The sequence below is a fragment of the Sphingomonas parva (ex Maeng et al. 2020) genome (assembly GCF_004564275.1).
Lineage (GTDB): Bacteria > Pseudomonadota > Alphaproteobacteria > Sphingomonadales > Sphingomonadaceae > Allosphingosinicella > Allosphingosinicella parva.
In genome coordinates, this window is sequence record NZ_SPDV01000013.1 from 1 (window position 1) to 102,299 (window position 102,299).

Genomic DNA, 102,299 nt, shown 5'->3' on the forward strand with positions numbered 1-102,299 from the left:
ACCAACTGGAATTCCGGCGCGCAGGCGATCAAGGGCTATTCCGCCGACGAGATCGTCGGCCAGCATTTCTCCCGCTTCTACACCGAGGAGGATCGCGCCCGCGGCGAGCCTGCCCGCGCGCTCGCCACCGCGCTCAACGAGGGCAAGTACGAGAGGGAAGCCTGGCGGCTTCGCAAGGACGGCACGCGCTTCTTCGCCAACGTGCTGATCGATCCGATCTACGACGACGCCGGGCGGCATATCGGCTTCGCCAAGATCACCCGCGACGTGACCGAGCGCCGCCGCGCGCAGCAGGAGATCGAGGACACCCGCGCCGCCCTCGTCCAGTCGCAGAAGCTGCAGGCGCTCGGCGAGCTGACCGGCGGCATCGCGCACGATTTCAACAATCTGATGACGGTGATCCGCGGCTCGGCCGATCTGCTCCGCCGGCCGGACCTCAGCGACGAGAAGAGGCTGCGCTATCTCGAGGCGATCGCCGAAACCGCCGACCGCGCCGCGACGCTGACCAGCCACCTTCTCGCCTTCGGCCGCCGCCAGGCGCTGAAGCCGGAGGTGCTCGATCTCAACGTCCGGCTCGATGCATTGGGCGACGTGCTGTCGCGGACGCTCGGCGGCGGCATCCAGGTCCGGCTCGATCTCGCGCCCTCGCTCTGGCCGGTCGAGGCGGACAGCGCCCAGCTCGAGACCGCTCTGCTCAACGCCGCCTTCAACGCGCGCGACGCCATGCCCGAGGGCGGCACGATCACCCTCTCCACCACCAATCGCAGCGATGCCGACGGGGATTGGGTGGCGATCACCATCGCCGACACCGGCACGGGGATGGCGCCGGACGTCCTCGCAAGGGTCTTCGAGCCGTTCTTCACCACCAAGCCGGTCGGCAAGGGCACCGGCCTCGGCCTCAGCCAGATCCACGGCTTTGCGGCGCAGTCCGGCGGGCGGACCGACATCGCCTCCGTCCCCGGCGAGGGCACCTCGATCACCCTGCTGCTGCCGCGCTCGGGCAAGACGGCCGCGCCGGCGAAGGCCGAGGCGAGCGAGCCGGGGCTCGACCGCTCGCTCGCCATCCTGCTCGTCGAGGACAATGATCATGTCCGCGAGTTCGCCATCACCCTACTCGAGGAGCTCGGCCACCGGGTCGTCGCCGCGGACAATGGCGACGCGGCGCTCGCCCTGCTCGGCAGGAACGAGGTCGATCTTCTGTTCAGCGACGTGGTGATGCCCGGGATGAGCGGCCTCGAGCTCGCCGCCGCGGCGCGGGCGCAGCAGCCGGGCCTGCCGGTGCTCCTCGCCAGCGGCTATAGCGACGAGATCGTCGCCGGCGCCGGGGCCGATTTCGTGTTCGTCAACAAGCCGTACAATTCGCAGCAGCTGGGCAGCGCGCTGCACGAGGCGCTGGAGCGCGCGCCCCTCCCCGTCTAGGCCGCGGCCCGGGTCACTCGGCGGCGACGGCGACCGGCGCGGCGCGTCCGGTGAGCTTGCGCAGCAGGCGCGGGATCGGTCCGTGGCGCGCCATCCACTCGGCATAGTCGCGATAGGCGGGATCGGCGAGCAGATGCCGCTCCTCGGTGCGGGCGCGCCAATAATAGACGCCGCTGACCATGGCGAGCAGAGCCGTATTGCGGATGCAGTCGGTGAGGCTCCCCGTCGTCGCGAAGAACGGCAGGGTCGCCAGCCACCAGAACAGGTTCTTCGAGAGGTAGGCCGGGTGCTTGGTCAGCGCATAGGGCCCGTGGGTCAGGATGCCGCGATGGGTGAGGTTGGAGAAGCGGATGCCGAACGCCACCGTCGCCCAGGCGTAGATCGCAGCCAGGCCGACGAGCAGCATCGCCCAGATCGTGATCAGCATCGGATGACCGTCGAGCCAATGGATCCAGCCGTTCTCGCCCATCGTCCCGGGATGATAGTTGAGCGGGCGCCCCTCCCCCATCATGATGAACGGCGGATAGCAGATCAGCGCCGCGGCCCAGCCGGCGGCGAACGGATTGGCCGATCGGATGTGCGAATCGAGCGGCTTCAGCGTCAGCATGTAGCCGACGGTCGCGAACACCGTGTCGATGGTGAACATCAGGCTGACCATCCAGGTCGTCAGGCTGAAGATCGTCGCGCCGATCTCCTCGGCCGACGGAGTCACCGTGTTGAACCAGTTCCCCGGCACGATCGCCAGCATGAAGGCGAGGAAGAAGCCCTTCACCGCCCAGCTGCGGAAATGCTCGTACAGCATCTCGCGGTCGACCAGGCCCGACCGGCCGATCAGCAGCTGGCCGAAATGCCAGGCGCCGTCGCGCGGCTCGACCAGCCGCCGGTCCAGCCACAGCACGTAAGGCACCGAGACGATCAGCAGCGGCGCGGCGGCCAGGCCGAACAATTTCATCGAGAAGAGGTAGGGATCCTCCCAATACCAGCGCCCGAGGCAGTAGAGGAAGCCGATCGCCGCCCACGTCGCCCACAGGCCGGTGATCTTGGCGAGACTGACGTCGAGCGTCTCCCGCAGCGGCCGCGGCGGCGCGTCCCAGTCGATCCCGGTCGAGGCGCGGCGGTGGACCCGATCGACCAGCAAGGACCACAGCACCATCGGACCGGCGCAGGCGACCATCGCGCACAGCGACGCGTTTGGGCCGGAGAATTCATAGGCGCGGGCGATCACCAGCCAGGCGAACAGTCCGACCAGGCCGGCGACGCCGACCATCGCGCTCACCGCCGAGGCGGGGCGCGGTTCATGCCGCGGCGCGGGCGATGCTTCTGACTCCATGGCCCGCCGGACTAGGCCAAAAACGTAAGCAAGCCGTGAATGGGCTCCGCCCCGCAGGGCCGTTGCGGCGGCATCCGTGGAAAACCAGCGGCTATGTGTAACAAGTCTTAAACCAAATGGCCCATAGTCGGTCTGTTGGACGGGGTGGTCACCGGAGAGCTTGCGCGATGGAAGAGAGGGGTTCGGCGCTGTCGCGGGAAGAGCATGAGGAGACCATTTTCTCGTTCAGCTCGGATACGCCCGAGCCGCACGAGCGGCGGCGCGCCAAGCGGCACATCACGATCCTGCGCGTCGGCAGCCTGATCGGCGGCCGGGGCCGCGAGCTCTGCCTGATCCGCAACATCTCGGGCGGCGGCCTGATGGCGCATGTCTATTCCCGTCATGCCGTCGGCGACCGGGTGGCGATCGAGCTGAAGGGCAACCAGCCGATCCACGGCTTCGTCAAATGGGCCGAGGCCTCGAACATCGGCATCCAGTTCGACGAGCCGGTCGACGTCGCGGAGATGCTTTCCAGCCAGGCCCTGCTCGACAACGGCTGGACGCCGCGCATGCCGCGGGTCGAGGTCGATCGGCTCGCCACCGTGCGCTGCGGCGCCCGCCTCTACGGCGTCAACACCCGCGACATCTCGCAGGGCGGCGTCAAGGTGGAGACCGACGAGCCGCTCCTCACCGGATCGCAGGTGATGCTCACCCTCGACGGCTTCCGGCCTCTACCCGGCGTCGTGCGCTGGTGCAGCGACGGCCTCGCCGGCATTGCCTTCCACCAGACCATCCCGTTCGGCGAATTGATGGCCTGGCTGATGCCCGACAAGGGCTGACCGCCGAACGGCCGGGAGTTGCCCTCCGCGGTGGCGCGGCTAAGGTCGCGCGCATGATCGACTTCCATCCTCCTTTCGCCGCACGAGCTGTGCTTTGACCTTGCTCGCCGCCCTGCTGCTCGCCTCCTCCGCAGCCCCGCTCGCGCCGCCTCCGGGCGATACCCTGGTCTGGTCCGACGAGTTCGAGGGCCGCGGCCTGCCGGACGCGGCAAAGTGGCGCTACGACACCCAGTTCAACAAGCGCGGCTGGCACAATGAGGAGCGGCAATATTATGCCGCCGGCCGCCGCAAGAATGCGCGCCTAAAGGGCGGTCGGCTGATCATCGAGGCGCGGCACGAGCCAAAGGCGGCGGCGCGGCTGCCGGACTGGGGCGGCCAGCCCTACACCTCGGCGCGTCTGGTCACCCGCGGCACCGCCAGCTGGACCTACGGCTTCTTCGAGATCCGCGCCAAGCTCCCCTGCGCCCGCGGCACCTGGCCGGCGATCTGGATGCTGGCCGATCGCAGCCCCGCCCGCTGGCCCGGCGACGGCGAGATCGACATCATGGAGCATGTCGGCCACGATCCGAACGTCGTCCACCAGAGCGTCCACACCGAGGCCTTCAACCACGTGAAGGGCACCCACAAGACCGCCACCCGGCGGGTGGAGGAGGCCTGCGGCGCCTTCCACACCTACCAACTCGACTGGCGGGCCGACCGGATCCGGATGGGGATCGATGGCGAGCCCGTCTTCACCTTCGACAGGACCGGCGGCGGACGGGCCGAATGGCCGTTCGACGGGCCGCAATATCTGATCCTCAACATCGCCGTCGGCGGCACCTGGGGCGGCGCCCAGGGCGTCGACGACGCCGCCCTGCCCCAGCGCATGGAGGTCGATTACGTGCGGGTGTGGCAGCCGGCGCAGGACAAGGCGGCCACGCCGCAGGCCGCGGCCGGCGCCGCGCGCCCGTGAGGCACCGCCGGCCGACGGCGCCGCGCAATCGACGCGTTGACAGGCGCACGCGCGTCCGCCATTGAGCCGCTCGCTTCGAGCGCGCCTGGACAGGTGGCCGAGTGGTTAAAGGCAGCAGACTGTAAATCTGCCGGGGTTGCCCCTACGCTGGTTCGAATCCAGCCCTGTCCACCACGCGCCTCGAAGCACGCCCTGGGCGGGTGTAGCTCAATGGTAGAGCAGAAGCCTTCCAAGCTTACGACGAGGGTTCGATTCCCTTCACCCGCTCCAACAAAACCCTGCCGGGGGCAGGGTTTAGTTGGAGCGCACGAGCGCGCAGCGCGAGGGGCGACCTCCCCTGCCGGGGGCAGGGTTTAGTTGGAGCGCACGCGTGCGGAGCACGCGGGGGCGACCTCCCATGCCGGGGGCATGGTTTTGTTGGAGCGCACGAGCGCGAAGCGCGCGGGGCGAAGCGCATGAGCGCCGAGCGCGAGCCGCGACCGCACACAGCCGGCCGCGCTGATCCACGAAGCCCCCGCTCCCACCGATTGATCCTTCCGCGCCCGCTCGCGTTCCCGGATCGATGCCTGCGTCCCCGAGCCCCGCCGCCCCGCCTTCCGCCTTCGCGCCGCTCCGCCATCCGGTGTTCCGATCGGTGTGGCTGGCGAGCATGGCCTCCAATTTCGGCGGGCTGATCCAGTCGGTCGGCGCCTCCTGGATGATGGCGGCGATCTCCCCCTCGGCGGAGCTGGTGGCGCTGGTCCAGGCCTCGGTGACGCTGCCGATCATGCTGCTGGCCCTGGTCGCGGGCGCGCTCGCCGACACATTCGACCGGCGCCACCTGATGCTCGCCGCCCAGAGCTTCATGCTGCTCGTCTCGGCGCTGCTCGCCGCCTGCGCCTGGCTCGAACTGATCTCGCCCTGGCTGCTGCTCCTCTTCACCTTCCTGATCGGCTGCGGCACGGCGTTCAACGGTCCGGCGTGGCAGGCGTCGGTGGGCGACATGGTGCCGCGCTCCGACCTCTCGGCCGCGGTGGCACTGAACAGCATGGGCTTCAACATCGCGCGCAGCGTCGGCCCGGCGATCGGCGGCGCGATCGTCGCCGCGGCCGGCGCCGCGGCCGCCTTCGCCCTGAACGCGGTCAGCTACGTCGGCCTGCTCTTCGTGCTGCTGCGCTGGCGCCCGCAACGGCCGCCGCGAAGCCTGCCGCGCGAGACGCTCGGAACCGCCATCGCCGCCGGCGTCCGCTATGTCACCCTCTCGCCCGCCATCGCGGTCGTCCTGGTGCGCAGCGCCCTCTTCGGCGTGGCGGCGAGCGCCGTTCCGGCCCTGATGCCGCTGATCGCGCGCGACGTCGTCTCCGGAGGCCCGCTGACCTACGGCCTGCTGCTCGGCGCGTTCGGAGCCGGCGCCGTGGCCGGGGCGCTGGCCGGGGCGCGGCTGCGCGCAACCGGATCGCCCGAACGCCTCGTCCGCCTCGCCTGCCTGGCCTTCGCGCTGGCCGCCGGGATCGCCGGGCTGAGCCCGTTCCTCCCCCTCACCATGGCCGCGCTGGTGCTGGCCGGCGCGGCCTGGGTGACGGCGCTCTCCACCTTCAACGTCACCGTCCAGCTCCACTCGCCGCGCTGGGTCGTGGCGCGGACCCTGTCGATCTACCAGATGTGCGCATTCGGCGGCATGGCGGCCGGCAGCTGGCTGTGGGGCCGGATGGCCGAGGGATCGGGCATCGGCACGGCCCTGCTCGCCGCCGGCGCGCTCCAGCTCGTCTGCGCCCTGGCCGGGCTCAAGCTCCCCCTGCCCGCCAGCCGCGACCTCGATCTCGATCCGCTGCGCGAATGGCAGGCCCCCGCCACCGACGTCCGCATCGAGCCGCGCAGCGGGCCGGTGGTCGTCACCATCGAATATCGCATCCGCCAGCGCGACGTCCGCCGCTTCCTCGCCGCCATGGCCGAGCGGCGCCGGGTCCGCCGGCGCGACGGCGCGCTGCACTGGACCCTGCTGCGCGATCTCTCCGACCGCAGCGTCTGGATCGAGCGTTATCACACGCCGACCTGGCTCGATTACATCCGCCACAACAATCGCATCACCCGGGCCGACGCCGCGGTCAGCGAGACGCTGCGCGCGCTCCATTGCGGGGACGCCCCGCCCAAGGTGCGGCGGATGGTCGAGCGTCAGATCGGGCGGCCGGCGAGCGCACGGATGCCGAGCCCCGAGGAAATCGCCGAGCCGCTCACCGATCCCAGCCGGAGCGCCTAGACCGCGCCCGCGGCGACTAGCGGGAGCGGTGCAGCCGACGTTCCTTGAGGCCGTGCCAGAACATGCGCGCGAGCTGGACGAAGATGACGACGGATATGAAAACGATCGCCATCGATTCTCCGTTGGACCCGTCCTCTGCCTCGTGCGCGGCTGCCGACAGGCCGATGAACGGCATGAACAGCAGGGCCAGTAGGGTGACGAATAGATCGACTCCGCTCTTCATCGCGGTCTCCTCACCTGGCTCGACTGTCCTCTGAAACGCGTCCGATAGCAATGGGTGCCGTGTCCGATCGGGGCGCCGAGGCCCTTGCCAGCGCCGTTCGCGGCCGCCATGGGACCGCCATGCGCCGCAAAGCCCGCCAGCAGACCAAGCCCGAAAACCGTCCTCGCTTCTGGGGCCGCCATGCGGTCTCGGCCGCGCTGGAGAACCCCGATCGCCGGGTGGTGCGGATCTGGGCGACGCGCGAGGCCGCGGCCGAATTCGACATCGACAGCGGCATTCCGGTCACCTTCGCGGACGCCGCCGATCTCGGCCGGCTCGTCGCCCGTGACGCCCCTCACCAGGGAATCGTCGCCGAAGTGGAGCGGCTCGACGACATCCTGCTCGCCGACCTGCTCGACCAGGCCGAGGACCGGCGGCCGCTGCTGGTGCTCGATCAGGTCACCGATCCGCACAATGTCGGCGCGATCCTGCGCAGCGCCGCCGCCTTCGACGCGCTGGGGCTGGTCACGCAGGATCGCCATGCCCCGCCCGAATCCGGTGCGCTCGCCAAGGCGGCGAGCGGCGCGCTCGAGACCGTGCCCTGGGTGCGGGTCGTGAACCTCGCCCGCGCCCTCGACGAGATGGCCGAGGCGGGCTTCTGGCGGATCGGGCTCACCGGGGAGGCGGACACCACCCTCCAGGAGGCGCTGGGGCCCGCCCGTGTCGCCCTCGTCCTCGGCGCGGAAGGCGAAGGCATGCGCCAGAATACCGAGCAGCATTGCGATTCCCTCGCCAAGCTGCCGATCAGCGACCGCATCGAGAGCCTCAACGTCTCGAACGCCGCCGCCATCGCGCTCTACGCCGCCCGCACCGCCTGACCCGGACCGTTGCGCGCGGCACCGCCCGCAGGCATAGTCTGCGGGCGCCGTGGGGGCGCGGGGGGAAGATCATGAAGCTCGTCCGGATCGCGGCCGCGGCCGCCGTCGCCTTGCTCGCCTGGGGCTGCCTGCTCACGCCCGGCCGCTTCGACGCCGCGCTGTCCGTCCGACGCGACGGCAGCTTCACCTACCGGTACACCGGAGAATTGGTGTTCGTCTCGCCCGGCTCCGCCGCGGCGGGCATCGCCAGCGAGGACGAGCCGTTCAAACCCGAGGATCAGGTCTGCTACGAGAATGAGGACGATGTCCTCGGAGACACGCACGACTGCACGCCTGCCGAGATCGAGCAGAAGCGAAAGGAATATGAGGAAGGCCGCGCCGACCGGCTCGCCGAGAAGAAGAAGCAGGCCGAGATGACCAAGGCGATGCTCGGGGGCATCGATCCTTCCGATCCCAAGACGATGGAGGAGTTCGCCCGGAGACTGCAGGGCCATGCCGGATGGAAACGCGTGCAGCACAAGGCGAACGGCGTGTTCGACGTCGACTACGAGCTCAGCGGGCGCCTGGACCATGATTTCGTCTTCCCGGTCTTTCCCGAGATCGACATGATCATCCCGTTCGTGAAGGTCGTACGCCTCAGCGGCAATCGCATCCGGGTCCTCGCGCCGGCTTTCGTCCAGCCGAAGGAAGGCGGCTGGCAGGGCATGGGCTCGGCGATGCAGGGTGCGGTCGGCGCGCAGGCCAAGGGCGCCGCGGAGAGCTGGATGAAGAAGCCGGAAGGGACCTTCACCCTCACCACCGACGCCGAGATCCTGACCAACAACACGCGCGAAGGCCCGGCGCGGGCCGCCGCGGGCCGCAGCCTCACTTGGACGGTCGGGCCGCTCGACGCGAGCAAGCCGGAGGCGCTGCTCCAGCTCTGAGCGAGAGCGTCAGTCCTCCTGGGCGATGGTGACGCGCAGCCCGTCGAGCGCGTCGCCGAACTCGATCTGGCAGGACAGGCGGCTGGCGCCGTTGCGATGGCTCGAGCTGTCGAGCAGATCGTCCTCGTCGCCGGTCATCGCCGGCAGCCGATCGAGCCAGGCCTGGTCGACATGGACGTGGCAGGTCGCGCAGCTGCAGCAGCCGCCGCACAAAGCGAGCAGCTCGTCGAAGCCGGCGTCGCGGATATTCTCCATCACGCTCCAGCCCTTCTTGCCCTCGATGGTCTTCTCGGTGCCGTCGCGGCCGACGATGGTGAGCTCAGCCATGTCTTTTATGCTGCCCTTGCTTCACAAAACGGGAGGTTCCGGGGTCGGGCCTATGCTAGCCGGCCGCGGGATTGGCAAGGGACGGAGCATGCAATGGGGATTTCCGCCGAGACGCTGAAGACATCGCTCGACGCGCTGGCGGCGCGCGAGCCGCGGATCGCCGCCGCCCTGGCGCGCGTCGGCTATCCCGAACCGCGGATCAGCGAGCCCGGCTATCAGACCCTGCTGCGCGCGATCGTCGGCCAGCAGGTGTCGATCAAGGCGGCGGCGTCGATGTGGGCGAAGCTGACCGCGATCGTCGGCGATCCGCCCGCGCCGGAGCAGCTGCTCGCCGCCAGCGACGAGGCGTTGCGCGCCGCCGGCCTGTCCCGCCAAAAGGCCTCCTACGCCCGCAGCCTCGCCGAGGAGGTCGTCTCCGGCCGGCTCGATTTCGCGAACCTTCCCGAAGACGACGAGGAGGCGATCGCCGAGCTGGTGCGGGTGAAGGGCATCGGCCGCTGGACCGCCGAAGTCTATCTGCTGTTCGCCGAAGGGCGGACCGACATCTGGCCGGCGGGCGACCTGGCGGTGCAGATCGAAGCCGGCGCGATCATAGGCTTGGAAGGCAAGCCGACCGAGAAGGCGCTGCGCGCTCTGGCCGAAGCCTGGCGTCCGCATCGCGGCGCGTTCGCGATCTTCACCTGGCATCACCGACGCCACGCGCTGCAGTCCCGCAACGCCAGCGAAGCGCCGGTCTGACGCGCCTCAGCCGCCCGCGCAGCGGCATCGACGGGCAATGGAAGCGGCGGCCACGGAACCCCCGGCCCTGCTCGGGGCTTCAGCACGGGCCCATCGAAAGAAGATCATGTCCAGTCACGTCATCGCCGTAGACATCGTCGCGATCCTGTTCGCACTCGTCGGCTACCACATGGCCTTCCGCCAGCGCCTCGTCCGACGCCTGATCGGCGGCGCGGCGCGCCCCCAGCCGGGGCGCGACGAGGGAGAGGATCCGGTCCATTATGCGCTGCTGATCTTCGGGATGATGATCCTCGCGTTCGGAATCATCCTGTTCGGCTTCACCACTTTCTATGCGGTTCTGACCGAGTGACTCGCCCTGGGACGGCGCGCGCCGGCGCTTCAGCGCTGATCCGCAAGGAGATTCCCTGCCGCGGCGACGGCAGCGCATTAACGATCCGTCTACCATCCCGCACGGCCTGGCGCCGCTCGGCGGGAAAGCCCGCCGTTTCGCCGCCGTATTCACCTGCCGTACAGCGGCCGGGCGCTGCTCATGGTCGCGCCGGCACGGGGCCGGGGGAAAGAGCAAGGGGCAGCGTGATGACGATGTACGTCTATGGCACCGATGGTGAACCGCGAGGATTTGTGTTCGAGACCACGATCTACGGCATCGACGGAGCGCCGCTCGGCCGCATCGTCGGCTCGCGCGTGCACCGCTTCGACGGGGCCTACGCCGGCGAGTGGTTCCACCAGATGGTCGTCGAGCGCCCGACCGGACGGCCGCGCTTCGTGCCTCCGGTCGTTCCCCCTGCCCCGCGGCCGCCGGCGCCGTCGAGCTACCGACGCCGCAGCGTCGCCGAATATGGCGCCTATGCCGACGCTTTCGATCAGCTGACGGCGAGCCCCGCGCGGGTCGCCGAGGCGGCCGAGTAAAGGAAGAGCATGATCCTAGTCGTCGACGACGATCACCAGGTCCGCGCCACGATCGGTCGTGCGCTGACCGAGCTCGGCTACCGCGTGCGGGAGGCCGGGAGCGGCCCCGATGCGCTTGCCGTCATCGCCGAGGAGCGGCCGCAGCTGGTCATCCTCGATTATCTGATGCCCGGCATGGACGGGGCCGAGGTCGCGCGGGAGATCGCCGATCTCGATCCCGACCTGCCGGTCGTCTTCTCGACCGGCCACGGCGCGCTCCGCGCGCTGCGCGACGCGGCCGGAGAGGGCGCTTCCGTGCTGCAGAAGCCGTTCACGCTGGCCGAGCTCGACGCGCTGCTCGCCCGGATGCTCGGTGCGACGAGACGGCTCCCGACCGGCGTCTGAGCCTTCGCCGGACGCGCGCAGCCTCTCAACGCTTCGGTAACCCCGGCGGCGTAACCTCCTCGCATGGTACGCGACCGGGGGAGGCGGAGGCGGCTCAGGCCGGCTCCGCCTTCTTTCTTCCCAAACCGCTGAGCTTCCCGGACAATCTTTCGTCGTCAACGGGTCGCTAACCACGTTCCTCAGCACCTTCTTAACCGCTTGAGGGCAGGAATGGCGGTGCCGCTTCGGCGGCCCCTCGTGTCGCGTATCGAGGGGGACCGGCGCTCCGCGAGGGGCGCCGGTCCACGCCGTTCCGGCAGGTCTGGAGCGGACGGCGCTCCGGCGCCGCGCTGCGGCCGGCACGCCGCTGCTCCTAACCGAAATTTAGGGTTCGGGCCGCTAGAGCAGGCGGCGCGACGGCGGAGGACCTACCTTGTTCATCAACGCAGAGTTGTCACAGATTCCGATCGGCGACGGCCGCAAGGCCGAGCGGCGGATCGTCAACCTGGCAGCGGCTCTCCGCGAGGAAGGCGCCAGGAGGTCTCCGATCGTGGTTCTCGACATCTCGGCCGGCGGCTTCAAGGCCGAAGTCCCCGACGAAATCCACGAGGGCTCGGAAGTGTGGCTGAAGCTGCCCGGCTTCGAGGCCAAGCGCAGCCGGGTGATCTGGAAGCGCGAGAAGGAAGCCGGCTGCGAGTTCGAGAGCCCGATGCACGAGCGCGATCTGGAGCTGCTCGTCGCGCCCAAGCCGCGCAAGATCGTGAAGGGCGTCTTCCGCCGCGCCTGAGCCGGCAGCCCTTCCTCAGACTCCGCCGGCGTAGCGGGCGATCTCCTCGAGCGGAATGCGATCGACCGGCACGCCCTTGTCGTCGTCGATTTGGACCCACTGATTGCTCCACCCGCAGCCCATCGCGCTCTCCGCGCGGATGAGGTCCCGCGCATTGCGCACGGCCTGGTACCAGGCCGCTTCCTGATCGGGCAGGACCAGGCCCGTCTCATCGGGAACGCGAACGCCCTGGTTTTCGAAATGGAAGAAGAAGCGGGGCATGCGCGGTCAACGCCCGAGTTTCGCGCCGGTGCCAAGGAAAGATGGTTAACCGGCTGCGAACCCAAGGTTTTTTGCTCAGCCGCGAGCCGGCAAGAAAAATGCCCCGCCGAGCGAGCTCGGCGGGGCATCGACATTGGCAGCCGCGACGGACCTCAACGGGCGTCGACGAGCACGATCTCGGTGTCTTCGATCGCGCGCAGGGCGATCTTCTCCTCGCCCGTGATCGCGACTCCGTCGCGCGCCTCGGCGCGGACGCCGTTGACCTCCAGCGCGCCGTTCACCGGCACGAGATAGACGTGCCGGGCGGGATCGAGGGCGAGCTCGGCCGTCTCGCCCGCCTTCAGGGTGGCGCCCATCACCCGCGCCGCCGCGTTGATGCGAAGCGAGTCGCCGTCGCCGTCGAACCCGCTGGCGAGGGTGACGAAGGTTCCCGCCCGGTCCGCCTTGGGGAACTGCCTGGCACCCCAGCTCGGCTGCGCACCGCGCTGATCCGTCTGCACCCAGATCTGGAACAGGGTCGTGGTCTCGTTCTCCAGATTGTACTCGGCATGGCGCACGCCGGTGCCGGCGCTCATCACCTGGACGTCGCCGGCCTCGGTGCGCCCCTGGTTGCCCATCGAATCCTGGTGGGTGATCGCGCCCTGCCGGACATAGGTGATGATCTCCATGTCGTTGTGCGGATGGGGCGGGAAGCCGGACTGGGCGGCGATCTCGTCGTCGTTCCAGACCCGGATCGCGCCCCACCCCATCCGGGCCGGATCGTAATAATTGGCGAACGAGAAATGATGCCGCGCATTGAGCCAGCCGTGATCGGCATGGCCGAGGCTGCGGAAGGAGCGGATGTCGATCATCGTCTATCCTTTCGATGCTTCCGCGGGCGCGCCGCCGGCGGAAACCTTGTCGTCAGAGTGTCGTCTCGCGGTGCCGCGCTCAAGCGGCCAGTGCGAGGCTGCGCAGCTGCTCGCTCGCCTCGGCCAAAGCGGCCTCGGCAACTTCCGGCCCGAAAGCGAGCTTCTCGGCCCGGACGAAGGTCACGTCGGTGATGCCCATGAAGCCGAGCAGGTTCCTGAGATGCGGCTCCTGGCTGTCCATGTACGCCGCCGGTCCCTCGCTGTAGAGGCCGGCGCGGCTTTCGACCACGATCGCCTTCCTCCCCGCGAGCAGCCCCTCGGGCCCGGCCTCGGTGTAGCGGAAGGTGACGCGGGCGCGCAGCACATGGTCGAACCAGGCCTTGAGCGTCGACGGGATGCCGAAATTGTACATCGGCGCACCGATGACGATCAGGTCCGCCTGCCGCAGCTCGTCCACCAGAGCATCGGACAGGGCGAGCGCGGCGCGGGCAGCGTCGGTCTCGGGCTCCGCCCCGCGGATCGCGCCGACCGTTTCGGCGGTGAGGTGGGGGATCGGATCAGTGCCGATATCGCGGCGAACGATCTGCGCATCCGGCTCCCGCGCGAGCAGGCCGTCGACCAGCTCGGCGGTCAGCCTGCGCGAGACGGACGCATCGCCGGTGGCGGCGCTGTCCAGAACGAGAACCTTGGTCATGAAAACCTCCTGTTGTCTTGTCCAGGACGATCTAGGAGCCTATCGGCGTTGCCGGTAGCCGCGCGCGGCGCATCATGGTGTTGCACGATATGGAACGCTCATCGGTCGATCTGCTCGACGTCCTCGCCTTCGTCCGGGTCGTCGAGACGGGCGCCTTTTCCCGCGCCGCGGAGCGAATGGGCATGTCGAAGTCCATCGTCAGCCGCAGGGTGGCGCGGCTCGAGGAGCAGCTCGCCGCCCGTCTGCTCACCCGCAGCGCCGCCGGCGCCCAGCCGACCGACGCCGGCCAGGCCTATTTCGAGCGCGCCTCGAACGTGCTCGCAGAGCTGGAGGCGGCGCAGGAAGTGGTCGCCGAATCGGTGACCCAGGTCGCGGGGCCGATCCGGCTCTCCGCCCCCCTCTCGTTCGGGGTCTCCCATCTCGCCCCCGCCCTTGCCGACTTCGCCGCCGACAATCCGCGGGTCGAGCTCGACATCTCGTTCGACGATCGCAACGTCGATCTGATCGCCGGCGGCTTCGATCTCGCGGTTCGGATCGGGCAGCTGCAGGATTCGGCGCTGATCGCCCGCAAGATCGCGCCGGTGCGGCGCATCCTGGTCGCGAGCGCGTCCTACCTGGACCGCAAGGGCCGGCCATCAACGCCCCGCGAGCTCGCCGACCACGACATCCTGATCTACGGCAACGAGCAGTGGCGCTTTCGCGTCGGCGATCGCTGGGAGACGATCCGCCTGCAGCCGCGGATGCGCGCGGACAACGGAGATATGCTGCGCGCCGCCGCCGAGGCAGGGCTGGGCCTTTGCCTGCTGCCGACCTTTATCGCATCGCCGGGCCTGAACGGCGGAAAGCTCGAGCCGGTGCTGCTCGATTACGGGCTTCCGGAAAGCGGGCTCCATGCGCTGATGCCGCCGGGCCGCGCGACGACCGCGCGGGTACGGGCGCTGGTCGAGTTTCTTGCCGTCCGGTTCGGGCCCCAGCCGAACTGGGACCCGTGCTGGGAGAAAGAGAACGGAGGGAAAGGCGCCGATGACCCGCGGGCGTAGAGCGACTGGACGACGCCGCGCCAGGCGCTAGAGAGCGGAAAACAGACAAAAGGCTGAACATCATGGCAGACACGCCCCCCGACCGGCTCTCGCTCAACCCGAAGAGCCCGCACTTCAACGCCGAATTGCTGCGCCGTGGCGTCGGCATCCGTTTCAAGGGCAAGGAGCGCACCGACGTCGAGGAATACAGCATCTCCGAGGGCTGGATTCGCGTCGCCGCGGGCCGCAGCCTCGACCGTTTCGGCCAGCCGGTCACGATCAAGCTGAAGGGCGAGGTCGAGCCTTATTTCGCCGACGCGCAGGCGCCTGAAGGCGGCGAGCAGCCCGAGTCCGAGTGAGGGCGTGCGCAGCCGGCCGTGACGCGGCGGCTGCGCCCCCACCCCAGGCGTCGAGATCAGCGCGTGCCCGCCGGCGGCATCTCCGGCTCGATATGGACCGCAACGTCGCATTCGCGCTCGATCCATTTACCGGCTCCGCGCCGCGCGAGACATTCCTCGATCGACCAGTCGCTGCTGAACCGGGCGAGCGCCCACTCGCCGTCATCGCTGATCTTCAATGTCTCCACCGGCCTGGCGACAGTCCCGCAGGTCGCGGCCGAGTCGGCCAGGAAGGCCGATCCCGGTTGAAGCGTGCGCCACCGGCTGCTGTCATCGGCGATCCGCCGATCGGCCGCGGAGAGCCGCCGCGATCTCTGCCCCTCTGGTGCAAAACTCGGACCCGCCTTCACCCAGCTGGACGGCGAAGCCATCGAACACGCGAGCGCCGTGTCGTCAGGGGATCTCTCCCCGCACGACGCGGCGAGGACCAGGGCCGCCCCGGCTGCGAGCCGCCGGGGCCGGCGACGGCTCAGATCAGCCCCGCCAGCGGGCTCGACGGATCGGCGTAGCGGCGCTTGCCCATCCGGCCCGCGCGGTATGCCAGGCGGCCGGATTCGACCGCGAGCCGCATCGCCGTCGCCATCATCACCGGATCCTTGGCCTCGGCGATCGCCGTGTTCATCAGCACGCCGTCGCAGCCGAGCTCCATCGCCACCGCCGCGTCCGAGGCGGTGCCGACGCCGGCATCGACCAGCACCGGCACCCTGGCGTTCTCGATCATGATGCGGATCATCACCTCGTTCTGAAGGCCGAGGCCGGAGCCGATCGGCGCGCCGAGCGGCATGATCGCCACCGCGCCGGCATCCTCGAGCCGCTTCGCGGCGATCGGGTCGTCGGCGCAATAGACCATCGGCTGGAAGCCTTCCTTCGCCAGGATCTCGGTCGCGCGCAGCGTCTCGATCATGTCGGGGTAGAGCGTCTTCGCCTCCCCCAGCACCTCGAGCTTGACCAGCGTCCAGCCGCCGGCCTCGCGCGCCAGCCGCAAGGTGCGGATCGCCTCGTCCGCGGTGAAGCAGCCGGCGGTGTTGGGAAGATAGACGATCTGCCGGGGATCGATGAAATCGGTCAGCATCGGCTGCTTGGGGTCGGCGATGTTCACCCGCCGCACCGCAACGGTCACGATCTCGGCCCCCGAGGCCGCCACGGCCGCCGCATTCTGCTCGAAGCTCTTGTACTTGCCCGTGCCGACGATCAGCCGGGAGCGAAACGTCCGCCCGGCCACCGTCCAGCTGTCTTCACCGATCGAGGTAATCGCGTTCACGTCTGGATCCTGTTCTCTGCTCGCTTCTCTCGTCGCGGCGATGCCGCTCAGCCGCCGCCGACGAAGGTGACGATCTCGTAATCGTCGCCATCCTCGATCCGGACCTCCGCCAGGGTCGAGCGCGGCACGATCTCGAGATTGCGCTCGACCGCGACACGGGTCGGCTCGAGACCGAGCTCGAGCGCGAGCTCGGCGACGGTGAGGCCCTCGCGAACCCGCCGATGCTCGCCATTGACCGTGATCGAGAGAGTGCCGTCGTAAACCATCGCCCGCCTTTGCGCTTGCCGTCCGTCCGCCATATAGGGTTTCCGCATGGCGACGCTACCGACGATCTATGTCCTGAATGGGCCGAACCTCAATCTGCTCGGCACCCGCGAGCCGGAAATCTACGGCTCGGACACGCTCGACGACATCGCCGGTTCGCTCGAGGATCGCGCCCGCGATCTCGGCGTCCGCGTCGACGTCCGCCAATCCAATCACGAAGGGCATCTCGTCGACTGGCTGCACGAGGCGCAGGCGGAGGGCGCCAGGGCGGTGATCCTCAACGCGGGGGCGTTCACCCACACCTCCGTGGCCGTGCACGACGCAATCAAGGCGATCACGACTCCGGTGATCGAGGTGCATCTGTCCAACCCGCATGCGCGCGAGAGCTTCCGCCACCGGAGCTTCGTCGCCAAGGCCGCCCGGGGAACCATCGCCGGCTTCGGCGCGCTGAGCTACGAGCTTGCTCTGGACGCGGCGGCTCGTCTCTGACAAGGCGCGCGCAAATGCCCGCTGGGCAGGAAATCAGGGGAAAGAGGGCCCAATGACCGACGAGAACGGCTCCCGCGGGAGCATGCGCGTTGACGCCGATCTGGTGCGTCTGCTCGCCGAGCTTCTGAACAAGAACGACCTTACCGAGATCGAGGTCGAGGACGACGAGCGCCGGATCGTCGTCAAGCGCCAGATCACCGCGGCGCCGGCGGCGATGACCTTCGCCGCGCCTGCCGCCGCCGCGCCGGCTCCGGCAGCGCCTGCCGCCGCCGCGCCCGCGGCCGCCGACGTTTCGCCGGCCGCCCATCCGGGCGCCGTCAAATCGCCGATGGTGGGCACCGTCTATCTCGCGGGCCAGCCCGGCGCGGCGCCGTTCGCGGCCGTCGGCCAGACGGTCAAGGAAGGCGACACCCTGGTGATCGTCGAGGCGATGAAGGTGATGAACCCGATCACCGCGCCGCGCGCCGGCAAGGTCGTCCAGGTGCTCGTGCAGGACGCGCAGCCGGTCGAATACGACCAGCCGCTCGTCATCATCGAGTGAATCGATGAAGATCGAGAAGGTCCTGATCGCCAATCGCGGCGAGATCGCGCTCCGCATCCATCGCGCCTGCCATGAGATGGGCATCAAGACGGTCGCGGTCCATTCCACCGCCGACGCCGACGCGATGCACGTCCGTCTGGCCGACGAGGCGATCTGCATCGGCCCGCCGGCGGCGACCGATTCCTACCTCAACATCCCGAACATCATCTCGGCGGCCGAGCTCAGCCACGCCGACGCGATCCATCCCGGCTACGGCTTCCTCTCCGAGAACGCGCGTTTCGCCGAGATCGTCGAGAGCCACGGCATCATCTGGATCGGCCCGAAGCCCGAGCATATCCGCGTGATGGGCGACAAGATCGAGGCGAAGCGCACGGCCGCCAAGCTCGGCCTGCCGCTCGTCCCCGGTTCCGACGGCCCGATCGAGTCGATCGAGGAGGCGCACCGCATCGCCGCGAAGATCGGCTACCCGGTGATCGTCAAGGCTGCGTCGGGCGGCGGCGGACGGGGCATGAAGGTCGTCCAGGCCGAGGAGCAGCTCGAGGCGCTGATCGTCCAGGCCGGCTCCGAAGCCAAGGCGGCGTTCGGCGACGCCACGGTCTATATCGAGAAGTATCTCGGCGATCCGCGGCACATCGAGTTCCAGGTGTTCGGCGACGGGCGCGGCAATGCCGTCCACCTCGGCGAGCGCGACTGCTCGCTGCAGCGACGTCACCAGAAGGTGCTGGAGGAAGCCCCCTCCCCCGTCATCAGCCAGCAGCAGCGCGAGCATATGGGCGGCATCGTCGCCCGCGCCATGGCCGAGATGGGGTATCGCGGCGCCGGCACGATCGAGTTCCTCTACGAGAACGGCGAATTCTACTTCATCGAGATGAACACGCGCCTGCAGGTCGAGCACCCGGTGACCGAGATGATCACCGGAGTCGACCTGGTGCGCGAGCAGATCCGCATCGCCGCCGGTGAGGACCTGTCCTGCACGCAGGAGCAGCTGACCTTCCGCGGCCATGCCATCGAGTGCCGGATCAACGCCGAGGATCCGCGCACCTTCGCGCCCTCGCCGGGCACGGTGAAGGCCTATGTCGCGCCGGGCGGCATGCACGTGCGGGTCGATAGCGGCCTCTACGGCGGCTATCGGGTGCCGCCTTATTACGACAGCATGATCGCCAAGCTGATCGTCTACGGCTCGACCCGCGAGCGCTGCATCATGCGGCTCAGACGCGCGCTGGAGGAATATGTGATCGAGGGCATGAAGACCACGATCCCGCTCCACCAGAATCTGGTCCGCGACCCGGAATTCCTCGACGGCGCCTATACGATCAAGTGGCTGGAGGAATGGCTGGCCCGCGAGGAGACGCAGGCCTGAGCGGCCGCGTCGGCTGACGCGGGCCGCGAAACCGGGTAAGCTCGGGCGCATCCAGGAGGATGCGCCCATGGAGCCGAAGTTCACCGTTTTCGCCCACGTCGGCCGCCCGCCGGCGACGGTCTATGAGGCGATCGCCGATCCGGCCCAGCTCTCCCGCTACTTCACCACGGGCGGCGCTGAAGGCCGGCTGGAGCCCGGCGCGACGGTGACCTGGGACTTTCACGATTTTCCGGGTGCCTTTCCGGTCGAGGTCGTCGAAGCGGACGGAGCAGGGCGGATCGTGCTGCGCTGGGACGCCAACGACGAAGGTGCCGGCGAGGACGGGTACCGGACGACGGTGACGTTCGAGCTTGCGGCGGTCGACGACGGCGCCCGCACCAAGGTCTCGGTGACCGAGGAAGGCTGGCGCCATACCGGGACGGGGCTGCAGGCGTCCTACGGCAATTGCATGGGCTGGTCGCAGATGCTCTGCGCGCTGAAGGCGTGGCTGGAGCACGGCATCAACCTGCGCGACGGCATGTACCGCTGAGCCCCCTGCCCCCTACGAAGCGATCCAGCCGCCGCCCATCGCCTGGTAGAGGGCGACCAGCGCATTGAGCTGGTCGGCTTCGGTCTGAACCAGGCTGAGCTCGACGGTGAGCAGGGCGCGCTGGGCGTCGAGCTGCTCCAGATAGGAGCTGTAGCCGGCCTGATAGCGATTGGTGGCGTGGCGCAACGCGTCGGCGACGGCCCGGCGCTGTGCTTCGAGCCGCGCCCGTTGCTCCGCGAGGCGCTGCACCGCGGCGAGATTGTCCTCCACTTCCCGGAAGGCGACGAGCGCGGTGCGTCGGTAGGCGAAGGCCGCCTGATCGCGCCGCGCAGCGGCGGTATCGACCTGCGCCTGGATGCGGCCGCCGTTGAAGATCGGCGCGAGGATGCTGCCGCCCAGCGACCAGATGGCGATCGGATCACCGAGCGCGGTGGAGAGAACGGCGCCCGCCGACGAGGTGAGGCGAATCTGGGGCAGGAACTGCGCCCGCGCGGCGGCGAGCGTCGAGTCCGAAGCCGCGAGCGTGAACTCCGCCTGGGCGATGTCCGGCCGGCGGCGAAGCAGATCGGACGGGAGGCCGGCAGGGATCGGCGGCTGGCGGAGCTGGGCCAGCGCCACGCCCCGTTCGATCGCGCGCGGCGGATCGCCGACCAACTGGCTGAGCGCATTCTCCTGGCGGGCGATGCCGAGCTCGACCTGCGGAACGATCTGCGCGGTCGCTTCATATTCGGCCTCCGCCTGGCGGAGCTCGAGCTGCGACGTATAGCCGACCTCCGCGCGATTGCGGGCGATCCGCAGCGCCTCGGAACGGGAGGCGAGCGTGGCGCGCACGATCGCCAGCCGGGCGTCCAGCGCTCGGAGCGTGATGTAGCCGCTGGCGGTCGCCGCCGCGACCGAGAGCGTCGCCGTCTCGCTTCCCGCCTGCGCCGCGGCGGTGCCGGCCCTCGCGGCTTCCACCTGCCGGTCGATCCGGCCGAACAGATCGAGCTCGTAGGACGCCTGGAACAGCGGTTGCGCCGACAGGCTCTCGCTCGGCTGGCCGAGCGGGCCGACGCTCCGGCCGTACGATACGCCGCCGCCGAGATCGAGGCTGGGGCTGAGCTGCGAGCGGGCCAGGCGCTCCTGCGCGCGCGCCTCGCGGACCCGGGCCGCTGCGATCCCGATGTCGGGATTGTGGACGATCGCCCGCTCCACGAGGGCGGCGAGGACCGGATCCCCGAAACGCTCCCACCATCGCCGCTCGATCGGCGCGGTCGGGCCGAGGCGCGTCCGCCATCCTCCGGGCACCTGGACGGCGGCTTCGGCGGGAACCGGGGCCGGCGTCCGTCCGGCGCAGGAAGCGAGCAGCAGCAGCAGCCCCGCGGCGGCGGGGCGCCTCATCGCCGGACTCCCGCGCCCGCCTGCGTTCCCGGACGGGGCGGCGGGGGCGGCAGCTCGCCGGTATCGATGCGCGCCTCGACCGACATCCCGGGGCGGAGCCGCTCGGCGAGCCGCTGACCCGGATCGATTGCGATCCGCACGGCAATGCGCTGCGCGACCTTGACGAAGTTGCCGCTGGCGTTGTCCGGGCGGATCACCGAGAATTCGCTGCCCGCGGCCGGCGCGAGCTGCTGCACCCGCCCGGTGAGCTCCTCGCCGCCGAGCGCATCGACGCGCACCACCGCGCGCTGGCCGGGGACGATCTTCGCCGTCTGCGCTTCCTTGAAGTTCGCCACCACCCAGACGTTGCTCGGCACCAGGAAAAGCAGCTGGGTTCCCGCCGTGACATATTGGCCGAGGCGGACGCCGATCTCGCTGACCTGCCCGGCCTGCGGCGCCCGGATGATCGTGTTGGCAAGATCGATCTCGGCGAGCCGCAGCGCCGCGCGGGCGTTCTCCACCGCGGCCTCGAGTCCGCCACGGCCGACCTCCACGGTTCGTACCTGCTCCCCGGCGATCGCGCGCTGTGCCTGCGCCTGCCTGACCCCTGCCTCGGCCTGACGGAGGGCGGCGAGCGTCTGGTCCCGCTCGCGCAACGAGACGGAACCCTCCGAGACCAGTTCGGCGACCCTGCGCATGTCGGCGCGGGCGCGCTGCAGCTGCGCCTGGGCGTTTGCGACGGCCGCGTCCTGCGCCGCCACCGACGCCTGGCTCGACCGCGCGCTCTGCTGCGAATTGTTGAGGTTCGCAACCTGCGCGGCGACGTTCGCCTGCGCCTGCTGGACGCGCTGGCGGTAGATGCGGTCGTCGATCCGGGCGAGCGGCTGACCGGCCTCGACCCTCTGGAAGTCCTGGACCAGTACCTCGACAACGTAGCCATTCACCTGCGGCGCGATGACGGTAGTCTGTCCGCGGACATAGGCGTTGTCGGTGGTCTGCACCGTCGCCGTGAACGGGCCGACGCCCCAGGCGTAGAGCGCGAGCAGCACCCCGGCGACCAGCACGCCGATGAACACCAGGGTCATGGCCAGCCCGCTGCGCGGCGGCGCCCAGCCCCGCGCCCGCGCCTGCGGCTCGGCGGCGCTCTCGATCGGATCCTCCAGCCGCTCCGGGGGTGCAGCCGCGGGCTCGGGAATTTCGCGCTCGGGCGGCCTTTCGGCGCCGGAGGAGGTCATTTGCGTATCGGTCATTGTCTGCTTGCCAACATCTTCTGAAGCGCTGCGAGCTCGGCGCCGAGCGGATTGACGCCGCGAAGCTTGAACACCAGCCAACGGCCGCCCAGCCACAAGAACGTCAGGCCGGCGAGCATGGCGATCAGCAGGAACACGTCGTTGAAGGCGAGGATGTTCGCCTCGCGCGTGACCTGCTGCGCGAGCAGGTTCGCGCCCTGCGCCTGGCGGAGCGAGGGATCGCCGATCACCCGTCCATAGGCGCCGCCGAGCTGCTGCAGGCGCGCGGCCACCTGGGGATCGGTCATCACGATCGACTGCACCAGCTCGTGGCTGTGATACTTCTCCCGGACGATCTGGAAGGTGCCGAGGAGCGCGGTGCCGCCGAGGCCGCCCACCGTCTGGGCGAGCGAGAAGACCGCCGAGTAGCTCACCATGTGGCTCGGCCCGCGGGCCAGCGCGCGCAGCACTCCGCCCATCATCGTGGGCCCGAGGAAGAAGATCGCGGCGAAGGCGATCATCGCCTGAGTGACGTAGAGATTGGCCGGACGGGTGAGGTTGCTGGCGTCGGCGTCCAGCCAGGCCGCGAGACCGATCAGCGCCACCGAGATGACGATCTGGCGCAGCAGATCCTGGGGGTTGAGCGTCGCGACGCCAAGCACCAGCCCGGTGATGGTAGCGACCGTCACCACGCCGAAGAACCCGACGAGCTGGTCCGGGCCCATGCCCACGGCCGTGAGGAGGCCGATCGAGCCGTAATTCTGCTCGCCGAGCAGGACTCGCATCGAGGCTGCGATCGCGGCGAAGCGAAGCACGTCGCGGCTCGCGATCCAGCGGGTGTTGAGCATCGGATTCGCCCGATTGTGCTCGATCAGCATCGCCGTTCCGATCAACGCGATCGCGCCCGCCGTCGCGTAGCCGAGCCAGGGCGTCGACCACCAGACGATCCGGCCCTGCACCAGCACGGCGACCAGCAGCATCACGCCCGGAGCGAACAGGAGGAAGGTGAGCGCGTCGAGCTTCTCGAAAACCGGGGTGCGCTCGCTGGGCGGCAGGCGAAGCAAGGCAACACAGCCGAGGCAGACGAGGCTGAGCCCGAACTCGAAAAGATAGAGGTTCCAGATCTCGCCGCTCGCCAGCAGGATCGGGGAGATGACGCGGGAGAGCGGCAGCGCCACCTGGGTAAGGCCGATGCCGATGATCATCCCGGCCATCCGCGCCTTCGCCGGCATCGCCTGCATGATGTAGAAGAAACCGAGCGGCATGAAGCCGCTGGCGAGAATGCCGCTCGCCGCGCGCCCGACGAGCTCCATCTCGTAGCTCTGGATGAACAGCTGGACGAAGTTCATCGTCACGAAGCCGATCAGGAAGATCCGGGTGATCCGCTGCAGCCCGAACTGCTGGCGAAACTTGATCAGCACGAAGCTCGTGCAGACGTTGGTCATCGAATAGACGCCGGTCAGCCAGCCGGCCTCGACGGGGGTCAGCCCCAGCGACCCCTGGATCTGCGGCAGGTTGGCGATCAGCAGACCGTTGGCGAAACCGCTGGTGAGCGCGATGAGCGCACCGATGACCGCATAGCCGATCCGCCGCGCCCCGGGATGCTCGGGGGTCGCTGGAGAGCCTGGCATGAACGGCCGCTCGTGCGGCTTGAACTGATAATCTTGTGCCTGGGCAGGCAATGAAGGATTCCCGCTAGCGGCGCGAAGAGCGCCTCAAGCCAAATGCGGCGCGCACCGCTAGGTTGCAGCCGCGGAAAAACTTCTTCTCCGAAAACTGATGCAGATCAGAAGTCAGCGCCAGCGCACGCTGCCGTCGCCCAGGGTCTCGCGAAGCCAGAAGGGCGCGCGGTCGCGCAGCGCGTCGATCAGATAGCCGCAGGCCTCGAACGCGACGCCGGTCTCCGCAGCCGCGGCCGCGGCGAAGGCGATACGCTCTCCCGGCAGGAGCGGACCGTGACGGTGGATGAGGATGATACCGGCGAGGCCGAAACGCGCCTCGGCCTCCGCGCCGATGGCGGCGAGCACGTTCCTGGCGAGCGCCGGATAATGGTCGACGTGGATCTCGGTGACCTCGTCGCTCGCGACGGCGGCAACGGTGACGCTCGCGACCGAGCCGGCGACCAGTTGCTCCAGCCGGCCGATCTGGTGCCCCGGATCGAAGTCCGTGGCCTGGATACGGATGTCGATCACAGCGCCCCCGGCGGCGGGAACAAGGCGACCTCCCGGGCACCGAAGATGCTGCCCTCGTGCCCGGTCGGCTGCCCTTCCACCGCGGCGTGGATGCGCGACGGCTCGGCCAGAGCGTCGCGATAGGCGCCGTCGCGGCCGGCGAGCCAGCCGAGGAGATCGCCGACCGTGACCACGTGACTCGGCGGATCGACGCGCTCGGCGTCGCGGCCGAGCCGGTCGCGCAGCGCCCCGAAATAAAGAAGGTCGAGCGGCATGCCGGGCCTCAGTCCATGTGCTTCAGGCCGGTGCGCAGATAGTCCCAGCCGGTGACCAGGGTCAGCGCCGCGGCAGCCCAGAGGAAGAGGAGGCCGGTCTGATGGACGAACGGCCATTGCGGCACCGCGCCGGCGAGGATCAGCGCCCCCAGCGCGACGAGCTGGAACGTCGTCTTCCATTTGGCGAGCTGGCTCACCGGGACCGACACCTGCAGTCCTGCCAGAAACTCGCGCAGCCCCGAGACAATGATCTCGCGCAGCAGGATGACGAGCGCCGGGATGATGTGGAATCCGTGGATCACCGGCTCGCCGCTCGAGGCGCGGGACGAGACCAGCATGACGATCACCGCGGCGACCATGATCTTGTCGGCGATCGGATCAAGAAAGACGCCGAGCCGCGAGACGGTGCCCTGGGCGCGGGCCAGATAGCCGTCGAAATAATCGGTGATGCCGACGATGCAGTAGAGCACGAAGGTGATCGCATAGTCCCACCAGCTCGGCTTCCACAGCAGGAAAACGAGCAGCGGGACGGCCAGAATCCGCGACAGCGTGAGGATGTTCGGCAAGGTCAGCATCGGCTCTGGCTTCGCCATTAGAGGCTGATCGCCCGGGGTGGAAGCGCTTTGCATGTCCGCCGTGCGACGGCCCTGCCCCGCCGGCACGCCGATCGCCGTTTGACCGGGCCGCAATAGCGGCTATGACCGCGGCGCAATGTCCGCACTCTTCTCCGGCCGGCGCCGTCGCCCTTACCCGAAGCGATAGAGCTGCAGTGCAAGCATCCCTGAACCTGCTCGGCAGACGCCGTTTCCTGCCGCTGTTCGTCACCCAGTTCTTGGGGGCGTTCAACGACAATCTCTACAAATCGGCCATGGTGATCCTGGCGACGTTCGCCGTCTACAGCGACCCGACCAAGGAGGCGACGTTCAACGCGATCGCCGGAGGCCTGTTCATCCTGCCCTTCTTCCTGTTCTCGGCCCTGGCGGGCCAGTTGGCGGATTCGATGGACAAGGCGCGGATCGTGCGGATCGTGAAGACGGCGGAGATCGCCATCATGGTCGCCGGCGCCGCCGGGCTGATCCTGCACAACATCCCCCTTCTGCTGCTCGCCCTCTTCGCGATGGGGGTCCATTCGAGCTTCTTCGGGCCGATCAAATACGCGATCCTTCCCCAGCATCTCGAGCGGGAGGAGGTGCTCGGCGGCACCGGCCTGGTCGAGGCCGGCACCTATGGCGCCATCCTCCTCGGGACGATCGCCGGCGGCCTGCTCGGCCGCGATTATGCCTGGATCGCCGCGATCGGCGTGCTGATCGTCGCCCTGCTCGGCTGGGTGAGCGGGCGGCAGGTGCCCCCCGCCCCGCCCGAGGCCGACGCGCCGCCGCTGCGCATGGACTGGCACATCGTCCGGGCCTCGATCCGGCTGGTCAACGCGACCATGCACATCCCGCGCCTGTTCCTGGCGATCGCCTCGATCAGCTTCTTCTGGATGATGGGCGCGATTCTCGCCGCGCAATTCCCGCCGCTGGTGAAGAACGTCCTCCACGCCAACGAGCAGGTCGCCACCCTCTTCCTCGCCATCTTCTCGGTCGGTGTCGGCGTCGGCTCGGTGCTGATCAACCGGCTGCTCAAGGGTCGCGTCCTCGCCGTCTATTCGCCCGCTGCGGCGATCGCGATGGGCCTGTTCATCGTCCACCTCTACTGGAACGTCATTCACTGGCCGCCGGTGGGCGACGAGCTGATGGACCTGCGCACCTTCGCGATGATCCCGCAGGCCGAATGGGTGATGTTCGATCTGTTCGGCGTGGCCGTGTCGGGCGGCATGTTCGTCGTGCCGCTTTACGCCTTCCTCACCACCACCGTGCCGAAATCCGAGACCGCCCGCACCGTGGCGGCGAACAACATCGTCAACTCGGGCGCGATGGTGCTCGCCGCGATCCTGCTCACCGGCCTGGTGCTGAGCGGCGTCTCGGTCGCCGAGACCCTGTTGATGGTGGCGGTGGCCAGCACCGGCGCCGCCTGGCTCGCCTGGCGCCTGCACAAGGCTTGCGACTGACGCCGACGTGTCGCCGCGCCCTGGCCTTGGGTCGCGTGCTCAGCCGAGGAAGGTCGTGAAGAAGACGACGCCGCCCAGCCAGGTGTGGACGAAGAAGCGCACGCTCTCCGACCATTCCGCCGCCTGCTCGATCGCTCCGCCGGCCAGAGCAGCGCGCAGCGGGTGGGAGCGGGCGGAGGCACGGACGAGGAAGGGCAGCACGGGTCTCATGGAACCCGCTTAACGCTTTCTTCACCATTTCGGCACCGGCCCGGCCGGCGAAAAATTGCGCTGTTTCGGAGTGGGACAGGCGGAGCAATCGTGCGCGACATGCGGGCGGTTCCTCGCGCCCTTGCCTGCCGGCGCGGTCCGCCTAAACTCGCAAAGCTGGGAGGCCCGCGTGCAGGCATCGGGGACGGTAGAGCAGGCGATGGTTCATGCGCGCCGCCTGCTGCGCGAGGATCCCCGCCTCGCCGCCCTCCAGGCCCGCGAGATCGTTCGCGCCGCGCCTGCCGACGCGGAGGCATGGCGGCTGCTCGGCCGCGCGCTTCGCGCCGCCGGCGAGCAGCAAGATGCGGAGGCGGCGGAGCTCGAGGCGATCGCAGTCTCGGTCCACGACCCGCGCCTGTTCGAAGCGGCCTCGGCCCTGCTCGACGGTCGGCTCGCCGTCGCCGAGCGCCTGCTGCGCCCGCACCTGAAGGAGAAGCCGACCGACGTGGCGGCGATCCGGATGATGGCGGAGCTCGCCGCCCGGCTCGGCCGCCTCGGCGACGCCGAGGCTTTGCTGCGCCGCGCGCTCGAGCTGGCTCCCGCCTTCGCGCCGGCGCGGTCCAATCTCGCGACCGTGCTCTACCGCCAGAATCGTCCCGCCGAGGCGGTCGAGATGCTCGACCTGCTGCTCGGCGCCGACCCCGCCAACCCCGCCCATCAGAACCTGAAGGCGGCCGCCCTCGGCCGGATCGGCAGCTACGAGGAAGCGCTCGGCATCTACGAGCAGGTGCTGGCCGGCCATCCGGCGCAGCCGAAGGTGTGGATGAGCTACGGCCACGTCCTCAAGACCGTGGGCCGGCGCGACGACAGCATCGCCGCCTATCGGCGGGCGCTGTCGATCGCGCCGACCCTGGGCGAGGTCTGGTGGAGCCTCGCCAATCTGAAGACCGTCCGCCTCGGCGAGGAGGATGTCGCCGCGATGGAGGCTGCGCTGGAAGCAGACGATCTCGACGAGGAGGATCGCTTCCACCTCGATTTCGCGCTGGGCAAGGCGCTCGAGGATCTCGGCCGCGATGCTTCCGCTTTCGCGCATTATGCCGAGGGCAACCGGCTGCGGCGCGCGCGGATCGAATACGATCCGGATGAGGTCAGCGGGCATGTGGACCGCTGCGAAGCCTTGTTCACCGCCGATTTCCTGGAGGCGCGTGGCGCGGAGGGCTGCCCTGCCCCCGATCCGATCTTCGTGCTCGGCATGCCGCGGGCCGGATCGACGCTGATCGAGCAGATCCTGGCCAGCCATTCCGAGGTCGAGGGCACGATGGAGCTGCCCGACCTGCCGGCGCTGGCGAAGCGCCTCGGCGGCACGCGGCAGAGACCGGAACGGGGCGGATATCCGGACTGCCTCGCCCGGCTTTCTGCCGAGGAGTTGCGGGGGCTCGGCGAGGAATATCTCGCGCGGACGCGGGTGCAGCGGAAGACGGACCGTCCGTTCTTCATCGACAAGATGCCGAACAATTGGGCGCATGTCGGCCTGATTCGCCTGATCCTGCCGAATGCGCGGATCATCGACGCGCGGCGCCATCCGCTCGCCTGCTGCTTCTCGAACTTCAAGCAGCATTTCGCCCGCGGCCAGGGCTTCGCCTACGATCAGCGGGAGCTCGGCCGCTACTATCGCGACTATGTCCGACTGCTGGCGCATTTCGATGCGGTGATGCCCGGGCATGTCCATCGGGTGCTCCATGAACGGCTGATCGACGATCCCGAGGCCGAGATCCGCCGCCTGCTCGCGTTCCTGGACCTCCCGTTCGACGGGCGGTGCCTGCGCTTTCACGAGACCGAGCGTGCCGTCCGCACGGCGTCGTCAGAGCAGGTCCGCCGGCCGATCAATCGCGAGGGCGTCGATCAATGGCGCCGCTTCGAGCCGGTCCTCGAACCACTCAAGGAAGCGCTGGGACCGGTTCTCGCCGCCTGGCCCGCTGTGCCCGGCGAGTGGCAAATGAAGCACAATCAGCCGCGAAGATCGTTTCGTCCATAAAATCAATTTGACGCTTCCCCGGCGGAGGAACAGTCTCTTCCCTGCGCAGTCCGCGCGAGGAGACGTCATGCTCTCGTTCGTCCCGCACCCGCGTCGCGCCGGCCTTGGTCTCGCCGGCCTGTTCCTCACCACGATGCTGGCGTCCGGCGGCAGGGCCGTCGCCCAGACCGGAACGCCACAGGACCCTGGTGCCACGGGCCAGGCCAGCGGTGCCGGGGATCGGGCGGACAGCAGCGCCGGGCAGGAGGATTATGGCGACATCATCGTCACCGCACAGAAGCGGGAGGAGAACCTCCAGGACGTGCCGATCGCCATCACCGCGATCGGGACCGAGCGGCTCGAAGAGCTGCAGGTCGACGACTTCGAGGATTACACCCGCTTCGTCCCCAGCATCTCGATTCAGACGTCGGGGCCCGGCTTCTCGAACGTCTACTTCCGCGGCGTCGCCTCCGGCGAGAACGCCAACCATTCCGCCTCGCTGCCCAGCGTCGGCACCTATCTCGACGAGCAGCCGATCACGACGATCACCGGCGCGCTGGACATCCACGTCTACGACATCGCCCGGGTCGAAGCGCTCGCCGGGCCGCAGGGAACGCTCTACGGCGCGTCGAGCCAGGCGGGCACCGTGCGCATCATCACCAACAAGCCCGACACCAGCGGCTTCTATGGCGAGGCCGATGTCGAGCTGAACAGCGTCGCCCATGGCGACATCGGCTATACCGGCGAAGCCTTCCTCAACATGCCGTTGTCGAGCAACATCGCCGCCCGCGTCGTCGGCTGGTACCGCAGGGACGCCGGCTATATCGACAATATCCCCGGCAGCCTCACCTTCGCCAGCTCCGGCATCACGTTCGACAATGCGGGCCTGGTCGAGGAAGATTATAACGACGTCGACACTTATGGCGCCCGCGCCGCGCTGAAGATCGACCTCGACGACGAATGGACGATCCTGCCCCAGGTCATGGGCCAGAAGCAGGTCGCGCACGGCTCGTTCGCGCAGGAAGCCGGCCTCGGCGAGCTCCAGACGATGCAGTTCAATCCCGAGCGCTCGAACGACCGCTGGATCCAGGCCGCACTTACCGTCGAAGGCAAGATCGGCAGCTTCGACATGACCTATGCCGGCTCGTATCTGAAGCGGCGAGTCGATTCCGAGACCGATTATGTCGACTATGCTTATTTCTACGACGCGCTGGCCGGCTACGGCAGCTACTTCTACGACAATGACGGCAATCTGGTGAACCCGAACCAGTACATCCAGGCGATCGACCGCTACACCAAGCAAAGCCACGAGCTCCGGTTCGCGTCGGACGGCGACAAGCCGGTGCGCTTCATCGGCGGCCTCTTCTACCAGCGCCAGCGCCACAACATCGAACAGAACTACATCATCGACGACATCGCCGACTCGCTCACCGTTCCCGGTACCGAGAGCAACATCTGGCTCACCAAGCAGATTCGGGTCGATCGCGACTATGCGGTGTTCGGCGAGCTCACTGCCGACATGACGAAGAAGCTGAGCGTTACTCTGGGCAGCCGGATCTACCGCTACAAGAACTCGCTCGTCGGCTTCTTCGGCTTCAGCTCCGGCTACAGCAGCCGCACCGGCGTCGCCGCCTGCTTCGCGCCGGCCGAAGTCGCGGGATCACCGTGCACCAATCTCGACAAGACGACGTCGGACACCGACTTCATCCACCGGCTGAACGCGACCTACAAGATCAGCCCGGATGCCCTGGTCTATGCGACCGTCTCGCGAGGCTTCCGGCCCGGCGGCATCAACCGCCGCACGGGGCCCGGCTTCGGCCCCTATCAGGCCGACTTCATCGACAATTACGAGCTCGGCTTCAAGACGAGCTGGCTGAGGAACCGAATGAGGTTCAACGCCGCAATCTACCAGCTCGACTGGACCGACATCCAATTGTCCTTCCTCGGGGAGAACGGCCTCACCGTCATTCGCAATGCCGGCAACGCGCGGATCCGCGGCGGCGAGTTCGACTTCTACTTCCGCCCGGTCAGCGGCCTCACCTTCAGCGCCGGCGCCGCTTACAACGACGCCAAGAGCACCAGCGATTTCTGTCTGTTCGCCAACAGCCAGGAGGATTGCTCGATCCCCGGCCCCGCCGGCGAGGCGAACGAGGTGCTCGCCCCGGCCGGGACGCGGCTGCCGATCACCTCGAAGTTCAAGGCCAACGCCCTCGCCCGCTACGAATTCCCGATCGGCACGTTCGATGGCCATTTCCAGGCGGCGCTCGTCCACGAAGGCCGCCGTACCTCCGATCTCCGCCTCGTCGAACGCGCGATCACCGGCGCCATGCCCTCCTACACCACGCTCGACCTCAGCACCGGGGTGAAGAGCGAGCGCTGGTCGTTCGAACTGTTCGCCAAGAACCTGTTCGACTCCCGCGGCATCACCAACAAGAGCATTCAGTGCGTTGAGGTGATCTGCGGCGATCCGGACGGAGTTACGGCGGTCGGCGGCAAGATCTACAGCTTCGTCATCCAGCCGCGCACGATCGGCGCACGCTTCGGAGTGAAATTCTAGGCCAGAGAGGCCCGATACGAAAAAGGCCGGACTGGCGATCCGCCGTCCGGCCCTTTCTGGACCCCAAAAGGACAACCAGCCTTGGCTGGCTTGCCAGCCGTAGCCGCGAAGCGGCTAGCGCAAATGACGCGTGGCAAAGCTGCGGCCAGAACCGCTCTTGAGATATCGCTCGATGGCCGTGGCAGTCTCCTGCCGTTCGAACCAATGAAACGAGCAGAGCCGCCACGGCTTGAACTTCGAGGTATGTGGAGATCGTCCGGCATCGTGGGCTTCGAGGCGCTGGTGAACGTCACTAGTCAGCCCTGTGTAGAACCGATTTGGATGCGAGATGCTCTGAATAACGTAGACGAACTGCATCCGCTCTTTCCCCGGCAAAGAGCCTATCCGAGCGCAACGGACGATTGACACGAAGAGAAGGAGCGCTGCGCCAATCTTGGCGGCGACGATTTGCGTATCCGGCTCGCCCGCCGACTGTAGCCGAGATGCCAGACTATGAAAATGCCGAAGCCCGCCTTCGCCAAGGCTACGGCGGGCAGCCTTCGCCGCTTCACGGCCTTGGCTGGCTTGCCAGCCGTAGCCGCGAAGCGGCGAAGGCTGGTGGAGCCGAGGGGGATCGAACCCCTGACCTTCGCAATGCCATTGCGACGCTCTCCCAGCTGAGCTACGGCCCCGAACCTTTTTGAAGCGCCGGCGTCTGGAGCGCCGGGCTGGTGGCGCCGCCTTTAGAAGAGGCCGGCGGCGCCCGTCAAGCCGGTTAAATCCGGACGATCAGACCTCGTCCTCGTCGTCACCCGCGCCGGGCACGCCGATATCGTCGTCGCCGCCGAGATCGACCTCGTCGTCCGGGTTCTCCTCGGCGTCGTCGTCGATCTCGAGATCCTCGGCCGCGAGATCCACGTCCTCCTTCTCGTCCGTATCGACAGCCTTCTTCGGCGCATCGAACGGCAGCGGCTGCTTGGACTTGAGCACGGGCTCCGGATCCCAGGCGACGCCGCACTGGATGCAGGTCACCGGATCTTCCTTGCCGAGATCGTAGAAGCGGGTGCCGCATTTCGGGCAGGTCCGCTTCGTGCCCCATTCAGCCTTCACCATCGGTGAAATATCTCCACTGAAAATTGAAAAAGCGGCCCTCGCGCGAGCGGCGCGGGCCGTGTCGCGCTGCGCCTTGCCACATGGGTAGGCCGCTGTCAAAAGCCAAGCCGCCATGCACGCCCACGATCCTCAGCCGATGGAATTCGGCCCCCTCGGCCCTCTCCAAGGCAGCACCAGAGTTCCCGGCGACAAGTCGATCTCGCATCGTGCGCTGATGTTCTCCGCGCTCGCCCGGGGCCGCAGCCGCATCCAGGGCCTCTCAGGCGGCGGCGACGTGATGTCGACCGCGGCGGCGATGCGGGCGATGGGCGCCACGATCGCGCGGGCCGGCGACGGCATTTGGGAGGTCGACGGCGTCGGCACCGGCGGCCTGCTCCAGCCGGCGCAGGCGCTCGACATGGGCAACAGCGGCACCTCCACCCGCCTGCTCATGGGCCTGGTCGCAACCCATTCGATTACCGCCACCTTCATCGGCGACGCCTCGCTGTCACGACGCCCGATGAACCGGGTGATCGAGCCGCTGAGCCGCACCGGCGCGGAATTCACCGCAAGCCCCGGCGGACGGCTGCCGCTCACCGTCCGCGGCATCTGCCCGGCGGCGCCGATCAGCCACAGCCTCAAGGTGGCGTCCGCCCAGGTCAAATCGGCGCTGCTGCTCGCCGGATTGAACACTCCGGGAGTGACGCGGGTGTTCGAGCCGATCCCGACCCGCGACCATAGCGAGCGCATGCTGCGGCACTTCGGCGTCGACATCCAGGTCGAGGAACGGGACGGCGGGCGCGACATCGCGCTGCGCGGCGAAGCCGAGCTCGAGGCCCGCGAAGTCCAGGTCCCGGGCGATCCTTCGTCCGCCGCCTTCCTCGCCGCGGCGGCGCTGATCGTTCCCGGATCCGAGGTGCGGATCGAGGGCGTCTCGGTCAATCCGCTGAGGGCCGGGCTTTTCGAGCTGCTGCAGTTGATGGGCGGCGACATCGCTCTCGACAATCCGCGCGAGGTCGATGGCGAGCCCGTGGCCGATCTGCACGTCCGCCACTCGCGGCTGCGCGGCATCCAGGTGCCGGCGCACCTCGTCCCGTCGATGATCGACGAATTCCCGATCTGGTTCGTCATCGCCGCTTTCGCGGAGGGCACGAGCCGCGCCGGGGGCCTCGGCGAGCTTCGCGTCAAGGAATCGGACCGGATCAGCGCCATGGCCGCGGGGCTCGCCGAGATCGGCGTTCGCGCGGAGGAGAGCCCCGAGGGCCTGGCGATCGAAGGCAGCGGCGGCGCGGCGGTGCCGGGCGGCGGCACGATCCTCTCGCAGCTCGACCATCGCATCGCGATGAGCTTCGCGATCGCGGGCCTCCACGCGCAACGTCCGGTGCGGATCGACGACATGGCGCCGGTCGCGACCAGCTTCCCTGCCTTCCAGTCGACGATCGAGGGTCTCGCGGCATGATCATCGCGGTCGACGGTCCGGCGGCGAGCGGCAAGGGCACGATTGCGCGCGCCCTCGCCCGCCACTTCGGCCTGCCCCATCTCGACACCGGCCTGCTGTACCGCGCCGCCGCGTTGAGACTGCTGCGCACCGGCGGCAATCCGGCGAGCGAGGAACAGGCCGTCGCGGCCTGCGACATGACGGGAATCGATTTCGCCGATCCCGAACTGAAGAGCGAAGCCGCGGGCGGCGTCGCGTCGCGTATCTCCGCTTACCCCGCCGTCCGCGCCGCGCTCGTCGAGCGGCAGCGGCGCTTCGCCGAGCAGCCGGGCGGCGCAGTTCTCGACGGCCGCGACATCGGCACCGTGATCGCACCCAATGCCGATGCGAAGCTGTTCGTCACCGCCAGCCCGGAAGTGCGCGCCCGCCGCCGCTTCGACGAGCTCGAGCGCCTCGGCATGCCCCTCCCCTTTGCGGACGTGCTTGCCGACATCGAGGCGCGGGACGCGCGCGACCGCAACCGCCCCACAGCGCCGCTGGCCCAGGCGGAGGACGCCTATCTGCTCGACACCAGCAGCCTCGGCGTCGAGGGCGCGATCGCCGAAGCGATCGCGGCGGTGACGGCCGCGACGGCGACAGCCGCCGGACGCTGACGCGGCCTCCGCGCCTACTGCCGGACTGGTAAAATCCGAGCGCTGCGCTCGGAAGATCGCGTCGCGGCCGGGGAGGTCGCGGCGCCCTTTCTCGTCCCTTGGTAAGGTGTTGATAATCCTTCAGCGAAATCAGCCGGTAAGACTTTCGTGCCATAGATGCCCGCTCGCATCGGTGGAGGGTGCGCGCAGGAGGATTTGATGGCATTGGCCCGACGCCGCCTGAGCAGTTTCAAGAACAACGAGCGCGGCAATGCGCTGCCGCTGATGGCGGCGGCCGTCTTCCCGATCTTCGCCTCGATCGGCGCCGGGGTCGACATCGCCCGCGCCCACATGACCGAAGCCAAGCTCCAGGAAGCGGTGGACAGCGCCGCCCTCGCCGGCCGCCGCGCGATGAGCGGCAACGACATCGCGACCGCGCGTTCCGATGCGCAGGCCTATCTCGGCTTCAACTTTCCGGCCGGCTACAACGGCACGACTCCGGTGATCTCGACCGTCACCAGCCCCAGCACGGGCACGGTGCGCGTCACCGCCGAAACCCGCATGCCGACCACCTTCATGAAGCTGTTCGGCTACGACGAGCAGAAGATCTCGGTCAGCAGCGAGGCGACCCAGAACTTCGAGAATATCGACATCGTCCTGGTGCTCGACACGACGGGATCGATGGACGAGAATGCCGGGAACAACAAGACGCGCATCCAGGCGCTGCGCGCGGCCGTGCGGGAATTCTACAAGGAGCTCGAACCTTCGCAGACGGCTCTGGCAAACCAGGGTCTGCGGATGCGCTTCGGCATCGTACCCTATTCGACCAGCGTCAACGTCGGAAAGCTGCTCAGGAGCAAGAGCACCAGCTATATCCAGAGCAGCGGTCTCGAATATTACCAATGGCGCGACACCGACAGCAGGGCAAATCGAGAGTCGTGGTCATTCGGCAAGCAGACGCGCGATTTTTCCAGCTATCTGAACAACACCCCGCTTAGCAGCATCAACGGCCACAATTATGGCGTCGGCAAGCGCTGGACCGGCTGCATCGAGGAGCGGAAAACTATCGCCACGATCACGGCCACCGACCAGCGGGCGGGTCCGCCGAGCGGGGCACTGGACCTCAACATCGATCTGATTCCGACATCGGACACCAACACCAAGTGGAAGCCCTACTTCCTCGACCCGAAGAACGCGTACAAGGTCGTCAACAATCAGATCGTCTGGACCCAGGACCCGAACCAGGGTTGCCCGACGCAGGCGACCCCGCTCGGTACCATGAACGCCACTTCCATTGGCACGGCGGTCGACGCGCTCGTTCCCGACGGGAACACCTATCTCGACATCGGCATGATCTGGGGAACCAGGATGATCTCGAGTGGAGGCGTCTTCGGGATCGACAATCCCGCGACGTGGCGCGACCGCCCGGTGCGCAAGTACATCATCTTCATGACCGACGGCTACATGAACACGCCGAGGGACATGTGCTTCGATCGCAATTGCACCACCGACTACGACCACACCATGGCCTATTCGGCCTACGGGATCGAAAGATTCGACGCGCGCGTCGGCGGGACCTCGGACAATGACAATCGGGAGCGCCACCTGAAGCGCTTCCTGATGGCGTGCAACGAGGCGCGGGCGCGCCAGATCTCGGTCTGGACGATCGCCTTTGCGGAGGGCGACACGGACGAGCTCAAGGCCTGCGCCAGCAACGCCGATCAGTTCGCCTTCGCCGCGGACACCAACGCGCTGATCGCCAAGTTCAAGGAGATCGGCAAGAACATCGGGCCGCTGAGGTTGTCGAAATGAGAATATTCTCCTCCCTCCGCAAGAACGAGCGCGGCGTCACCGCCGTCGAATTCTCGGTTCTGGCACTGCCCCTGTTCGTGCTGATCGCCGGCAGCATCGAGTTCGGCGTCAACATGTTCGCCAAGGCCAATCTCGACGGGACGCTGCGTGAGGCGGCCCGCATGTCGACCACCGGAGACCCGGCGATCACCGGCCAGAACGGCGAGCTGATCGACGCGTTCGTGCGCAAGCGCGCGGCGATCGTCGGCAACGCCACGGTGGAGATCGACAAGAAATTCTATGACCGGCTCGACCAGGTCGGCCAGCCGGAGAAGAAGCTCAGCGGCGGCGCGGCGCCGCCTTATTGCTGGGAGGACGTGAACGGCAACCGCCGCTGGGACCTCGATCCCGGGCGCGCCGGTACCGGCGGCGCTGAGGACATTGTCAATTATCGGGTGAACCTCAGCTACCCGGCGCTGTTTCCGCTGATCACGAACATGGTGACCGACAAGGACCGGCTGACCCTCTCCTCCCAGATCAGCCTGCGCAACGAGCCGTTCGCCGGGGGCACCGATCTCGAGATCAAGACCTGCTGCATCTCGGCGGCGGAGGGCAACCCCGTCACCTGTCCTTGAGGAGCACGATCGTGAGCCGGAAGACGCTCCACAGCTTGAAGGGCTCCGAAGAGGGAGTCGCCTTTCTCGAGTTCGCCCTGGCGCTCCCGATCGTCATGGTGGTCACCCTGTACGGGCTCGAGATCGCCTGGATGACGATCGCCCAACAGAAGGTGAACCAGATCGCCGCCGTGACCGCGGACAATGCCGCGCGGGTTCGCGGCAGGATCGACGAGACCAACATCGCCGAGATCATGGCGGGCGCGAAGATCGCCGGCGCAAAGATGAAATTCTCTGACCACGGCCGGCTGATCCTGTCTTCGATCCAGCCCAACGCGGCAGGCAGCGGGCAGTGGATCCGGTGGCAGCGCTGCGAAGGCGTGCTCCGCGCGCCGTCGCGCTACGGGCCCGAGAACAAGGGCAAGAACGACAATACGCTGCGCGGCATCGGACAGGGCGCGAACCCGATGCGGGCGCGGGCAGTGGATCCGGTGGCAGCGCTGCGAAGGCGTGCTCCGCGCGCCGTCGCGCTACGGGCCCGAGAACAAGGGCAAGAACGACAATACGCTGCGCGGCATCGGACAGGGCGCGAACCCGATGCGGGCGAGAGGCGCGATGTCCCGCCGATGCGGAAGCGCGGCAAAGGCCGCGCTCTCCACCACCGGCTGGAAAGCGGGCAGGTGGCCGGTCCTCGACCAATCGAAATTATGGGCGGCCATGAAGCGAAGCAGCCGCGCCAGCGCCTGCCGCTGCGCCGGCGTGCGCTCCCGCTTCGGCATCACCCAGGCGTGGCCGTCGACATAGGCCGCCTCGTGTCCCCAGAGGCGCGGATAAGGGTAGACGGCGTAGGCGCCGAACAGCGCGCGTCCGGGCGTTCGCGATTCCTGCTCGAACGGGCCGAGCATCCAGGTTCCGGTGAGGAACACGCCGCCCTCTCCGTTCATGAAGCTCGCGACCGCCGCCGGATAATCCTGGTTGCGGGTGGTGAGCCCTTCCCGGTCGATCGTGCGGAACAGCGCGACGACCCGGCGCGCCTCCGGCGTCCGCAGGCGGATGTGGTCGCGATCGGGGAAGATCGGGGCGTCCTGGGCGAGGAGGTAGGTGTAGAAATTGCGGACGTGCGTGGCCGGGTCGTTGACCTGCGACTGGACGAGATAGGGCTTGCCGGTCGCGGCCTTGAAGCGGCGGGCATGGGCGAGCAGCTCCTCCGCCGATCGCGGCAGCACCGGCTTGCCGGCGCGCATCAGCCCGGCCCTGGCGAACAGAGCGGTATTGACGTGGTAGAGGCCGCCGACCGTGTCCCACGGCAGACCGTAGATCGCCCCGTGCTTGGTCACGCCGCGGCGGGCGGCGACGGTGAAGTCCTCCGGCCGCACCTCCGCCTCGCGCAGGATCGCATCCATCGGCTCGAGCAGGCCGCGCGACTGATAATCGGAGATCACGCTCTGGTGCATGGTGACGAGATCGGGCGGATCTCCCGCGGCGATCTGCGCGGCGAGCTGGGCATAGCCGGGCCAGGCGACGACGTTGGTGTCCACCTGGAGATCGGGATTGCGCGCCGCGAAGCGGTTGATCATCGCGGTGACGATGCCGCACTCGCCTTCGGCCTTGGCGACATCGGTCTCGCGCCCGTAGAGCGCGCCGCATTCCCCGAAGAACCTCTGGACATAGATCTCCGCCCGCGCTCCCGGATCGCAACCGGCGGTGGGGAGCAGCGCGCCGGCGACCAAAGCGACCGCTGCGAGCTGGCCGAGCCTCATCGCCCGGAGGTCCCGGCGATCGCCCGCACGATCTGCTTCTGGAAGAGCAGATAGACGATCAGGATCGGCAGCGAGGCGAAGACGGCCTGCGCCATCAGGAAGCCGAGGCCGCTGGTCTGGGCATAGTTCATCTGGGCCGAGGCGAGGCCGACCGTCAGCGTGAAGCGCTCGCTCCTCGTCGCCGAGATCAGCGGCCACCAATAATCGTTCCAGGCGGCCAGGAAGGTGAACACGCCGAGCGTCGCCTGCGCCGGCAGCGTGAGGGGCAGCAGCACCTTCCAGAAGATGCGCAGGCGCGATGCGCCGTCGAGCATCGCCGCCTCGTCCAGCTCGCGCGGGATGGCGCGGAAATATTGGGTCATGAAGAAGACGCCGAACGGCCCCGCCAGGCCGGGCAGGATCAGCCCCGGATAGGAATTGTGGAGGTGGAGCGCCGCGAAGAGCTGGTGGCGGGGCAGGATCACGGCCTGCTCGGGAATGGCGAGGCCGAGGAGGACGAACACGAACAGGGTTCGGCGAAACGGGAATTCCAGCCGGGCGAAACCGTAGCCGGCGAGCGAGCAGAGGATGAGCACGCCGATCATCGTGCCGGTCGAGACGATCAGGCTGTTGAGCAGCCAGCGGAAGGCCGAGGAGCCCTGCAGGACGGCGCGATAATTCTCCAGCGTATACGGCGCGGAAAAGGCAGTGCCGCTGTCCCGCATCAGCTCCGAATTCGCTTTCAGCGAGAGCAGCAGGGTCCAGACAAGGGGCGCGGCCATCAACATCGCGCCCAGCACCAGCCCTCCGAGAGCAAGCGGCGAGAGCCGTCGGGCCGCCATGCTCACTCCCCCTCGCGCGGCCGCGCCGCCCAATATTGCGCGAGCGTGACCAGGAGCACGAGCATGAACAGGATCTCGGCGGCCGCGGCGGCGTAGCCGAGCTCCCACCGGACGAACGACGCCTCGTAGATGAACAGCACCACCGGACGCGAGGCCCCGCTCGGCCCGCCCGCGGTCAGCAGTTGCGCCTGGCCGAACAATTGCAGCTGCGCGGCCGTCTGCAGCATGACGACGAGGATCACGGTGCGGCGCAGCGACGGCAGAGTGATGCGCCAGAAGCGCGTCCAGCGCCCGGCCCGGTCGAGCGCCGCCGCCTCGTAAATGTCTTCCGGGATCTGCTGCAGGCCGGCCAGAAACAGCATCATCGGCAGCCCTATGCTCCACCAGATGGTGGTCACCGCGAGCGCGGGAATGGCGAGGTTGCGATCGCTGAGGAACGGGATCGGCTCGGCTCCGATCGCCTGCAGGATCTCGGCGACCAGCCCGGCGTCCGGGGTCAGCACGAAGCGCCAGATCAGGGTGACGATCGTCACCGAGAGGACGGAGGAGGAGAAGAACAGGCCGCGGAGCCAGGCGGCGCCGCGCGTCGGCCGGTTCAGCGCCAGCGCCAGCGCCAGCGTGATCACGGTCAGCGCCGGGACGATCAGCAGCGTGAGCTTGAAGGTGTTGCCGAGCGCCTGGTGGAAGACCGGATCGGCGGCGAGGCGCGCGTAATTGTCGATGCCGACGAAGGTGCGCGCGCCAAACAGATCGGCGCGCTGGAAGCTGAGGACGAACCCCATCAGCAGCGGGTAGATGAGGATGACGAGATAGACGATCAGGAAGGGCGTGACGAAGGCCAGCCCCTCGAGGCGGCGGGCGGGCCGCCCCGCCGTCACGCGGCAGCGGCCGCGGCGTGGCGGGCGCGGCCGTCCGGCGTGAACAGGTGGACGGCGGCGCCATCGATGCGCAGGCCGATCGTGTCGCCGATCCGCACCCGGCTTCCGCCCGCGTCCTCGGCGGTGATCGAAAGACCGTCGGCGAGGCGAGCATAAACGAAGGTCCGGTCTCCCAGCCGCTCGACCAGCTCGACCTTCGCCTCAGGGACCCCGCCCGACGTCTCGACAACCTGCACGTTCTCCGGGCGCACCCCGAGCTCGAGCGGCGCACCGACGGCGAGGCCATCCCGCGGCACCCTGGTTTCGATGCGTGCCCCCTCTCCCAGGCGCACTGCGGCGAATGCGCTCTCGTCGGCAAGCAGCGAGACCGGCGCCAGAGTCATCGCCGGCGATCCGACAAAGCGCGCGACGAAGGCGTTCGCGGGCCGGCCGTAGATCTCCATCGGTGCGCCGATCTGCTGGATGGCGCGATCGTGCATCACCACGATCCGGTCGGCGAGGGTCATCGCTTCGGCCTGATCGTGGGTGACCATGATCACGGCGGCGTCGACCCTCTGGCGCAGCTGGGCGAGCTCGACCCGGGTCCGGGTCCGCAGAGCGGCGTCGAGGTTGGAGAGAGGCTCATCCAGCAGGAACAGCCTCGGCTGCTTGACGATCGCGCGGCCGATCGCGACGCGCTGGCGCTGTCCGCCGGAGAGCTGTCCCGGCTTCTTGTCGAGCTGGGTCTCGATCTCCAGGACCCGCGCCGCCTCGTCGATGCGGGCGGCGATCTCCTGGCGCGGCACGCCGGCGTTGCGCAGGCCGAAGGCCATGTTTTCGCGGACGCTCATGTGCGGGTAGAGCGCATAATGCTGGAACACCATGGCGACGCCGCGATCGCCCGGAGCAAGGGTATCAATCCGGCGCCCGTCGAGCCGGACCTCGCCTGCATCGGCGGTCTCGAGGCCGGCGATGATCCGCAGCAGGGTGGATTTGCCGCTGCCCGACGGCCCGAGGAAGGCGACGAACTCGCGCGCGGCCATGGTCAGCGAGACATCGTCCAGCACCGGCGTCGCGCCATAGGCCTTGCGGACGTTGCTCAGTTCCAGGCTGGCCAAGGAGCCCCCCCTCTCCCGCCGGAATCTTCACGAGCGCCGCCGCAACGTCAAGGGAGGGCGCGATCTCTACCGGCGGGGAGATCGCCCTTGCTCCTCTCCCGCCCCTCCTCTATATGCCGCCCCGTCCAGCGGGCGGTAAGCGCCTGTGAAGGCTCGGGATAAGCGCGCGGGGCTGCCATCGGCCGCCTTGACGCGCTCATTTTGCTTATCCGTTCGCAGTCTTCCAGCGATCGCCGATCGCCCGCGCGGGCAGCCGCATTCGGCATGGGGCCGATGCGGCAGTCGGGTCAAAAGACCGTCGGAGACAACCGGCGGCCGGCAAAAAACGAACGAAGGAAGATACATGGCCACCACGGCAACGCCTACCCGCGACGATTTCGCGGCGCTCCTCAATCAGACGCTCGGCGGCGAGAACGAAGGCTTCGAAGGCCGCGTCGTCACCGGCACCGTCACCGCCATCGAGAACGATCACGCGGTGATCGACGTCGGCCTCAAGTCCGAAGGCCGCGTTCCCCTGCGCGAGTTCGCCGCGCCCGGCCAGAAGGCCGAGCTCAGCGTCGGCGACAAGGTCGAAGTCTATGTCGACCGCGTCGAGAACCACCAGGGCGAAGCGATGCTCAGCCGCGACCGCGCCCGCCGCGAAGCAGCCTGGGACAAGCTCGAGACCGAATTCACCGCCGGCAACCGCGTCGAGGGCGTGATCTTCGGCCGCGTCAAGGGCGGCTTCACCGTCGACCTCGGCGGCGCCGTCGCCTTCCTCCCGGGCAGCCAGGTGGACATCCGCCCGGTCCGCGACGTCACCCCGCTGATGGACATCCCGCAGCCGTTCCAGATCCTGAAGATGGACCGCCGCCGCGGCAACATCGTGGTCTCGCGCCGCGCCATCCTCGAAGAGACCCGCGCCGAGCAGCGTTCGGGCCTGATCCAGTCGCTCGCCGAAGGCCAGGTGGTCGAAGGCGTGGTCAAGAACATCACCGATTACGGTGCGTTCGTCGATCTCGGCGGCATCGACGGCCTGCTGCACGTCACCGACATCAGCTACAAGCGCGTCAACCATCCGTCGGAAGTCATCAACATCGGTGATACCGTCCGCGTCCAGATCATCCGCATCAACCGCGAGACCCAGCGCATCAGCCTGGGCATGAAGCAGCTCGAGGCGGATCCGTGGGAAGGCGCTGGCGCCAAGTATCCGGTCGGCGGCGTGTTCCGCGGCCGGGTGACCAACATCACCGAGTACGGCGCGTTCGTCGAGCTCGAAGCCGGCATCGAGGGCCTCGTCCACGTCTCCGAGATGAGCTGGACCAAGAAGAACGTTCACCCGGGCAAGATCGTGTCCACCTCGCAGGAGGTCGACGTGGCCGTGCTCGAGGTCGACGAGGACAAGCGCCGGATCAGCCTCGGGCTCAAGCAGGCCCAGGCCAATCCGTGGGCGGCCTTCGCCGAGCAGCATCCGGTCGGCACCGAAGTCGAGGGTGAGGTCAAGAACGCCACCGAGTTCGGCCTGTTCATCGGCCTCGACGGCGATGTCGACGGCATGGTCCACATGTCGGACATCGCCTGGGGCGTCACCGGCGAGGAAGCGCTCAACCTGCACCGCAAGGGTGAGAGCGTCCGTGCGGTCGTGCTCGACGTCGACGTCGAGAAGGAGCGCATCAGCCTCGGCATGAAGCAGCTCGAGCGCGGCGGCGTCGCCAAGGGCGGCGCGTCGGGCGGCGTCAACAAGAACGAGACCGTCACCGTCACCGTTCTCGAAGTCCGCGACGGCGGCCTCGAGGTCCAGGTCGGCGACGACGGCGCGACCGGCTTCATCAAGCGGACCGACCTCGGCCGCGACCGCGACGAGCAGCGTCCGGAGCGTTTCCAGGTCGGCCAGAAGTTCGACGCGATGGTGATCGGCTTCGATCGCTCGAAGAAGCCGAACTTCTCGGTCAAGGCGCTTCAGATTGCCGAAGAAAAGCAGGCGGTTGCGCAGTACGGCTCGTCCGACTCGGGCGCGTCGCTCGGCGACATCCTCGGCGAGGCCCTGAAGCAGAAGGCCGACCGCTAAGGATCGAGGGGCAGGCGGCCGCACCGGTCGCCTGCCCTGAGGCCCTGTGCTTCCGTCCTGAGATGCGGCAGGTGGCTCGAAACGGGCGATTTTCCGCCGGCGGGACCAGCCGCCTGCCCTTGCCTTTCGGAAAAACTTGCTGTCTAACTTGGATTAGCGGTGACGGCTTTGGGGGGCCGGCGACCTCTGCTATATTTGTAACGCGATAATTTGGGGGGGTAGCCCGTGATCCGTTCCGAGCTGGTCCAGAAACTCTGCGACGATCATCCCGATCTGACGGGCAAGGAAATCGAGCGGGTGGTTTCCGCCTTCTTCGATTCGATCATCGATCAGCTTCAGCAGGGCGGCCGCGTCGAGCTTCGCGGCTTCGGCGCCTTCTCGACCCGCGAACGCGATGCGCGCAAGGGGCGCAACCCGCGCACCGGCGACACCGTGGATGTCGACGCCAAGCGCGTCCCCTATTTCAAGCCGGGCAAGGAAATGCGCGAGCGCCTGAACCTCAGCCAGGTCACGGCCGCGGAATAACCGCCGGAGCGGCAGCCCCGCGCCCGCTCAGCCAACGAAACATCTTGCATCGCCGGGCCGCGTAGCGGCACAGCATGCACCGACGCGGGCGTGGCGGAACCGGTAGACGCCGGAGACTTAAAATCTTCTGCCCTTCGGGGCGTGCGGGTTCGAGTCCCGCCGTCCGCACCAGTCGCTGCTGCTTGCCGCGCCGGATCGTGCCAAGGGCACGCCGCGCCGGCACCGCGCTTGTCGCCATGCTATGCGCCGACTAAGCGGGGGGGTGCCCCGGAAAAGTATCGCTTTCATCGTCGCAATTCTCCTCGCGACGCCCGCCTCCGCCAGGATGATCGGCGCGGCCGGGGTGCCCGAACTGGTGATCGCCGACGGCAAGGCGGCGCGCGCGGCCATCGTGATCGGCGCCGACCCCGGAGAATGGGAGCGCCGGGCCGCCGCCGATCTGCGCAAGTACATCGGCATGATGAGCGGCGCGGCACCACAGATCGTCACCTCCGCGCCCGCCGATGCGCCGGCGATCGTGATCGGCAGCGCCGCAGCGGCGGCCGACGCCGTCACCCGCCAGGCGCTGCTCGACAGGACCAAAAAGGATGCGCTCGTCCAGTCCGACGCGATCTCCGTCCGCCGCGAGGGAAACCGGCTCTACGTCGCCGGCTCTAACGATGAATCCCATTATTTCGCGGTCTCGTGGCTGCTGCAGCAATGGGGCTGCCGCTGGTACATGCCGACCGCATTCGGCGAATTCGTGCCCGAGCACCGGCGCCTCTCCGTCGGCCGGCTCGACTTCGCCTACGCGCCGCCCTTCGAGATCCGCCGCTACTGGCTCGCCTGGAACGGGGACACGACCGGCGCCGACGAGTTCCGCCACCGCAATTTCATGTCGGAAGCGACCGCCCCGGGCTACGGCCACGCGCTCGATCAATATACCGCGGAGCTCGCGCCGCCCGGCGGCACCCATTTCAACGTTCCCTTCTCCGCGCCCGGGACGGCGGAGCATGTCGCCGCGCGCATCGAGGCGGACTATGCCGCCGGGCGCGACATAAGCCTGGCGATCGCGGACGGCAGCTATGTCAACGAGGATCCCGGCGATCGGGCGCTCGGCGGCGATTACGACCCCTACATGCTGAAGCCGTCGCTGACCGACGCGATGCTGACCCTGTACAACAATGTCGCGCGCATCCTGCGGCAGAAACATCCGGACAGCGCTTCGCTGCTCGGCGGCATGGCGTATGTGAACGTCACCCGCCCGCCGCTCAAGGTGAGGACCGTCGCACCGAATCTGGTGATGTGGATCGCGCCGATCGACATCGATCCGAACCATGCCATGGACGATCCGCGGTCTCCGCCCCGCAACGAATATCGCGAGATGGTCGGGCGCTGGTCCGAGCTGATGGACGGCCGGTTGGCCATCTATGACTATGATCAGGGGATGCTCGTGTGGCGGGACCTTCCCAATCCGTCCCACCACGTCTTTGCCCGGGATGTGAAGATCTATCGGGACCAGGGAATCCTCGGCGTCCAGACCGAAAGCCGGGGCGCTCTGGCGACCACGTTCCTGAACCTGTTCTTTCGTGGGCAGTTGATGTGGGATCCGGACGCCGATCCGGACGCGTTGCTGGAGGAGTTCTACCCGGCCTTCTATGGCCCCGCCGCCGCCCCGATGCGCCGCTATTGGGGACGCATCTACGAAGCCTGGGCGCGGACCAACGTCACCGAACACGAATATCCTGCCATCCCTGCGATCTACACGCCTGCCCTCGTGCTCGCCCTGCGCGACGACCTCGCGGCGGCCGAGGCGGCCCTGACCCGATCCGGCCACCGCAGCCGGGACCGCGAGGCCTACAGGGAGCGGATGCGCTTCACCCGCGCATCGTTCGACGCGATCGCCGCTTATGTGGAGACCGTCACCGCTGCCGCACGCGATGCCGACTATGAAGCGGCGACGCGCGCCGGAGAGAAAGCGATTGCGGCCCAGACGGCGCTGCGGACCCTCAACCCTCTCTTCACCTCCCCGCCGATGGGCGGCGAGGAGCAGAGCCCAGCCTGGCTGCAGGGCGAGGTTCGGCAATATGCCTCGTTCCGCGGACTGCAGGATGGAAGCTCAGGACATCTGGTTGCGCGGCTCCCGCTGAGCTGGATGTTCAAGGTCGAGACGCCATTGCCGGCAGACTGGCGGTATCGTGGGCAACAAGGTCCCGGGCCGGCCAGCGCTCCGCTCCTCGACGAGGAAGCAAGCGTCGGCACGGGCTGGCGGCCGGTGCGCTCCGACCTCTATCTTCAGGGCCAGGGGGTGCTGGCGGAGGGCGGCCAAAGCGCGCTCGGCCATTATTGGTATCGCACCGAGCTGAACCTGAGCGAGGCCGACGCGCGCGCCGGCGCGCATCTGATGTTCCCCGGCCTGTTCAACGAGTCCTGGCTCTACGTGAACGGGCGCCTGGTCGGGCACCGGGGCTATGACGAGCCCTGGTGGCTCACCGACTATCATTTCAGCTGGGATGTCGATCTCGCCGGTCACCTGCGGGCTGGAGTGAACCGGATCGCGCTCCGCGGCTTCAACCCCCATCATTTCGGCGGAATGTTCCGGCGGCCGTTCCTCTACCGGCTCGTGCCGAATGGCGGATCAGGCGCGGGAGCGATGCCGCCACCATCGGGCCACTAGCCAACCGACCACCCCTGCCGTCGCGGCGGCGCCGAGGATTGCGACGGGCACAGGCCGGCCGGCTCTCGGGACGGCGAGGTCGAGCAGCCACATCCAGAATTCGAGCGCGACGAAGAAGAGCAGGCATATCAGCGCGGCAAGCAACAATTTCCGCATCGCGCCCCGCTCCGTGGGATGCGCCCGGTGAAAACCAGGCGGGCCGGCCAACTCTGGGCGGGGCTATGCCGGACGCGCATAGACCCGGCAAGTTGGACCTGCCGCCTCGGGCCCTCGCTTTCCTGCTCTCTCAGGAGCGGGCGAGGTCGTAGCCGCCCTCACCCAGCGGCGTCTGCCGCAGCGCGGCCGCCCCGGCGAGCCATTCCGACAGCGCCTCGAACCCGAGCGGCTGGAGGAACCGGATGGCAGCGAAATCGCCCTCGACCCGCGTGATCGTGCCGGCGATGGCGCCGTGCCAGCCGCGGAGCGCAACCTTCAGCGCATCCCCTTCGACGAGGATGTCGTCGGTCTCGATCCCGATTCCGTCCTGGGAGATGTTCCGCGCCGTCACGAACAGGATCTGATTGCCGATCTGGAGCCTGGCCCGGGCCGCGATCGAGATTCTCGGTGCGGCGCGGCGATGCTGACCATCGCCGCTGTCCAGCCAGGCCTGGACGTCGACCGGCTCGTCAAAGGTGACGCCGATGCAGCCGCCGTCGACGCTGCCGACCGTGCATTCCTTTGCCTCGTTGCCGAAGTCGAACATGATCCGCTCGCCGACGACAACCGACGCCCGTGTCTGCGCCGTGAGGCTGCGCGAGGAAATGCTCCTGACCAGGCAGAGATATTCGCCCCGAGCCCCCGAGAATTTCGCCATCCGGTAGACCGATATCGGGCGCCGCTGCCGCAGCTGCTCGGCCGAGACGATTACCGCATCCTGAGCAGTCTCGAGCGCCGATGCGCGCCCCCGCTTGTTGGCCATGACTCCCCCACATGTCCGCCAGGCCATGCGCGATGCGTGGCCGACCGCCTTTTCTACCCTCAACATGGTTGACGAAGCGTTAGCCATGACGGCGAACGTGCCGCCGTCAGCCGATTTCCTCGAACTCCGCGTCGACGATCGGCTCAGCGCGGGGCGGCGCCGGAGCTGCGAACTGGATCGTCGTCCTTGCCGGCCGTGGGTGGGGAAAGAGCAGGCGCACGTGCGCGGCCAGCAGGAGCATCGTCGGCAGCGCAACCATCAGGGCGACATCGCGCGCACCCGCGCGGATCTCCGCCCGGTCGAGCCCGCCGTCCACATAAGCGGAACCGACTTCGTTGCCGCCGGCGACGAGCAAGAGCAGCAGCCATGGCCAGAGACTGGCGATCGGTCGCCGCAGCAGAAGGGCGCAGAGCAGGTGCAGCGGCAGCGAGGCGAGCACGCGCAACGTATCACCGTCGAGGCCGGATTTCCCGATGAGGAGCGTCTTCAGGTCCAGCCAATATTGCACGGTGCCGCTCATGCGGGTTCCGGGCCTGGATCACAAGCGCCGCAGGTCAGCCCGGGAGCGCCGCTCCCGCAGGACGCCGATGGGCGGACCGCTCGGCAAAGAGGCAGGAAAGCCATGGGCCAGCATGCGCCAGGCGAAGCGAGATGATCCGCCAATAAGAAAGGGCGCCGCAAGCCCGATCTCGTTCCGAGACCGAGGCCTGCGACGCCCTCAATGACCCTCGGGGGTCGTCCGATTACGGGGTAACCGGCTCGACGTCGTCGTCACCGAAGATGTCGTCCTGGAAAATGATCAGCAGGCCGAGAACGGTGAAGAACACAGCGCCGAACACCAGGCCGTTGCCCGAGCGCAGCTCGCTGTCGGACGAGACGGTCTCGGCCGCGGGAGCCGGCGCGCTCTGCGCGAGGACTCCGGTGGTCGGCGCCACGAGCATAGCGCTCGCGACCAGACCGGTCAGAAACTTAGAAGCCATATTCGAATCTCCCCTTGGGACCACGGCACGCGAACGAGCCGAGCAGGACACCTAATGAAAGCGGCGAGAAGGTTCAACTCCTCTGCCGCTTGCAATAGCATTTTAGCGGATGCAGCGCGAAAAAAATAGTCCCTGCGCTGCAAAGGCCACAATTTCGGCTCTCGCCGAGCCTCGGCCTACCCCATAAGCGCAGGCTAGATCGTTGAATAGACGAGATTATGCAGAATAGCTCCAGTATCGTCCGCCATTCCTCCGAAGTGGCGGGGAATCTCGCCGCAGCGCAGCAATCGGAGCGCCGGGAGCCCGGCGGGCACGCCGGCTCTGCAATTCCGCGTGCCGCTGCGCTATCGAGCCCGGCATGGTGATGACGTGGCGACTTGCGGCGGCCTTGTGCGCTCTGGCGACGGTGACCGGCTGCGGACAGACGGATACCGGCCCGATCGCGGTGAGCGGGATCGGCGGCACGCCAAAGCTGGCGAACCCGAATCTCGAGCGGCTCGATCCGCCCTCCGCCTTCCTCGTCGAAGCCGCCGCACAAGGCCTGGTCCGCTTCGATGCCGCGGGCGAGATCGAGCCTGCCCTCGCCCAGCGCTGGATCCTGTCAGATGACGGCTTGCGCTACACATTCCGTTTGGCGCGTGTCAGCTGGAGCAACGGTACGCCGGTCAAGGCGGAACAGGTGGCGGCGCGGCTGCGGGCGGCAACCAGCGCGTCGAGCCGCAATCCGCTGAAACCCATCCTCGGCGCCATCGACCAGATCGTCGCAATGACCGACGAGGTGCTGGAGATCAGCCTCAAGTCGCCGCGGCCAAATTTCCTGCAGCTTCTCGCCCAGCCGGAAATGGCAGTTCTGAGGAACGGAGAGGGATCGGGGCCCTACCGCATCCTGGGGCCGCGGGGAGACGCGATTCTGCTGTCGCTCCCGCAAGCGGAGGAAGAGGGCGAGGACGGAACCGAGGCGAAGGCGCCGCCGATCCTGCTTTCCGGCAGCGGCGCGGCAAGCACGATCGTTCGCTTCCAGCAGCGGGAGGTGGACCTCGTCCTCGGGGGGAAACTGGACGATCTTCCCATTGCCCGCGCCGCCGGTCTCTCCACCGACGCCCTGGTCTTCGATCCGGCTGCGGGCCTATTCGGCTTGAGCGTCGCATCGGTCGAAGGGCCGCTCGCCCGCGCCGAAATCCGCCAGGCGCTCAGCATGGCGATCGATCGCAGCGCACTCGCCAGCCTGCTCGGCGTGCCGACCCTGCAGCCGCGCGAGACGCTGATGCCCGCCGGGGTCGAGAGGCTCTCGCCGGCTGCACCCGCCTGGTCCGGATTGCCGCTCGCCGAGCGCCGCGCGCTCGCGGCGCGAACCCTTGCAGGCGCAGCGGCAGGCGGTCCGCTTCGCCTCCGCGTGGCGGTTGGCGACACGCCCGGCCATCGCCTGCTTTTCGCAGCCTTGCGCCGGGACTGGGCCGCGGTGGGTGTGGCTGCCGAGCGGGTCGATCCCAGTGCGAGGAATGCCGATCTCCGCCTGATCGACGAAGTTGCGCCGATCGGACTGGCCAGCTGGTATTTGCGGCACTTCGGCTGCGATGCCAGTCGGGTCTGCGATCCCACCGCCGACGAGATGATGGCGGCGGCGCGGATCGCCCCGACCGCGCAGGTCCGGCGCGGCCTGCTGGCCAACGCCGATCGGATCCTCACCGATGCAGCGCCGTTCATTCCGCTCGCGACGCCGATCCGATGGTCGCTGGTGTCGCCGCGCCTGACCGGCTTTCGCGCCAATCCTTTCGCTCGCCATTATGCGGGTGAGCTGATCCGCGGGCAGCCCTGAGGCGGGAGAGGGAGAGTGACGATGCGTCAGGAAGATTTCGACAGGATGGCCGGCCAGCTGCCGCTGGGCCGCGATCCGGCCTCCGTGCGGAGGCGGCTGGAGGCGATGGAAGCGCTGCTCGAGCGCGCCTTCGTCCTGCCCGGGACCAGCTATCGGGTCGGTCTGGACGCATTGGTCGGCCTGGTGCCGGTCGTGGGCGATCTCGTCACCACCGCGATGGGCGCCTGGCTGGTCTGGGAAGCGCGCAATCTCGGCATGCCCAAGTTCCATCTCGTTCGGATGGGCGGCAACGTGGGCTTCGACGCGCTGATCGGCGCGATACCTTTGGTCGGCGACGTGTTTGACTTCGCCTTTCGCTCGAACAGCCGCAACCTCCGGATCGTCAAGCGCTGGCTGGACAAGCATCATCCGGAGACGCGGCTGATCGAGGGCGAGGTGATCGACCGGCGCTGAGCCGGACGTCAGAGCGGCGCGAAATCGAGACCGATGTCCGCCGCCGGAGCCGATTGCGTGATCCGGCCGACCGAGATGAAGGTCACGCCCGTTTTCGCCTTGCCGCGAATGCTCTCCAGCGTGACTCCGCCGCTCGCTTCGGTCGGCACGCGTCCAGCGACGAGGGCGACTGCCTGGCGAAGCGCAGGCGGATCCATGTTGTCGAGCAACAGGTGGGTCGCGCCTGCGGCGAGCGCGGGTTCGATCTGGTCGATCGTGTCGACCTCGACGATGATCCGCTCGATCCCGGCGGCAACGGCGCGGCGGACGGCCTCTCCCACGCCGGCGGCGACCGCGACATGATTGTCCTTGATCATCGCCGCGTCCCAGAGCCCGATCCGATGGTTCCGGGCGCCGCCCATCCGCGTGGCATATTTCTCGAGCAGACGCAGGCCGGGCAGCGTCTTGCGCGTGTCGAGCAGGGTCGCGCCGGTGCCGGAGATCGCGTCGACATAGGCGCGGGTCAGCGTCGCGACGCCGGAGAGATGCTGCAGCGTGTTGAGGGCGGAGCGCTCCGCGGTGAGCAGCGCGCGCGCTCTGCCGGTCACCCGGAGCAGGTCGGTTCCGGCCGGGACGCTGTCCCCCTCGCCGACCAGCAGCTCGATTTCCGCGTCGGGATCGAGCGCCCGGAAGAAGGCGGCGGCGATCGGAAGGCCGGCGACGACGATCGGGTCGCGCGTGTCCATCACGCCGCGAAAACGGGCGCCGGCCGGAATGACGGCATCCGACGTGATGTCGCCTCCGGGGCCGAGATCCTCGGCCAGTGTGGCGTCGACGAAAGCCTGGAGATCGAAGCCCGCGATCGGGTTGCTCACTTCCCCGCTCCGCCGAGCTCGCGTTTCAGATAGGCCATCAGCAAGGCCGCGCGCTTCGCATCCTCGGCATGGTCCGCGCCGACCGAATGGCCGCCCTCAAGATATTCGTGGAAGTAGAAGCGATTGCCATACTCGCCCAGGCGCGCCGCCATCTTGCGGGCATGCCCCGGGTGGACGCGGTCGTCCTTGGTCGAGCTGTAGAAGAAGACCGGCGGGTATTTCACGCCCCGGCGGACGTTCTGATAGGGCGAGTAACGGGACATGAAGGCCCAGTCCTCCGGCTTGTCGGGATCGCCATATTCCCCGATCCACGAAGCCCCGGCGAGCAGGTGGGAGTATCGCTTCATGTCGTGCAGCGGCGAGCCGGAGATCACCGCCGAGTAGAGGTCCGGACGCTGGGTGAGCGCGGCGCCGACGAGAACGCCGCCGTTGGACCGCCCGGAGATGCCGATCTTGCCCTTGGCGCTGACGCCGGTGCGGATCAGATCCTCGGCGACGGCGTGAAGATCGTCGAAGCTCTTCTGGCGGTTCTCGCGGAGCACCGAGCGGTGCCATTCCGGCCCGTATTCGCCGCCGCCGCGGATGTTGGCGAGGACGTAGGCATTGCCCTCCTCGACCAGGAACATGCCGAGCGGCCCGGCACGATATGGTTGGCCAGTGAGATAGGTCGGCGTCTGCGCCGCGCGGAACCCGCCATAGGCATGGATCAACGCCGGCACCGGCCCTTTCAGGCCCTTCCTGCGAGCCAGGAAATAGGGAATGCGGGTGCCGTCCTTCGACGTGGCGAAGCGCTGCTCGACGGTGAACCGGCTGGCGTCGAACCTGGCGGGCAGGCTCTGGACGATGGCCGGGGCGCCCGCAAAGCCGATTGCGTAGAGCGCCGGCGGGCTCAGCATGCTCTCGACGGTGGCGAACGCCGTGTCCGAGGCGCCGGCGGTCGAGAGCAGGCTCACCGTGCTGTTGGCCGGGAGCGCGGCCGCCGACGAGACCCAGCGGCCGTCGGCGCCGCGGCGCAGCGCGAACAATTTGCCCGAGACGTCCTCGAGCGCCTTCACCCAGAGAACGTTGTCCGAGCTGGCGACCTCCTCGATCGCCTGCCGGGCGCTCGGCGCCATCACCAGCTCCGGGGTCGCGGCGCGCCCCGCGGCAACCTCCTCGAGGCTGTAGGCGACCAGCGCGCCTTCCGGGAACGTCCGGCCGCCGGCCTCGAGCGGGCTCTGCAGCTTGGCGATCAGGCGGCCGCCGAGCACGTCCTCGAACTCGGCATCGTCGGGCAGCGGCACCGGCACGAGCGTGCCCGCGGACGTGAGCAGGCGATGCTCGCTGGTCCAGAACGTCTTGCCGCGGCGAACGAAGACCCAGCGGCGCGCACCATCCTGCACGGCGACGGGCGCGGTCGAGACGTCACCCTTCTCGCCCTCGAAGATCGTGCGCGCGGACGCGAGCGGCGTGCCGCGCTTCCACAGCTTGGCGATCCGTCCGTAGCCCGACGTGGTCAGCGACTCCGGCCCGAAATCGGAGACCACCATCAGCGTGTCCGCATCGACCCAGGAGACGTAGCTCTTCGCCTCGGGCAGGACGAAGCCGCCATCGACGAAACGGCCGGTCTGGAGATCGAACTCGCGCACCACGTCCGCATCGGTTCCGCCCGGACTGAGCGAGATCAGGCAGCGGCGGTAGTCGGGGGCAAGGCAGTCGGCCCCGTGCCAGACCCAGCTCTTGCTTTCCTGCTTGCCGAGCGCGTCGACGTCGATGACGGTGCGCCATTCAGGCTTGCCGCTCCGGTAGCCGGCGAGCGGTGAGACCCGCCAGATGCCGCGCGGATGCGCCGCATCGCGCCACAGATTGGCGACGAGATCGCCCATCACCTGGTCCGGCGTGGCGATCTGCTGCTCGTCGTCGAGGATTGCGCGTGCGCGACTCTCGTAGCTCGCGAATTTCGGGTCGCTGGTGAGCAGATCCTCGGTGGCGCGGTTCCACGCCTTCACCTGATCGAGGGCCCGCGCGCCCTCGACCTCCTCCAGCCAGAGGTAGGGGTCTTCGGCGCTGGCGGCGGCAGCCGGCGCCGCCGGCTGTGCGGCCTGCGCCGCGGCGATCATGAGCAGGCCGGCAGCGGCGGTGGAAGCGAGGAGACGGTACAAGGGCGAGACTCCGAGTGAGGGCTTTCCCCGTCTCTCCCTTCCCCCGCCCCCGGGCGTCAAGAGCCGGAGAAGATCGGGCGCCCGACGTCGCCCTTGCCGACCGTCCCGCCGGCCATTTCGAGCATCCGATCGAGCGACCTTTTCGCGGCGACGCGCAGCTCCTCGTCGATCTCCACCCGCGGAGCGAGGTCGCGCAGGGCGAGGTAGAGCTTCTCCATCGTGTTCAGCGCCATGTAGGGGCACATGTTGCAATTGCAGTTCCCGTCGGCGCCGGGCGCGCCGATGAAGGTCTTGTGCGGCGCCGCTTTCTCCATCTGGTGAATGATGTGCGGCTCGGTCGCGACGATGATCACCTCGCTCTCCGAGGCGAGCGCATAGTCGAGGATAGCCTTGGTCGATCCGACCTGATCGGCATGATCGAGAATGTGCGGCGGGCACTCGGGATGGGCGAGGACCGGCGCTCCGGGATGCTGGGCGCGAAGCTTCAGCAGCTCGGTCTCGGAAAAGGCTTCGTGGACGATGCAGACACCCGGCCAGAGCAGCATGTCGCGCCCGGTCTTGCGCTTGAGATAGCCGCCGAGATTCTTGTCCGGCCCGAAGATGATCTTCTGGTCGGCCGGGATCTGCGCGAGGATGTTCTCCGCCGACGAGCTGGTGACGATGATGTCGGAGAGCGCTTTCACCTCGGTCGAGCAATTGATGTAGGTGAGGGCGATATGGTCGGGATGGGCCTCGCGGAAGGCCTTGAACTGATCGGGCGGGCAGCTGTCCTCCAGGCTGCAGCCGGCGGCCATGTCCGGCAGCACGACGATCTTGTCCGGCGAGAGGATCTTGGCCGTCTCCGCCATGAAGCGCACGCCGCAAAAGGCGATCACCTCGGCGTTGGTCGCCGCCGCCTTGCGCGACAGATCGAGGCTGTCCCCGACGAAATCGGCGAGGTCCTGGATCTGAGGCTCCTGGTAATAATGGGCGAGGATGACCGCGTTGCGCTCCTTGCGCAGGCGGTCGATCTCGGCGCGCAGGTCGAGACCGCGAAGATTGGCGTTCGGTGCGTTCATATCTTCCCTTTATCAGAGGCGCTCGCGCGCCGCCTGCCTTTCGCGCAAGACATCCTCATACGACCGCGACCGCTCGAGCTGCGAAGGATCCGGGCCGGTCAAGGAAGCGGACGGCGACGTTCGCGTCCTTCCCGGCAGCCTTCAGCGGCATCGCGAAGCTGCGCTCGATCGCGCGCCGCGCCGCGTCGCGGGCGAGCCGCATCGGAACCGGCTGCAGGCTCGCCGCCGCGAGCATCTCCGGATCGGGGCCGCGGAACCAGTCGCCGACCCTCAGCGAGGCAACCAGCAAGCCGCCGAGGATCATGCCGGAGATCAGGGCCGGAAGAAGGATCGCGCGCCGCCTCATGCCGGCTGCCACGCCTCGCCTGCCCGGCGGACGAGGCCGCGCGAGTGCATGTCGATGAGATGCGCCAGCACCGACCGCGCGGCGGCCGGATGAAGCCGGGAATCGACGTCGCGGTAGATGATCTCCACCATCGGCGGGATCGCCTGCTGCCCCTCGCGAAGAAGGTCGAGGATCTGGCGCTCGCGGCCGCGTCGGTGCGCGATCAGCCGATCAAGGTGAGCCTGGGGATCCGTGATCGCCGGTCCATGAGCGGGATAGTAAAGGCGCTCGGCGCGCGTCCGCAGCCGCTCCAGGCTGGCCATATAATCGGCCATGTCTCCGTCGGGCGGCGCGACCACGGTGGTCGACCAGCCCATGACGTGATCGCCGCTGAACAGGGCCGAGGCCTCCGGCAGCGCGAAGCAAAGGTGGTTCGACGTGTGGCCCGGGGTCGCGACCGCCTCCAGGGTCCAGCCCGGCCCGGCGATCCGATCGCCGTCGCCGAGCACCCGATCGGGCGAATAGTCGACATCGAAAGCATCGTCGGCACGCGGTCCCTCGTCGTCCAGGGCAAGGGCGGCGCAGCCGACGATCGGCGCGCCGGTCGCGGCCCGAACCGCGCGGCTCGCCGGGCTGTGGTCGCGATGGGTATGGGTACAAACGATCGCCGCAACCCGTTCATCGCGGATGGCAGCGAGCAGCGCCTCGACATGGGCGGCGACGTCGGGGCCCGGATCGATGATCGCGACTTCGCCTTCGCCGATCACATAGGTCTGGGTGCCGGTGAAGGTGAACGGCGAAGGATTGGGCGCGAGCAGGCGCCGCACCAGCGGCCCGAGCCGTTCGATCCTGCCGGTGGGCCATTCGTCCATGGCCGCCATGTGGCATCGCCGCGGCACAAAGCCAAGGGATGCGCAAAGGGCGGAAGGCGTTGCGCCTCCCGCCCTTCTCCAGGGTCGCAGCCCTATTTCGTCTCGCGCAGCCGGGCGATCGCCTGCTCGAGCGCCGTCTCCACCTTCGCCTTGTGCTCGGCGCTGAGATGGTCGTCCTTGCGGATCCGCTCGAGCGTCTCCTCGAGCCGCTTCGTGCGGTCGGCGGAGCTCAGCTGGGTCGAGCAGACCAGGATCCGGGTCCGCTCCTTGTCGCTGCGCTCGTCGATCTCGCTGCGCTCACCCTTGCATTCGGACATGGCCAGGTCGCGACCGCGGCGGATTTCCTCGATCCGGCGCTCGGCGTGCTCCTTGCCCTCCCCGTCCTTGATGACGATGATCCGCTGGATCTCCTTCCTCTCGCCCTTGCCGTCGGGCTCGCGGGCGAGCGCCGCCGCCGCCGGGAGCCCGAGCAGGGCTGCGGCGGTGACGCCGTTCAGGAGAAATCTGGCCTTGTTCATTTCACACACTCCCCAATCGTGCCTTCGTCGTTCCAGAGTGCCGGGGCTCGCGACTGCAGCCCGCGCAGCTCGACCTTCGCCTCGAGGATGCGGGCGAGCGCCTCGATCGTCATCGCCCCGCCCTGCCCTTCCACTGCCTCGCCCACGCGCTCGATGGCTTCCTGGAGCTCGTGGGCCGGCTGGAGCGCCGGGGCACCGAGCGCCAGGCGGTCGGCGAGCCGCTCGCGCTCGATCCGGATCACCCGCCGGACGTGGATCGCGCGGTGCGGCGGCGCCGCCTCGGCGAACTGCGGCGCGGGATCGACGCTGGGCGACGGAGCGACCGTCGCGACCAGCGCCACGGCCGGAGAGGCCGGAACGACCGGCGCGGCCAGGCGCACGAGCTGCGACACGGCGCTGCGACGGGCGTGATGCGCCTTCGCCCGGCGGACCGGCCTCGCGTCGGCCCGAGCCGGCCGCAGCGGCGCGGCAGCCAGGGCCGGCGCGACGGTGAGAGCGCGGCTCTCCGGGCCCTGGGCGATGAGCAGCCCCTGCGGCGCCGCCGCCGCGAAATCGGCAAGGGCGGCGGCCTCGGCAGGCACGTGCTCCGGCTTGCCGACGGCGAACCCTGCCGTCGCGAACAGGGCCAGCGCGGCCACGCCGCCGGCGCGCCGGGCGCCGCTGACGCGGTGGCAGCGCATCATCCTCAGCCGCAGCTTCAGCGCGTCGGCGCTGTTCAGGGCACAGGCGCCGATCAGCCCCGGCCGGCTCGCCGACTTGACCATCGCCCGGGCATAGTCTGAGCGCTCCTCCGCGCTCGCCCGCGCCGCGACGGCGGCATCGCAGGAGAGCTCCTGATCGGCGCGGAAGGCGCGGAAAGCCGCCCAGGCGATCGGATTGAACCAGTTGAGCGCGAGCAGGGTGGTGGCAGCCATGTTCCACCAGATGTCGCCGCGACGATGATGGGTGAGCTCGTGCTCGAGCGCCAGCCGCCGCTCGACGACGTTGTAGCGCAGCAGGAAATCGGACGGCAGCACGATGCGGCGCTGGACGAGGCCGAGGGCGAGCGGCCCCTCCGCCGCTTGGCTCACCAGCGTCGTGATCCCGCCGTAGCTGGGCGGGCGCGCGGGCCGCGCGCTGGCCCTGAGCCGCTGCACGAAATCGCGAGAGGCAAGCCACTGCAGCGTCATGAAGATGACCGCGCCGCCGGCCCAGATGGCAAGCATCAAAGGCACCCACTGCCCAGGTCCGGCGTCAGCCGGCAACGGCGCGGCACTCCCTGTCGCCACCGGCGTGAAGGCGGCGACCGGAAGAGCAATATCGGGCGTGAGCTGCGGCAGCGGCGGCAGCGCGACCCGGGCGGCGGGAACCGTCCAGAGCGCATAGGCCCAGCCCGCTCCGAACATGCGCGTCACCGGCCCGCGGATGACGAGCACCAGCAGCATCAGGAAGGTGACGGTGAGAAGGGTCTCGACGAGCCAGCCGATCATGACTTGAGCTCCCGCAGCAGTTTCTCGATCTCGGCGATGTCGGCCGGGGTGAGGCGGTCGCGCTCGGCGAGATGCGCGACCAGAGGGGTCACCCGTCCGCCGAACATGCGGTCGATCAGGCGGCCGGATTCTTCGGCGACATAATCCTCGCGGCGCAGGACCGGCCGATAGAGATAGCGCCGACCGTCTTCCTCGTGGGACAGGACGCCCTTGCCGAGAAGCCGAGACAGCATCGTCTTCACTGTCGCGAGGCTCCAGCCCCGCTCCGCCGGCACGCGCTCTGAGACTTCGGCCGCGGTGAGCGGCGACTCCTCCCAGAGCACCTCCATCACCGCCAGCTCGCCTTCGGCTATGCGTTCCATCGACGATGTCTCCCCTTGTGACTACAGATGTAGTCACTCGCTGGGTGAACGCCCGATGAATGTAACCGTCAGAAAGGTGCTGCTGTCGGGAGGCTTTACAAGAAGCAAGAACGGTTAATCGCCGTGAACCATCGCGAGCCGCGGAAAACCGGCTTTGGCATGATCTGGCACGCGGCGTGTATCTCTATCCGCGTCCACTTTGCTTCCAAAGCAAGAGGCGGGCGGCGCATCCGATCGCGCCGCCCGCCTCACTCATTTCAGGACCTCGCAAAGGCGCCGCGGCGGCACCGGATCAGGCGCGATCCTCGGCCTTGGCGACCTGCCGCTCGGTGAGGAGCTGCTGGAGCTCGCCGGCCTCGAACATCTCCATCATGATGTCGGAGCCGCCGACGAACTCGCCCTTCACGTAAAGCTGGGGAATGGTGGGCCAGTCGGAATATTCCTTGATGCCCTGGCGGATCTCCGCGTCCTGGAGCACGTCGACGGTGTCGAACGCGACGCCGAGATGATCGAGGATGGCGACCGCCCGGCTCGAGAAGCCGCACTGCGGGAAGAGCGCGGAGCCCTTCATGAAGAGAACGACGTCCTTGTTGCGGACGATGTCGTCGATGCGGCTGGTGACGTCTGACATGATCTGATTTCCTTGGGTCTCAATCGGGTGTGGCGGTGGTCAGCTGGAGGGCGTGCAACGCGCCCCCCATGCGTCCGCCCAGCGCCTCGTAGACGCGCTGGTGCTGCCGGACGCGCGGCATCCCCCTGAAGCTTTCCGCCACGACACGGGCGGCATAATGATCGCCGTCACCGGCGAGATCGGTGATCTCGACGCGCGCGTCGGGAATCCCCGCCAGGATCAGCTTCTCGATGTCCTCGGCCGCCATCGGCATCGCGCCCGGCTCCTCAGCCCAGGGATTCGATCAGCTGGCGGCGGGCCTCGGCGGTCTTGTGCTCGAGCGCGGTGCGGATCCGCGCCTCGTCGCAATCGATCCCCGCCGACGTCAGGTCGCCGAGCAGCTTGCGCACGACGTCCTCGTCGCCGGCTTCCTCGAAATCGGCGCGGACCACCTCGCTGGCATAGGCATCGGCTTCGGCCTGGGTGAGGCCCATCAGGCCGGCAGCCCAATGACCGAGCAGCTTGTTGCGCCGCGCGGTGATCTTGAACTGCATCTCCTGGTCGCGGGCGTATCGAGTCTCGAAGGCCCGTTCGCGATCGTCGAAAGTGGTCATGACGCTCCCTGCTCTGTCTTTCCCCGTCAGATAGGCGTCCCGGCCTTCCGGTGCAATCGACGGCGGTGGCGGAGACGGGCCCTAGCCGATCATCTCGACCACGAGCTTGCCGAGCGCCTTGCGTGCGGCCATGTGCGCGATCGCCTCCCCGCCCTGCTCGAGCGGCCAGGTGCGGCTGACCTTCGGCGCGATCTTCCCCTCGTCCCAGAGGCGGAACAGAGTCTCGATGTGGCGGCGATTGGCCTCGGGATCGCGCGCGGCGAAGGCGCCCCAGAAGACACCGCGGACGTCGCAGCTCTTCAGCAGGGTGAGATTGAGAGGCAGCTTGGGAATGCCGGCGGGAAAGCCGACGACGAGATGGCGTCCCTCCCAGGCGACCGCGCGCAGCGCCGCCTCCGTGTAATCGCCGCCGACCGGATCGTAGATCACGTCCGCGCCGGCCGGCCCGACGGCCTCCTTGAACGACTGGGCGAGCGCCTTGGCCTCGATCCTGTCGAACGGTCCGCGCGGGTAGACGAACACCGTCTCGGCCCCGGCGGCGCGTACCACCTCGGCCTTCTCCTCCGACGAGACGGCGGCAACCACTTTGGCCCCGAAGGCGACTCCGAGCTCGACGGCGGCCAGACCGACGCCGCCCGCCGCGCCAAGCACGAGCAGGGTCTCTCCGGCGCGAAGCTGCCCGCGGTCGAGCAGGGCGTGGATCGAGGTCGCGTAGGTGAGGATCAGCGCCGAGCCCTCGGCGAAGCTGCGCCCCTCCGGCAGCGGGAGCGCCGTTGCGGCAGGGACCACCACCTTTTCGGCAAGGCCGCCGTGGCCGACCATCGCAAGCACGCGGTCGCCCACCGACCAGCCCGAGACGCCCTCGCCGATTGCCTCAATGACGCCCGCGATCTCGCCGCCCGGCGCGAACGGCCGCGGCGGCCTGAACTGATATTTGTCCTCGATGATCAGGACGTCCGGATAGTTGATCGCGCAGGCTTTGACGCCGACCAGCAGCTGGCCCGGCCCTGCCTCGGGATCCGGAACGTCGCTGAGCCGGAGGGTCTCGGGACCGCCGGGCTCATGCGAAAGCAGGGTCTTCATCGATGCCTCCCGGCGCGCTGCGCCTAGTTTGCCGCCTGCGGGAAAGCGGGCAGCTTCGCGACGTCGTCCGGCTCGTGCTGGATGATCACCCGCGCCTTGAGGTTGCGCGCGATCGTGTCGAAACGGTCGAACGATCCCAGCGTGTCGGAGCGATCGACGTTGAAGCTCGGCATGCCGTGCCGGCGCATGTTCTCGGTGAAGTGGTAGAGATCGCCGGTCAGCAGGACCGGCCCCGTGCGCGGGAGGCGCACGAGCAGCGACTGGTGGCCGTGGGTGTGGCCCGGCATGTCGAGGATCACGACGCTGCCGTCGCCGAACACGTCGTGATCGCGGTCGATCTTCTCGACCTTCGTGCCGCCCTTGATCCACGGCGCCAGCCGCGCGGCCGAGGGGCCCTTGGCGGTCGCCTCATAATCCTCGCTGCCGATCAGCAGGGTCGCCTTCGGGAAATCGGCGGCCTGACCGAGATGATCGTCGTGATTGTGGCTGATCCCGACGAAATTGACCTGCTCGGGCCGGACCCCGATCCGCGCCAGCTGGTCGGTGACTCGCGCCTTCAGCGACATGGTGAACGGGCCGGAGGGCGGCGCCGTCTTGCCGGCGAGCTCGCCCGGCAGGCCGCTGTCCCACAGCAGATAATTCTCGCCGTGTCGGATCAGATAGCAGCTGTCGGTCAGCGTCTTCTTCTGGCCGACATAAGCGAAAGTGTCGGAGAAGACGTCGAGGTTCGAGACCTGGATCTCGCCGCAATCGAGGCGCCACATCTGGATCGGCGCCGCGGGTTGCGCGGCGGCGGGACCAAAGGTGACGGCGGCAACGGCAATTGCGGCGACAGCGAGCAAGGTCTTCATCATCCCCTCCGTTTCTCTCCCTCCGGCGCGCCGAAGGGGCCTCTCGCCTCAGCGCTGGTATTTCGCCGTGGTCTTCGCCGCGACCTCTTCGGCGGTGACGCCGGGCGCGAGCTCGATCAACTTGAAGGGGCTCTGGTGGTCCGGCCGCTGGAAGACGGCGAGATCGGTGACGATCATGTCGACGACATTCTTGCCGGTGAGCGGCAGGGTGCAGGCCGGGATGAACTTCGGATCGCCGTTCTTGGACGTATGCTCCATCACCACGATGATCTTCTTGACCCCGGCGACGAGGTCCATCGCCCCGCCCATGCCCTTGATCATCTTGCCCGGGATCATCCAGTTGGCGATGTCGCCATTCTCCGACACTTCCATCGCGCCGAGCACGGTGAGATCGATATGGCCGCCGCGGATCATCGCGAAGCTGTCGGAGGAGGAGAAATAGCTCGACTGCGGCAGCTGCGAGATCGTCTGCTTGCCGGCGTTGATCAGGTCCGGATCGATCTCGTCCTCGTAGGGGAACGGACCGATGCCGAGCATGCCGTTCTCCGACTGCAGCGTCACCGTCATGCCCTGCGGGATGTTGTTGGCCACCAGGGTCGGGATGCCGATGCCGAGGTTGACGTAATAGCCGTCGCGAAGCTCGCGCGCGGCGCGGGCGGCCATCTGGTTGCGGTCCCAACCTTTGACTTGCGTGGCCATCAGGCGGTCTCCCTCTCGCGCGTCATGCGGAACTCGATCTTCTTGTCATAGGGGCTGCCGTCGATCATCCGCTTCACGTAGATGCTCGGCAGATGGATCGCGTCGGGGTCCAGGCTGCCGACAGGCACGATCTCCTCGACCTCGGCGACGCAGATCTTCCCGGCGGTCGCCATCGGCTGGTTGAAGTTGCGGGCCGTCTTGCGGAACACCAGGTTTCCGGCCTCGTCCGCCTTCCAGCCCTTGATGATCGAGAGATCGGCGCGGATGCCCCGCTCGAGGATATAGGTCTCGCCGTCGAAATCCTTGTGCTCCTTGCCCTCGGCGACGAGCGTGCCCACCCCGGTCCTGGTGTAGAAGCCCGGAATGCCCGCCCCGCCGGCGCGGCAGCGCTCGGCCAGCGTGCCCTGGGGGCAGAATTCGACCTCGAGCTCGCCGGCGAGATACTGGCGCTCGAACTCCTTGTTCTCGCCGACGTAGGACGAGATCATCTTGCGGATCTGGCGGGTGCGCAGCAGCTTGCCGAGCCCCTCGTTGTCGATGCCCGCATTGTTGGACACGACGGTGAGATCCTTGACGCCCGAATCGCGGATCGCGTCGATCAGCCGCTCGGGAATGCCGCACAGGCCGAAGCCGCCCGCGCAGATGGTCATGCCGTCGAACAGCAGCCCTTCGAGCGCTGCTCCGGCATTAGGGAAGATCTTGTCCATGCACCCGCTCCACAAGTGTTCCAGCGGGCGATAATCGCGGAAGCGGGCGGCGGTCAAGAAAACCTGAATGAGGTTTCAACTTTGCCCCGCCGCGGGTGCCCTCGACCAAGGGACCCTTGCCCCTCCGCGCTCTCTGCCGGCGCGGCCTGCCCTCTCCCCGCCGGGGAGAGGGATCCGGACGGTGGGGAGCCTCAGCCCTTGAGCTTGGCGAGCACGCCCTGGAGCTGCATGGCGTTGGACATATCGCCCTCGACCTTGAGCTTGCCCGACATGAAGGCGGTCATCGGGTCGAGCCGGCCGTCGCCGAGCGCCTGCCAGTCCTCCCAGGAGACCTTGATCGTGGTGTCGGCGTCGCCGTCCGTCTCGCTGACCTGGCTCGCCCCGCCGTCGAGCATGATTACGCCCTCGCTGCCGAAGTCGATCTTCACGCGCTTGCCCGGAAGGAACGCCTGCTTCTCGTTCAGCGCGGCGGCCATCTCGCTCTTCGTCAATGTGTCTCTCCTTGCGATGTGGTCCCGAGTCCTACTTTCCGCGAAGGTCAGGTCAAGCGTCTACACTTGTGTCAGCAGGTCGGCCGCGACGGCGATTGCGAAGCCGGAGGACAGGCCCTAGTCCCCCCGGCAAAGGAGCGGCATGCGATGGGGAGAGAGCAAGTGACCACCCGCACCGGCGGACGGATCCTGGTCGACAATCTGGTGGCGCAAGGCTGCGACCGCATCTTCACCGTTCCCGGCGAGAGCTTCCTCGCCGTGCTCGACGCGTTGCACGACACGCCCGAGATCGACCTCGTCGTCTGCCGCCAGGAAGGCGGAGTCGGCTATATGGCGGAGGCCGACGCCAAAATGACCGGACGGCCGGGCGTCGCCTTCGTGACCCGCGGCCCCGGCGCGACCAACGCCAGCATCGGCGTCCACGCCGCCTTCCAGGATTCCACCCCGATGATCCTGTTCATCGGCGACGTGGCGCGCGGCGACCGCGACCGCGAGGGTTTCCAGGAGGTCGATTTCGCCGCGATGTTCGGCCCGCTCGCCAAATGGGCGGCGCGGATCGACGACGCCGCCCGCATCCCCGAATATGTCGCCCGCGCCTATGCGACGGCGATGTCGGGCCGGCCCGGGCCGGTGGTGCTCGCGCTTCCAGAGGACATGTTGCGCGACAGCGTCGACACGGTCGACCGCCCGCGCGTCTGCCCCGCCGTGCAGAGCGCCGACCCGATGGCGGTCGCGACGCTGATGGACCTGCTGAAGGATGCGTGCTCGCCGGTGGCGATCGTCGGCGGCGCCGGCTGGGATGCCGGTACCGCCCACCATTTCGCCCAGTTCGCCGAGCGCATCGGCCTTCCGGTCGCCTGCGCCTTCCGCCGCCAGGACGCGCTGCCGAACAGCTCCCCCGTCTGGGCCGGGAATCTCGGCTACGGGCCGAACCCGAAGCTGGTCGAGCGGATCAGGAACGCGGACCTGCTGCTCGTCGTCGGGCCGCGGCTCGGCGAGGCGACGACCGACGGCTATACTCTGGTGACGCCCGATCATCCCGGCCAGACGCTGGTCCACGTCCACCCCGATCCCAACGAACTGAACCGCGTCTACCGCACCTGCCTGCCGATCTGCGCCGACATGCGCGAGTTCGCCGAGCTCGTCGCCAGCTGGGAGGACGAGATCATCCATTTCGATGCCGGCGCCGAGGCGCATGCCGAATGGCGGGACTGGTCGGAGCCGAAGCCGCTCGAGACCTCGCTCGACCTCGGCCAGGCGGTCGCCCGGATGCGCGAAGTGCTGCCGGAGGACACGATCGTGTGCAACGGCGCCGGCAATTTCTCCGGCTGGTTCCACCGCTACTGGCGCTACGGGACGGCGCCGTGCCAGCTCGCGCCGACCAACGGGTCGATGGGCTACGGCCTGCCGGCGGCAGTCGCCGCGGCGATCCGCTTCCCCGACCGGCAGGTGCTCTGCCCGGCCGGCGACGGCGATTTCCTGATGAACGGCCAGGAGCTCGCGACTGCGGTGCGCTACGGCGCCTCGCTCCTCGTCCTGGTCATCGACAACGGCAGCTACGGCACGATCCGGATGCACCAGGAGCGCGAATATCCGGAGCGCCTGTCCGGCACCGAATTGGTCAATCCGGATTTCGCCGCCTTTGCCCGCGCGTTCGGCGCCTGGGCCGAGACGGTCGAGACCACGGAGGATTTCGCACCGGCGCTCGACCGGGCGCTCGGCCAGCAGGGCGTACGCCTGCTCCACCTCAAGACCGACGTCGAGCAGATCACCAACGCCACGACGATCAGCAAGATCAGGGCGCGCGCCAGGGGTTGAGCGCCGCCGCTTCTTCTCCCTGAAGACGCTCGCATGCACCGGGCAAGAGGTCGCCTGCCCTAAATCGCGGTCGCAGCGAGCGCCTCCACCCAATGCGCGTGGCGCGCCTTCAGGATGCGGTCGCGGCCGAGGCCGGTCGCCTCCTCCTCGTCCAGCCGCTCGAGCACCTCGAAGCGAAAGGCGTCCGCGCCGTGGACCCGGGCCGCGTCACGGAGACTGCGGTGCGGCGTGCTCGCCATCCGCAGCGCAAAGCCGATGCGGTTCTCCACGGCCGCGAGATCCGGCGCGCGCCCGACCCAGGCCTCGCCGCTGGGTTCGCACCGCACGGCGTAGATGCCGGCGCTCGCCTTGCGCTCCTTCCACGCGGCCGTGGCCGCCTTCCTGTCCTCGCTCTTCATATCGGCCTTTCGTTTATTTCTACCCGGGTATATTGACACGGAATATCATCCGGGTAAATAGGCCGCGAGGAGCTCGACCATGACCCAGCATGCCACCGCCTTCGTCGGCACCGACCTTCTGGCCCGCGGCCCGCTTGCCGAGGTCGCGCTGGCGGTGGCAGCGGCCGAGGCCGGCGGCGCGCGGCCGCTCACCTTCTCGGACGACACCGGGCGCGTGGTCGATCTCGACCTGCGCGGCAGCGAGGAAGAGATCGTCGCACGTCTCGCAGGCCCTGACGCGGCGCCCGTATCGCGGACGCGGGGGCGGCCCAAGCTGGGCGTCGTCGCCCGCGAGGTGACCCTGCTGCCGCGCCACTGGGAGTGGCTCAACGCCCAGCCCGGCGGCGCCTCGCAGGCCCTGCGCCGTCTGGTCGAGGAGGCGCGCAAGGGAGGCGCCGCCGATCCGCGCCAGGCCCGGGAGCGCGCCTATCGATTCATGTCGGCAATGGCCGGGGACCTGCCCGGCTTCGAGGAAGCAACGCGGGCGCTGTTCGCCGGCGACGTCGAAAGCTTTCGCGCGCGGATGGCGGAATGGCCGAAGGACGTGGCCGCGTACGCGGAAGAGCTGGCGGGCCCGAACGGCAATTCTCCTCCCCTTTGAGGGGAGGTGGCGCGCGTAGCGCGACGGAGGGGTGTCAGCGCATCCGGATCGGCCGCTGTCGGGGCACGTCCAGCTCGGTAAAGATATCGTCGTGAAGCTTGCAACGCGGCATGGCGGCCCTGCTGACACCCCTCCGTCAGGCTCCGCCTGACACCTCCCCTCGAAGGGGAGGAGAATGGAGCTTGCGTCACCAGCAGCAGTGGCTCTGCATAATCTCTTAATCTCGCCGCAAGCCCTCACAGTCCGAACGGGTAGGTCTCGTCCTCGCCGGCGATCTCCACCCCGGGGAGCGGGGTGACTGCCTCGGTCTCGTCGAACCACACCCAAGCGTCGTACTGCATCGGCAGGACGCATTCTGAATAATGGCTCCAGCGCTCGGTCTCCGGCCGGTAGATGACCCCGATGAAGCGCTCGAGCCGCGGCTCGAGCAATTTCCCGATCAGCGCGTCGTCGGCATTCTCGCGCAGATCGAGCAGGAAGCGCGCGACGCCGCTATCGTGGCACATCCGCTCGTAACTGCCGGCGAGCGACGGGCGCACGGCCTTGACCTCCATCGGCTCGTCCCAATCGTGCGCGGCGGCGACCGAACCGCTGTGCGTTCCGAAACCGATCAGCCGTGCCTGCGATCCGAACTTCTCCTTGGTGAGCTGGCCGACGTTGAGCTCGTCGCGGACCATGCCCATCTCGGTGTGCGCGGCGTTGCCGATGTGGCTGTTGTGGGCCCAGACGACCGCCTTCGACTGAGGGCCTTTCGCCTCGAGCAGCTGGCAGAGCGTCTCGTACATGTGCGTGTCGCGAAGGTTCCAGCTCTCCGCCGAGCCGTAGTACATCACGCGATAATATTGCTCGGCATTCTTGACGAGCCGGGCGTTGGCGGCCGCATCGAGCCACTCCTCGCATTCCTCCCCCATGCAATCCATCCGCCGGGCGAGCAGGTCGCGCAGCATCTCGACAACCCCGGTCTCGCAGCGGCCAAAGCCTTCGGAGATGGCCATCCGGCCATAGGCGGCCGGATTCTCGCGCCAGGGATGGAGACAGCCGTAGCGTTCACGCGCCACCGCCGCGGCCTCGGGATCGGCCTCGTCCAGGAAATCGATCACGGCCCGCATCGAGCCGCCGAGATTGTAGAGATCGAGACCGTAGAAGCCGGCCATGTCGCCGAGCGCCCGCCCCTCATTGTAGCTGCGCAGCCAGCGCACGAAGGCGTCGACCTCTGTGTTACGCCACATCCAGGTCGGGAAGCGCTGGAAGGCGGCGTCCTCGCCCTCGCGGTGCGGGCGGTGGCGGACGTAGCGATCGATGCTGGCGGCGTCCGGCCAGTCCGCCTCGACCGCGACGATCGTGAAGCCGTGGCGCTCGATCAGCCGCCGGGTGATCGCGGCGCGGGCGCGGTAGAATTCGCTGGTGCCGTGGCTCGCCTCGCCGAGCAGCACGACACGGGCATCGCCGAAGCGGTCGAACAGGGCGCCGAACGCCACGTCGTCGAGATCCGGGAGCGGCTCGGCGGCCTCGCGGATCAGCGCCGGGAGATCGCGCGGATCGGCGCGCTCGCCGGTCTCGGTCCAGCCATGCGCGCCGATCAGCGGCACGAAGCGGACCGCGCCCATCTCCTCCTGCTCATAATCCTCCTCGTCGATGCGAGTGATCTTGACCAGTTTCTGCACCTGCTGCGGCTCGCCGACCGGCATGACGAGGCGGCCGCCGATCTCGAGCTGGGCGAGCAGGGGATCGGGGACGTGGCTGCCGGCGGCCGAGACGATGATCGCGTCGAACGGCCCCTGCTCGGCGAAGCCGCGGCTGCCGTCGCCTTCGTAGACAGATACGTTTTCGTAGCCGAGCTCCTCGAGCCTCCTGCCGGCGAGCCTGGCGAGAGCCTCGTGCCGCTCGATCGCGATCACCTCGTCGACCAGCTCGGCGAGGATGGCCGAGGCATAGCCCGAGCCGCAGCCGATCTCGAGCACGCGGTCGGCCGGGTCGAGCTCGGCCGCCTCGATCATCAGCGCGACGATATAGGGCTGGGAGATGGTCTGCTCCGCCTCGATCGGCTGCGGCGAATCCTCGTAAGCGGCCGCCCGATAGTCGTCTGCAACGAACGCCTCGCGGGGGACCTTGCGGAACGCTTCGAGGATGCGCGGATCGGTGATCCCGCGGGCGGCGATCTGCCGGGCCACCATGCGCTCCCGCTCCGCCGTAAAATCGGTCATCGCAGCCTCCTCACCCAGACAACCGGCCCCCGCCGCGAGTGTTCCTGCGCAGGGAAAATCGTGCATCCCTAGGCCTTTGGCCCAGTAGACAGATGCACCGCCGGAACATAAATGGAACGCATGGCACGGCTCGACACACGCGAAAAGCTGGCGATCCTCGCCGACGCGGCGAAATATGACGCGTCCTGCGCCTCGTCGGGCACGTCGAAGCGCGACAGCCGCGACGGCAAGGGGATCGGCTCGACCGAAGGCATGGGCATCTGCCACGCTTATGCCCCCGACGGCCGCTGCATCTCTTTGCTCAAGATCCTGCTGACCAACAGCTGCATCTTCGACTGCCATTATTGCATCAACCGCAAGAGCTCGAACGTTCGGCGTGCGCGCTTCACGCCCGAGGAGGTGGTCGCCCTCACCCTCTCCTTCTACCGGCGCAATTACATCGAGGGCCTGTTCCTCTCCTCCGGCATCATCCGCTCGTCGGACTATACGATGGAGCAGATCGTCGCGGTGGCCAGGAGCCTGCGCGAGGAGCACGATTTCCGCGGCTACATTCACCTCAAGACCATCCCCGACGCCGATCCGGAGCTGGTTCGACTCGCCGGCCTCTATGCCGATCGCGTGTCGATCAACGTCGAGCTTCCCACCGAGCGAGGTCTGAAACGGCTCGCGCCGGAGAAGGACGGCGGCCGGATCGAGGGCGCGATGGCCGACGTGAAGGCGGCGATCGTCGACCGCGAGGACGCAAAGAAGAAGTACAAATCGGCGCCGTCCTTCGCGCCCGCCGGCCAGTCGACGCAGATGATCGTCGGCGCCGACAGCGCCAGCGACCGCGACATCGTGCTGCGGGCGAACAATCTCTACGACCGCTTCCGGCTCCGCCGCGTCTATTATTCGGCCTTCTCCCCGATCCCGGACGCGAGCGCGGTGCTGCCGCTGCAGCGCCCGCCGCTGATGCGCGAGCATCGCCTCTACCAATCCGACTGGCTTATGCGCTTCTACGGCTTCAGCGCGGGCGAGGTCGCCGACGCCGCCGACGCCGGCGGGATGATGCCGCTCGACATCGATCCGAAGCTCGCCTGGGCGCTGAAGTTTCGCGAGCATTTCCCGGTCGACCTCAACCGCGCGCCGCGCGAGGCCCTGCTCCGGGTTCCCGGCCTCGGCGTGAAGGCGGTGAACCGGATCGTCGCGAGCCGTCGCTGGCGTCGGCTGCGGCTGGACGACGTCGCCCGCCTTACCGTCTCGCTCGCCAAGGTGCGGCCGTTCATCGTCACCGAGGACTGGCGCCCCACCCTGCTCACCGACCGCGCCGACCTCGCCGCCTGGACCAAGCCGGCGCAGACGCAGCTGGAACTGTTTGGCGGCTGAGGGCGCTTCGGCAGGCGGGAGGCGCCGGGTGAGACTGATCAGACTCGACGAGGAGGACGATTTCGAAGGCTGGCGCGACGCCGCGCGTGGTCTTGCGCTCGCCCGCATCCCGCCAGGGGACGTTGCCTGGCAGGTCGGCGGCGCCGCGGGCGACCTGTTCGCCTCGGCAGCGGCGCCGCCAGCGGCACAGGCGCCGGCGGGCACGCCCGGTTTCTCGGTCCCGCGCGGTTTCGTCGACCTCGCCCGCACCGCGATCTGCCATTCGGACCCGGAGCGCTTCTCCCTGCTCTATGCGCTGCTGCTGCGGCTGCGCGATGCGCCGCGGGCGCTGGAGGATGCCGCCGATCCGCTCGTCCGCCGGATCGAGGCCATGGCCAAGGCGGTGCGGCGCGACATCCACAAGATGCACGCCTTCGTCCGCTTCCGCGAGGTGACCGATCAGACGGCGGATGGGGCGGACGCGCGCTACGTCGCCTGGTTCGAGCCCGAGCACCACATCGTCCGCGCCGCGGCGCCCTTCTTCGCGCGGCGGTTCGCGGCGATGCGCTGGTCGATCCTGACGCCCGAGCTCAGCGTCCACTGGGACGGCGCGACGCTCACCGAGAGCCCCGGCGCGACCCGCGAGCAGGCGCCGTCCGGCGATCCGATCGAGGAGACCTGGAAGACCTATTACGCCTCGATCTTCAATCCCGCCCGCCTGAAGATCGGTGCGATGGTGAAGGAAATGCCGCGGAAATATTGGAAAAACATGCCCGAGACAGCGTTGGTCGGAGAGCTGATCGCAGGAGCGCAGGCACGCGAGGCACGGATGGTCGAGGCATCGAGGGACAGGATCGGCGGCAATGTCGAGGTGGCGTGGGCGGCGGTGCGCGAGGAGGCGATGGCCTGCACCCGCTGCCCGCTCTACCGCTGCGGCACCCAGACGGTGTTCGGCGAAGGGCCGCTCGGCGCGCCGTTGATGTTCGTCGGCGAGCAGCCGGGCGATCAGGAGGATCTCGCCGGCCGGCCGTTCGTCGGGCCCGCCGGCCAGTTGTTCGACCGGGCGCTCGGCGACGCCGGGATCGACCGCTCGTCCGCCTACGTCACCAATGCGGTGAAGCATTTCAAGTTCGAACGCCGCGGCAAGCGCCGCATCCATTCCAAGCCCGACGCCGGCGAGATCGAGGCCTGCCGCTGGTGGATCGACCAGGAGCGCAGCCTGCTGCGCCCGCAGGTCACCGTCGCGCTGGGCGCGACCGCGGCGCGCTCCCTGTTCGGCCGGACGGTGACGATCTCGGCGCTGCGCGGCCAGCCGCACCAGGCCCGCGACGGCGGCGAGACCTGGGTCACCGTCCACCCCAGCTTCCTGCTTCGCGTCCGCGACGACAAGGAGGCGGAATATGCAAGGTTCGTCGAGGATCTCGCCCGCATCGGAGAGCGGGTGAAGGCGCTGGCCTAGGGCAGGTTGGCGCCGAAGGCGATGCGGCGGCCGTCCGGCAGGCGCGCCTCGAACTGGCGGCAGCGATAGACCATGTCCTGCGGCGGGCCGAGCAGGTCGGCGCCGCGTGCCGCGAGCTCGGCGTGGAGCGCGTCGGCGTCGCGAACCCAGAGATAGGCGGCCCAGTCGGCAGGCGGGGGGCGATCGTCGCCGGCGATGAGCATGATCTCGACGCCGTCGCGCTGCAGCGAGGCCCAGCTTGGCGGCGACCCCGCCTCACCGGACTTCGCAAAGCCGAGCCGCTCGACGAAATGGTCGGCCATCGCGGCGACGTCGGCGACGGAAAGAACCGGCGCGGCCGACCGGATGAGCGGTTCGCAACTGACCATGGGAGCTCCGTCGCTGCCCCGTGGGGCGATCGCGCCTCGACTATAGCAGAGCTTCCGTCGCAGCGCGTAGGCGCTCAGGCATCGTCGCGCCCGCGCTGCGACGCCCCCATTCGTCACCCGGCTAAGGCCGGAGTCTCCGGGACAGTAAGCGGAGGTGCTCTTGGAGCGCTCCCTCGGCCGCATCGCTCTCGTCCCCGGATGCCGGCTTCCGCCGGCATGGCGAAATGCAGGGAGGGCTCCATCGGCTCCGTGACGTCTGGTCCCGAGACTCCGGCCTGCGCCGGGACGACGGGTTGGCAAAGGGGTGCATCGATCCTGCGGCGCCCCGAATGCTGCGCGCGTTCCGCGCAGCACGCCCCTTTCCTCCGCTCGCGTTCCAAGCTAATCTCGATCAGCAAGTAAGCTTTCGTGCTGTAGCTTCGGTTCCCGCGTGCCGGTCGAACCAGTCTGAGGCTCACCGGATGGCGGGTGCCCGCAAGGACGCCATGCCATGCATATCGCGCTTGCCATCGCACTGCTCGTCCTCGCCTCGATCCTTTTCCATGCGCTGAGCCCGTGGTGGCAGACTCCGATCGCCTCCAACTGGGGCTCGATCGACACCGCGCTTCATGTCACGCTGCTGATCTGCGCGCTGGCGTTCGTCGGCCTGAACCTCTTCCTCGCTTACACTTTGTGGAAATACCGGCACCGGCCCGGCAATCGCGCTCATTACGAGCCGGAGAACGCGCGGCTCGAGAAGCGCCTCACCTTCTGGACCGCGATCGGCATCGCCGGGATGCTCGCGCCGGGCCTCATCGCCTGGCACGAATATGTCACCGTGCCGGCCGACGCCGCGGTGATCGAGGCGACCGGCCAGCAATGGCAATGGGGCTTCCGCTACCCGGGCCGCGACGGCGTGCTCGGCACCGCCGCCGTCGAGCATGTCGACGCCGACAATCCGTTCGGGATGAACCCGCGCGATCCTTATGGCCGCGACGACGTGCTGGTCGAGACCAACGAACTCCATCTGCCGCTCGGCAAGCCGGTAAAGGTGGTGCTGCGCTCCAAGGACGTGCTGCACGATTTCTACGTGCCGCATTTCCGCGCCAAAATGGACCTGGTGCCGGGGATTGTCACCTATTTCTGGATGACCCCGACGAAGAGCGGATCCTACGAGATCCTGTGCGCCGAATTGTGCGGCGTCGGCCACCACCAGATGCGCGGCAACGTGATCGTCGAGGACCAGCGCGCCTACGAGACCTGGCTCGGCGAGCAGATGACGTTCGGCCAGATGCTCGCCGAGCGGGAGCAGCAACGCGGGGCGGGCGGGACGCAGCTCGCGCGCGCCGCGCCGCCGGCCGGGGCGGCGGCGAAAGCAGGGGGGCGCTGATGGCGACGATCGCGGACGACCTGAGACCGCTTCATCATCCCAAGACGTGGATCGGCCGATACGTCTGGAGCCAGGACCACAAGGTGATCGCCATCCAATATGGCGTCACCGCGATCGGAGTCGGCCTGTTCGCGCTGGTCCTCTCCTTCCTGATGCGGCTGCAGCTCGGCTTTCCCGGCCGGTTCGACTTCATCCAGCCCGAAAACTACCTGCAGTTCGTCACCATGCACGGCATGATCATGGTGGTGTATTTGCTGACAGCCCTGCTGCTCGGCGGCTTCGGCAATTACCTGATCCCGCTGATGATCGGGGCGCGGGACATGGTGTTCCCGTTCGTCAACATGCTGAGCTACTGGTTCTACCTGCTCTCGGTGATCGTCCTGTTCGCGGGCCTGTTCGTGCCCGGCGGGCCGACCGGGGGCGGCTGGACGCTCTACCCGCCGCAGACGATCACCGGCGGCACCCCCGGCGCGAGCTGGGGCATCCTGATGATGATGGCCTCGCTCGGCATCTTCGTAATCGCCTTCACCATGGGCGGGCTGAACTACGTCACCACCGTGCTCCAGGCGCGCACCCGCGGCATGACGCTGATGCGCATGCCGTGCAGCGTATGGGGGATCTTCGTCGCCAGCATCATGGGCCTGCTCGCCTTCCCGGCGCTGTTCGTCGCGGCGATCATGACGATCCTCGACAGTGTCGTGGGAACCAGCTTCTTCGTTCCCGAGATCGTCTCGATGGGCGAGAAGACCGGCCATACCGGCGGCTCGCCGATCCTTTTCCAGCACCTCTTCTGGTTCTTCGGCCACCCCGAGGTCTATATCGTCGCCCTGCCCGCCTTCGGCATCGTCTCGGACCTGATCTCGGTCCACGCCCGCAAGAACCTGTTCGGCTATCGGATGATGGTCTGGGCGATCGTGATCATCGGCGGGCTCAGCTTCTTCGTCTGGGCGCACCACATGTACGTCTCGGGCATGAACCCCTATTTCGGTTTCTTCTTCGCGACCTCGACTTTGGTGATCGCGATCCCGACCGCGATCAAGGTCTACAACTGGCTGCTCACCCTGTGGCGCGGCGACATCCACCTTCGGGTGCCGATGCTGTTCGCCATCGCCTTTCTGTTCACCTTCATCCACGGCGGCCTCACCGGCCTGTTCCTCGGCAACGTCAGCGTCGACGTGCCGCTCTCCGACACCTTCTTCGTCGTCGGCCACTTCCACATGGTGATGGGCGTCTCGCCGGTGCTGGTCGTGTTCGGCGCGATCTACCATTGGTATCCGAAGATCACCGGGCGCATGTGGGACGAGCGCCTGGCCCGGCTCCACTTCTGGATCACCTTCCTCGGCACCTATGCGATCTTCCTGCCGATGCACTATCTCGGCATGCTCGGCGTGCCGCGGCGCTATTACGCGCTCGGCGACACCGTCTTCATCCCGGACTCGGTGCATTACGCCAACATGGGGATCACGATCGCCGCCGGTCTGGTCTTCGCCGCGCAGGGACTGTTCTTCTACAACATGATCTGGAGCCTGTTCCGCGGCCCCAGGGCGGATCCCAATCCCTGGGGCGCCGCCTCGCTCGAGTGGCAGACGCCGGACACTCCGCCGCACCACGGCAATTGGGGCGAGCGGCTGCCGACCGTTTATCGCTGGGCCTATGATTACAGCGTCCCCGGCGCGGCGCGCGACTTCATCCCGCAGAACGAGCCGCCCCCTGCCCAGAACCCGGCCGGCGGACCGCAGGCATGAGGTTGATCGCCGCGCTGACCGAGAAGCCCTGGCTGACGCCGGGTCCCGGGCCGTCCGCGCCGTCCGCCCCGGCCGAGAGCGAAAGCGCCGCCCGCCCCTGGGACAAGGGCGTCGGCCTCACCGTCTTTCTGCTCGTCGTCACCCTGCTCTTCACCCTGATGAGCTCGGCCTATGTGATGCGGATGGGCGGCCATGCCGGCCATGCCGGCGGCGGCGACTGGCGGCCGATCGGCGAGCCGCCTCTGCTCTGGCTCAACACCGGGCTTCTCGCGGCGGCCAGTCTCGCCTTCCACGCCGCGCTGGGACGGGCGCGTGCCGGCCGACCGCGGCGTGCCGGCGCCGCCCTGGCCCTCGGCGGCGCGCTCGGCCTCGCCTTCGTCGCCGGCCAGCTCCTCCTCTGGCGGGCGCTCGCCGGCTGCTTCGCGGGCGAGGCGGCGGCCTTCTGCCCGGCCGCAGCCCACGGCATCCCCCGCGGCTGGGCGGGCGATCCGGCCGCCGCGTTCTTCTACCTGATCTCGGGCGCGCACGGCCTCCACATCCTCGGCGGCCTCGTCGCCTGCGCGCTGACCGGGGGGCGGCTGGCGCGGGTCGATCCGGGATCGCTCGCCGCGCGCACAGGCGCCGCCCGCGCCGTCCAGTTGTGCGCGCGCTACTGGGATTTCATGGCCCTGGTGTGGCTGGCGTTGATGGGGCTGTTCGTATCGACGTGAGCGAGGAGAGGCGGGCATGGAGCACAGGGAGGTGACGCGGCCGAGCGTCTCCGCGGCCGAGCCCGGCGGGGTGCCGCAGGGCCTGCGCGATCTCGCCGGTGACTGGGCCGCCGATCAGGAGGTCTTCCGCCATGTCCATTGGGGCAAGGCGATGATCTGGATCTTCCTGCTCTCCGACACCTTCATCTTCTCCTCCTTCCTCGTCTCCTACATGACGATGCGCGCCTCGGTGACCGTCCCCTGGCCCAACCCGAGCGAAGTGTTCGCACTGACCATCGCCGGCCAGTCGATCCCCTTGATCCTGATCGCGATCATGACCTTCGTGCTGATCAGCTCGAGCGGCACGATGGCGATGGCGGTGAACTTCGGCTACCGCCGCAACCGCCGCGTCACCGCCGCGCTGATGCTCGCCACCGCCCTGCTCGGCGCGACCTTCGTCAGCATGCAGGCCTTCGAATGGTCGAAGCTGATCCACGAGGGGGTGCGCCCGTGGGGCAACCCCTGGGGCGCGGCGCAGTTCGGCGCCTGCTTCTTCATGATCACCGGCTTCCACGGCCTCCACGTCTCGGGCGGCGTGATCATCCTCGTCACCGTCGCGATCAAGGTGCTGCGCGGCCATTACGACGTCAGCGGCGACTATAGCGCGGTCGAGATCGCCGGCCTCTACTGGCACTTCGTCGACCTCGTCTGGGTATTCATCTTCGCATTTTTCTATCTGTGGTGAGGACCGCATGAACCACGCGACCCATGTCCCGACGTCGGACGCCGCTCTGGCCGGTGGCCACGGCGCGCCGGAGGCGCACGGCACCGCCGCCGAGCCGGGCCACGGCGCCGGCCACACGCCCGGCCAGACGCATCCGATCGGCGTCTATCTCAAGGTCTGGGCCTATCTGTTCGTGCTCAGCACCCTCTCCTACCTGGTCGACTATTTCCACGTCGCGGGCGTGATGCGCTGGGTGCTGATCCTCACCTTCATGGTGCTGAAGGCGGGGCTGATCGTCGCCATCTTCATGCACATGGCCTGGGAGCGGATGGCCCTGGTCTACGCGATCCTGGTGCCGCCGCTGGCGCTCGGCACGCTGATCTTCCTGATGTGGATCGAGGCCGATTACACCTTCTGGACGCGGATCCTGTTCCTGGGCGGGGGGAGCTGAGATGGACCGGTGGGAGCGCACCAAGATCTGGGTGTCGGTCGGTTCGGCGTGCGCGGTGATCGCCGGCGCGACCTGGTTCGCCGGGATGGTCGTCTCGCCGGACTATCCGCAGCGGCGCGGCTATGCGGTGGAAGGCGTGCCGCCGGTCGACCTCGCGAGCGCGCAGAGGAGCTGGCCGGTGCTCTCCGCGCAGCCGGGTGAGCGCGCGGAGCTGCTCGGCTACATCGCCAATATCGACAAGGCCGTGCTGCCGGTACCGGCGGGCGGCGCCGCCGTCGTGGCCGAGCCGGTGCCCGATCTCGGCACCTTGCTCGCCGCCGCGGATCCCGAGAAAGGCAGGCGCGCCGCCCAGGTCTGCGGCTCGTGCCACACGCTCGACAACGGCGGGCCGAACCGCGTCGGGCCGAACCTCTGGGCCGTGGTCGGCCGCCCGGTCGCCGCCCATGCCGGCTTCGCTTATTCGCCGGCGCTCTCCGGCCATGGCGGCGCGTGGAGCTACCAGGCGCTCGACCAATTCCTCGCCGGCCCGGCGCGCGCCGTGCCCGGCACCAAGATGAGCTTCGCCGGCCTCCGCAACCCCCGCGACCGCGCCAACCTCCTCGCCTATCTGGCGACCCTCGGCCCGAGCCGCCTGCCCTTCCCGGCGCCAGCGCCCGCGCCGCAGGCAGCGGCCCCCGCGGCGAAGCCCGCGCCGCAAGCCGGCGCGCGTGCGCCCGGCGTCCCGGCAACGCAGACCGCCGCCCGCACCGCACCCTGACCTCGATGAAACGGAGGATGTGCGCCGGGTCCGGGTCGGCGCCGCCCCGTCGTGGGAGCCGTTCGCCGGTTCGTCGAAAAGGCGTTGCTGGCGGACGCGTGCGAAGCAGCATGCGCAGCCTGCATGGCCAACGGCCTGCCCGGGCGATCGCGAAGGAGGGAAGATGACGCTCAACCGCCGCGAGTTCGTCCGGATTGCGGCCGCGCTGGGCGCATCGCTCGCCTGGAGCGGCGGTGCGCGGGCGTCGAGAACCGGCTGGCGCGAGGCGCGCGCGCTCTATCCCGAAGGCGTCGCCTCGGGCGATCCCGACCCGACCAGCGTCATCCTCTGGACCCGCCGCCCCTTCGTGTCCGGCACGCGGCACATCCTCAGCGTGGAGGTCGCGACCGATCCGGCGTTCCTGCGCGTCGTCGCCCATGCCGCGGCGCCGGTGTCAGCCGCAGCGGACTGGACCGCCCGCGTGCTGGTCGGCGGCCTCAAGCCCGCCACGACCTATTGGTACCGCTTCACCGATGCCGAGGGGAATGGCAGCCGCATCGGCCGGACGATCACCGCGCCGCGCCCGAATGACCGCAGGGCGGTGAATTTCGCCTTCGTCAGCTGCCAGAGCGTCAACGAGGGCGCGCTCAACGGCTACCGGCGGATGCTCTTCGAGGACGAGCAGGCGCGCCCCGAGGACCGGCTCGACTTCGTCCTGCATCTCGGCGACTTCATCTACGAGGTCGTCCAATATCCCGACGAAGTGCAAACGCGTTACGACCGGACGATCTACGAGGTCGCCCGCATCCCCGACGGCCTCAAGGTCGGCGACTTCCACATCCCGACGACGGTCGACGGTTATCGCGCGATCTGGCGCGGGTATCTGCGCGATCCGGACCTCCAGGACGCGCGCGCCCGCTGGCCGTTCGTCTGCATGTGGGACAATCACGAATTCTCGTGGCAGGGCTGGCAGAGCATCCTCAAGGCCGGGCCGATCGAGCAGCCCGGACAGAGCGTCAAGGTCGCCGCCAACCAGGCCTGGTTCGAGTACATTCCGGCGCGGGTCTCCCCGCCGAGCGGAGCGCTCGACCAGTTCGGCCCGCCCGCGGTCGAGAACGTCAAGATCGAGCGCTTCGACTCCCACGGCCTCGGCGACGAACCGAACAACCGCACCGCGATCAACAGCCTGATCGCCTATCGCGCGCTGCGCTACGGCCGTCACCTCGATCTGATCCTCACCGATCTGCACAGTTTCCGGAGCCCCGATCCGTTCGGCGATCCGTCGCTCGGCGGGCTCGGCGACTGGGGCGATTACAACGGCATGTTCCCCGAGGCGGCGATGCAGGTTCTGGACGGCGGCCGCGCCTTCGACGGCGGCCACCCACCCGCGGACATCCGCTTTGGTGCGCAGGCGATCGCCAACCCGCAGCGCGATGCGCCGCCGCAGACCCTGCTCGGCGCGGCCCAGAAGACCTGGTTCAAGAACCGGCTCAGGCGCTCGACGGCGACGTGGAAGATCTGGGGCGCCTCTCTCGGCACGCTCGAGCTGCGCGCCGATCCCGAGAATTTGCCGCCCGAGCTGGTCAAGGCGCCGTGGCCGAGTGGCCAGTTCGCGAATCTCGGCGGCGGCGATCATGGCAGCGCCTGGATCGAGCGCGGCGAGATTTACGACCTGGTCCGGGAGGAGAAGATCACCGGCTTCGCCGTGGTGTCCGGTGACCGGCACAGCTTCTGGGCCGGCTATGCGGCAAAAGCGCTGCCGCCCGCCTCGTTCGCGCCGGTCGGCCTGAGCTTCGTCGGCGCCTCGCTGGCCAGCCCCGGCGCGATGGAATCGCTCGAGCACCGCCTGGCCAAGGATGCGCCGCTGCGGCCGCTCTATCTCGCCGACCGCGCCGACGGCGGCCCGCCCGACTGGACGTACAACATGCTGCTCCGGCACGGCGTCCGCGCCTGCGTCGATTATGCCCGCCACCACGATCGCGATCAGGCGCGCGCGCTCGGCAATCCGGCCCTCGCGCCGCATCTCGAGTTTGTCGACATGGGTGGGCACGGTTTCGCCAAGGTCCGGCTCGACGGCCGCGAGATCCGCACCGAATTCGTCTGCATCCCCCGGCCGATCCGGCGCAGCGCCCAGGCCGACGGCGGACCGCTGCGCTACCGCGTCGTCCACCGCGCCCGGCTGTGGCGTCCCGGCGAGCGCCCGCGGCTGGTGCAGGAGGTGCTCGAGGGCGATCCGGGTCTGGGCGCCTGAGGGAATCGGCCGTGAATCGCGGGCCTCGCGCCAGCGAACGGCACTGCGGACGAAGCCCGAGCGGCGATGCCACGGTCGTTTCCGGGCCATTGCGAACATCGCAGCGACGCGCCACAACGGGCGCATCCGTCGTCGGGAGCAGGACATGAGAAGAACGATCGTCGCCGCCCTGTCCGCCTTCGCCATGGTCGCTGCCTCGCCCGCCGCCGCGGCGCTCCCCGCGGGCGCCGCCGCCCCGGATTTCTCGCTCGGCGGCGCGCTCGCCGGCAAGCCGCTCACCTTCTCGCTGCGCCAGGCGCTGCGCAACGGGCCGGTCGTGCTCTATTTCTTCCCGGCTGCGTTCACTGCCGGCTGCACGGTCGAGGCGCACCTCTTCGCCGAGGCGACCGACGATTTCCGCAAGCTCGGCGCGACGGTCGTCGGCGTCACCGCGGGCAACGTCGAGCGGGTCGCCGAATTCTCGCGCGCCGAATGCCGCGACAAGTTCGCGGTGGCGGCGGACCCGGGCGCGAAGGTCGCTGCGCGCTACCAGGCGACCAACGGCAACGCCGACCGCCCACTGTCGAACCGCACCTCGTTCGTGATCGCGCCGGGCGGGAAGATCCTGCTCAGCTACACCGATCCCAATCCCCAGCAGCACGTCGCCCGCACGATGGCGGCCGTGAAGGCCTACAAGGCGAAAAGGACACGCTGAGGGAGCGCCCCGGAGTCAGGACCTCTTGGCTTAACGGTTCGGCCGCGTCAGGATCGTCTTGCCCTGAGCGATCTCGGCGAAGCCGCTCGCGCAGGCGTGGAGAGACATCGGCAGAGCCGAGGGCCAGTCCGATTCGGCTGCTCCGAGCTCGATCTCACAGAACATCCAGCTCGCACCGTGACCCGGAACCGGGGCGGTGTAGGCCGTGGAGCCGAAGTGCGGCTGCGCGAGAAGCACGATCCGGAGGCCGTTCGACGTCTCGCCGCACCGCGCCTCGCCCGCCCCGGTGGCGTTCATGCGCGCCGCAAGCTCATCGTCGAGCGCTGGGCGGCTTTCGGCCACGTAGAACCAGATATAGGCGACAGGCGAATGGCCGTCGTCGAGGGCAAAGCCATGGTCGGGCAGCGGTCCCTCGCCGCCCTGCCGCGTCGCGGGATAGAAGCGCCAGTCCGCGCGCCACGGGCCGGCTGGCGGCAGCGGCGTGGCGGAACAGACGAAATCCGGCCGCTTGACCGGCGGCGCCGCGGGCGCGGGGGCTGCGGCCGCGGCGGCAGCCAGAGGAAAAAGCAGCGAGATCATGCCTTTGGCCTAGCAGGGCCGACGCGGAGGCGCCAGCGCCCCGCCCGCGCCGGCGCTAGAGCAGCTCCAGCGCGACTTCGACCGAAGCGCCGCGCTCGAGGCCTTCGGCGCGGCAGATCGCTTTTTTCACCGGCAGGAACCAGCCGCCCTGCTTCTGCGGAAAGACGGAGGTCGACCAGCGGCTGGCGCCGACCTGCGCCGCGACCTTGACCGAGCCGAAGCCGCGGCGGCGGCCGAGCTCGAGCCGGCGCTCCAGCTCATGAGCGCTGATCGTCTCGGCCGCGTCGCCGCCGATCACGACATAGCCCATGTCGCCATAGCCCTCGGTCGCCCACACCTGAAGCGGCGCAGTGAATAGGATCGTCGTCGCGTCCATGCCCCTCCCTTCGCCCGAATGTAACGCCGCCACGCGGCTGGCGGCAATCGGCGCCGCACACGAGGAAGGTCGCATCGGCACGACCGCCGGCATTGCGGTACAGGAATGGCCGCTTCATTGTCGTGCCGTCGAGTTTCGCAGATACTGACCAGCGAGGACCCATGCCGAACTCCGGACGATCGCAGGCCGCAAAGCCCCGCCTCCTCTCCGGCGGCAATCCGCAGATCGCCAAGGGCGACGGCGACGCGCCGGTCGCCGCCTATCTCGACGCCATGCCGGGCTGGACCCAGGCGATCGGCCGGCGCGTCGATGCGCTCGTCGCCGACACAATCCCCGGCGTGCGCAGGGCGGTGAAGTGGAACTCGCCTTTCTACGGCTCGCAAGGCGGCGGCTGGTTCCTCTCGTTCCACGTCTTCACGCGCTACGTGAAGCTGACCTTCTTCAGGGGCGCGGCGCTCGATCCGCTGCCGCCGGGCGGCACGCCGCGCAGCGGCGAGGCGCGCTGGATCGACCTTCGCGAGGGCGAAGACATCGACGAGGCGCAGCTGCGCGACTGGATCCGCCAGGCGGCGGCGCTGCCGGGCTGGATGGGCTAGCGGCGGACGCTCCCTGCGGCCGCTTACGCCGCGATGCGGGCGCCTTCCGCCAGGAAGGCTTCCCAGCCTTCGAAGTGCATCGCGGCGAGATATTCGGACTGCATCTCCGCGGTCAGCACCTCGATCATGAACGTTCCCTCGAGCCACAATTCGATCACCCGGAACGGCCCGCGCGAACAGACCTTGGTCGGTGCGCCGTGGCGGGCGCCGATCGCCTTCACCTGGTCGATCGACAGCTCGGTGGCGATCGCGACGTGGACGGGCCCGTGGCGGACCGGCGCGCCGGCCACGTCGCGGACCATCGCGTCGCCCTCGCCCTCATGGAATTCGGTGCCGAGCGGCAGGAACTCGATCGCGCTGCCGCGGTCGTCGCCGGCCATGGCGATCCAGCTGCCCTCCGCGACCGGCGGAAAGGGATAGGCGCGGCCGCCCCAGAGCTCGGCGATCATCCGCGCCGCCTGCTCGGGCCGCTCGGCCGCCATCGACATGTGAAACAGCATCTGAATCTCCCGCGAGGCCCGCGCCCCGAATGAGGGTGGAAAGCGAAGCCGGCGGTGACCTCTCGCGCCGGCTTCGCCCGGCTCGCGTTGTGGCGGCCGCGCGTGTCGGACCGATGGCGCGGCGGCGGGAGAAGTGTTTCGATTGTTTCAGGGGGCGTGGGAGCGTGGCGGCGCACGCCTGTCCCCTCTCGGCATCCCGGCGGAGGCCGGGATGCCGAGAGGGGAGGGCGCCCGGCCCCTCCCCTATTGCACGACCATGTGGCGGTAGAGGTGCCAAGTGGCGTAGCCGAGCACCGGCAGGGCGACGGCGAGGCCGATGAACAAGGGGATCGATCCGATCACCAGCATGCTGGCGACGATCAGGCCCCAGCGCACCATCATCCACTTGTTGGCGAAGACGGCGCGGATCGAGGTGTCGATCGCGGTGCGGGCGCTGACGTCGCGATCGACCAGCATCGGCAGCGACACGACGCTCAACGCGAACACCAGGACGGCGAAGGCGAAGCCGACGAGATTGCCGACGATGATCAGCGTCCAGCCTTCGGTGGTGGTGAACAGCAGGCGCAGGAACTCCCCGACGGTGCGCGGCACCACGCCGATCAGCGCCGCGTAGAGCGCCCCGGCGCAGACGATCCAGGCGACGAAAATCGCGATCAGCAGGGTCGAGACCGCCATGATCCTGTCCCAGGCGGGACGGTTGCGGACCTCGAGGAAGTGCGACCAATGGCATTCGAGCCCGTCCTCGCGGCGGCGGGCGAGCTCGTAGAAGCCGGTGGCGGCGACCGGCCCGAGCAGGGTTATGCCGGCGGCGAGCGGGAAGAAGAGCGGCAGCAGCGGCCCGCCGAGGGCGACGATCGCGGTGACCACGCCGATCAGAGGATAGAGCAGGCCGATGAAGATCAGGTCGCCGCGCTTGTCGAGGAAGTCGGCCCATCCTTGCGCGAGCGATTCGCGTATGTCTTTGGCGGTAATCGATCGGACCTCGAACCTGTGCTCGGCGAGGCTGTCACTTGCAGGTTGAGCAATAGCCATGGCGCTGCTCCGGCCTTCATGGGAAGGTGCCCGCACCCTATACCTTTCGGCAGGCGCTCACAATGGCCGCGGGCGGCGCGCCGTGCCGGTTCGGACGTGATTTTCGCTGCGGGATCAGCGAAATGATCACCCCCGGGCTTTTGTTCATGTTCCGCTCATCGATGAACGGCGTTAAGCCCGCCCGCGGCGCCCTCCCCGGCCACCCGGGCCCCGAGGACGCGCGACGAGCGAGGCGGGTGCGGATGCAACGACCAGGCGAGATGCGAGTTGGAGCGCAGGACCCGGTTTCCCGGGCGGCGCGGCGGGGGCAATCGTCTTGAGAGCAGGCAACAGCGGGCAAGGCTGGCGGCAGGCGGCGCTCGCCGCAACGATCCTCCTCGCGGCGTGCAGCGGCGGCGAGGCGGAGCAGAAGAAGGGCGGGCGCGGTCCGTCCGGGCCGCCCCAGGTCGGCTTCGTGGTGGTGCAGCCGACCGCAGTGCCTATGACCACCGAGCTCTCCGGCCGGGTCGCCGCCTTCCAGACCTCCGAGGTCAGGCCGCAAGTCGCCGGGATCGTCCGCCGCCGTTTGTTCTCCGAAGGCTCGATCGTCCGCCAGGGCCAGACCCTCTACCAGATCGACCCGAGCCTCTATCAGGCCGAGGTCGCCGAGGCGCAGGCCAATCTGAGCAGCGCGCGGGCGAGCGCCCAGGCGGCGCAGGTGCGCGCCAACCGCTATCGTCCGCTGGCGAAGATGGAGGCGGTCTCCGAGCAGGAATATACCGACGCCGCCGCTCAGGCGCGCCAGGCGCAGGCCGCGGTCGCGCAGAACGACGCGCAGCTCAGGACCGCGCAGATCAACCTGCGCTTCACCCGCGTGCCGGCGCCGATTACCGGCCGCATCGGCCGCTCGCTGATCACCGAGGGCGCGCTGGTCACCACCAACCAGGCCGAGCCGCTGGCGGTGATCCAGCGGCTCGATCCCGTCTATGTCGACATCCAGCAATCGAGCGCGCAGCTGCTCGCCCTGCGCCGCGCCCTGGCCCGGGGCGGTGCGGCGCCGGCGACCGCGAACGTCCGCCTGATCCTGGAGGACGGCAGCGACTACGGCCAGACCGGAACCGTCGAGTTTGCCGAGGTGATGGTGAACGAGAATACCGGCACGGTGACGATGCGGGCGCGCTTCCCCAATCCGCAGGGGCTGCTGCTGCCCGGCATGTTCGTCCGCGCCGCCTTCACCCAGGCGATCGACACCCAGGCTTTCCTGGTGCCGCAGGCCGGCCTGTCGCGCGATCCGCGCGGCAACGCCACCGTCTATGTGGTCGGCCCGGGCAACCGGGCGATCGCCCGCACCGTGATCGCCGAGCGGACCCAGGGGCCCTATTGGGTGGTGACCCAGGGCCTCGCCCCCGGCGACAGAGTGATCGTCCAGGGCACCGCCAACCTCCGTCCCGACATCGCGGTCCGCCCGGTTCCGGCGAGCGCGCCGCAACGGGTCGAGCCGCCGAAGCCAGGAGACAAGGCCGGCGGCGGTGGCAAGGCCGGCGCCGGCGCGGCGAAAGGCGGCTGAGGGCCGATGTCGCGGATCTTCATCGACCGGCCGATCTTCGCCTGGGTGATCGCGATCGTCGTGATGCTGATGGGGATCGGCGCCATCCTCTCCCTGCCGATCGAGCAATATCCCGACGTCGCCCCGCCCCAGGTCAACGTCCGCGCCTCCTACCCCGGCGCCTCGGCCGAGACGGTGCAGAACAGCGTCACCCAGGTGATCGAGCAGCAGCTGACCGGCATCGATGGCCTGCTCTATTTCAGCTCCTCCTCCTCGTCGCGCGGCCAGGTGAACATCTCGGCGGTGTTCGCGAAGGGCACCGACCCCGACATCGCCCAGGTCCAGGTGCAGAACCAGGTGCAGCAGGCGCTCTCGCGACTGCCGCAGCAGGTCCAGCAGCAGGGTCTTCGAGTCACCAAGTCCAACCCCGATTTCCTGCTGCTGGTCGGCGTTTATGACGAGACCGACCGGCGCACCAACCAGGACGTCTCCGACTGGATGGCGTCCAACATGCAGGACCAGATCGCGCGCGTCCCCGGCGTCGGCGACACCAACGTCTTCGGCGCGCCTTATGCGATGCGGATCTGGCTGAACCCCGATCGGCTGGCGAGCTATGCCCTGATGCCGAGCGACGTCATCGCCGCCATCCAGGCGCAGAACACCGAGGTCGCGGCCGGCGAGATCGGCGGCCAGCCGCAGCCGCGCGAGCAGATGCTGAACGCGACCGTGACGGCGCAGTCCCGGCTGCAGACGCCCGAGCAGTTCCGGGCGATCATCCTGAAGAGCGAGCAGAGCGGCGCGACCGTGCAGCTCGGCGACGTCGCGCGGGTCGAGCTCGGCGCCGAGAGCTACAATGCGGTGAGCCGGGTCAACGGCCATCCCGGCGCCGGCATCGCCGTCTCGCTCGCCCCCGGCGCCGACGCGCTCGAGACGGCGGAGCTGGTCAAGGCGAAGGTCGAGGAGATCGCGCGCGGCTTCCCGCCCGGCTTCGCCTTCGCTTATGCCAACGACACGACCGACTTCATCAAGCTCTCGGTCGAGGAGGTGGTGAAGACCCTGATCGAGGCGATCGTCCTCGTCGTCATCGTCATGTTCGTCTTCCTGCAGAGCTGGCGGGCGACCCTGGTGCCGACGATCGCGGTGCCGGTGGTGCTGCTCGGCACCTTCGCGGTCTTCTACGTGCTCGATTTCTCGATCAACACCTTGACCCTGTTCGGCCTGGTGCTCGCCATCGGCCTGCTCGTCGACGATGCGATCGTGGTGGTCGAGAACGTCGAGCGGCTGCTCGAGGAAAATCCCGGGATGAGCCCCCGCGAGGCGACGATCCGCTCGATGGAGCAGATCCAGGTCGCCCTGGTCGCGATCGCCCTGGTGCTCTCCGCCGTGTTCCTGCCGATGGCCTTTTTCGGCGGCTCGACCGGGGTGATCTACCGGCAATTCTCGGTGACGATCGTCTCGGCGATGGTGCTCTCCGTGTTCGTGGCGCTGATCCTCAGCCCGGCGCTGACCGCCACCCTGCTGAAGCCGCGCGACGCCCACGGCGAGGAAACCGGCGGCGGCCTCGCCCGCCGCTTCCCGGGGGCAGTCCGGCGGGTTCGCGGCGCGGGCGCCTGGTTCAACCGGACGTTCGAGCGCGGCACCAATGCCTATGTCCGCTCGGTCAACGTGGTCGTCGACCGCAAGTGGATCTTCCTCGCGATCTACGCCGTGGTTTGCGTGCTGCTGGTGCTGATGTTCTTTCGCCTGCCGACCGGCTTCCTACCGACCGAGGACCAGGGCGCCGCGCGCATCCAGTTCCGCCTTCCGGCCGGGGCAACCCAGGGGCGCACGCTGGAGGTGCAGCAGGCGATCGAGCGCTACATGCGCGAGAAGGAGGGCCACAACGTCAAGACGCTGTTCACCGTGGCGGGCGGCGGCGGCGGCGGCGCGAGCGGCCAGAACACCGGCCAGGGCTTCATCAACTTCGTCGACTGGTCCGAACGAGAGGGCAAGGAGAACAGCGCCGACGCGATCGTCGGCCGCGCCACCGGCGCCTTCCGGGGCCTGCGCGACGCGCAGGTCTTCGCGCTGATCCCGCCGGCGATCCGCGGCCTCGGCCAGTCGTCCGGCTTCACCATGCAGTTCCAGAACAGCGGCGGCCTCTCGCGCGAAGCCTTCGCCGCGGCGCGCGACAAATTGCTCGCGGCCGCGAGCGACGATCCGGTCCTCACCTCCGTCCGCCTCACCGACCTGCCCGACGTCGCGACGCTGAAGGTCGATCTCGACCAGGCCAAGCTCGCCGCGCTCGGGCTCAGCCAAAGCGACGTCAACTCGACTTTGTCGACCGCCTGGGGCGGCCGCTACGTCAACGACTTCATCGACCGCGGCCGGGTCAAGCGGGTCTATGTCCAGGGCGACGCGCCGTTCCGGGCGGCGCCGGACAATATCAACGAATGGTACGTGCGCACCGACAGCGGCCAGATGGCGCCCTTCTCCTCCTTCGCGCGGACGAGCTGGGCGACGGCGCCGACCACCCTCTCCCGCTTCCAGGGCGTCCCTTCGTTCGAAATCGAGGGGCAGGCCGCGCCGGGCGAAAGCTCGGGCGAGGCGATGCGGCGGATGGAGGAGCTGGCGGCGCAGATCCCGGGCACCAGCGTCGCCTGGTCCGGCCTTTCCTATCAGGAGCGGCTGTCGTCCGGACAGGCGCCGTTCCTCTACGGCCTGTCGCTGCTCGTCGTCTTCCTCTGCCTCGCCGCCCTCTACGAGAGCTGGACGATCCCGGTCGCGGTGCTGCTCGTCATTCCCCTGGGCCTGGTCGGCGCCGTCTTCGCCGTGACCCTGAGGGGCCTGCAGAACGACGTCTTCCTGCAAATCGGCCTGCTCACCACCATGGGCCTCGCCGCCAAGAACGCGATCCTGATGATCGAGTTCGCCGAACGTGCCGAGAAGGAAGGCAAGAGGGTGATCGATGCGGCGATCGAGGCGGCGCGGATCCGGCTGCGGCCGATCCTGATGACCAGCCTCGCCTTCATCTTCGGCGTGCTGCCGCTCGCCGTCTCGACCGGCGCCGGCGCCAACAGCCGCATCGCGATCGGCACCTCGGTGATCGGCGGCATGCTGACGGCGACGATCCTGGCGATCTTCTACATCCCATTGTTCTTCGTGCTGGTCCGGCGGACGACTCGCGACACGCTGAAGAAGCTGCACCGGACTCAGCCGGCCCCGCAGCCGGAGCCGGGCGCGTGAGGGCGGCCGTCTCCGGCGTCGCCGCGCTGGCGCTGATGCTGGCCGGCTGCTCGATGGAGCCGAAATATGTCGCCCCGGCCTCGCCGGTGCCGCCGTCCTGGCCGATCGGCGACGCCTATCTGCGCCAGAGCGAGGCGGCGCTGCCGAGCGTGACGTGGCGCGACGTCTTCCGCGATCCCCGGCTGCAGTCGCTGATCGAGCAGGCGCTGACCAACAACCGCGACCTGCGCATCGCCGCGTCGAACATCGCCGCCGCGCGGGCTCGCTACCGGATCCAGCGGGCCGAGCGCTTTCCCGAGGTCAACGCCGGCGCCAGCGCCACCGTCTCAGACCGCGGCAGCAGCGGCAGCAGCACGGGCGGCGGGAGCGGCACCGGGAACGGGGGCGGGATCGACACGAACTTCTCGGCCGACGTCGGCATCACCGGCTTCGAGATCGACCTGTTCGGCCGCGTCGCCTCGCTCACCCGGGCCGAGCAGAACCTCTATTTCGCCAGCGAGGCGGCGGCGCGCGCGACCCGGCTGGCGCTGGTCGCCGACGTCGCCAATGCCTGGCTGGCCCACGCCGCCGACGCGAGCCTGCTGCGCATCGCCGCCGACACCGCGGCGAGCGCCGAGCGGAGCGTCCGCCTGACCCGCGCCCGCCTCGAGGGCGGGGTCGCGCCGCGCACCGACCTGCGCCAGGCCGAGCAGATCCTCGAGACGGCGCGGGCCGACCTCGCCGAGCAGCGCACCGCCCTCGCCCAGGACGTGAACCTGCTGCAATTGCTGGTCGGCGCGCCGATCGACCCTGCCCTGCTGCCGGGCTCGATCGAGGAGGCGGCGGCGCGGATCGCCGAGCTTCCCGCCGGCATCGACTCCACCATCCTGCTCCGCCGTCCCGACGTGCTCCAGGCCGAGTTCGAACTGCGCGCCGCAAACGCCAATATCGGCGCTGCGCGGGCGGCGCTGTTCCCGCGCATCTCGCTGACCGGACTGCTCGGCCTCGCCAGCAGCGCGCTGACCGGCCTGTTCAGCGGCGGCGCCTTCTCCTGGTCGGCCGGTGCGAACGCCGATTATCCGATCTTCGACGCCGGTGCGCGGCGGGCCGGGGTGCGGCTCAGCGAGGCGCAGCGCGAGGCGGCGGTCGGCGGCTACGAGCGGGCAATCCAGACCGCCTTCCGCGAGGTGGCCGACGCCCTCGCCCGGCGCGGCACGATGGGCGAGCAGATCCGCGCCCGCACCGCCAACCGCGCGGCCGCGGCGGACACCTACCAATTGGTCGAGGCACGCTATCGCGGCGGCATCGAGAACTTCCTTGCCAGTCTTGACGCCCAGCGTTCGCTCTACGCCGCCGACCGCACCCTGGTCGCAACGCGGCTGACCGGCGCGACCAATCTGGTCGAGCTCTACCGGGCGCTCGGCGGCGATGCCTCGCTGCAGGCGCAGCCGGTGGCGACGCCGCTTCCCGACGAACCCGTCGCAGGGCGCTAGCGGCGTGGCACGGGTCGCGGTGATCGGCGCGGGCGCGATCGGCGGCACGATCGCCGCCTGGCTGGCCGAGGCAGGGCACGACGTCTTCCTCTGCGTCCGCACGCCGATCGACCACATCGAGGTCGCGACGCCGGCGGGCACGCTGCGGCCTGACGTCACGATCTGGCGCGGGATCGACGCCGCGCAGCCGGTCGACTGGGTACTCGCCGCGACCAAGACCTATGACAGCGCCGCCGCGGCGGCCTGGCTGCCGGCGCTGCGCGGCCCCGCAACGCCGCTCGCCGTGCTCCAGAACGGCATCGAGCAAGTCGAGAATTTCGCGGGCGCACCGGCGCCGATCGTGCCGGCGATCGTCGACATTCCGGCCGAACGGGACGCGCCGGGCCGCATCCGCCAGCGCCGGCTCGGTTCGATCCGGGTGCCGGACGGCGCGGCGGGAAGCGCGTTCGCCGCTCTGTTCGCCGGGACGGGCATCGACGCGGCGACCACCGCCGATTTCGCGGACATCGCCTGGCGCAAGCTCGCGATCAATTGCGCCGGGGCGGTCAACGCGCTGACGCTGAAGCCGGCGGGGATCAGCCGCGACCCGGCGGTCGCCGAACTGATGCGCGGTCTGATCCACGAATGCCGCGCGGTCGCCGCCGCCGAGGGTGTCGTGCTGCCCGCGGCGGTCGCCGACGAGATCGTCACCGGCTACCAGCGGGGGCCGGCGGACGGGGTGAACTCTCTGCTCGCCGACCGGCTCGCCGGGCGCCGGATGGAGGCGGAAGCGCGCAACGACGTGATCGTCCGCCGCGGCGCCCGGTACGGCGTCGCGACCCCGCTGAACTCTATGGCCTGTGCCCTGCTCTCGGCCGTGCAGCCGGACTGAGCGCCCCCCCTACCTCAGACGCGGATCAGCATCTTGCCCATGTTGGCGCCGCGGAAGAGGTCGAGGAACGCCTCCGGCATCGCCTCCAGCCCCTCGCGCACGGTCTCGCGGCTGCGGACCTGGCCGCCGGCGATCCAGCCGCCCATGTCGCGGTAGAAATCGGCCATCTTCGGCAGATAGTCGGTGTAGATGAAGCCCTTCACCATGATCCGCGCGGCGATCATCCGCATGATGTAGCGGAAGGCCTGGGGCGTGCCGCTGTTGTAGGCGTCGATCATCCCGCAGATCGCGAAGCGGGCGTTGTTGCGGGCGGTGGCGAAGGCGGCGTCGAGATGCTCGCCGCCGACATTGTCGAAATAGACGTCGATGCCCTTGGGCGCGGCGCGCATCAGCGCCTGCAGCACCGGCTCCGCCTTGTAGTCGATCGCCGCATCCGCGCCGAGCTCGCGTACCCAGGCGCATTTCTCCGCTCCGCCGGCCGAGCCGATGACCGTCATGCCCTTCGCCTTGGCGATCTGGACGACGGCCGAGCCGACCGCGCCGGCGGCGGCCGAGACGAAGACCACGTCCCCTTCGCGCGCCTCGGCGGTGTGAAGCAGGCCGAAATAAGCGGTGGCGCCGGTCAGGCCGAGGTTGCCGAGCCATTGCTGCGGCTCGACGGCAAGGCCCGGGACCTTGTTGAACTTCTCGGCCGGGCCGACCGCGGCCTCGCGCCAGCCGAGCATGTGGAAGACGGTGTCGCCGGGCTGGAAGTGCGGCGAGCGCGATTCGACGACCGTGCCGACCGCGCCGCCCTCGAGCGGGGCGCCGACCTCGAACGGCGGCACATAGCTGCGCACGTCGTTCATCCGGCCACGCATGTAAGGATCGACCGAGAGCCAGCGGTTCTCGACTCGGATCCAGCCGTCGGCGAGGTCCGGCAGAGCGACCTCGCGCAGCGAGAAGGTGTCGGGCGTGGGCATGCCCTGCGGCCGCGAAGCCAGATGCCAGGCGCGGGTGGTCGTGCTCATCGTCGCTCTCCCCTGCAGATGCACTGACGCCATGAACGCGAATGGCGGAGCGGGCAAGCGCACGAACCGGTTCCCGTCCCGTTGCCGAGCAGGCGCATTTCCCAGGCCTCACTCCGGCGGCAGCCGGCGCCTCGAGCCGGGAATGCGCAGCGCTAATGAGCCGCGCCGGCCCGATGCCGGGCGCGCTCCATCTATGCCGTGCGCACTCCTCCTGAGTTCCCGGCCTGCGCCGGGATAACGGGTTGAGGATGGGCGTACAGGAACGCAAAAACGGCCCGGCTGCCGCGTAAACAGCCGGGCCGCCTGCGATCCCGTTCCGGGATCAGCGCTTGGGATCGATCCGGTCGGTGCGGCCGGTGCGATCGGTCGGGTTGGCGTCACCGAGGGTGCCGCGCTCGCTCGTGCGGCCGTCCTCGCGCTCGTCATAAGTGCCGGCAAAGCTGCGGTTGAGCACGTGCGGGCCGTCGCTGCGCGCCTCCGGCCGCTCGAACAGGGCGCGGCTGCGCTCCTCGTTGCGCCATTCCGAACGCGCATCCTCCGCCGTGCGGTTCAGCGTCACCTTCGTGTCGACCGTCTCGACCCAGCCGCAGGGGATCGAGTGATGCTGCCCGCCGGCGGACGGATCGCTCTTGGTGAGGATGATCCGATCGGCGACGACCTTGTCGACGGTGCCGAGATGGGTGCCGTCCGATCCGACCACGTCCATATGCTCGTCGACCCGGCCGAGCAGCTGGCGCTGGCCCTGGCGCCGCGTGCGCCAGCCGGCGAATTCCGAATCGAACTTCGTCTGGTGCTCGCGGCGATATTCCTCATAGTCGCGGTCGAGCTCCTCGATCTGGCGGCGACGCCATTCGGAATAATGCGGATCGTGGGCCTGGGTTTGCGACCCGCCGCCGTAGCGGCCGGCCTCCCGCAGGATCGCAGCCTCGCGGCCAGTGCTCGTCGTGCCGCCATAGGCGCCGCCAACCGGCGACGACATCGGGTGGGCCCCGTGCGAGCCAACGTTGCCCGGATCGACGCGGTCGAAGCGCCGCGACTCGTCGTCATAGGCGCCGCCGCCCATCCGCTCACCGCCCGGATAGCCGCCGCCATAGGCACTGCCGGAATAAGGGCTGCCTTCCATGCCGCCGCGCCCGTAGCGGGCGCCGCGATCGTCGTCGTCGCGGTCGCGTCGGCTGTCCCAGCGGCCTTCGGCGCCGCCGCGGCGATGCCCGCGCTCGCCGCCGACCGAGTCTGTGAACCAGCCGGGGCGGCCGGGCCGCTCGCGGTTCCAGCTCTCGCCGGCCTGGTTGTTCCAGCCGCCGCCGAAGCCGCCGCCGCCGAGCGTGCCGGGGCCGCGATCGTCCTCATAGCCGCGGTCACCATAACCGTTGTCGCGCCGGCCGGTGAGACCGCGCTCGCGCGCCCAGCGGCCTTCGTCCCGGCCGCGATCATGGTCGTCGCCGCCGACCCAGGAGCGCAATTGGTCGCCGGCGCGCTCGAAGAAGCTGCGCTCGTCGCCGCCATGTCCCCGCCCGTACCGGGACTCGTGCTCGTTCCAGCCGCCGCGCTCGCGGCCGTAATCGCGATCACCGCGCCAGCCGCGGCGTTCGTCGCCATATTCGCCCATCTCACTCTCCTTTACCGGTCCGTCATGCATGCGCGGCACCGCCGCCCGAAGGACCTCGGAACCGCGCGCACGATCTTCAGGAAAAACGAAAGACGCTCCGGCTCCGTTCCGAAGCGCGAGGCGGGACGTGGGGCGCTTCGGGCGAAACGACGGGCCGTGCGCAAAGCGGTGAAATGCCGCATTGCGCAATGCATTCTCTGCCGCTATCTGGGGCGCCTTCCCGGCCCCGCCGACAGGCGGGGAACTGCGCGAAAACGGCGCGGGGCTGTAGCTCAGATGGGAGAGCGCTGCAATCGCACTGCAGAGGTCAGGGGTTCGATTCCCCTCAGCTCCACCAGCCGCAAGAGGCTGAACTCTCACGGAAAATGCAACCGTTCACCGCTCTCCAAGGCGAGCCGCGGCGCATTCCGCAACCGTTTCAGAATCGTAATGCCTGCAAGGTCCGAGGAAGTTCAGCGCCGCGGCGTGCCCCCGATCACCTTTCGTGGACCCCGGTCGGCAACAGGCTGGAAGCAGAACGCGAAAGCGCGTAAGCCAAGCTGCACGATCACGTACCGCGGGGGAATGGATCATGTATCTCGTCGCCGCCTGGAACATCGAAAAAAACGGTCAGTCGTCGGTCGACATCAAGCAGGAGAAGGTCGCCGAGTTCATCCACAAGTGCGCGACCGAGATGAACGTCGACATCATCTTCCTGTGCGAGGTCCATTCTTCGCGTGTGGGCGACTACAAGAGCTACCTGTCGAGCGTGTATGGCGCCTATCAGACCGAAAGCCTGCCGGGTGGGCACAGCAACGCCTACATCATCATGTGGAAGAAGAGCCTCAAGATCGAGGCCGCGCAGGACAAGCTGAAGGGGCTCAATCGCGGCGCGCTGGTGCTGCAGCTCGACAACGACCTGCTGATTACTTTCGCGCACTTCAAGTCTGGTCAGACCGGCCTGACCAAGGACCAGCTGCAGCAAAGCGCCTCATTCCTCGACGGCGCCTTCTGCGGGCGCTGGGCCATCCTCGGCGACATGAACTGGGACCACGCCAATCATCAGCAGCTGACGCTTCCCGGCGGCGCCCATCCTCATACGTGCGGCAACGGCAAGACCCAGGTGAGCGGCGGCATCCTCGACTGGTGCCTCGCCGGCGGCAGCACCAGCGTCGACGAGGTCGACGTCCAGACCCTCTTCCGCGCCGAAATCAGCGACATGACCCGCCCGGACCACCGGCCGGTGATGTTCCGCATCGGCCCCTCCTGACGGCGCCTCAGCCCAAGCGCGAAAGACGCTCCGAACCATTCGCTTGCGCGGCCGGCCAGTGGAGGCGCAGGAATGCGACTGCCGGGTCGACGCCGCCTTGCGCGCTCGGGATGCGCCCTCCGGGGGCTTTGGGCTCGATTGAGCAGCCTCCGCTCGCCATGCTAGACTTACCGAAAAGGAGCGCGTGATGGGCCAGCCCGCAGCACGACTCGGCGACATGCACGCCTGTCCCATGTTCGACGGGCCGAAGCCGCACGTCGGCGGGCCGATCCTGCCGGCGTGCGAGGTGACCGTCCTCACCGGCGGAATCCCGCAGGCGCGGGTGACCGACAAGTGCACCTGCGTCGGCCCGGTCGACGTCATCGTCAAAGGGTCTGCGACGGTCTTCGTCGGCAAATTGCCTGCCGCGAGGATGTTCGACACGACCGTCCACGGCGGCACGATCGTGGCCGGTCTGCCCACGGTGCTGATCGGGGACGCCGGCGGCGGCGGAGGAGGAGCCGGCGGCGGTGGCGGTGCGATGTTCGGAGTGGAGCCGGTGGCGAGCGCGATCCCGGCGGTGTCGCGGCCCTGCATGCAATCGGCGGCGAAGAGCGGCAGCGCTTTCGTCGCGCCGTGACCGGGACGCCCGAACGCCTGCTGCAGGAGGTCGGTTCGCTCCCTCCCACCCGCTTCGCGGTCGTCGACGGCGCGATGTTCGACGATCTGCCGAAGGCGCTTGGCGCGCTGCGCCTAGACCACCGCCCGCTCTATTTCGAAGGGGCCGACATCGACACGATCAAGGCCGGACCGTTCCTCGTCCGGACCGACTCCTACCCGGACGCGGTGCAGCTCCTCACCCTGATCGGCGAGCGGCGGACCGGTGTCTTCTGGTCCTCGCCGAACGGGATGGACGATCTCTACCGCCATTTGCGGACCCTCAACCTGGTCCAGATCGCCCTCGTCGACGCGCCGCGCAACGCGGCCGATTACCAGACGGTGCTGTTCCGGCATGCCGATCCGAACGTGCTCGCCGCGATGATCGCGGTGATGGACGCCGGACAGCGGCAGGAACTGCTCGGCCGGTCCCCGGCCCTGGTCTACAGCCTTGGCGCCGTGGGCGGCGTGCGGTCGCTGAGGGCGGGCGGATGACATGCTGAAGTTCACCAAGCAGCAGTCCCAAGCGCCGCTCCTGCTCGACCGGCAGGCTCTCATCTTCGACATCGAGGAGCATCTCGCCGAGCAGTTTCCGCAGATGGTGGCGGCGGTTCCGCGCGGCTATCTCTGGGCGCTGATCAACGAGTCGATCCGGATCGCGCTGTGGCTGCGGATCCAGGACGTCGAGCACATCCGCTTCTTCTGCGCGCTGCGCTGGAAATTCGCGCCGGGTTTCTATCGCGAACCGCGGCTGTGGCGGATCCTCACCGAAGCCGGCCGAACGGAAGCGGCGCGGATGGAGGCGCTCGGCGACCCGGAGATGGAGCGGGCCTGGCAGGCGGCGATCGCGGCCAGGAACCCTGCCCACTGGGACGATCAGCCGGAAACCCTCGCGCAATGACCGAGGCCTATCACGACGCGCTGAACGAGCAGGCGAAGCAAAGCATCTGGGCGACGCTCAGGCAGGAAGCCGCCAACCTCCCGGCGGCCGAGAAGGCCTCTCTGATCGCCGACGTCGCCGGCATCTTCGATCCGACGCCGATCAGCGACGGAGTGGGCGGCGTGCTGTCGCTCATCCAGGGCGATTTCCTTGGCGCCGGCCTCTCGGTGGTGGGCATGGTTCCGTACGTCGGCGACCTGGGGAAGATCGCCAAGATCGGCAAGCGGGCGCCGCGCACCGCTGCCATACTCAAGAACCTGCTGACCAAGGGCGACAATGCCGCCAGGGCCGGCGAAGCGTTCCTGAAGAACAACTTCACCCTCCAGCAGATCAAGGCTGCGCGCGAGCAAGCGACGAAGCGGGTCCGCGAGGCGCTCCTCAAGGCGCGCAACAAGCTGCCCTGCAAGGACTGTGCGAAGCTGAAGAACCAGGGCAAGAAACAGCTGCAGATGCCGAGCGGCACCGGGTCCGGCAAATGGAAGACTCCCGACGGGCGGCCACCGAGAAGCGGCAACGGAACCTACGAGTTCGATACGCCGGTCGAGCTCCCCGACGGGCGGAAGGTCTCGTCGGTGGAATATCGCGACGGATTCCCGAATTTCGACAGTTACACCAAGGACGGCAAGCACACCCTCTGGGAGGTCTCGGGCGATGCGGACACCGATGCCGCCCGGCTCACGCGGCAGATGCGCGAGACCAACCCCGGCTACAAGCCGCCCGATCCCAATCAGTATGTCCTGCACCATTTCGAGGATGGCCAGGTCGGCTATGTTCCGCGGAAGATCCACGATCGCGCCGAGGGCGGCGCGGCGCATTCCGGAGGAAACACGATCGTCAACAACGACCTGTTCTAGACGAATTCACCGACACGAGGATGACAGATGCTGACCTTGCCCGCTCCGATCCTGGCGATGACACAGCGCGAGAGCTTCGCGAAAGCGACGGCCGAAGACGTCCACATGATCCGCAGCCTGCCGCCGCTGCCGGTACCTGAGAGCTATATCGAGCTGATCACCCGCTACGGCTATCTCACCTTCGATCCGGTCGACGATCCGTGCCGCTTCGCCTGGGAGTATCGCGAGCCGGAGCTCTCGATGCAGTTCAAGGCGAGCATCGCCGCCTTCATGCCTGCCGAGAAGGTGAAGCGCTATTACTCGGGCCTCGTCCTCGACGAGGATGAGGACCTGCCCAAATTCCCCAACTTCATGCTGCCGATCGGGACGAACTGGGGGCAGAACAACATTCTGCTCGAATGCGGCGGCGAGCGGGACCGGATCTGGTTCTGGGAGTTCCAGCCCGACGCCTGGGGGGAAGGCGACAACGTGCGCCTCGGCTTCGTGGCCGATTCGCTCGCCGAATTCCTGGCCAAGCTCCACGTCCCTGAGCTGTGAGACCACACCCGGCCCTTTTCGACGCACAGGCGGGCCTCGGCGACGATCCGCGGGTCGCCGCATTGTTCTTCCAGCGGCCCGTAGAGCGGATGGCGGTCGACATCACCGGCGACGTGCCCCGTCTTGTCGAGCCGCCGTCGCGCGCATGGACCGCGACCTTTCCCCTGTTCGCGAAGCTCGGCGCGAAGTCGTGGCGGGACAGCGGGTCCCTGCGGATCATCCCGGAACAGCAGCCCGTGGCACAAGCCATCGAGTGCATGTTGTCACGGCTCAGCGCACGGCAGGAACGTTATCTGACTCTGGCCAAAGCGTTGCGGACTCGCTTGGAGCTCGTCTTGTTCCGCTACGCCGATTTCGGCGAGATCAGCGAAGCGCGCTGGCGGGTCCGGCGAGGCGAAGCCTCCCTGTCGAGCGGTTGCTTTCGCGGCGCCTCGGCCGCAATCGCCCGGGCGAGCACCGGCGCCATGAAGGACCTCGCCGAGGCCACCGCTGCGGCGGTCGGCGCCGACGCCATCGTCGATCTCGCGATGCGGCCGTGCGGCACGCTTTCGATCCTGGAGATCAATCCCGATCGCGCTGCGCTGATGCGCGGTTCGGCGGATGCGCTTCCGGCACCCTGTCCATAAGCGGTGCGGCGCGGACGGGGCCCGCGTCGCCGCATCTCGGCGAGCGATGTCGGCGGGAATAATCGTGCAGTCACGCCGCCGCCGATGCCCCGGCACGGAAAGTAAGTTTCAATCCTGAACGATGTTGCCGCCGGTTTCCCAACCGATTCCCGGCGGAGATGCTTCGGCTCTTTTGGTTTTCTGCGGCGTCCGTACTCGCGCGGGACAGTCGGCATTCAGACCCTCCGGACCCCGGTTGACTCTGCAACAATGTTCGCTCAACTTTGCCGCTCGTTTGCGTAATCATCTTAAAACAAAGCATTGCCGCGGTGTTTCACCGCCTTGGGGGGGCGTACATGCTTACCGGATTCGCACGCGGTGTCCTCCTTCTCACGAGCGCGCTGACCAGCGCCGCAGCGGCGGCGCAGCAGGTGCCGCCGGCCGAGACGCAGCGGCCGAGCCTGCCGTCGCGCGAGCAGATCGAGCGCACCGAGCAGCCCGATGCGCAGCCCGACTCGACCGTCAGGATCGACTCTCGAGGCGCCATTGCGCCGATGCCGTGCGCGCTCGAGACCTCGCCCCTGCGCGTCACGCTGACTTCGGTGACGTTCCAGGATCCGTCCGGGAATCCGCTGCATCCGGACCTGCTCCGCCTGCTCGCCCCGATCGGCACCGGACCGGCCGGCGAGCAGCCGATCGCCGTCGTCTGCACGATCCGCGACCAGGTCAATGCGGCGCTCAGTGACGCCGGCTACGTCGCCCTCGCGCAGATCCCGGGCCAACAGATCGAGTCGGGAAATCTGACGATCACCATCGTCAGCGCGAGGATCGTCGAGGTGCGCGTCCTCGGCGACCTCGGTCCCTATCGCCGCCTGCTGGAGTCGCGGATCGAGGCGCTGCGAAGCCTCGATCCGCTGAACCGGCGCGACGCCGAGCGGATCCTGCTGCTGACCGGCGACGTACCCGGAGTGGACGTGCGGCTCGCCCTGCGCGCGGCCGGCCAGGGGGCGAGGCCCGGGGACGTGATCGGCGAACTCTCCGTCGAAACCCAGCGCGCGCAGGTCCTCGCCAACGTCCAGAACTTCGGATCGCGGCAGCTCGGCGAGTGGATCGCCTCGGTTCGCGGCGAGATGTACGGGATCACCGGCCTCGCCGACCGCACCTTCCTCGCTTATTCGAACTCGATCGACTGGGAGGAGATCCGGGTCCTCCAAGGTGGCCATGACTTTGCCTTGACCGACGGCGGGCTGCGCGCCGGCCTGCGCGGCAGCCTGGCCTGGTCGCGGCCCGACATCCTGAACCTCGACCTGCGCTCGCGCTCGTCGATCGCCACGTTCGAGCTCAGTCAGCAGCTCGCCCGATCGCTCGCCGTCCAGGTCAAGGTCGGCGGCGGGCTCGAGTTGCTCGACCAGCAGACCCGCATCCACCAGAGCGGCACCGCGATACCGTTCACCCGTGACCGGCTGCGAGTCGGTTTCCTACGCCTCGACGGCGAGTCCCGCTTCTTCGCGCCGACCGGGGAGGTGAGCGGCCTGCTCGCCGGTTATGCCGAGATCCGCAAGGGGCTCGATATCTTCGATGCCTCCGAGCAGGGGGTGTCGCGCGGCGGTTTCTCCCCGAGCCGCTTCGAAGGCAATCCGCAGGCGTTCGTGGCGCGCGCCGAGCTGATCGGCGAGGTCCGGCCCTCACGCTACTTCACGATCGCCGGACAGGCGTTCGGCCAATGGGCGAACGACCCCCTGCTCAACCTCGAGGAATTCTCGCTCGGCAACTTCACCTATGGCCGCGGCTATGATCCGGGCTCCAACGGTGGCGACCGCGCTTATGCGTTCCGGCTCGAGCCGCGCCTGCGCCTGCCGATCGACCTGCCGCTCAACGTGGAGCTGACCGGTTTCTACGACGACGTTCACCTGCGCAACCTCGACGCCGGCACCACCGAGCGCAGTCGCAGGCTACGCTCGGTCGGCGGCGGCGTCCGGCTGATCAAATCGGGGCTGTTCGTGGTCGACGCCCTCTATGCCCACCCGCTCGACCGCGTCCTCACCACCGACGACGTCAAGCCGCGCGATCGCTTCCTTGTATCGCTTACCGCCCAGCTCTATCCCTGGAGGAGCCGCTGATGGTTGGCCGTCCCGACATGCAACGCCCCCGCACCGGCACCCTCCTTCGCCATCGCCTCGCCTGCGGCACCGCCCTCACCTTTTGCGCGCTCGTCGCCAGCCCCGCCGCCGCGCAATTCACCCTGCCCCAGGTCTCGGCCGGCGGCAGCGGCGGCGCGACCATCGTCCGCGACACGACGACGGGGGTGATGACGGTCGACATCATCGGCAGCAACCGGGTCGTCCTGTACGACAATTTCCTGCTCGGCACGCCGTCCTCGTCGAGCGAGTCCCTGAGCTTCCTGAACAGCGGCGCCGCCGGCAATTTCTCGGTGCTCAACCGGGTGGTCGCCGGATCGGGATCGCAAATCTACGGCTCGATCAATGCGCCGAGCTCGATCTCGGTCTGGCTGGTCGACCCGGCCGGTGTCCTCTTCGGATCGACCGGCTCGTTCAGCGGCGGCGGCCTCGTCGTCAGCACGGCGCAGCTCACCGGCGCCGACGAGGCGAGCTTCCTCGCCGGATCGCTGAACACGCTCAGCAACGCGACCACCGCGCCGATCATCTTCCAGAGCGGATCGGGCACGATCAGCGCCTCGGGCGCGATCGTTGCCGTCGCTCAGACGGTGACCGCGAACAAGACGATGACCTCGACCGGGAGCTCGGTGGCGCTGATCGCAGCTACGGACGTGACGTTCGCGAACATCAACAACCCGCTCAGCTTCATCATCAGCCAGGGCACGACCCTGGCGAGCGGCATCACCGTCGGCGGCTCGGTCAGCGGCCAGTCGATCCGCATTGCCGGCGGTGTCGACAGCGCGATCACCAGCGCCCTGCTCAATGTCGATCCGGCGGCGACCCTCACCGCCACCGCGGCCGGCGGCTCGATCGTCCTCGCGACCGAGAGCACCGGCGGCATCGCGATCAGCAACGCGGCCGGTGGGACGCCGGGGATCGCATCGTCCGGGACACTGCAAGCCTCCGGCTCGAGCGCGGACGTGATTATCGCCAGCGCCGGTGCGGTGCAGCTCGGCGGCTCGACGACTGCGGGCCGCGACGTGACGCTATCCTCGAGCGACGCCGCAGCGGGCGTCGCCACGGCGTCTGGCAACATCTCTGCGGGTCGCAACTACAGCGTCTCGGCGCGCACGATCACGCTCGGAGCGGCAACGCAGACGCGCTCGCAGGCCGCCGGCGGACTGGTCGGCATCACCGCAGGCGCCGGCGGCATCGACGGCATCGGCACCCTCACTCTGCAATCGAACAGCGACGGCATCGGCGGCGAGGCCCTCAGCCTGGACACGACCGCCGCGGTCGATTTCGAGGCGACCACCGAGCTGCGCGGCGGCACCGCGGCCCAGCGCTCCGACGTCCGGGTGACCAGCCCGGTGACGATGACGCTGGGCGACGTCGTCGCGAACAGCCTGCGCACGCCGGCCGACGGCACCAGGCTGGTCTCGAACGGCACGATCATCGTCGATGACGTCACCGTCGACGCCGACCTCCAGATCGCCAGCGCGGCGGGCTCGATCGAGGGCGGCACCCTCGCCGCCGGCAGCCTGATCGACATCGAGGCCAATGCCGACGTCCGGCTCGCCTTGGCGACGACCGGCGCGGGCTCGATCGACGTGACCGCGATCAACGGCGACGTGTCCGGGCGGCTGCTCGGCGTGCCGGCCACCGACGGCCGGCTGCTCCCTGCTTACGGCCGCGCCGACCTGACCGCGAGCGGCGCCAACCAGACGATCGGCGTCAGCGCCGGCGGCAACGCCCAGCTCGGCACGCTCAATGCGGGCTCCGGCGCGACGGTTCTCGGCGCCAACCAGATCAACGTGACGGCGGACGCGGTCGACCTCACCGGCGGCACCGCCGCCAACGGCCACTTCCGGGTCGAGGCGACCGCGGGATCGATCGCCAGCGGCGACATCAGCGCCACCCTCGGCAACGTCGTGCTCGACGCGCTGCCGGGCGGCGGCGTCGCCGCCGGAAGCCTCACCGGCGCGACCGGCGTCACCGTCCAGGGCGAGACCGACGTCAGCGTCGGCGGCGCGACATCGAGCGGCGGCCTGGTCACGGTGCAGTCGACGCTCGGCGGCGTCACCGCCGGCCC

At 68.7% G+C, this 102,299-nt stretch carries 105 protein-coding genes, 5 tRNA genes and 1 pseudogene; 59 read left to right on the plus strand and 52 right to left on the minus strand.

Features of this window, described 5'->3' with window-relative positions; translation table 11 throughout:
* On the plus strand, positions 1 to 1,419 hold a 1,419-nt coding region (locus tag E2493_RS08305; protein WP_135085625.1), incomplete at its 5' end, for an ATP-binding protein.
* Between the two features lie 13 nt (positions 1,420 to 1,432).
* Here E2493_RS08305 and E2493_RS08310 read toward each other — a convergent pair.
* Entirely contained in the window at positions 1,433 to 2,749 is a 1,317-nt protein-coding gene (locus E2493_RS08310; RefSeq protein ID WP_191992980.1) for a methyltransferase family protein, read from the minus strand.
* 167 nt (positions 2,750 to 2,916) lie between these two features.
* On the opposite strand from E2493_RS08310, the gene E2493_RS08315 reads away from it, so the two are divergent.
* From E2493_RS08315 to E2493_RS08335, 5 genes are all read left to right on the plus strand, one after another.
* The gene (locus E2493_RS08315; protein WP_167737448.1) at positions 2,917 to 3,567 is read left to right on the plus strand and encodes a PilZ domain-containing protein; all 651 of its coding nucleotides are present in this window, start codon (positions 2,917 to 2,919) and stop codon (positions 3,565 to 3,567) included.
* A gap of 94 nt (positions 3,568 to 3,661) precedes the next feature.
* On the plus strand, positions 3,662 to 4,519 hold the full coding sequence (locus E2493_RS08320; RefSeq protein WP_225421233.1) for a glycoside hydrolase family 16 protein: 858 nt from the start codon (positions 3,662 to 3,664) through the stop codon (positions 4,517 to 4,519).
* Positions 4,520 to 4,606: 87 nt separating this feature from the next.
* Positions 4,607 to 4,693 (plus strand) — tRNA-Tyr (locus E2493_RS08325).
* 22 nt (positions 4,694 to 4,715) lie between these two features.
* A tRNA-Gly gene (locus tag E2493_RS08330) sits at positions 4,716 to 4,789 on the plus strand.
* Between the two features lie 292 nt (positions 4,790 to 5,081).
* A complete protein-coding gene (locus tag E2493_RS08335) occupies positions 5,082 to 6,755 on the plus strand; it encodes an MFS transporter (RefSeq protein WP_135085629.1) in 1,674 nt (557 codons plus the stop codon).
* A gap of 16 nt (positions 6,756 to 6,771) precedes the next feature.
* Here the strand turns inward: E2493_RS08335 and E2493_RS08340 are convergent, their stop codons facing one another.
* Positions 6,772 to 6,978: a hypothetical protein gene (locus E2493_RS08340; RefSeq protein WP_135085631.1), complete on the minus strand. Its 207-nt coding sequence runs from the start codon at positions 6,976 to 6,978 to the stop codon at positions 6,772 to 6,774.
* 119 nt (positions 6,979 to 7,097) lie between these two features.
* Between E2493_RS08340 and rlmB the strand changes: the two genes are divergently transcribed.
* Positions 7,098 to 7,835 carry a 23S rRNA (guanosine(2251)-2'-O)-methyltransferase RlmB gene (rlmB, locus tag E2493_RS08345; protein WP_135085633.1) on the plus strand — a complete coding sequence of 246 codons (738 nt, stop codon included), beginning with the start codon at positions 7,098 to 7,100 and terminating at the stop codon, positions 7,833 to 7,835.
* 71 nt (positions 7,836 to 7,906) lie between these two features.
* Complete coding sequence (locus E2493_RS08350) at positions 7,907 to 8,758, plus strand: hypothetical protein (protein ID WP_135085635.1); 852 nt, start codon at positions 7,907 to 7,909, stop codon at positions 8,756 to 8,758.
* A 9-nt stretch (positions 8,759 to 8,767) separates the two neighbouring features.
* Here the strand turns inward: E2493_RS08350 and E2493_RS08355 are convergent, their stop codons facing one another.
* Entirely contained in the window at positions 8,768 to 9,085 is a 318-nt protein-coding gene (locus E2493_RS08355; RefSeq protein WP_135085637.1) for a 2Fe-2S iron-sulfur cluster-binding protein, read from the minus strand.
* Between the two features lie 93 nt (positions 9,086 to 9,178).
* On the opposite strand from E2493_RS08355, the gene E2493_RS08360 reads away from it, so the two are divergent.
* The 5 genes from E2493_RS08360 (at position 9,179) to E2493_RS08380 (ending at position 11,882) form a co-directional block, all read left to right on the plus strand.
* The gene (locus E2493_RS08360) at positions 9,179 to 9,823 is read left to right on the plus strand and encodes a DNA-3-methyladenine glycosylase family protein (RefSeq protein ID WP_135085639.1); all 645 of its coding nucleotides are present in this window, start codon (positions 9,179 to 9,181) and stop codon (positions 9,821 to 9,823) included.
* 106 nt (positions 9,824 to 9,929) lie between these two features.
* Positions 9,930 to 10,172 carry a hypothetical protein gene (locus E2493_RS08365; RefSeq protein WP_135085641.1) on the plus strand — a complete coding sequence of 81 codons (243 nt, stop codon included), beginning with the start codon at positions 9,930 to 9,932 and terminating at the stop codon, positions 10,170 to 10,172.
* Positions 10,173 to 10,399: 227 nt separating this feature from the next.
* The gene (locus E2493_RS08370) at positions 10,400 to 10,732 is read left to right on the plus strand and encodes a hypothetical protein (protein ID WP_135085643.1); all 333 of its coding nucleotides are present in this window, start codon (positions 10,400 to 10,402) and stop codon (positions 10,730 to 10,732) included.
* 9 nt (positions 10,733 to 10,741) lie between these two features.
* On the plus strand, positions 10,742 to 11,116 hold the full coding sequence (locus tag E2493_RS08375) for a response regulator (protein WP_135085645.1): 375 nt from the start codon (positions 10,742 to 10,744) through the stop codon (positions 11,114 to 11,116).
* Between the two features lie 412 nt (positions 11,117 to 11,528).
* Positions 11,529 to 11,882, plus strand: a complete 354-nt coding sequence (locus E2493_RS08380; protein WP_135085647.1) for a PilZ domain-containing protein — start codon at positions 11,529 to 11,531, stop codon at positions 11,880 to 11,882.
* Positions 11,883 to 11,897: 15 nt separating this feature from the next.
* Here the strand turns inward: E2493_RS08380 and E2493_RS08385 are convergent, their stop codons facing one another.
* The 3 genes from E2493_RS08385 to E2493_RS08395 form a co-directional block, all read right to left on the minus strand.
* Positions 11,898 to 12,143, minus strand: coding sequence for a DUF6894 family protein (locus tag E2493_RS08385; RefSeq protein WP_135085649.1), 246 nt, complete (start codon positions 12,141 to 12,143; stop codon positions 11,898 to 11,900).
* A gap of 152 nt (positions 12,144 to 12,295) precedes the next feature.
* Positions 12,296 to 12,994, minus strand: a complete 699-nt coding sequence (locus E2493_RS08390; protein WP_135085651.1) for a pirin family protein — start codon at positions 12,992 to 12,994, stop codon at positions 12,296 to 12,298.
* Positions 12,995 to 13,073: 79 nt separating this feature from the next.
* Positions 13,074 to 13,688 carry an FMN-dependent NADH-azoreductase gene (locus tag E2493_RS08395; RefSeq protein WP_135085653.1) on the minus strand — a complete coding sequence of 205 codons (615 nt, stop codon included), beginning with the start codon at positions 13,686 to 13,688 and terminating at the stop codon, positions 13,074 to 13,076.
* Between the two features lie 74 nt (positions 13,689 to 13,762).
* Between E2493_RS08395 and E2493_RS08400 the strand changes: the two genes are divergently transcribed.
* Positions 13,763 to 14,728 (plus strand): LysR family transcriptional regulator, encoded by a 966-nt coding sequence (locus E2493_RS08400; RefSeq protein WP_225421234.1) that lies wholly within the window; start codon positions 13,763 to 13,765, stop codon positions 14,726 to 14,728.
* 62 nt (positions 14,729 to 14,790) lie between these two features.
* Positions 14,791 to 15,066, plus strand: coding sequence for a DUF3297 family protein (locus E2493_RS08405; RefSeq protein ID WP_135085654.1), 276 nt, complete (start codon positions 14,791 to 14,793; stop codon positions 15,064 to 15,066).
* 56 nt (positions 15,067 to 15,122) lie between these two features.
* On the opposite strand, the gene E2493_RS21165 is transcribed toward E2493_RS08405, so the two are convergent.
* From E2493_RS21165 to thiS, 3 genes and pseudogenes are all read right to left on the minus strand, one after another.
* Positions 15,123 to 15,284: a hypothetical protein gene (locus E2493_RS21165; RefSeq protein WP_167737449.1), complete on the minus strand. Its 162-nt coding sequence runs from the start codon at positions 15,282 to 15,284 to the stop codon at positions 15,123 to 15,125.
* Positions 15,285 to 15,574: 290 nt separating this feature from the next.
* Entirely contained in the window at positions 15,575 to 16,366 is a 792-nt protein-coding gene (locus tag E2493_RS08410; RefSeq protein ID WP_404828303.1) for a thiazole synthase, read from the minus strand.
* 46 nt (positions 16,367 to 16,412) lie between these two features.
* Positions 16,413 to 16,632: pseudogene (gene thiS / locus E2493_RS22235) on the minus strand (sulfur carrier protein ThiS); the annotation flags it as partial.
* Between the two features lie 46 nt (positions 16,633 to 16,678).
* Here thiS and aroQ point away from each other — a divergent pair.
* From aroQ to E2493_RS08435, 4 genes are all read left to right on the plus strand, one after another.
* Positions 16,679 to 17,119 carry a type II 3-dehydroquinate dehydratase gene (gene aroQ / locus E2493_RS08420; RefSeq protein WP_135085658.1) on the plus strand — a complete coding sequence of 147 codons (441 nt, stop codon included), beginning with the start codon at positions 16,679 to 16,681 and terminating at the stop codon, positions 17,117 to 17,119.
* A gap of 52 nt (positions 17,120 to 17,171) precedes the next feature.
* Positions 17,172 to 17,660, plus strand: a complete 489-nt coding sequence (accB, locus tag E2493_RS08425) for an acetyl-CoA carboxylase biotin carboxyl carrier protein (protein WP_135085660.1) — start codon at positions 17,172 to 17,174, stop codon at positions 17,658 to 17,660.
* A gap of 4 nt (positions 17,661 to 17,664) precedes the next feature.
* A complete protein-coding gene (gene accC / locus E2493_RS08430; RefSeq protein ID WP_135085662.1) occupies positions 17,665 to 19,020 on the plus strand; it encodes an acetyl-CoA carboxylase biotin carboxylase subunit in 1,356 nt (451 codons plus the stop codon).
* A 67-nt stretch (positions 19,021 to 19,087) separates the two neighbouring features.
* On the plus strand, positions 19,088 to 19,549 hold the full coding sequence (locus E2493_RS08435; RefSeq protein WP_135085664.1) for an SRPBCC domain-containing protein: 462 nt from the start codon (positions 19,088 to 19,090) through the stop codon (positions 19,547 to 19,549).
* Positions 19,550 to 19,561: 12 nt separating this feature from the next.
* Here the strand turns inward: E2493_RS08435 and E2493_RS08440 are convergent, their stop codons facing one another.
* From E2493_RS08440 to pgsA, 6 genes are all read right to left on the minus strand, one after another.
* On the minus strand, positions 19,562 to 20,929 hold the full coding sequence (locus E2493_RS08440) for an efflux transporter outer membrane subunit (RefSeq protein ID WP_135085666.1): 1,368 nt from the start codon (positions 20,927 to 20,929) through the stop codon (positions 19,562 to 19,564).
* Positions 20,926 to 22,158, minus strand: coding sequence for an HlyD family secretion protein (locus tag E2493_RS08445; protein ID WP_225421235.1), 1,233 nt, complete (start codon positions 22,156 to 22,158; stop codon positions 20,926 to 20,928). The genes E2493_RS08440 and E2493_RS08445 overlap by 4 nt, the downstream gene beginning before the upstream one ends.
* A complete protein-coding gene (locus tag E2493_RS08450; RefSeq protein ID WP_225421237.1) occupies positions 22,155 to 23,819 on the minus strand; it encodes an MFS transporter in 1,665 nt (554 codons plus the stop codon). The genes E2493_RS08445 and E2493_RS08450 overlap by 4 nt, the downstream gene beginning before the upstream one ends.
* 111 nt (positions 23,820 to 23,930) lie before the next feature.
* Complete coding sequence (locus E2493_RS08455) at positions 23,931 to 24,329, minus strand: molybdenum cofactor biosynthesis protein MoaE (protein ID WP_135085668.1); 399 nt, start codon at positions 24,327 to 24,329, stop codon at positions 23,931 to 23,933.
* Positions 24,326 to 24,583, minus strand: coding sequence for a MoaD/ThiS family protein (locus E2493_RS08460; RefSeq protein ID WP_135085670.1), 258 nt, complete (start codon positions 24,581 to 24,583; stop codon positions 24,326 to 24,328). The genes E2493_RS08455 and E2493_RS08460 overlap by 4 nt, the downstream gene beginning before the upstream one ends.
* An 8-nt stretch (positions 24,584 to 24,591) precedes the next feature.
* Positions 24,592 to 25,158: a CDP-diacylglycerol--glycerol-3-phosphate 3-phosphatidyltransferase gene (gene pgsA, locus E2493_RS08465; protein ID WP_135085828.1), complete on the minus strand. Its 567-nt coding sequence runs from the start codon at positions 25,156 to 25,158 to the stop codon at positions 24,592 to 24,594.
* 194 nt (positions 25,159 to 25,352) lie between these two features.
* Between pgsA and E2493_RS08470 the strand changes: the two genes are divergently transcribed.
* Positions 25,353 to 26,633, plus strand: coding sequence for an MFS transporter (locus tag E2493_RS08470; RefSeq protein WP_135085672.1), 1,281 nt, complete (start codon positions 25,353 to 25,355; stop codon positions 26,631 to 26,633).
* Positions 26,634 to 26,672: 39 nt separating this feature from the next.
* On the opposite strand, the gene E2493_RS21170 is transcribed toward E2493_RS08470, so the two are convergent.
* Entirely contained in the window at positions 26,673 to 26,843 is a 171-nt protein-coding gene (locus E2493_RS21170; RefSeq protein WP_167737450.1) for a hypothetical protein, read from the minus strand.
* 199 nt (positions 26,844 to 27,042) lie between these two features.
* On the opposite strand from E2493_RS21170, the gene E2493_RS08475 reads away from it, so the two are divergent.
* Together E2493_RS08475 and E2493_RS08480 are read left to right on the plus strand one after the other, a co-directional pair.
* Complete coding sequence (locus E2493_RS08475) at positions 27,043 to 28,857, plus strand: tetratricopeptide repeat-containing sulfotransferase family protein (protein ID WP_135085830.1); 1,815 nt, start codon at positions 27,043 to 27,045, stop codon at positions 28,855 to 28,857.
* Positions 28,858 to 28,924: 67 nt separating this feature from the next.
* Positions 28,925 to 31,393: a TonB-dependent receptor gene (locus E2493_RS08480; RefSeq protein ID WP_225421243.1), complete on the plus strand. Its 2,469-nt coding sequence runs from the start codon at positions 28,925 to 28,927 to the stop codon at positions 31,391 to 31,393.
* Between the two features lie 114 nt (positions 31,394 to 31,507).
* Here E2493_RS08480 and E2493_RS08485 read toward each other — a convergent pair whose 3' ends face one another.
* The 3 genes from E2493_RS08485 to E2493_RS08495 all read right to left on the minus strand — a co-directional run bounded on the left by E2493_RS08485 (position 31,508) and on the right by E2493_RS08495 (position 32,485).
* On the minus strand, positions 31,508 to 31,750 hold the full coding sequence (locus E2493_RS08485) for a GIY-YIG nuclease family protein (protein ID WP_135085674.1): 243 nt from the start codon (positions 31,748 to 31,750) through the stop codon (positions 31,508 to 31,510).
* Between the two features lie 238 nt (positions 31,751 to 31,988).
* A tRNA-Ala gene (locus tag E2493_RS08490) sits at positions 31,989 to 32,064 on the minus strand.
* 97 nt (positions 32,065 to 32,161) lie between these two features.
* Entirely contained in the window at positions 32,162 to 32,485 is a 324-nt protein-coding gene (locus tag E2493_RS08495) for a TIGR02300 family protein (protein WP_135085676.1), read from the minus strand.
* Positions 32,486 to 32,621: 136 nt separating this feature from the next.
* Here E2493_RS08495 and aroA point away from each other — a divergent pair, with 136 nt between their 5' ends.
* From aroA to E2493_RS08515, 4 genes are all read left to right on the plus strand, one after another.
* Positions 32,622 to 33,923, plus strand: coding sequence for a 3-phosphoshikimate 1-carboxyvinyltransferase (gene aroA, locus E2493_RS08500; RefSeq protein ID WP_225421245.1), 1,302 nt, complete (start codon positions 32,622 to 32,624; stop codon positions 33,921 to 33,923).
* Entirely contained in the window at positions 33,920 to 34,555 is a 636-nt protein-coding gene (cmk, locus tag E2493_RS08505) for a (d)CMP kinase (RefSeq protein ID WP_135085680.1), read from the plus strand. The genes aroA and cmk overlap by 4 nt, the downstream gene beginning before the upstream one ends.
* A 198-nt stretch (positions 34,556 to 34,753) precedes the next feature.
* A complete protein-coding gene (locus tag E2493_RS08510) occupies positions 34,754 to 36,346 on the plus strand; it encodes a pilus assembly protein (protein WP_167737451.1) in 1,593 nt (530 codons plus the stop codon).
* Positions 36,343 to 36,960: a TadE/TadG family type IV pilus assembly protein gene (locus E2493_RS08515; RefSeq protein ID WP_135085708.1), complete on the plus strand. Its 618-nt coding sequence runs from the start codon at positions 36,343 to 36,345 to the stop codon at positions 36,958 to 36,960. Before E2493_RS08510 ends, E2493_RS08515 begins: the two co-directional genes overlap by 4 nt.
* Here E2493_RS08515 and E2493_RS22050 read toward each other — a convergent pair.
* From E2493_RS22050 to E2493_RS08540, 5 genes are all read right to left on the minus strand, one after another.
* A complete protein-coding gene (locus tag E2493_RS22050; protein WP_263854063.1) occupies positions 36,947 to 37,195 on the minus strand; it encodes a hypothetical protein in 249 nt (82 codons plus the stop codon). The two genes, E2493_RS08515 and E2493_RS22050, sit on opposite strands and share 14 nt — an antisense overlap.
* A gap of 274 nt (positions 37,196 to 37,469) precedes the next feature.
* On the minus strand, positions 37,470 to 38,699 hold the full coding sequence (locus E2493_RS08525; protein ID WP_135085710.1) for an ABC transporter substrate-binding protein: 1,230 nt from the start codon (positions 38,697 to 38,699) through the stop codon (positions 37,470 to 37,472).
* Entirely contained in the window at positions 38,696 to 39,460 is a 765-nt protein-coding gene (locus E2493_RS08530; protein WP_225421247.1) for a carbohydrate ABC transporter permease, read from the minus strand. The genes E2493_RS08525 and E2493_RS08530 overlap by 4 nt, the downstream gene beginning before the upstream one ends.
* Positions 39,461 to 39,522: 62 nt before the next feature.
* Positions 39,523 to 40,398, minus strand: a complete 876-nt coding sequence (locus tag E2493_RS08535) for a carbohydrate ABC transporter permease (protein WP_225421248.1) — start codon at positions 40,396 to 40,398, stop codon at positions 39,523 to 39,525.
* Positions 40,395 to 41,495, minus strand: a complete 1,101-nt coding sequence (locus tag E2493_RS08540; protein WP_135085714.1) for an ABC transporter ATP-binding protein — start codon at positions 41,493 to 41,495, stop codon at positions 40,395 to 40,397. Before E2493_RS08540 ends, E2493_RS08535 begins: the two co-directional genes overlap by 4 nt.
* Positions 41,496 to 41,838: 343 nt before the next feature.
* Between E2493_RS08540 and rpsA the strand changes: the two genes are divergently transcribed.
* The 4 genes from rpsA (at position 41,839) to E2493_RS08560 (ending at position 46,723) form a co-directional block, all read left to right on the plus strand.
* Positions 41,839 to 43,542 carry a 30S ribosomal protein S1 gene (gene rpsA / locus E2493_RS08545; RefSeq protein WP_135085716.1) on the plus strand — a complete coding sequence of 568 codons (1,704 nt, stop codon included), beginning with the start codon at positions 41,839 to 41,841 and terminating at the stop codon, positions 43,540 to 43,542.
* A gap of 225 nt (positions 43,543 to 43,767) precedes the next feature.
* Positions 43,768 to 44,067: an integration host factor subunit beta gene (locus E2493_RS08550; protein ID WP_135085718.1), complete on the plus strand. Its 300-nt coding sequence runs from the start codon at positions 43,768 to 43,770 to the stop codon at positions 44,065 to 44,067.
* Between the two features lie 84 nt (positions 44,068 to 44,151).
* Positions 44,152 to 44,238, plus strand: a tRNA-Leu gene (locus E2493_RS08555).
* A gap of 154 nt (positions 44,239 to 44,392) precedes the next feature.
* Positions 44,393 to 46,723 carry a DUF4838 domain-containing protein gene (locus tag E2493_RS08560; RefSeq protein WP_225421250.1) on the plus strand — a complete coding sequence of 777 codons (2,331 nt, stop codon included), beginning with the start codon at positions 44,393 to 44,395 and terminating at the stop codon, positions 46,721 to 46,723.
* 286 nt (positions 46,724 to 47,009) lie between these two features.
* Here the strand turns inward: E2493_RS08560 and E2493_RS08565 are convergent, their stop codons facing one another.
* The 3 genes from E2493_RS08565 to E2493_RS08575 all read right to left on the minus strand — a co-directional run bounded on the left by E2493_RS08565 (position 47,010) and on the right by E2493_RS08575 (position 48,661).
* Positions 47,010 to 47,681: a PilZ domain-containing protein gene (locus E2493_RS08565; RefSeq protein WP_167737453.1), complete on the minus strand. Its 672-nt coding sequence runs from the start codon at positions 47,679 to 47,681 to the stop codon at positions 47,010 to 47,012.
* A gap of 106 nt (positions 47,682 to 47,787) precedes the next feature.
* Entirely contained in the window at positions 47,788 to 48,201 is a 414-nt protein-coding gene (locus tag E2493_RS08570) for a hypothetical protein (RefSeq protein WP_135085724.1), read from the minus strand.
* Between the two features lie 223 nt (positions 48,202 to 48,424).
* The gene (locus E2493_RS08575; protein WP_135085726.1) at positions 48,425 to 48,661 is read right to left on the minus strand and encodes a hypothetical protein; all 237 of its coding nucleotides are present in this window, start codon (positions 48,659 to 48,661) and stop codon (positions 48,425 to 48,427) included.
* Between the two features lie 364 nt (positions 48,662 to 49,025).
* Here E2493_RS08575 and E2493_RS08580 point away from each other — a divergent pair, with 364 nt between their 5' ends.
* Both E2493_RS08580 and E2493_RS08585 read left to right on the plus strand, forming a co-directional pair.
* Positions 49,026 to 50,477, plus strand: coding sequence for an ABC transporter substrate-binding protein (locus tag E2493_RS08580; protein ID WP_135085728.1), 1,452 nt, complete (start codon positions 49,026 to 49,028; stop codon positions 50,475 to 50,477).
* Between the two features lie 21 nt (positions 50,478 to 50,498).
* On the plus strand, positions 50,499 to 50,930 hold the full coding sequence (locus tag E2493_RS08585) for a DUF4112 domain-containing protein (protein ID WP_191992981.1): 432 nt from the start codon (positions 50,499 to 50,501) through the stop codon (positions 50,928 to 50,930).
* 8 nt (positions 50,931 to 50,938) lie between these two features.
* Here E2493_RS08585 and nadC read toward each other — a convergent pair whose 3' ends face one another.
* The 16 genes from nadC to E2493_RS08665 form a co-directional block, all read right to left on the minus strand.
* Positions 50,939 to 51,784: a carboxylating nicotinate-nucleotide diphosphorylase gene (gene nadC, locus E2493_RS08590; RefSeq protein ID WP_135085731.1), complete on the minus strand. Its 846-nt coding sequence runs from the start codon at positions 51,782 to 51,784 to the stop codon at positions 50,939 to 50,941.
* The gene (locus E2493_RS08595; protein ID WP_135085836.1) at positions 51,781 to 53,883 is read right to left on the minus strand and encodes a prolyl oligopeptidase family serine peptidase; all 2,103 of its coding nucleotides are present in this window, start codon (positions 53,881 to 53,883) and stop codon (positions 51,781 to 51,783) included. The genes nadC and E2493_RS08595 overlap by 4 nt, the downstream gene beginning before the upstream one ends.
* 98 nt (positions 53,884 to 53,981) lie before the next feature.
* Positions 53,982 to 54,983 carry a quinolinate synthase NadA gene (gene nadA / locus E2493_RS08600; protein ID WP_135085733.1) on the minus strand — a complete coding sequence of 334 codons (1,002 nt, stop codon included), beginning with the start codon at positions 54,981 to 54,983 and terminating at the stop codon, positions 53,982 to 53,984.
* A gap of 55 nt (positions 54,984 to 55,038) precedes the next feature.
* On the minus strand, positions 55,039 to 55,329 hold the full coding sequence (locus E2493_RS08605; protein ID WP_135085735.1) for a hypothetical protein: 291 nt from the start codon (positions 55,327 to 55,329) through the stop codon (positions 55,039 to 55,041).
* The gene (locus E2493_RS08610) at positions 55,326 to 56,189 is read right to left on the minus strand and encodes an MBL fold metallo-hydrolase (RefSeq protein ID WP_135085737.1); all 864 of its coding nucleotides are present in this window, start codon (positions 56,187 to 56,189) and stop codon (positions 55,326 to 55,328) included. The genes E2493_RS08605 and E2493_RS08610 overlap by 4 nt, the downstream gene beginning before the upstream one ends.
* 83 nt (positions 56,190 to 56,272) lie before the next feature.
* Positions 56,273 to 56,698 carry a hypothetical protein gene (locus E2493_RS08615; RefSeq protein WP_135085739.1) on the minus strand — a complete coding sequence of 142 codons (426 nt, stop codon included), beginning with the start codon at positions 56,696 to 56,698 and terminating at the stop codon, positions 56,273 to 56,275.
* A complete protein-coding gene (locus E2493_RS08620; RefSeq protein ID WP_135085741.1) occupies positions 56,695 to 58,167 on the minus strand; it encodes a M56 family metallopeptidase in 1,473 nt (490 codons plus the stop codon). Before E2493_RS08620 ends, E2493_RS08615 begins: the two co-directional genes overlap by 4 nt.
* The gene (locus tag E2493_RS08625; protein WP_135085743.1) at positions 58,164 to 58,529 is read right to left on the minus strand and encodes a BlaI/MecI/CopY family transcriptional regulator; all 366 of its coding nucleotides are present in this window, start codon (positions 58,527 to 58,529) and stop codon (positions 58,164 to 58,166) included. The genes E2493_RS08620 and E2493_RS08625 overlap by 4 nt, the downstream gene beginning before the upstream one ends.
* A gap of 292 nt (positions 58,530 to 58,821) precedes the next feature.
* Positions 58,822 to 59,160, minus strand: coding sequence for a Grx4 family monothiol glutaredoxin (grxD, locus tag E2493_RS08630; RefSeq protein WP_135085745.1), 339 nt, complete (start codon positions 59,158 to 59,160; stop codon positions 58,822 to 58,824).
* A gap of 19 nt (positions 59,161 to 59,179) precedes the next feature.
* On the minus strand, positions 59,180 to 59,413 hold the full coding sequence (locus E2493_RS08635; RefSeq protein ID WP_135085748.1) for a BolA family protein: 234 nt from the start codon (positions 59,411 to 59,413) through the stop codon (positions 59,180 to 59,182).
* Between the two features lie 13 nt (positions 59,414 to 59,426).
* Entirely contained in the window at positions 59,427 to 59,753 is a 327-nt protein-coding gene (locus tag E2493_RS08640; protein WP_135085750.1) for a DUF1476 domain-containing protein, read from the minus strand.
* A gap of 81 nt (positions 59,754 to 59,834) precedes the next feature.
* Positions 59,835 to 60,836, minus strand: a complete 1,002-nt coding sequence (locus tag E2493_RS08645) for an NADPH:quinone oxidoreductase family protein (protein WP_191992982.1) — start codon at positions 60,834 to 60,836, stop codon at positions 59,835 to 59,837.
* Between the two features lie 23 nt (positions 60,837 to 60,859).
* Positions 60,860 to 61,687, minus strand: coding sequence for an N-acyl homoserine lactonase family protein (locus E2493_RS08650; RefSeq protein WP_135085752.1), 828 nt, complete (start codon positions 61,685 to 61,687; stop codon positions 60,860 to 60,862).
* 48 nt (positions 61,688 to 61,735) lie between these two features.
* Positions 61,736 to 62,386 carry a 3-oxoacid CoA-transferase subunit B gene (locus E2493_RS08655; RefSeq protein WP_135085754.1) on the minus strand — a complete coding sequence of 217 codons (651 nt, stop codon included), beginning with the start codon at positions 62,384 to 62,386 and terminating at the stop codon, positions 61,736 to 61,738.
* Positions 62,386 to 63,093 (minus strand): CoA transferase subunit A, encoded by a 708-nt coding sequence (locus E2493_RS08660; protein WP_135085756.1) that lies wholly within the window; start codon positions 63,091 to 63,093, stop codon positions 62,386 to 62,388. The genes E2493_RS08655 and E2493_RS08660 overlap by 1 nt, the downstream gene beginning before the upstream one ends.
* Positions 63,094 to 63,284: 191 nt before the next feature.
* Positions 63,285 to 63,584, minus strand: coding sequence for an SCP2 sterol-binding domain-containing protein (locus tag E2493_RS08665; RefSeq protein ID WP_225421253.1), 300 nt, complete (start codon positions 63,582 to 63,584; stop codon positions 63,285 to 63,287).
* Positions 63,585 to 63,746: 162 nt separating this feature from the next.
* Here E2493_RS08665 and E2493_RS08670 point away from each other — a divergent pair, with 162 nt between their 5' ends.
* Entirely contained in the window at positions 63,747 to 65,402 is a 1,656-nt protein-coding gene (locus E2493_RS08670) for a thiamine pyrophosphate-binding protein (protein ID WP_404828304.1), read from the plus strand.
* Between the two features lie 59 nt (positions 65,403 to 65,461).
* Here the strand turns inward: E2493_RS08670 and E2493_RS08675 are convergent, their stop codons facing one another.
* Entirely contained in the window at positions 65,462 to 65,800 is a 339-nt protein-coding gene (locus E2493_RS08675; RefSeq protein WP_135085760.1) for a GIY-YIG nuclease family protein, read from the minus strand.
* Positions 65,801 to 65,879: 79 nt separating this feature from the next.
* Between E2493_RS08675 and E2493_RS08680 the strand changes: the two genes are divergently transcribed.
* Complete coding sequence (locus tag E2493_RS08680; RefSeq protein ID WP_135085762.1) at positions 65,880 to 66,440, plus strand: DUF2239 family protein; 561 nt, start codon at positions 65,880 to 65,882, stop codon at positions 66,438 to 66,440.
* A gap of 236 nt (positions 66,441 to 66,676) precedes the next feature.
* On the opposite strand, the gene E2493_RS08685 is transcribed toward E2493_RS08680, so the two are convergent.
* A complete protein-coding gene (locus E2493_RS08685) occupies positions 66,677 to 68,644 on the minus strand; it encodes a protein-L-isoaspartate(D-aspartate) O-methyltransferase (protein WP_135085764.1) in 1,968 nt (655 codons plus the stop codon).
* A gap of 120 nt (positions 68,645 to 68,764) precedes the next feature.
* On the opposite strand from E2493_RS08685, the gene E2493_RS08690 reads away from it, so the two are divergent.
* Positions 68,765 to 70,009, plus strand: coding sequence for a putative DNA modification/repair radical SAM protein (locus E2493_RS08690; RefSeq protein ID WP_135085842.1), 1,245 nt, complete (start codon positions 68,765 to 68,767; stop codon positions 70,007 to 70,009).
* Between the two features lie 28 nt (positions 70,010 to 70,037).
* Positions 70,038 to 71,447 carry a UdgX family uracil-DNA binding protein gene (locus E2493_RS08695; RefSeq protein ID WP_135085766.1) on the plus strand — a complete coding sequence of 470 codons (1,410 nt, stop codon included), beginning with the start codon at positions 70,038 to 70,040 and terminating at the stop codon, positions 71,445 to 71,447.
* On the opposite strand, the gene E2493_RS08700 is transcribed toward E2493_RS08695, so the two are convergent.
* Complete coding sequence (locus tag E2493_RS08700) at positions 71,444 to 71,815, minus strand: VOC family protein (protein WP_135085768.1); 372 nt, start codon at positions 71,813 to 71,815, stop codon at positions 71,444 to 71,446. The two genes, E2493_RS08695 and E2493_RS08700, sit on opposite strands and share 4 nt — an antisense overlap.
* Positions 71,816 to 72,305: 490 nt before the next feature.
* Between E2493_RS08700 and E2493_RS08705 the strand changes: the two genes are divergently transcribed.
* The 8 genes from E2493_RS08705 to E2493_RS08740 all read left to right on the plus strand — a co-directional run bounded on the left by E2493_RS08705 (position 72,306) and on the right by E2493_RS08740 (position 80,474).
* Positions 72,306 to 73,184, plus strand: coding sequence for a cytochrome c oxidase subunit II (locus E2493_RS08705; RefSeq protein WP_135085770.1), 879 nt, complete (start codon positions 72,306 to 72,308; stop codon positions 73,182 to 73,184).
* Complete coding sequence (locus E2493_RS08710) at positions 73,184 to 74,929, plus strand: cytochrome c oxidase subunit I (RefSeq protein ID WP_167737454.1); 1,746 nt, start codon at positions 73,184 to 73,186, stop codon at positions 74,927 to 74,929. The genes E2493_RS08705 and E2493_RS08710 overlap by 1 nt, the downstream gene beginning before the upstream one ends.
* Positions 74,926 to 75,639, plus strand: a complete 714-nt coding sequence (locus E2493_RS08715) for a cytochrome c oxidase subunit 3 family protein (protein ID WP_135085772.1) — start codon at positions 74,926 to 74,928, stop codon at positions 75,637 to 75,639. Before E2493_RS08710 ends, E2493_RS08715 begins: the two co-directional genes overlap by 4 nt.
* A 16-nt stretch (positions 75,640 to 75,655) precedes the next feature.
* The gene (locus tag E2493_RS08720; RefSeq protein WP_135085774.1) at positions 75,656 to 76,363 is read left to right on the plus strand and encodes a heme-copper oxidase subunit III family protein; all 708 of its coding nucleotides are present in this window, start codon (positions 75,656 to 75,658) and stop codon (positions 76,361 to 76,363) included.
* Positions 76,364 to 76,370: 7 nt separating this feature from the next.
* Positions 76,371 to 76,793, plus strand: a complete 423-nt coding sequence (locus E2493_RS08725) for a cytochrome C oxidase subunit IV family protein (RefSeq protein ID WP_135085776.1) — start codon at positions 76,371 to 76,373, stop codon at positions 76,791 to 76,793.
* 1 nt (position 76,794) lies between these two features.
* Entirely contained in the window at positions 76,795 to 77,550 is a 756-nt protein-coding gene (locus tag E2493_RS08730) for a c-type cytochrome (protein ID WP_135085778.1), read from the plus strand.
* Between the two features lie 163 nt (positions 77,551 to 77,713).
* Positions 77,714 to 79,780, plus strand: coding sequence for an alkaline phosphatase D family protein (locus E2493_RS08735; protein WP_135085780.1), 2,067 nt, complete (start codon positions 77,714 to 77,716; stop codon positions 79,778 to 79,780).
* 145 nt (positions 79,781 to 79,925) lie between these two features.
* Positions 79,926 to 80,474: a peroxiredoxin gene (locus E2493_RS08740; RefSeq protein WP_135085782.1), complete on the plus strand. Its 549-nt coding sequence runs from the start codon at positions 79,926 to 79,928 to the stop codon at positions 80,472 to 80,474.
* A gap of 30 nt (positions 80,475 to 80,504) precedes the next feature.
* On the opposite strand, the gene E2493_RS08745 is transcribed toward E2493_RS08740, so the two are convergent.
* Together E2493_RS08745 and E2493_RS08750 are read right to left on the minus strand one after the other, a co-directional pair.
* Positions 80,505 to 81,053 (minus strand): hypothetical protein, encoded by a 549-nt coding sequence (locus E2493_RS08745; protein ID WP_135085784.1) that lies wholly within the window; start codon positions 81,051 to 81,053, stop codon positions 80,505 to 80,507.
* A 55-nt stretch (positions 81,054 to 81,108) separates the two neighbouring features.
* Positions 81,109 to 81,429: a DUF1905 domain-containing protein gene (locus E2493_RS08750; protein WP_135085786.1), complete on the minus strand. Its 321-nt coding sequence runs from the start codon at positions 81,427 to 81,429 to the stop codon at positions 81,109 to 81,111.
* Between the two features lie 161 nt (positions 81,430 to 81,590).
* Between E2493_RS08750 and E2493_RS08755 the strand changes: the two genes are divergently transcribed.
* Complete coding sequence (locus E2493_RS08755; protein WP_135085787.1) at positions 81,591 to 82,025, plus strand: DUF1801 domain-containing protein; 435 nt, start codon at positions 81,591 to 81,593, stop codon at positions 82,023 to 82,025.
* Positions 82,026 to 82,048: 23 nt separating this feature from the next.
* Here the strand turns inward: E2493_RS08755 and E2493_RS08760 are convergent, their stop codons facing one another.
* Together E2493_RS08760 and E2493_RS08765 are read right to left on the minus strand one after the other, a co-directional pair.
* Positions 82,049 to 82,525: a hypothetical protein gene (locus E2493_RS08760; protein ID WP_135085789.1), complete on the minus strand. Its 477-nt coding sequence runs from the start codon at positions 82,523 to 82,525 to the stop codon at positions 82,049 to 82,051.
* Positions 82,526 to 82,768: 243 nt separating this feature from the next.
* The gene (locus E2493_RS08765) at positions 82,769 to 83,557 is read right to left on the minus strand and encodes a DUF2189 domain-containing protein (protein WP_135085790.1); all 789 of its coding nucleotides are present in this window, start codon (positions 83,555 to 83,557) and stop codon (positions 82,769 to 82,771) included.
* Between the two features lie 316 nt (positions 83,558 to 83,873).
* Between E2493_RS08765 and E2493_RS08770 the strand changes: the two genes are divergently transcribed.
* From E2493_RS08770 to E2493_RS08785, 4 genes are read left to right on the plus strand one after another with little or no spacing between them, the layout of a single operon-like run.
* The gene (locus E2493_RS08770) at positions 83,874 to 85,103 is read left to right on the plus strand and encodes an efflux RND transporter periplasmic adaptor subunit (protein ID WP_225421254.1); all 1,230 of its coding nucleotides are present in this window, start codon (positions 83,874 to 83,876) and stop codon (positions 85,101 to 85,103) included.
* A gap of 6 nt (positions 85,104 to 85,109) precedes the next feature.
* On the plus strand, positions 85,110 to 88,307 hold the full coding sequence (locus E2493_RS08775) for an efflux RND transporter permease subunit (RefSeq protein ID WP_135085792.1): 3,198 nt from the start codon (positions 85,110 to 85,112) through the stop codon (positions 88,305 to 88,307).
* A gap of 35 nt (positions 88,308 to 88,342) precedes the next feature.
* The gene (locus E2493_RS08780) at positions 88,343 to 89,779 is read left to right on the plus strand and encodes an efflux transporter outer membrane subunit (RefSeq protein ID WP_135085848.1); all 1,437 of its coding nucleotides are present in this window, start codon (positions 88,343 to 88,345) and stop codon (positions 89,777 to 89,779) included.
* A gap of 4 nt (positions 89,780 to 89,783) precedes the next feature.
* Complete coding sequence (locus E2493_RS08785) at positions 89,784 to 90,650, plus strand: 2-dehydropantoate 2-reductase (protein ID WP_135085794.1); 867 nt, start codon at positions 89,784 to 89,786, stop codon at positions 90,648 to 90,650.
* Positions 90,651 to 90,664: 14 nt separating this feature from the next.
* Here E2493_RS08785 and E2493_RS08790 read toward each other — a convergent pair whose 3' ends face one another.
* Together E2493_RS08790 and E2493_RS21755 are read right to left on the minus strand one after the other, a co-directional pair.
* On the minus strand, positions 90,665 to 91,660 hold the full coding sequence (locus tag E2493_RS08790) for an NADP-dependent oxidoreductase (RefSeq protein ID WP_135085796.1): 996 nt from the start codon (positions 91,658 to 91,660) through the stop codon (positions 90,665 to 90,667).
* A 322-nt stretch (positions 91,661 to 91,982) separates the two neighbouring features.
* Complete coding sequence (locus E2493_RS21755; protein WP_225421256.1) at positions 91,983 to 93,269, minus strand: DUF2171 domain-containing protein; 1,287 nt, start codon at positions 93,267 to 93,269, stop codon at positions 91,983 to 91,985.
* A 261-nt stretch (positions 93,270 to 93,530) separates the two neighbouring features.
* On the opposite strand from E2493_RS21755, the gene E2493_RS08800 reads away from it, so the two are divergent.
* The 10 genes from E2493_RS08800 to E2493_RS08845 form a co-directional block, all read left to right on the plus strand.
* Positions 93,531 to 93,606: transfer RNA gene (locus E2493_RS08800), tRNA-Ala, on the plus strand.
* Between the two features lie 234 nt (positions 93,607 to 93,840).
* Complete coding sequence (locus E2493_RS08805; protein ID WP_135085798.1) at positions 93,841 to 94,518, plus strand: endonuclease/exonuclease/phosphatase family protein; 678 nt, start codon at positions 93,841 to 93,843, stop codon at positions 94,516 to 94,518.
* Positions 94,519 to 94,705: 187 nt separating this feature from the next.
* Positions 94,706 to 95,137, plus strand: a complete 432-nt coding sequence (locus E2493_RS08810; RefSeq protein WP_135085800.1) for a PAAR domain-containing protein — start codon at positions 94,706 to 94,708, stop codon at positions 95,135 to 95,137.
* Positions 95,134 to 95,649 carry a DUF4123 domain-containing protein gene (locus E2493_RS08815; protein ID WP_135085802.1) on the plus strand — a complete coding sequence of 172 codons (516 nt, stop codon included), beginning with the start codon at positions 95,134 to 95,136 and terminating at the stop codon, positions 95,647 to 95,649. The genes E2493_RS08810 and E2493_RS08815 overlap by 4 nt, the downstream gene beginning before the upstream one ends.
* A gap of 1 nt (position 95,650) precedes the next feature.
* Positions 95,651 to 96,055, plus strand: coding sequence for a hypothetical protein (locus E2493_RS08820; protein ID WP_135085804.1), 405 nt, complete (start codon positions 95,651 to 95,653; stop codon positions 96,053 to 96,055).
* Positions 96,052 to 96,948 carry a hypothetical protein gene (locus E2493_RS08825; protein ID WP_135085806.1) on the plus strand — a complete coding sequence of 299 codons (897 nt, stop codon included), beginning with the start codon at positions 96,052 to 96,054 and terminating at the stop codon, positions 96,946 to 96,948. Before E2493_RS08820 ends, E2493_RS08825 begins: the two co-directional genes overlap by 4 nt.
* A 27-nt stretch (positions 96,949 to 96,975) precedes the next feature.
* Positions 96,976 to 97,485 carry an SMI1/KNR4 family protein gene (locus E2493_RS08830; RefSeq protein WP_135085808.1) on the plus strand — a complete coding sequence of 170 codons (510 nt, stop codon included), beginning with the start codon at positions 96,976 to 96,978 and terminating at the stop codon, positions 97,483 to 97,485.
* An 89-nt stretch (positions 97,486 to 97,574) separates the two neighbouring features.
* Positions 97,575 to 98,111 carry a hypothetical protein gene (locus E2493_RS08835; RefSeq protein WP_135085810.1) on the plus strand — a complete coding sequence of 179 codons (537 nt, stop codon included), beginning with the start codon at positions 97,575 to 97,577 and terminating at the stop codon, positions 98,109 to 98,111.
* A gap of 335 nt (positions 98,112 to 98,446) precedes the next feature.
* The gene (locus E2493_RS08840) at positions 98,447 to 100,210 is read left to right on the plus strand and encodes a ShlB/FhaC/HecB family hemolysin secretion/activation protein (protein ID WP_135085812.1); all 1,764 of its coding nucleotides are present in this window, start codon (positions 98,447 to 98,449) and stop codon (positions 100,208 to 100,210) included.
* Positions 100,210 to 102,299 (plus strand): beta strand repeat-containing protein (locus E2493_RS08845; RefSeq protein WP_135085814.1); only part of this gene is annotated, 2,090 nt, incomplete at its 3' end. The genes E2493_RS08840 and E2493_RS08845, both read left to right, overlap by 1 nt.

Coding starts and splice junctions, on each gene's coding strand:
- E2493_RS08475 (WP_135085830.1), top strand. CDS start 27,043: ATGGTTCATGCGCGCCGCCTGCTGCGCGAGGATCCCCGCCTCGCCGCC.
- E2493_RS08440 (WP_135085666.1), bottom strand. CDS start 20,929: ATGAGGCGCCCCGCCGCCGCGGGGCTGCTGCTGCTGCTCGCTTCCTGC.
- nadA (WP_135085733.1), bottom strand. CDS start 54,983: ATGAACGCACCGAACGCCAATCTTCGCGGTCTCGACCTGCGCGCCGAG.
- E2493_RS08745 (WP_135085784.1), bottom strand. CDS start 81,053: ATGATCTCGCTGCTTTTTCCTCTGGCTGCCGCCGCGGCCGCAGCCCCC.
- E2493_RS08780 (WP_135085848.1), top strand. CDS start 88,343: ATGCTGGCCGGCTGCTCGATGGAGCCGAAATATGTCGCCCCGGCCTCG.
- E2493_RS08510 (WP_167737451.1), top strand. CDS start 34,754: ATGGCATTGGCCCGACGCCGCCTGAGCAGTTTCAAGAACAACGAGCGC.
- E2493_RS08605 (WP_135085735.1), bottom strand. CDS start 55,329: ATGAGGCGGCGCGCGATCCTTCTTCCGGCCCTGATCTCCGGCATGATC.
- E2493_RS08575 (WP_135085726.1), bottom strand. CDS start 48,661: ATGGCTTCTAAGTTTCTGACCGGTCTGGTCGCGAGCGCTATGCTCGTG.
- E2493_RS08340 (WP_135085631.1), bottom strand. CDS start 6,978: ATGAAGAGCGGAGTCGATCTATTCGTCACCCTACTGGCCCTGCTGTTC.
- E2493_RS21170 (WP_167737450.1), bottom strand. CDS start 26,843: ATGAGACCCGTGCTGCCCTTCCTCGTCCGTGCCTCCGCCCGCTCCCAC.
- E2493_RS08310 (WP_191992980.1), bottom strand. CDS start 2,749: ATGGAGTCAGAAGCATCGCCCGCGCCGCGGCATGAACCGCGCCCCGCC.
- E2493_RS08515 (WP_135085708.1), top strand. CDS start 36,343: ATGAGAATATTCTCCTCCCTCCGCAAGAACGAGCGCGGCGTCACCGCC.
- E2493_RS08385 (WP_135085649.1), bottom strand. CDS start 12,143: ATGCCCCGCTTCTTCTTCCATTTCGAAAACCAGGGCGTTCGCGTTCCC.
- E2493_RS08625 (WP_135085743.1), bottom strand. CDS start 58,529: ATGGAACGCATAGCCGAAGGCGAGCTGGCGGTGATGGAGGTGCTCTGG.
- E2493_RS08650 (WP_135085752.1), bottom strand. CDS start 61,687: ATGAAGACCTTGCTCGCTGTCGCCGCAATTGCCGTTGCCGCCGTCACC.
- E2493_RS08820 (WP_135085804.1), top strand. CDS start 95,651: ATGCTGAAGTTCACCAAGCAGCAGTCCCAAGCGCCGCTCCTGCTCGAC.
- E2493_RS08350 (WP_135085635.1), top strand. CDS start 7,907: ATGAAGCTCGTCCGGATCGCGGCCGCGGCCGCCGTCGCCTTGCTCGCC.
- E2493_RS08775 (WP_135085792.1), top strand. CDS start 85,110: ATGTCGCGGATCTTCATCGACCGGCCGATCTTCGCCTGGGTGATCGCG.
- E2493_RS08620 (WP_135085741.1), bottom strand. CDS start 58,167: ATGATCGGCTGGCTCGTCGAGACCCTTCTCACCGTCACCTTCCTGATG.
- E2493_RS08740 (WP_135085782.1), top strand. CDS start 79,926: ATGAGAAGAACGATCGTCGCCGCCCTGTCCGCCTTCGCCATGGTCGCT.
- E2493_RS08710 (WP_167737454.1), top strand. CDS start 73,184: ATGGCGACGATCGCGGACGACCTGAGACCGCTTCATCATCCCAAGACG.
- E2493_RS08805 (WP_135085798.1), top strand. CDS start 93,841: ATGTATCTCGTCGCCGCCTGGAACATCGAAAAAAACGGTCAGTCGTCG.
- E2493_RS08635 (WP_135085748.1), bottom strand. CDS start 59,413: ATGCCGATGGCGGCCGAGGACATCGAGAAGCTGATCCTGGCGGGGATT.
- E2493_RS08395 (WP_135085653.1), bottom strand. CDS start 13,688: ATGACCAAGGTTCTCGTTCTGGACAGCGCCGCCACCGGCGATGCGTCC.
- E2493_RS08835 (WP_135085810.1), top strand. CDS start 97,575: ATGGCGGTCGACATCACCGGCGACGTGCCCCGTCTTGTCGAGCCGCCG.
- E2493_RS08755 (WP_135085787.1), top strand. CDS start 81,591: ATGCCGAACTCCGGACGATCGCAGGCCGCAAAGCCCCGCCTCCTCTCC.
- E2493_RS08585 (WP_191992981.1), top strand. CDS start 50,499: ATGCGTCAGGAAGATTTCGACAGGATGGCCGGCCAGCTGCCGCTGGGC.
- E2493_RS08810 (WP_135085800.1), top strand. CDS start 94,706: ATGGGCCAGCCCGCAGCACGACTCGGCGACATGCACGCCTGTCCCATG.
- E2493_RS08660 (WP_135085756.1), bottom strand. CDS start 63,093: ATGGACAAGATCTTCCCTAATGCCGGAGCAGCGCTCGAAGGGCTGCTG.
- accC (WP_135085662.1), top strand. CDS start 17,665: ATGAAGATCGAGAAGGTCCTGATCGCCAATCGCGGCGAGATCGCGCTC.
- cmk (WP_135085680.1), top strand. CDS start 33,920: ATGATCATCGCGGTCGACGGTCCGGCGGCGAGCGGCAAGGGCACGATT.
- E2493_RS08700 (WP_135085768.1), bottom strand. CDS start 71,815: ATGGTCAGTTGCGAACCGCTCATCCGGTCGGCCGCGCCGGTTCTTTCC.
- E2493_RS08565 (WP_167737453.1), bottom strand. CDS start 47,681: ATGGCCAACAAGCGGGGGCGCGCATCGGCGCTCGAGACTGCTCAGGAT.
- E2493_RS08840 (WP_135085812.1), top strand. CDS start 98,447: ATGCTTACCGGATTCGCACGCGGTGTCCTCCTTCTCACGAGCGCGCTG.
- E2493_RS21755 (WP_225421256.1), bottom strand. CDS start 93,269: ATGGGCGAATATGGCGACGAACGCCGCGGCTGGCGCGGTGATCGCGAT.
- aroA (WP_225421245.1), top strand. CDS start 32,622: ATGGAATTCGGCCCCCTCGGCCCTCTCCAAGGCAGCACCAGAGTTCCC.
- E2493_RS08390 (WP_135085651.1), bottom strand. CDS start 12,994: ATGATCGACATCCGCTCCTTCCGCAGCCTCGGCCATGCCGATCACGGC.
- E2493_RS08360 (WP_135085639.1), top strand. CDS start 9,179: ATGGGGATTTCCGCCGAGACGCTGAAGACATCGCTCGACGCGCTGGCG.
- E2493_RS08680 (WP_135085762.1), top strand. CDS start 65,880: ATGACCCAGCATGCCACCGCCTTCGTCGGCACCGACCTTCTGGCCCGC.
- pgsA (WP_135085828.1), bottom strand. CDS start 25,158: ATGCTGACCTTGCCGAACATCCTCACGCTGTCGCGGATTCTGGCCGTC.
- E2493_RS08525 (WP_135085710.1), bottom strand. CDS start 38,699: ATGAGGCTCGGCCAGCTCGCAGCGGTCGCTTTGGTCGCCGGCGCGCTG.
- E2493_RS08705 (WP_135085770.1), top strand. CDS start 72,306: ATGCATATCGCGCTTGCCATCGCACTGCTCGTCCTCGCCTCGATCCTT.
- E2493_RS08355 (WP_135085637.1), bottom strand. CDS start 9,085: ATGGCTGAGCTCACCATCGTCGGCCGCGACGGCACCGAGAAGACCATC.
- E2493_RS08445 (WP_225421235.1), bottom strand. CDS start 22,158: ATGACCGATACGCAAATGACCTCCTCCGGCGCCGAAAGGCCGCCCGAG.
- E2493_RS08750 (WP_135085786.1), bottom strand. CDS start 81,429: ATGGACGCGACGACGATCCTATTCACTGCGCCGCTTCAGGTGTGGGCG.
- rpsA (WP_135085716.1), top strand. CDS start 41,839: ATGGCCACCACGGCAACGCCTACCCGCGACGATTTCGCGGCGCTCCTC.
- E2493_RS08645 (WP_191992982.1), bottom strand. CDS start 60,836: ATGAAGACCCTGCTTTCGCATGAGCCCGGCGGTCCCGAGACCCTCCGG.
- E2493_RS08495 (WP_135085676.1), bottom strand. CDS start 32,485: ATGGTGAAGGCTGAATGGGGCACGAAGCGGACCTGCCCGAAATGCGGC.
- E2493_RS08375 (WP_135085645.1), top strand. CDS start 10,742: ATGATCCTAGTCGTCGACGACGATCACCAGGTCCGCGCCACGATCGGT.
- E2493_RS08730 (WP_135085778.1), top strand. CDS start 76,795: ATGGACCGGTGGGAGCGCACCAAGATCTGGGTGTCGGTCGGTTCGGCG.
- E2493_RS08655 (WP_135085754.1), bottom strand. CDS start 62,386: ATGGCCACGCAAGTCAAAGGTTGGGACCGCAACCAGATGGCCGCCCGC.
- E2493_RS08570 (WP_135085724.1), bottom strand. CDS start 48,201: ATGAGCGGCACCGTGCAATATTGGCTGGACCTGAAGACGCTCCTCATC.
- E2493_RS08435 (WP_135085664.1), top strand. CDS start 19,088: ATGGAGCCGAAGTTCACCGTTTTCGCCCACGTCGGCCGCCCGCCGGCG.
- E2493_RS08485 (WP_135085674.1), bottom strand. CDS start 31,750: ATGCAGTTCGTCTACGTTATTCAGAGCATCTCGCATCCAAATCGGTTC.
- E2493_RS08560 (WP_225421250.1), top strand. CDS start 44,393: ATGATCGGCGCGGCCGGGGTGCCCGAACTGGTGATCGCCGACGGCAAG.
- E2493_RS08765 (WP_135085790.1), bottom strand. CDS start 83,557: ATGGCTATTGCTCAACCTGCAAGTGACAGCCTCGCCGAGCACAGGTTC.
- rlmB (WP_135085633.1), top strand. CDS start 7,098: ATGCGCCGCAAAGCCCGCCAGCAGACCAAGCCCGAAAACCGTCCTCGC.
- E2493_RS08825 (WP_135085806.1), top strand. CDS start 96,052: ATGACCGAGGCCTATCACGACGCGCTGAACGAGCAGGCGAAGCAAAGC.
- E2493_RS08365 (WP_135085641.1), top strand. CDS start 9,930: ATGTCCAGTCACGTCATCGCCGTAGACATCGTCGCGATCCTGTTCGCA.
- E2493_RS22050 (WP_263854063.1), bottom strand. CDS start 37,195: ATGATCTCGGCGATGTTGGTCTCGTCGATCCTGCCGCGAACCCGCGCG.
- aroQ (WP_135085658.1), top strand. CDS start 16,679: ATGGCGACGCTACCGACGATCTATGTCCTGAATGGGCCGAACCTCAAT.
- E2493_RS08760 (WP_135085789.1), bottom strand. CDS start 82,525: ATGCTGTTTCACATGTCGATGGCGGCCGAGCGGCCCGAGCAGGCGGCG.
- E2493_RS08690 (WP_135085842.1), top strand. CDS start 68,765: ATGGCACGGCTCGACACACGCGAAAAGCTGGCGATCCTCGCCGACGCG.
- E2493_RS08580 (WP_135085728.1), top strand. CDS start 49,026: ATGACGTGGCGACTTGCGGCGGCCTTGTGCGCTCTGGCGACGGTGACC.
- E2493_RS08370 (WP_135085643.1), top strand. CDS start 10,400: ATGACGATGTACGTCTATGGCACCGATGGTGAACCGCGAGGATTTGTG.
- E2493_RS08530 (WP_225421247.1), bottom strand. CDS start 39,460: ATGGCCGCGCCCCTTGTCTGGACCCTGCTGCTCTCGCTGAAAGCGAAT.
- E2493_RS08595 (WP_135085836.1), bottom strand. CDS start 53,883: ATGATCGCCGCGGCGCAGGCCGCACAGCCGGCGGCGCCGGCTGCCGCC.
- E2493_RS08400 (WP_225421234.1), top strand. CDS start 13,763: ATGGTGTTGCACGATATGGAACGCTCATCGGTCGATCTGCTCGACGTC.
- E2493_RS08315 (WP_167737448.1), top strand. CDS start 2,917: ATGGAAGAGAGGGGTTCGGCGCTGTCGCGGGAAGAGCATGAGGAGACC.
- E2493_RS08725 (WP_135085776.1), top strand. CDS start 76,371: ATGAACCACGCGACCCATGTCCCGACGTCGGACGCCGCTCTGGCCGGT.
- E2493_RS08335 (WP_135085629.1), top strand. CDS start 5,082: ATGCCTGCGTCCCCGAGCCCCGCCGCCCCGCCTTCCGCCTTCGCGCCG.
- accB (WP_135085660.1), top strand. CDS start 17,172: ATGACCGACGAGAACGGCTCCCGCGGGAGCATGCGCGTTGACGCCGAT.
- E2493_RS08715 (WP_135085772.1), top strand. CDS start 74,926: ATGAGGTTGATCGCCGCGCTGACCGAGAAGCCCTGGCTGACGCCGGGT.
- E2493_RS08685 (WP_135085764.1), bottom strand. CDS start 68,644: ATGACCGATTTTACGGCGGAGCGGGAGCGCATGGTGGCCCGGCAGATC.
- E2493_RS08480 (WP_225421243.1), top strand. CDS start 28,925: ATGCTCTCGTTCGTCCCGCACCCGCGTCGCGCCGGCCTTGGTCTCGCC.
- E2493_RS08790 (WP_135085796.1), bottom strand. CDS start 91,660: ATGAGCACGACCACCCGCGCCTGGCATCTGGCTTCGCGGCCGCAGGGC.
- E2493_RS08615 (WP_135085739.1), bottom strand. CDS start 56,698: ATGAACAAGGCCAGATTTCTCCTGAACGGCGTCACCGCCGCAGCCCTG.
- E2493_RS08640 (WP_135085750.1), bottom strand. CDS start 59,753: ATGACCACTTTCGACGATCGCGAACGGGCCTTCGAGACTCGATACGCC.
- E2493_RS08830 (WP_135085808.1), top strand. CDS start 96,976: ATGCTGACCTTGCCCGCTCCGATCCTGGCGATGACACAGCGCGAGAGC.
- grxD (WP_135085745.1), bottom strand. CDS start 59,160: ATGTCAGACGTCACCAGCCGCATCGACGACATCGTCCGCAACAAGGAC.
- E2493_RS08735 (WP_135085780.1), top strand. CDS start 77,714: ATGACGCTCAACCGCCGCGAGTTCGTCCGGATTGCGGCCGCGCTGGGC.
- E2493_RS08460 (WP_135085670.1), bottom strand. CDS start 24,583: ATGCCGCTCGACCTTCTTTATTTCGGGGCGCTGCGCGACCGGCTCGGC.
- E2493_RS08610 (WP_135085737.1), bottom strand. CDS start 56,189: ATGGCGGCCATGGACGAATGGCCCACCGGCAGGATCGAACGGCTCGGG.
- E2493_RS08405 (WP_135085654.1), top strand. CDS start 14,791: ATGGCAGACACGCCCCCCGACCGGCTCTCGCTCAACCCGAAGAGCCCG.
- E2493_RS08675 (WP_135085760.1), bottom strand. CDS start 65,800: ATGAAGAGCGAGGACAGGAAGGCGGCCACGGCCGCGTGGAAGGAGCGC.
- E2493_RS08720 (WP_135085774.1), top strand. CDS start 75,656: ATGGAGCACAGGGAGGTGACGCGGCCGAGCGTCTCCGCGGCCGAGCCC.